This window comes from Gimesia chilikensis, from assembly GCF_007744075.1.
Classification (GTDB): Bacteria; Planctomycetota; Planctomycetia; order Planctomycetales; family Planctomycetaceae; genus Gimesia; species Gimesia chilikensis_A.
Genome location: NZ_CP036266.1, coordinates 6,716,386 through 6,831,728 on the forward strand (window position 1 = coordinate 6,716,386; position 115,343 = coordinate 6,831,728).

The window sequence follows — 115,343 nt, forward strand, 5'->3', positions numbered from 1 at the left end:
CCAGTGGTTGTCCGAGCATGCTCAGCAGTCCTGCGAGCAGATAGACGTCCGGCGGTTGTTCGCTGCCACAGGAGGCGATCAGGCGATTCTGCGTCTCAAGCGTCAGTGGAAGCGTGAGTTGTCGCCAGAGGGACGAAGCGACCCCGGGGAAATGCAGGACAGCACGTTCGAGCATACCTGAGAGGCCGAGAATCGATTGACTGGTTTCCGGATGAACGGCTTTATCGATAATGGCGTGAACCAGTTCGCGGTAGGTCAACAGGCCATCGACGCCGGTACTGCTCAGTCCGAGGGCCGTCACCAGCAGCTCGGGATTTTCTTTGACCAGGTACCGAACCAGAACCGCGTGATAGGGAGATACGAGCCCGGTGTCGTACATGGAGCGGGCACAGGCGCCGGCTTCTTCTCCCAGTGCCTGACTGTCGAGCGTGGTGAGCCGCTCCGCATAGACCGACGTTCCCGGATCTCCCAGCGAGTTGGGACTGGGGCTGAACAGGGAGCTGATGAGTCGCTCGGCCCCGGCGGGAATCATGATGTTTTCGTGTTGCGGGTCGTAACAGTAGATGGCCAGCTTCGTGATCATCAGTTTGACAGGTTCGATACGAATCGGGCGCTGCCGCAACAATCGCCAGATTTCTTCGACGAGCTGTTCCAGCAGATTATCGTATCCGATGTTTTCGGCTACGAACCGCAGAACGTTGCGCGGCAGTTGAAAGGCAGCCGCGTTGACGCGAGCCGCTTCGGTCTGATGATGATCGAAGACATACTCCAGAGTAAGTGCGAGCAGTTCTTTGAGGAAATGGCTGGCTTGCTCAGAGGAGAACCCGGGGCGAGAGACCTTTCGCTCGGAGATCGCCAGAATCCGCAACTGACTGAGACATTCGAGGGTCACCGTCCAGCGGTCTGCTTCTGCCAGCGTGCGCGGTACGAGGCCCGGCTGCAGGCGCGAGGGGAATGCCCAGTCGCTCCCCTCAAACAAACCGGCGGCATCAAAACGCTCCGCAGACTGGTAGACCGCTTCGACGCCTCCTGGTTTGCGCAGGAGGCGCTCAGCCGTGTCCAGCAGTCTGCTGCGATGATTCTTTTTGGCAAACAGCGGTGCCTGTTCGAGTCGCTCCAGGGCGGTTGAAAACCGCTCCAGAGCCGGCGTCAGTTCGTCGGTATTGATATTCGTCATAGGTCAGTTTTCGCCAGGGTATGGTTTCCGCATCGTGAAAATACCTGGTGAGAGGCGAAGTTATACGTAAAAGTCCAGCTCTTCCTGATGTTCCAGAAGTTCCTTCAATTGAACAGGATCTTCTCCGAAAAAGAATAAGAGCCCCCAGTGCGTGCCGAATGCAGATCGTTTGGAGACCTTGGATTCGAGCGGTTCGGGGAGTTCATGAAATTCAAAATACTCGTGATCCAGGATTTCATCCGGAATTTCCAGACGATTGACGACCCAGCGCCGCGGATAAACGGCGAAACAGCCGGCGTGTCCTTTGGCTTTCTGTACGTCCTCGGAAAAGAATTCCTGGATTTCCTCTTCCGTGGTTTTGGGATCGAAGACCAGCATCGAGGCCTGATAGGGATTAAAGCCGTAAGCCCGTTCGATGAGCTCAAAGGCTTTGAACCCCGGCGGACGATAGGCGACTTCGCCGAAATACATGGTTCCGTCACTGGTGAGGAAGTATTCCGGGTGAATCTGGCCGAACTGAATATCGAACGTGTGAATCAGTTTTTCGACTTCTTCGATGATGCGGGGTCGCCATTTCTCCAGTTCGGGAGACGGAGGTACGAAGACGGAGTAGCCCAGGCGGACATATTCCGAGATGTTGAGAAAGCGGATTTTCCCATCGTGGATCCAGGCTTCGACGGCAAACTCGTGTCCGTCGAGATGGCTTTCCATCAGCAGGGGAAATTCCTCATCGGGAATCCGATAGACTTCCTCCGGCGTGCTGATCATACGATGGCCCAGGCAGCCTGCTTTATCGAAGGCTTTCACGTGGATCGGGTCATCCGGATCGCCGTCGAGTTTGAGCAGGGTCTGGTTGACCCGGCGGATGAAGCGAATCACGTCGTCACGATCGTGGGCTTCTTCAAAGATCCCGACGCGAATCCCGCCAAGCTGGGCCCGGCGTTTCATGAGTGCTTTATCGCGAAACAGAACCGCCTGGCCGTGGAGGCGTGGGTTCTGACGCAGTACAGAGTTGATGGCGCCTGCCCATTCTACAGTCTCTTCGAACAGGGGTATCGCGATGTCGACCCCTTTTTCCTGCAACTGTTCAGCGATTTCCAGCGAACGTTCATTGAGACGTTCAAAGTTCCAGGGAAGATAGGGGATTCCGTGCTCGCGGGCGTAGTCTTCGGCCCACTCGGGGGCGATGACGATGTAACGCCGGTCAAAATTCTCTGCGGCTTCAATGGCGCCTAAAGACCAGCCTAGTAGTGCGATGTAACCTTTATCAGGATTTTTTTCAGCCATCATAAACTTTCGTTGAGGTTCTCATTGCAAGTTTATTGCCGGCCACGCTGCGTGATGACAACGAATGATACGATCAGAATGGTGTTGGATTGCTGAAAGGGACCGACTCACAAATTTTTTTCGCTTCTTGATTCTCTCTTTTCACCTTAACGGCTGGAGGCTTTAATTCCAAGGGCACTCTTTCGTGCCCTGAACATCGATTCCAGACAGACAGGATTATGGTTCGTTAACAAAGCACTCATTTCTCCGGCTAATGAGAACTCCGTAAGTTCACTAGACGCTTAGAGAAAGGTAGTGCTATAATCCCGCCCCACAGGGCCAGGAGCACTTTTATCTCGTTCCAGACAACACGCTGATCACTCTTCTCGGAATTGAGTGATCTACTACTGCGATCATCTATACAACTTCGAAAATGCGCCCAACTTCTAATACTCCCTCTACCGCTCTGATTCTGAGCCATCCCGGTCATGAACTGCGCGTACTCGGCTGGCTGAAAACAGCTCGACCGCTCGTATTGATTCTGACTGATGGTTCTGGTCATACTACTCAGCCTCGGATCGAACTTTCCTGTGAATTGATCGAAGGGGCCGGTGGCCGCCTGGGATCGTTGTGCGGCAACTTTACCGATCAGCAGTTTTACCAGGCGATACTCGATCAGGATCTGGATTTCTTTACGCAACTGCGAACTCGGATCTGCGATATACTCGCGGAACAACAGATCGATCTCGTGGTGGGCGACTCGATCGAGGGCTATAACCCTTCACATGATCTGTGTCGCAGCCTGATTGACAGTGCCGTGTATGATCTGCAGCAGACATCCGGTCGCACACTGCAGAACTATGAATTCCCGCTCGTGGATTCTCCCAGTGCCTGGTCGGATCGGGAGGGAGCGTGGTGCCATGCACTCAGTCAGACCGAACAGGCATGGAAGCTAGCCCAGATTCGAGATTACGCCCAGAAAGTGGGAGGTACCCTGCTGGTAGAGGTCGAAGAGATGCTCGCGCAATTTGGGGACGGGATCCTGGGGGAGGAATGGTTTTCGCCATCCATCTCGGGTCATGAACTGAATCATTTCGAGGAGACACCTCCGTTCTATGAGCGGCACGGGGCCCGTCAGGTCTCAGCGGGATACTATGATCGCGCGATCGAGTTTCGTCAGCATATGCTTCCCCTGATCTCCGCACTGGGGAGGGACGACCGCGCATGACGTCCCCCCTGCGGATCCTGTTGACGAATAATACGCTCGCGTTGCGAGCCGGTTCGGAACTGTTTCTGTCCGACGTGGCGCAGGGACTGTTGCGACGCGGGCATCTGCCGGTGGCGTATTCCACGACACTGGGAGACCTGGGAGAAGAGTTACAGTCGAAGACGATCCCCGTGATCGATGATCTGAACGCACTGCAGGAGCCGCCCGATGTGATTCACGCGCAGCATCATCTGGAAGCGATGTCGGCGATGCTGCATTTTCCTGAGACGCCTGTCGTGTATTACTGTCATGGCTGGCTTCCCTGGCAGGAACGTCCGGTCGTGTTTCCTAATATTTTAACGTATGTCGCCGTCGATGATTTGTGTCGCGAGCGGCTGTTGACGACGCCGGGCATTGCATCTGAGCAGATCAGAACTTTGTATAACTTCGTCGATCTGAAACGTTATCAGCCACGAGCGCCACTGCCGGAACAACCGCAGTCTGCGCTCATCTTCAGTAACCAGGCGTCGGATCAGAACTATGCGGGGCTGATTCGTGCGGCCTGTCGTGCGAGGGGCATCGAACGGGTGGATCTCATTGGACAGAGCTCCGGAAATGTGCAGCCTCGGCCTGAAGAGTTGCTGCCTCAATACGACATTGTGTTCGCGAAAGCCCGCTGTGCGCTCGAAGCGATGGCCGTGGGTTGTGCTGTGGTCGTCACCGAACATTACGGGGTTGGAGGGCTGGTGACCTCACAAAACATGCAGCAGCTCCGCCGATTGAATTTTGGGGTGAGGACGATGCAGGCGGCTCCCTTAGCGGAAGCCAGTCTTGTGGATGCCCTATCCGGATATAACGCGGCGGATGCATCAAAAGTCTCAGAGTGGATTCGCCAGGAGGCTGACCTGGAGCAGTACCTGGATCAGCTGGAGTTGCTTTATCACGGTGCTGTGCAGCAGAGACAGGGAGAGATTGTTTCTCCTGACAGCAAATTCAGAGCAGCGGCGAATTACCTGCAGGAACTGGCTCCGCTGGTGAAACGACAGGCAGAAGTTGAACAGCGGGCCGCCGGGTTCGAGCAACGCGTTCAACTGCTGGAACAACAGCTGCAGCAGTTGCAGTCCCAATTGCAGGAACGGCAGACAGAACAGGAACAGACCGCACAGGAATACGCGGAATTTCGCGGCTCGATTGCCGGTCGGCTGGCGTTGAAACTGCAGCGGATGAGACTCTGGCTGACCGGACCTCGTAACAAAGGGCGCTAGGATACTACTGTTGACATTATTGAATCGACCTGGAGCGTCTGTAGAAACCAGCTCCAAAGATGAACAGGCAACAGACGGCGATGACCAGAGGTGCTACGGGCAGACTCCATTTGGCTCCCGTTCCTGAAGCGGGTGTTCCTGAAGCGGGTGTTTCGGCTGCGGGTCGTGATTGCTCTTCCTGTTGCAGTCGTGCTTGTGCAGTCTGTGACTGTGGTGCAGCAGGTGAGTTCGCTGGGGGCTGGATCACTTCCGGGGGAGACAGAACCTGCCCGGTAACCGGTTGAGGAGCGGTCGCCAGTTCAGTGGAAGCTCCTCCCTGTGATTTTGCTGCTTTGGCCAGAGATGGATTCCCGGTCTGTTGTAATTGCTGGCGGTATTTTTGAATGGTCTGTGTTGAGACCTGGCCGGAGGCGCGGGCCTGGTGTTCGGCGAAAGACGCCAGATCCGGGTTTGCACAGATATGAGAGGCACAGGCGGCACCATGTTGCGCGATTGTTTCTACATACATTCTGCCTGCTGACTGCAGAGTGGCTTCGTCCAGTTCCTGCAGTCCTTTGCGATCGACTTCCAGAATGCGCGAGGCGATGTTCTGCAGGGCATGGGGATTGTGCTCGTTGAAGAATTTCTGCAGACCAAGATCGTACTTATCATCCAGGTAAATCTGGGAGTATTTATTCCAGTCATCCGCGGTGATGGCATCGCTGACCACGTCCCAGCCAAACTGGTTATCGGCAATACGACTGAAATAGCGGGCCCCGTCGAAGCCTTCTTTCTGCATTTCAGTGATGAATTCGGGATTGTGATAACGACTCAATAATTCGAGCACAATTGCTTCGCGTCCACTCATGACGCGTTCGCCCCGAATGAGATCATTGATATAGAGATCCGGTTGCTGGCCATCGATTTCCGCAACGCTGAGGGCCAGGGCGCCCTGGTATTCGAAGTTTTCCGTGAGATCCATGACGCCATATAAATTACTGCTGCGACCATGTATCACCCCCTGCACACCGCTTAACTGCTGACGGAAGATTTTCTCACCCGGTTGGGACCAGCCGCCGTTTGAAAAAGAATTGGACATCCGCTGGAGATACTGGCCGGCGACTTCGCTCTGATCCGACCATTGCTGCGAGGCGTTCACAAAATGATGGACTCCGGTACCATACTGGCCGGTGGGAGCACCGAAGATGCGCAGCAGGGCGGTTTTGCGACTGGTCTCGTCGTTGCCCCCCTGACCGATCAGTGCCTGGATGAGTTTGTCTGTATTCTGACGAACGAAGTTGGGAGCCGCTTCCTCCTCCGGTGCGTTGTAGGCCAGTTGAATCGCGCGGTCCAGGAGCAGGATTTTTTCCGGGAAGGAATCGCGGTACATTCCGGTCACGGTCATCACGACATCGATCCGCGGACGTCCCAGCGGGGTCACAAGTTTGACGTCGGTCAGATCTCCCCTGCGGTTCCAGACCGGTTCGAGTCCCAGCAGGTGCAGGACCTCTGCTTCAAGGGCACCGTCAGTACGGATCATCGTGTTGGCCCAGAGCGTGATACTTAACTTGCGGGGATATGCGTTGTATTTCTTGCGATGCAGGGCGATTGTCTGCTCGGCCATTCGTTTGCCGACTTCCCAGGCTTCTTTCGTAGGAAGTTTATCCGGATTGTACTGATACTGATTCCGGCCTGTGGGAAAGATCGCGGGGTTCGAGAGGGGATCTCCCGGGGGGCCCACTTCGATAAATTCGCCATTCAGAGCCCGTGTCAGATAATTGAGCTCCTGATTATTGCGCATCTGATCTGCAATGGTTGCGATCATGATCTGTTCTTTTGAAGAGCCGCTAGAAGACTTCGACAAGGGACTTTCTGACTGGCTGATCTGTTCCAGCCAGTGTGTTGTCTGTTCGGGCGATTTCTGAGCAGCGCGGATTGCTTTGAATTCGTCCTGGAACATCCGGGGCAGCATGTCCTGAGTATTGGCTGAAGTGTAACCCCGACCGAATGTATGCAGGCCGCGGGGACCGGTCTGGGCTTCGATCTCTTCCAGCCAGTGTTCGATCTGATGCACATACTCGTCACGGCGTGAGGTTTCCAGCCTGGAGAGATCTTCCGGGGCCTCGATTTCCAGAAGGTGTGGACAGGAGAGCTGTCTGGCCTGCTGGTAAATGCTCTGGAAGTACTCCGTCTGTAAACCGGACTGTTTCTGATCGCGGGCATGGGCATAGCGATTGATCAGATCCTGGAGCTTCGTCAGGTCTTCATACAGTTTCGTGCCGGTCAAAGGAGGTGTGGCGTGGGTGAGCAGGACTGCCTGTCCTCGCCGTTTGGCGGCCACTCCTTCGCCGATACCATCGACAATGTAAGGGTAGATGTTTGGCAGATCCCCCAGTGCGAGTCCGGGTGGATCGTTGACGGAAAGACCGTTGCTCTTGCCGGGTAGAAATTCCATTGTGCCGTGTCGTCCCAGGTGGACCAGGGCCTGTGCTTTCCAGTCGTGTCTCAGCCAGAAATAGTAAGCCAGATACTGGTGCGTGGGCCAGGAGCGGGAGTCGTGATAAACGGCCTGATGCTGATCACTGGCTGCCCGGGAAGGCTGGGGCCCGACCAGGACATTTCCCAATTGAAAGGCAGGCAGGACAAAAAACTGGCTCCCATCGCGGGTGACCGTCATCACATCGCCGGGAGGTTGTCCCCATTGTTTGACGATCTGCTGTTTGACCTCGCCGGGCAGTCGATCGAAGTAGGCCAGATATTCTTCAACCGGCCAGAGCACGGCGCCCCGTTCGACGAGTTGATCAATTTCTTGAGGCGCCCAGTTCCCCACATTCCGCCCGACGGACTGCATCGAATCCAGGATGGCCTGACGCGTGATGGTGCCGGAACCTTGAATGTGGTATCCCTGTTCGGCGAGTGTCGCCAGAATCTGCTCGAGGCTGGCGGTGACATTCAGATAGCTGGCACCGATGTTCTGCTTGCCTGTTCCATGGTTGTAATACAGGATCGCCACCCGCCGATCCGCGGGCTGTGCTTTCCGCAGGCGGGACCAGGCCAGTGCCCGGCGGAGTTGCCACTGATAGTTTTCCGGGATGACGACCGTGCGATAATATTCCTGTCCGGTGGCTTGATTTTTAACAGGCTGTCGGGCTGCGATCACCGTGGGTTCAATCAGGCCCGCCAGTTCCGGAGTGACGATTCCCGGCAGCAGGTAAGAAGCGGAGATGCCCTGCCGGCTCGCGCGCCATTCCGCGGCGGTTTCATTCAGAATGATGCTGTTCAGAATCGGAACGTTTAATTGCTTAAGTGCATCGTAGTGGGCTGTTTTTTCCATCATCAGACGAAAGCTGGAGGAGAGCAGAACGTCCACCCCTTGAAAGTAATCGAGCAGGGGGGAATCTTTGTCTTTTCCGCGACCGACCGAAACAAACCAGAAGCCGAGCACAGGATTAGCGCCCGCCTGTTCGACACCCCGGATGAGTTCTGTCAGGTAGTCGGTCTCTTCATTGAGGTACATGGTGTTGTAAACCAGGATGCCGATCTTCGGGGCCCCCGGTTTGAAAGCAGGAGTTGATGCATACCACTTCCAGTAATCCGCACTGCTGCTGAAGACCTGTTTTGCCGCCGGATGATAAATCCCCTGGATGGGCAGTTGCTCGAGGGGGCGGGGGTTGATATCGGGAATGCTGTAAATCGCACAGACCCGTTCCAGCAGCCCCTGCATGTTCGAGACACCCCGCTGTCGGTAATAAGGGCCCAGTTGCGGAAGGTCATCGATCAGAGTCGCCGATTTTTTATTGCGGAGGCTGGAGTCGCTGATGATCCACGTTCCCGCTTGAGCCGCTGTTGCCAGGGCCTGCTCCAGATCGGGAATGGAGCAGCGGAGCGCGAGGACCAGATCGTAGTCATCGAATTTGAGCGGACGCGGGTTCTCAGCCCATTCCTGCTCCACCCAGAGGTCCAGTTCGAGTTTATCGGAACCGTATTGCTGGATGAAACGGTCGTAGGCCTGGACGAAAATGGGCGTATGCACGGCGACGGTGGTGACGGCCATCCGCAGGGGCTTCCCCGGATGCCGGGGCTTTCGCTGCAGGGGCGCTGGTTTAGAAGCTGAGGGGACTGTTTTTTGAGCAGCTGATTTTTTCGCGTCTGATTTTTCCTGAGCAGACAGGGAGGGAGTGATCAGCAGGCTGCCCAGTAGCATGACAGCGAGTTTCCCCAGCAGCGACGGTTTATTTGTCGGGAACATAGATCACTTCTCCATTATCCAGTTCGTAGGCGACTCCGAGTCGCACGCCCTGGCCGCCCGCTTTGCGCGGGCTTAATTTCTGTAGTTGTAAGCTTTCTCCCTTCCGGGAGAGGACTTCGGTCTGCCCCGATTCGTTTTTGCGGATGAGTGTCCATTCCGTACTGGATTTGACCAGATCGGAAACGCTCATCGATCCCAGTGCGGTCAATAGAAAGGCGATGGCCAGCACGATGGAGAGATCGAAGAGGTTGGGGACCAGGCTGAGGGGATCGTCGTCGGCGAGGTGGTCAGAAAAACGCTTGCGTCTCATGGCTGGACTCCACTCGGTTCCGCTTCAAACTCGTGGTTGAGTTGGATTTGTTCAGAGTCTGTCTGCAGCAGTTCTCTTACTGATTTGCCAACCAGTTCCAGGTCACCGGCGATGCGATCTGCCATCTGGGCCCGCGACAGAGCAACCACATAACAGACGCCCCCCACGAGCAATCCGATGACGGTAGTGGAGAACGCCAGTACCAGTTGTGCGGACAGGCGGCTCAGATCGCCCTGGCTCAATGCCAGCAGACCGGGGCCCAGGGGAATCAGTGTGCCCGCCAGTCCCAGACAGGGGCCGAGTCGGACCAGCATGCGAACCTGGTTCACATCGCGCAGGAGATCGGTTTCCTGTTCATGAATCAGATGTTCGATGCGGGCGGTGAGGGTCAACCGGTTCTGGTGAGTCAGTTCCTGTTGCACCGATTCTGCAAACTGACGAATGCGGAAATGCTGTGCGGGATTTAGAGTGATCTGCTGGAGTGAATTCTGCAGAGCGTTATTTTCGTCTGATTCAATGTTGCGCAGTTGCTGGGTCTGTTCGGGCCGCTGGTGACGTCGCATGATCTGAAAATCGAGTAACAACTCACCCGACTGCCAGAGCATGCGAACAAAGCAGAAGCCCAGTAGTGCCAGAACGGGGTAGAGCAACAGCAGGCTGGTTTCATATATCAACTGGTTTAAATGTGTCATGGGTGTTACCAGCCCAAGTGTCGGGTCGGGCAGAATCAGAGGGAGTGCTGAGGCAGGAAAAATTGGAAACCAACACATTCATTCTCACCCTGATAGGGGGGAAATCAAGGCTGTAATAATGAAAGTTTGGTAAAGACAATCACAAAATTATATAGCTGGACTTGAAGATCCCTTAACTCTCGCGTCTAATCAATCTATTACTTTGCATGATGCCTACCCGATACTTTTTCCGCCTATCAAGTCCCTCACCTGTAAGACAATGATGTCTTACACCTCACCGAGAGATTCTTTCCCAGTGACAACTTTGCAGCGGCTGTTTAGCAAACATTGCAATATTCGTACGAATATCATGTTAATAGTCGCAGCACGGCATGTCAAAGCTATAAACATCGAGGAACACATCAATGAACGCCAGATTGACCCGCCGCTCTCTGCGTGGATTCACGCTGATTGAATTACTGGTTGTGATCGCGATCATCGCGATTCTGATTGCCTTGTTGCTTCCCGCGGTGCAGCAGGCCCGCGAAGCAGCACGACGCTCGCAGTGTAAGAACAACCTGCACCAGTTAGGCATTGCACTCCATAATTATGCTGATGCCCACCGGTGTTTCCCCATGAATCGAACCGGCAGAACCTATTACAACTGGTCGGGCCTGGCGATGCTGGCCCCGTTTATTGAAGAAGCGAACCTGTATAACGCGCTTGATTTCAATCAGGCACCTTATACGGTCTCATTCGGGGGATCGGTTCGGGCGGATGGGAGTGCCAACCTGGCGGCAGCACAGACCCTGGTCAATGTTTTTATGTGTCCCTCTGATCCTGCGGGAAAAATCTCACCCGAAGGCTTTGGTCCCACCAACTACATGTTCAATGTCGGCAGCGGGCGGGTTGACAATGGTTCGATCACCCTGACGAGTGCTGGGCAACAGCCGGACGGAATCTCGTTTGAATCATCGAGTATTAAATTCCGAGATATTATCGACGGAACTACGAATACCATCGCCCTGGGGGAAAGTACGATTGGACTGGGAGACGGTAAGCAACCCTTTCAGAGTGTGTTGCGACAGCATATCCGCGATTCATCACTCTTTCCGGCCTGCAACGCTGGTCCTTCGGATAATGTCTGGTACAGCGACCGGGGTGATGCCTGGATCAAGGGAAGTTTTCCTTCTTCAGCCATGACGTTCCATTACAATCCGAACTGGCATGGGGGTGACTGTCTGACGGGCAACTCGGTTCAGGCGCTGATGGGACCACGGAGCTATCATACCGGTGGTGCGCACATCCTGTTGTGTGATGGTCACGTGCGGTTTATTTCAGATAACATCAACACCGAACTGATGCAGAACCTGGCAACGCGATCCGGCGGAGAGGTCATTGGTGAATTCTAAACTGGAGACGCTGTTGATTTCGCGTTAGTCGCTAATGTCGGGCTCGGAAGTTTGGCAACCGGCTGCTGTCCCTGTCATGCGGTCGATTCGACACTCAGTGCGGCGATGTCCTGTCGCGGGGGTGCGCCGAAGGGGCGGCGGTATTCTCTGCTGAACTGGGAGGAGCTTTGGTAGCCGACGCGGAATGCGGCCTCGGCTGCTCTCTTCGGGAGCGGTGACTATTGTGCTGACTGTCCGCCGGATGGAACGGAGCACCGCTCTAGCCGAGAGAATCAACGGCAAGGGAAGCCAGGCACGGACGGTCGACGGTGGGATGACCGTTGGTTAGCTGACCGCCCGACTGATATTCCAATCTCATTGTGATTCGTTACAGGGGCAGGACTCTCAAAGCCGAGAGTCCTGCCCCTGTTCTATTTCTGGCTTTGGACTGGCATAGTCTTACGATGCAAATCCTGTTTTTGAGTGTTTCGCTCTGGAACTCGCCCGCGCACTATGTACTATGGAACAGTAATCCTATGTACCTGCATGCAGCTGTAACCACTTCCAACGAGACGAAATATTTTAACAGACGGAATCCCTCCCGATTATGAGTGACTGGTACTTCAAACAGGACGAACAGATTCAGGGACCGTATCCGTTTCAGGAACTGTTGGAACTGATGCGCGAAGCAAAGCTGGGCCCCGAAACCCTGGTCCGCAACTGTGCCGAGGGGGACTGGCAACGTGCCGACTCCGTCAGTGGATTATTTGATCGGGCAGAAGAGGCCCCCACCGGGGAGATGTCATCGGAAGCTGATCCGGATGTTGACGACGAAGCCGAGACAGGCGCCTATTCGGACGAGACCTGGTCAACCACGGTAAAAGCGGCCGTGGATAAGATTGATTCACGTAACCCGAAACCGACAGAGGAAGAGCAGGAGGAAGCGGAGCCCCTGCAGATCGTTCCCGAGATCAGCCTCTCCATTCTGCAGCGTCCTGCGGTGCGTATGGTGATTCTAGCCTGCATTCTGGTGGTGTGTGCAAGTGCCGGGGTGTATGGCTTTATTCAGTGGATGGGGGAAGAGCAGGTCTATTTCCCGTTGGTCGGTGAGACTTCTCCGCTACTGTTTCTGGTTTATGCGACCTGTGCGTTTCTGGTCGTGGTGTTGATAGTCCCGCTGTTGTCCTATGTGTCGACCACATATCTGCGGACGGGATACAAACTGGGAGCGTCCCTGGTCACGGCTGGGCTGGCAGCGCTGTATCTGCTGCACTGGTCCGAACGGCAGAACCTGTCTTTTCCCGCGCGAAATCAAGCGGAAGCGAAACTCTTTTTCCCGTTGATGGGCGAGTGTTCGACTTTTTCCTATTGGATGTACTTCACGGACGTTTTGATTTTCGTGGCGGTGCTGACATTCTTTACCGCCCGCTGGCTGGAGTCGCATGCAGATGAAGTGTAATTATCGAAGTACTCGAACTGTTGTCGCCCCCCGGCAGGTGAAGTCATTTCGCGCCCGGAGAGGCTATACCATCATTGAACTCCTGACGGTCACTGCAGTAATCAGTATGCTGATTGCCCTGTTATTTCCTGCCCTGCAGTCGGCCCGGAGTTCGGCGCGGCGGGTCCAGTGTTTAAATAACATGCGGAATGTAAGCCTGGGCCTGTTACAGGCGACAGACAGTGCCAATCGGTTTCCGGCCTGTGGCTACTATGGGGACGGGACTCCGGGCACCGTGGGTTCTTTCCGCAGCTGGGTAGTGGATATTCTGCCTTACATCGATCAGGCAAGTCTGTATAACGAGTGGGACTTTGATGAACATTACCTGAAGACCACCAATGGTCCTCTGGGAGATAAGCATATTGCGGTACTGATCTGCCCTGATGACATCAGTGAAGTCCCCGGACAGGGGAACCTGACCTATGTCGTGAACAGCGGCGTGGGATTTTCGGCCCTGATCGGTGGCGTGCATGATTGTCCGATTGGCCCGCTGAGCGGAAAGCTGGATCTGAACGGGAACGGGATCACCTGTAATTCCTCGACGAAAGGGGACGGCACGCCCTCCGACCGAGAACTGTTCTTTCAGATGGGACTGTTTTTCAATGAAACGTGGAAGGGTACAATTCGCGCGCAGCGGCATCACACCATGGCCAGCATCACCGATGGGACATCCAACACGCTGTTGATCTCGGAAAATATTCGTACGGGTTACAATCCGCAAGACCCCTTGTCCAACTGGGCTTCTCCGAACCCTTACCTGACGAGCTTTTATATTGGAACTCCCTGCAAGGGGGGAAACTGCGCTGCAGGCAACGTCGATTACAATCTGGCAAACTCCGGAGAGAGTGCGATCAACGCGGGGATTAAGAAGTCGGAGGGGCATTCTCCGTTTCCCAGCTCACTGCATCAAGGAGGCGTGCATGCTGGTTTTTGTGACGGACATATCCAGTTTCTCTCCGAGAAGATTGACGGGAAAGTTTACGCTGCCATGGCCAGCCCCCAGGGGCAGGCGCTTGAGAACACACTGCTGGCCCAATAGAGACCGTATTCAGATACGGGTCAGACGAAACATGCAGACGACTTGTTGATAGAAACAGAAATCATGCCTATGTCCTACTTCAGTCGGTTCTTGACAACCAAAGCAGCGATATTGAGCGGCTTACTGCTGTTGCTGGCAGGCGGACTCCTCACCCCGATATTGGCGGCTGAGGAAGAACAGCGAGAGGCTTCTTTTCTGAAAGACATTCCCCAGGCAACCGAGCTCAAAATCCGCAGTCAGTTTGACAAAGCAGATACGAATGGAGACAAAGTGCTGGACCAGGCGGAGTATCTGGCGCGGCTCAAACCCGAGCATCAGAAGGTGGGCCGACTGGAGTTCCTGATCAGCGATCACAACGATGACCAGCAGATGACGTTTGAGGAATTCTTCAGAACGCCGGCTGTCCCGGCGGATTTACGGCGGATTCCTGATCCTGTCCGAGACCGGGTCAAAGAACTGGTGAGTTCTCTGAATTCGCAATTTGCGAAATGGGACATCGACGGCGATGGGGGGCTCAGCAAAGAGGAATTCCAGGCCTCACGGTTGAAAGAGAGTGTTCCCGGAATGGAACGGACATTCTTTCCGGAATGGGACCCGGACAAAGATGGACAGATCACCCGGGACGAAATCACCCGTTTGCTGGAAATCGCTTATGCGCTACGTACGCCCGAGGGGGAATTGCTGCGCGAACCGACGGGGCGGGTGGTCAACTGGATGCTGTTTCGCCATCTGGATGCGGATCACAACGGTCAGTTGAACGCCGCGGAGCTCAAGATCCAGTTGAAAAGCGATCCTAAAGTTCAGGACCTGCTCAAGCAGGCAGATCAGAACCAGGATCAGCAGCTGAGCCTGAAAGAATGGAAGTCCACACGCGATTGCTGGATCGATCCATATTACTATTTCAAACGGATCGATAAAAATTTCGACGCGCGGCTCAATCCCGAGGAACTGGCCGGTGATCGTGGTTTTCACCGCGATCTGGCCCCTTACCTGATTCCTGCTTTTGACTCGAATGCCGACGGGGTGCTCTCGCTTTATGAGTACCGCAACACGCCGATCACCAATCCGGTAGTGAAATGGCATGTGGGGCGGAAAGATACGAACAATAACGGGATGCTCTCGGAGGCGGAATTTGACTGGAACCTGGGCCTGTCTGCCCGTTCGCTGGTGCGTGAATCATTTCACTTGCTCGACCTGGATCACAATCGACAATTGGATGAGGGCGAGTTCTTATTCACTACGAATGCCCAGACGCCCCGCAAAACGTTTGCCAAAGCAGACACGAATGGCGACAAGGTGCTGGACCAGGCAGAGTACCTGGCGCGGCTCAAGCCCGAGCACCAGAAAGTTGGTCGACTGGAATTCCTGCTCGGCGATTTTGATCAGGATCAGAAGATGTCATTTCAAGAATACTTCAGCACACCTGCGGTCCCTCTGGGGCAGCGGCGGATACCGGATCCAGTGATAGACCGAGTCCAACAACTGCTGGCTATGCAGGAAAAACGGTTCCGTGCACAGAAGGACGATATCGAGAAGCAGTCCGCTTCAGAAGCCCCCGAAACACCAGAGAAAGACGGTTCATCCGAGACGAAAAAGCATTTGAATCGAGTGACGCAGCTCCCTCCCGGGTCTGTTTTTGAATGGAATGGGAATCGTAATTTTTCACAAGAGAAGAGTAAACTGTTCCTGGAAATTGCTTATGCGGTGCGTACGCCCCAAGGCGTGCTGTTGCGTGAGCCTTCGGGGCGGGTGGTGAACCTGAGGCTGTTCCGACATCTGGACACGGATCGCAACGGTCGACTGAGTGCCGGGGAACTTTTGCCCCAGTTGCAAGCAGAAAACAAGGTCGAGGAACTGATCAGACAGGCGGATGCCAACCAGGATCAGGAATTAGATCTGGAAGAATGGAAGACGACGAGTGAATGCTGGATCGATCCGGTTTATTACTTCAAGCGAATCGATAAAAATTTCGATGCGCGTCTCGATCCTGCGGAGCTGGCCGGTGACAGTGGTTTTCATCGTGATCTGGCTCCCTACCTGATTCCAGCATTTGACGAAGACAAGGATGGAGTGCTATCGCTGTATGAATACATGAATACTCCCATTACCAATCCCGTGGTGAAATGGCACGTGGAACGAAAGGACAGAAACAACGATGGAAAACTGTCGCGCCACGAGTTTAACTGGAGTACCGGACAATTAGGGATGAGCCTGATTAAGGATTACTTTGACAAGCTGGACCTCAATCAGGACCAGCATCTTGATCAGCGGGAGTTTATTGTGAAATTCGACCTGGCCCGGGCACCGCGGGAACTTGTGTTTCAAAGCCTGGATCAAAATGACGATGGTCGGCTCTCGATCGATGAGGTCTTCGCTGCGACCCAGGAGATTGTACGTTTCAAAAACGACATCCACTACCAGCGGGTGCGGACCAAGTTCGAAAAAGAATTTAAAGCACTGGACCTGGATCACGACGAGTCATTGAACCTGGCTGAATTTCAGGAAAAGACGGCAGTGGTCATGCTGCCGCCATACAGTTACAGCCCGCGGATGATCGACCACTTCAAACGACACATTCCCACACCGAAAAAAAAGTACGTACCGGGAATGGTGCTCACAATCAATGTACTGCTCTTCATTCTAGTGGTCATCTATTTCGTGCGAGTGAAACTGAAGAAGCGTTCTGAATCGTAAGCGATCCTTTTCTTGCCAGGTGGTTCAGAGTCAGAAGCGTGACACGCTTCCAGTGCACAAGTTCAGGGGAACAATTCGTTATATCTGGATCACTTGAACGAATCTGCTTAACCCAACTTCGACAAATCCTGGTGTTGCTTAAAAACAACATTTTCTTCCGCTTCCATTTGACTGCGTTCTATTGTTAAGCGAGCGAGGAAGAAAACTGCTGACGCTCGTTATTCCGACGGTGCCGAATGGTCCGGGTTTAACGATTGCCTGTTATTTCACTTCTGGTGAACCGGTCTTCTTGATTCGCTCGGAACAGTCAACCAGTCTCGCTGCCGCTCGCAGAGACTGTCTGAAACCATCCATCAGCCCACTATAGTGCTGAGCGTGATACCAAACCCAAGAAGAATCAGGAAGGGGCGTTTTCAAGTTTGCCTTGAATCAACGCAGCCTGCGACCCGTTTATCAAATGATGTCCGCCAGAAATTTCTACATAGCTGTTTTGATCACACTTGTGATGTGCGCGCCACTTGCGGCTGAAGAAGCCTGCCCAGCGTGTGCTTCCGGACATTGTGCAACTTCCCTGGATGAGAACGCGTTCCAGGCTGAGGGGCCCTTCGTCTTTTTCTCGAAGCTGTTCGATACCAGTGATTTCCCACAGCGCTGGTATTGCGGAACGTGGTCATCGGATAACGGCTGGTTACACATCATCTCAGATATCGGAATTTTCGGGGCCTATTTCGCGATTCCCGTGATTCTGCTGTACTACATGTTACAGCGGAAGGACCTGCCTTTTCCCAAAGTAATCTGGTTGTTTGCCGCATTCATTCTGTTTTGCGGCCTGGGACACCTGATTGAAGCCGGTATCTTCTGGTGGCCCGTCTATCGCTTCTCAGGTCTGATCAAAGCGTGCACGGCGGTCGTCTCCTGGATTACCGTGGTGGCGTTGATCAGTCTGGTTCCGGCAGCATTGAACCTGCCTTCTGCTGCGCTGCTGGCCAAAGAACTGCAGAAGAATAAAGACCGTCTGGAATTTGCATTGGATTCAGGACAGATTGGCATCTGGGAATGGGACCTGAAGCAGAATACCTTTTATGGTGATCAACGCACGCAGGATATCTTCGAGGTCTATGGGGGAGAGCAGGAGTTTCGCTTCCAGGATTTTCTGAACCTGTTGCATCCTGATGATCGCAGGGGGATCGATGATCAGATCGAAGACTGCATCACCTCCGGGTGTCCGTTCAATTCGAAGTTTCGGATCATTCATGCTGACGGTAGCATGCACTACATACACGCGGAAGGGAGAGTGACTTACGGAGACGATGGCGCCCCCGAGCAATTCATCGGAGTCTGCCACGATTTCACGGAGAGTAAACTTCAGGAGAATGCGCTCCTGGAAAGCGAACAGAATTTCCGCAGTACGTTCGAGCAGATTGCCATCGGCATTGCGCTGGTCGCCCCTGATGGCAGCTGGTTGCGAGTCAATAACGGGCTGTGTGAGATTGTTGGTTACGACAGTGATGAACTGATGAAGCTGACGTTCCAGGAGATTACGCACCCGGACGATCTGGCAGCCGACCTGTATAATGTCGAACAACTGTTAGCAGGTAAAATCGACTCCTACTCAATGGAAAAGCGGTATCTCCGCAAAGACGGCTCCGAGGTCTGGATTAACCTGACGGTCTGCCTGGTACGACATCCTACGGGAGAACCCAAGCACTTCATCTCTGTCGTCGAAAACATTCAGGAACGCAAAGACGCGGCTGAGGAACTGAAACAGTACCACGATCAGGTCGAAAAACTGTCACTGGTAGCCAGCAAGACACAGCACTCGGTGATTATTTCCGACGCCCAGGGGCGGATTGAGTGGGTGAACAGCGCATTCAGCGAGTTGACCGGATATGAACTGGCAGAAATCGAAGGCAAAAAACCGGGGGAGATCTTACAGGGCCCAAATACAGACCCGGAAACGACGGCTGTAATGCATGACCATCTGCAACAGCAGAAAAGTGTGGCGGTTGAGATCATTAACTATGATCGGCAGCAGCGAGAATACTGGGTGGAAGTCAAAATCGATCCCGTATTCGATGAGGCGGGGACTTTGGTCAATTTCATCGCGACACAGGTTGATATCACCGCGCGTAAGCAATCGGAGCTGGCATTACGCAAGGCCACCGGTCAGTTCGAGCGGTTACTGACTGCCGACATTTTAGGAATCATGACCTGCCGGCTGGATGGCAGAATCGAACAGATCAACGATGAACTGCTGCGAATTCTGGGCTACAGCTATGAAGATGCCATCGACAACCAACTCAACTGGCAAGAGTTAACGCCGCCCGAGTGGGCACCAATGGACCTGGCCGCGATTGAAGAATTGAGCCAGACGGGACATGCCAAACCGTTCGAGAAAGAGTATCTCCGCAAGGACGGAACACGAATTCCAGTGGTGATTGGCGTGACCATGCTGGACGAAGCGGATGACCTCTGCCTCTGTTTCGTGCTGGATGTGACATCGCAGAAGGCGACCGAAGAAAGTCTCAAAATTGCCAAGCAGACTGCCGAGGAGGCGAGTCGGGCGAAGAGTGAATTTCTGGCCAACATGAGCCATGAACTGCGCACGCCTTTGAATGGCATTATTGGCATGACTGAGCTGCTGGGCCTGACGAAACTCGATCAAAGACAACACCAGTTTGTGGATGCCTGTCGGACCAGTGGGGAATCACTGCTGTATCTGATCAACGATATTCTCGACTTTTCCAAGATTGAAGCCGGGAAGCTGGAACTGGACCAGCAGGCCTTTGACCTCGAAAAGCTGATGATCGATACCGTATCGACCATGGCCTGGCGAGCCGCAGAAAAAGGGCTTGAATTCCCCTATTATGTCGATCCCGCTTCACGGCGTATGCTAAACGGAGACAGCAACCGCCTGCGTCAGGTTCTGGTGAACCTGATTGGAAATGCGGTCAAGTTTACCGAAGCGGGTGAAGTTGTGGTACGTGTTGAATCGGTACGTACCACTCAGGATCAGCTCAGGGCGCGATTCTCGATTTCTGATACCGGTATCGGCATTTCGGAAGAGAAAATCGGCCGCCTGTTTCAGTCGTTTTCACAGGCAGATGCCTCGACGACGCGAAACTATGGGGGCACCGGACTGGGGCTGGCGATCTCGAAGGAAATAGTAGAGCTGATGGGTGGGACCATCGGTATCGAAAGCGAACCGGGTACCGGCTCGACATTCTGGTTTGAGATTCCTTTCCAGGTTATCTCAGATAAGACAGAGACATCACCCCAGACTTCCAGTCTGGAGGGTAAACGGGCTCTGATTGCAGAAGAGAATCAGACCTGGAGACAGATTCTGTGTGAGTACGCGTTGGAGTTAAAGCTGGATGCAGTGGCAGTCAGTACGTTCGCTGAAGTGCAAGAAGCGATCGAAGCCGGTACACAGAACAACGTTGCCTATGATCTGGTGCTGGTGAACTCCGAGCTGGCCGGACCTGATGAGCTGAAGTTATGGAACAGTTCCCGGGAGGGTCTGCCTCACACCGTGCTGCTGCTCAATTCTCTGGAGGACCAGCTGGATTCAGAGCACAAGCGTGAGGTTGACGCGACGATCTGCAAACCACTGCATCGTCGTCAGTTGTTGAGCGTGATCGACGGTGTATTGAACGGCCGAGAGCACGGTGGCCTGAAAACAACGGAGTCTGCAGAGGAATCTCCAAGAAAGGACCAACCGGTACTCCCGGCGGTCCATGTACTGATTGCAGAAGATCAGAGTATCAACCAGATGTATATGGAAGAGCTGTTCAAAGAACTGGGCTGCACCTGTGAAACGGCTCTGAACGGACTCGAAACAATTGAAGCGGTCAAACGAAGTCAATTTGACCTGATTCTGATGGATTGTCAGATGCCGGAGATGGATGGTTTTGAAGCCACGCGACAAATCCGTCAACTGGAGGCAGACGGTATTTTGAGCGGTCACATCCCCATTGTGGCGTTGACCGCGAATGCGGTGAAAGGGGATCGCGAAGTCTGTCTGCAGGCCGGGATGGATGATTATCTCAGTAAGCCGGTTCAGGTGAATCAGATTCGAGAAGTGTTCGCACGACTGCTAGAACAGAAGCCGGATTCTTCTGATTCGTCCCGCGCGGATTGTGATCAGAGCAAGCAGAGCCGTGCCGAGTCGCCGATTAACAGTCAGCAGCTCTGGGAACGCTGTTTTAAAAACCTGGATTTTGCCAACTCATTACTGAACGAACTTGAGGCCGTCGGCCCCGACCGCATCACTGAGATTCAAGAGAATGCCAATCAGAGGAATCTGACAGGAATCGCGGATGCGGCACATGCGTTAAAGGGGACGGCAGGAATTCTGTGTGCCTCTCCGTTATATGACCTTTCTCTCCAGGTCGAGAAGGCCAGTCAGAATGAGTCATACACAGATGATATTAACGAACTGATCAAGCAGGTGGTTGCAGAAATGCAGGAGTGCCTGGACAGCCTGCCTAAACTACGAGAAGAATTTCAATCAATCAACGAGAACGCGAAATGAAGCAAGCATTAGTAATCGACGACGATTCCCTGGCCCGCCTGGCCATTCAAAACACGCTGCTGGAAGGTGGCTACGAGGTGCTTACAGCCGGTAACGGCCAGGAAGGGCTGGAGCTGTTAAGTCAGAACCAGGTCCAACTGGTGATTTGCGACTGGGAAATGCCGGTCATGAACGGAATCGAGTTCTGTAAGGCAGTCCGGAACAGCAACCTCAACCGTTACATTTACGTGATCATGCTGACTTCCAACAACCAGTCGGAAGATATCATCAGCGGGTTACACGCAGGCGCCGATGACTACGTGACGAAGCCGTTTCATCCGGGAGAGCTCCTGATGCGGGCGAATGTGGGGCAGCGGATTATTGGCCTGGAAAGTCGTGAAATGACGATCTTCGCCCTGGCCAAACTGGCAGAGTCGCGCGATCCGGAAACTGGTGCGCACCTGGAGCGGGTACGTTCCTACTGTCGGGTACTGGCTCTGCAGTTGCAGAAACAGCCCCGGTATCAGAACCAGGTGGATGACAACTTCATCAACCTGGTCTATGAGACCAGCCCGCTACACGACATCGGCAAAGTTGCGATCCCCGACAGTGTGCTGTTAAAACCGGGACGCTTGACGGACAGTGAGTACGAACTGATGAAGACACATACGCTGAAAGGCGCGGAAACGTTAGCGGCTGCAGTGAAGCAGTTCCCGAATGCCCGTTTCCTGCAGATGGCGCATGACATTGCCCTGCATCACCATGAGAGGTTTGACGGTGATGGTTATCCGTATGGACTGGCCGGGGAAGCGATTCCGCTGGAAAGCCGGATTGTCGCCGTGGCGGATGTGTATGACGCGCTGACTTCCAAGCGGGTCTACAAAGAGTCTTATTCCCATGAAATGGCCGCAGAAATCATTCAGAACGAATCCGGAAGTCATTTCGATCCGGAGATCGTCGCCGCATTTCTGGAAGTGGAAGACGAGTTCATCGAGATCCGAAAAAATAATGCCGACTGCGAGAACGAGGAAGAAGAAGCCCGCAAACGTTGCGTCACCGCCGAAAAACGGTTGTTACTCTCGCACGGTGCCCTGGCATAGTCATTTCATCGAATCATTCCTGTCAATGACAGACTCCGCTGCCAGAAATTGAGGCGGCATCAGGGGAACAGTGCTGCGCGAACGACTGCGCGATGTTCAGATTGGCGCGGTGGTGCGGTTGCTTAGAATCGGTATGGTCTTTCTGCAGACAGATGGACTGTTACGACGATCTCCCGTGTGCTTTCTATCCTGTCTTCAAGTCAGCTTCTCCCATGATGACTCGATTTTGTGAATCGGCGTGAGGGGGTCAAGCGGAATTGGAGATTGAGAGCAGCACGAAATGCTCTCAATGTGCAGTGACTTCCGGGTGAGTGTGCTGCGAAGTGCGTTGAAAGTGCTCCGAAATGATTTGAAATGTTACGAGACAGAGGGAACCGGTGATGAATGTCCCGGTGAAAAACTGGAAAAATCGACGGCAATTCAGGTGGTTCTGAGTCACTTGTTCGGCAGATTCCAGTGCACACATCATCCGCCTCGCGCGCGAAGCACAATTGCACCACTTTATGATTCGGGAAGAGCTGATCAAGAGGAGTCTGTTCAGTTTTTGAGACAGAAGTTCGCTGGAAATCGGGATGTGTCGTTGTTCGAAGCCGGGACCTGGGTATATCACATCGGGGCAATCCGCCTGGAGCCCACATCGGTTGTTAAGACGACATGGCTGTTAAAGCTCGCTAAGATTAACTCGTGTTTAGCAGCCTGATGTGCCGGGTCGTCCCAGAGGTTGTGGTGTTCCCAGGGGTCCGTTTGTAAATCGTAAAGCTCGCCCAGATTCTTATCGTGATACAGAGATAATTTATAGCGGTCGTCGCGATACATGGTCGCAAAACTGCCTTCTCCGCCCGTGAAAAACGGATCGAGTGCGTCAAAATATTCACAGCGAACACTCTCGCGAATGTGTGCGCCTGTCTGTTCGCCCGTGAGTACAGGGAGCAGGCTCTGCCCCTGATGATAGTCTGGGATGGGAACCTCGGTTAGATCGAGTAAGGTGGCAGAAAGATCGAGTAATTCCACAAGCCCGGTGGCCCGCTGGTTGGCCACAAAGTGTCCCGGCCAGGAGAAAATCAATGGGACCCGGATCAATCCTTCATAAAATCGACATCCCTTCTGTACCAGCCCGTGATCTCCTAACGTCTCACCATGATCTGAAGTGAAAATGATGACCGTATTGTCTCGCTGTCCTGTTGATTCCAATGCGCTCAGGATCCGCGCAAACTGATCGTCGATTTGAGCAATCATGGCGTAATACAGTGCCTGAACTTTTTTCAGCTCACTGATTTCCGTAGACATCGTGACTGGCTGAAAATCAACGCGGGAAAGCAGTTCCTGGGTCGCCTTGTCAGACTGCTCAAAATGGGGGCCGGGCATCGCGGTCGGGTCGAACAGCTGCGCATATTTTTCAGGAGGTGTAAATGGAGGGTGCGGGTCATAGACATTGATATTCAGCAACCAGGGTTGTTGATGATCCTGTTCGATAAATTCGATCGCCCGATCAGAGGCCCACTTTGTCTGATGGTATTCGGGGTCCACATTCTCTTTTCTGTTCCGCATGTCATCCAGGCTTTTACCTTGTGCACGCACCCAGTCGGCATAATCGTGTGTGCCTGCAGGCCAGTCATCACGCGGAGCATGGCTGTGCTGCCAGACTGTGAAACCATCATCCAGCCGAGGTTCCGCGCGATGGCCGGCGCTCACTAAATGAAATTTTCCAATCAACCCGCACAGGTAACCACTCTCGGCGATGAGCTTGCTGATCAGGGGAGGCCAGTCAGGAAAGGTATCGTTGCCATTTCTGGTATTGTGTAAGCGCGAGGGATACAAGCCGCTCATGAAACTTGCCCTGCTGGGCGTACAGATGGGACTTTGACAATAAGCGTGTGTAAAGGCGACACCCTCTGCCACGAGTGAATCAACCACGGGCGTTTTCACATACGCGTTCCCCAGTGCACCAATCGTGTCAAACCGTTGCTGGTCGGTGCAATACCATAAAATATTAGGGCGCGTCATGAAACAGCCTTCGTATTAAGAGACTTCGTGGTTGAAAATACTCTGCGTGAGTTCTATTTTTCTGCGCTGGGATGGACCAGTTAGGGGAGTACAACAGAAAAGACTGATGTGAACACTATTTCTGTCCCCAGACCAGTCAACAAAGCGAGTTCGATAAGAACTGGCAGATAGCTCGGTTTCCATTTTGCCATAGTTCCTCCCGTGACTGCAATCATCAATGCCGTCGCCAACCAGTAATTGAGCCAGCTCTGCTCTAACACCAGTACATAACAGCAAAGCAGTACAAAACAACAAACGGCCAGCCAGATGCGCGGCTTGCTGCTTGAGGGACTATTTACTGACGGTGTTGGGCTGAGAAAGATTCCCTGTACAACGATGATGCTCATCAAAAACAGCGTCGCCAGAATAATGTAGAAAGGAAAATCAGGCAGTCGAACTGTTGAGCCGGAAACCAGTTCGCTGAATTTCTTCTCACTCTGGCTGATGTGCTCATCTAGTTTCTCGCCCCGATAAAACACCGGTTCAATCGATAACGCCTGCAAACTTTTCTGCACCGAATCAGATTGCATCGCCTGTTCCAGTACATCTGCCAGCAGATCAATTCGCTCCTGTGGAGTCCCTTCAGGTGCCCACCAGTAAAACGAGTTACCCACTACGGCATCGATCTGCTGTTCGCGCGCCGTCGCAACCTCCGGCAGAGCGGATTGCCTCTTGTCAGACAAGACTGCCAAAGCGCGAATCTGCCCGTCTCCCTGATAGGACAGAAATTCTGCCAGCGAAAATATGGTAGCATCGATATGGCCACCAATGAGCATGGTGTATCGCTTTTGCCCATCTCCCGATTGCACATAATTAAAATATTCGCCCCCCGATGCCTGTTCTATCTTTTTGGCAGCGAAATGGGCGAGGGCCCCGAAATTGGTTCCGAATTGAACTTCACCCGGATGCCTCTCAGAATCATGCAATAGCTCAGCCAGATTTTTGTATGGGGCATTTTTCTGCACGGCAACCACCAGATTGATCTCTCCCGTCTGCGCAATCGGCTCGAAAGCCTCCGGACCAAAGTTCACTTTTCCGGAGTATTTCGAGGTAATAATCCCTTCATGATTACAGAGTATTCTGTATCCATTAGGCCGCGCCTGTTTGACATAGCGGCTCCCAATCGTACCACTGCCCCCCGGCTGATTGATGATGACGACTGGTTGTTTCAGCAGCTGGTCCTCGGTGATTGACTTTTGAATGATTCTGGCAAACAGGTCCGTGCCACCTCCTGCAGAAAACGGCACGACAGCCTGAATAGGGCGTTGCGGAAACGGTGTCAGTCCCTGTTGATTCGTAAAGAAGCCGGAATACAAAAAGACGAGCATGCCCATAATCGCCAGCACCGCAGTCGTATGCCAGACAGGTAAACCGAATCGACTCCAGACTGAGTGAGAAGTATGCTCCCCAGTCTCATTCTCTGTTTCTGACGCAGGGATGCTGCTCGCCTCTTCAGCAGTATTGTCTTTTAAGGTTGCTTGTTTGCCGTTCCGTTTTTTTCGAAACTGACGCACGAGCGGCACAAACAGCAATAAGGCTGAGATGACGACAAAGAGTAAAGAAATGGGGCGGGTGACGATTGGTAGCCAGTTCCCCTGTGATGACATCAGCCCGGCGGACAGATTTTCTTCCGCAATCGGTCCTAAGACGAAACCAATGACAAAGGGGGCCAATGGGATGCGGTTTCGCTCTAATACCAGTCCCAACAGCCCGAAACCGAGCATCACCCAGACATCGAACATGCGGTTCGACAGTGCAAATGCTCCGGCAATGCAAAAGGTGAGAATAATGGGCAACAAATAAGGGCGTGGGAACCGCACCAGTTTTGCCAGAAAACCGACGGATGCTATCATCACCGCAAACATGACCAGGTTTGCCAGAAAATAGGTTCCCATAATCGTATGCACGAGTTCGGGATGTTCGCTGAATAATCGCGGCCCCGGTTGCAATCCATGTAGAACTAATGCACCGAGCAGAATCGCATCGATCACACTGCCGGGGATACCCATTGCCACGAGTGGAATCAAAGCGCCGCCGACCGTCGCATTATTGGCGGCTTCGGAAGCAATAATTCCCTCAGCAGAACCGGAACCGAATTGTTCCGGAGTCTTAGAACTGTTTCTGGCGGCGGAATAAGCGGCGATCGAGCCGATGTTGGCACCAATGCCGGGAAGAATTCCAATAAATGTTCCAATCAGAGAAGACCGCAACATATTCACCCATTGATTTTTCCAATCTGCGAATGTCAGCCACAGCCCCCTGTGTGTTACTGAGACGCGCGGAACGTTTTGATCAATATTCGCAATGTCGCGCAGCACCTGATTGATCGCAAACAATCCAATTAAAACGGGCAACAACTTGAAACCAGCATTGAGCGGAGTGAACCCGAAAGTGAGTCGTACCTCACCAGTGGCTGCGGAAATCCCCGGCATGGCTGCCAATATTCCCAATGTTCCCGAAAAGAGTGAGCGCGAGAGCGATGCGCCATCAATGGTCGCGATCAACACCAGAGCCATCATTACCAGCGAGAAATATTCGAAAGGCCCCAGCTGTGTTGACCAGCGGGCAATCGGTGCAGATAAGGAGATTAAAAACACACAGGAAATTAAACCACCCACCAGGGAGGCATAAATCCCCAGCCCCAGCGCACGGCCGGGCTGCCCCTGTTGCGTCATGGGGTAACCATCAAGCGTTGTCATCACAGAGGCAGGCGTGCCGGGCATTCGCAGGAGTGTGCCGGTAATCAATCCACCACTGATGGATCCCACATACATACTCACTAACAAAGTCATCGCCAGTTGAGGATCGAGCGTAAACGTCAACGGCAACGTGAGTGCGATCAACATGGCACCGGTTAACCCGGGAATCGCCCCCACGAAAATACCAAGCGATGTTCCCACTACAATCAGCGTCAGGCTGAGAGGTGAAGATAATTGAACAATTGTGTTTTGAATCGCATCCATATTTTGTACTGGTGCAGAAGTCTGCTTAACCCTTTACTCAACGGAGACAGTCAGAGTTTGAACAAGTAAATACATTCACCGACAATACGCGAGACTACGAAGGAGGACTAAGATGAGTTAGTCTTCCCTCGATTTCACCTGACGTTCCATCCTTGTTTTCTGCTATTCAGCCCAGATGGTCCCATAGCATTTTCCTGACTCATCATATCTTGAAACCGATAATGAATATCGTGACGTATCAAACCCTTTTCGTAAAGACTTCAACATCAACTGATGCTGGGCGGCGTGTGATACCTGGAGCTTTATAAGATTCGAACTTCTACATTAACTTGTCGGTAACCCACAGCTTTCGAACTTTTCACTGACAGGTTCACACTGCTGTTTGTCTTATATTTCTGACAAGATCGCGCGAGTTCTATCTACCCTCGTACAGTGATCTGTTGATTGTCTCTTTTCTTAATCACGTTGACCAGGCCCTTACGATCACGGCAGTAGCCAACAGTGCAGGATTCCAGGCATGCGATGTTTTTTGTTGCTGGATTGGATGGCACAGCGGCAGTAATGTTGACTCGAGCTTTCCAGATAGTGCGCTGCGACCTGCCCCATGGAAAATAACCTTTACCGGGATGGTCTATTTCTATATCCTGCTGGCCTCTCCTCTCCTACTCTAATAACCATCTCTCTGTCTTCTTTAAATCTAACCCCACTGTCCGTTTTCGCTCAATCCAGCCAAACATTGTGGTGGAAGATCTATACATCGAACTTCATATCTCGACCGCCTCATGCTCCATTTCCAGGGCGGTCAAATGGTCTAATTCAACAGGTTTACTAATGAGACAACTTAGTCTTGTATTGCTGACTGCTGTGTTCTTTTGTCTTAGCAACGAATCACATGCTCAAACGTGGGAACCGCTGACTCGGCAAACGAAGGGGAATGCTCAGCATTCATCCGGTACGGCACAGCAGACCAGGAAAGAAAAACCTCTGGTTGAGGTTGATGATATTTTTCGCAGTCCTCGGACCAATCAAGGCATTGCATCACAGACCAGGGACAAGTGGGACAATCGAATCAAACCCGCGCGTTCAAGTGCAAAAACACTAGATCCATTCGGAGCCACACCCACTCTGAAGAGTGAAGTTCCCAAGGCGCATTTTAAAACAACCGATCATGCTCCCAAATCAATCCTGCAAATGAGTCACACCCAGTCTACCAAAGATAACAAGGCTGAGGGACCCCCGCAGGGAGAGAAAGGGACTGAAGAAGCGCCGGCACAGCAGAATTCCATCCTGCAGGATGAGTTGACTGTCAACAAGGTCAACGAGATCATCAAAAATCTTGAAAGTTCGGAATCTGTAGACAGCCAGAAAAAGACTGAATATCTCGCCTACTTAAACCAGGCAATCAAATGGCTTGAAAATGCCAAAGAGTATCAGGCTAAGACAGTTCAGTTTGAAGCCGAGATCAAGCAGGCTCCGGAATTGCTCAAGCAGTTAAAAGAAAAGCTCGAGACAGAGGTTGAAGTCACCAAGATTGAGCTTAAGGCAGATGCCACACTCGCTCAGCTTGAACAGCAGTTAGGACAAGCCAAAGACGCTTTAAAAGCGGCTCAGGCCAAACTGGTTCAGGCAGAAAAAGATTTGAATTCGAAGGACCGAACAAATCGCAAAACAGAACTGACTAAATTAAAAGAAGGCACTAAAAGTCAGCTGGAGAAAATAACTACCGAATTAACTCCTGCCAGCAGCGAATCATCTTCTGAACAGCAAGCGTATGTGATTGGCATTGAGAATAAGGCCCGTCAAGCGGCGTTAAAGCAACAGCTTTTAATGATTGATGCCGAGATCAATCGATCTGATGCCTTAGTCGAATTGTTCCCTGTTAAACGTGATCTCGCTAAACGTGAGGTTTCGCAAGCAGAAAAACTGGTTGAGAAGCACCAGGTTATTGTGAACGACTTCCGTTCTTCTGAATCAAAAAGACAGGCAGCAGAAGCGAGAACAGCAGCCAGCAATGCCCATCCGGCAGTTCGGGAATATGCAGAAAAAAATGTTCTGCTGGCTGAAAGCCGAACGAAACTGACTAAGAGTATTGAACTCGTCTCAGGTCCTGCAGGCTATCTTTTGAGCGTTCAGGAAAAGTTGACGAAATTAAAAGAGGACTTCGAGTCAGTCAAACAGAAGATCGAAGTGTATGGGATGACCCCAACCATTGGTTTGCTGCTCAGAAACCGTCGAGACCATTTACCCGCCATTGAAATTCATAAACAGAGAATTGTTTTCAGTGAACAGGAAATGCAAGCTGCACAAGTAGCACTTCTTGAATTAGAAAATGATCGATCACAGTTAGGCGATTATGAAAAGACCATTGAGCAGACACTGGTTGACCTCGATGTCGACTCAGACCAGGTGCATCCTCAGCAACTTGAAAAAATTGTCCGGGAACTGATTAAAGATCGCCGTCAATATCTGGACAGCCTGATTCTGGACTATCATACCTACCACGACAATCTCAGTAATCTCGAATTAGTGTCGCGCGAATTGATTGAGGAAACAACATCGTATCGAAGTTATATTGACGAACAGATCTTATGGATTCCCAGTGCAAATCAACTTGGGAAAGCAGAGTTTACCAAAAGCTATGATGCACTAGCATCTTTTTTAAAGCCTCAAAGCTGGTATGACGTCTATAAAAGCACGACTCGCAATGCGCAAGATTATCCTGTTGCCAGTTTATTTCTGATACTGACCTGCATCCTGTTAATTGTAAGTCGAAAACGTCTGCAAGGATGGCTGGAAGAGTCAGGGCAGCGCGTTCAGGATGAAAATCATCTCTCGTTTATCCCCACGTTCCGGGCATTTATCATCACAGTATTCCTGGCCGCAGTAGGGCCGTTGATGTTCTGGTGCGTAGGCTGGTGGATGTCACTCAATCAAAACGCCACGGACCTGGTGCTTGGTCTGGCAGATGCATTCACTTCGGTTGCCATATTTTATTTTGTGATCGAATTATTTCGAATGATTTGTCGCGAAGGTGGTCTGGCAGACAAGCATTTTGGCTGGCCTCAAGCCAGTCTGGCTCCATTATCCCGAAACTTAAATCGCTTCAGTTTCTTAGCACTCCCGACATTGTTCATCGTCAGTATGCTGACCCGTCATCATAGTGGAGAGTGGCAGAATTCATTGGGACGTATTTCCTTTTTAGCCGGCCTGGGAATTCTTGGGTTTTACCTGCACATTTCGTTGAGACCAGGCAAGGGTGCTATTCCTCAAGCATTTGCAAGCTCAGGCAATTTATGGGGACATCGCTTTCGGTTTGTAACTTATCTATTTGGGGTTGGCTTCACCATCACATTAGCATCACTGCTTTATATGGGATACGTTTACACCGCGAATCAGCTGTTGCAGCGCATGTGGCTGGTTGTCTGTTTCCTGCTGGCACTGTTGTTGATTCAGGAACTTTTGACGAGACTCTTGCTGGTTGTCTGGAATCGAATGCGACAGCAGAAACTTCTCAGACTCAGAATTAAGAAGTCAAAATTAAAATCAGATATGCCTGATAATGTAGCCGTTGATGATTCAGCACATGAACTGGAGAATGTTGGCAAACAATTGAGTCAACTGGTGAGAGGGGCAGCGTTTCTGACGTTTCTCTGTTGTAACTGGTTTGTCTGGTCTGATGTCTTACCCGCATTACAGATATTCGATCGCGTTGAGCTCTGGAATATTACTGAAATGTCAAATCAGCAGATGCAGACTGCCGATGGCAAAACCATTACTGAGCAGGTCCCGCAGATTGTCCCCATTACTTTGGCCGATTTATTTTTGAGCATCATTGCCATACTCGGCACTTATGTTGCGACAAAAACACTCCCGGGCTTATTGGAAATATCTATCCTGGGGCGATTGCCTATCGATACTGCGATGCGGCATGTCATCATCATGGTAAGTCGTTATATCGTAAGTTTGGCAGGGTTTATTCTGGCCTGCCATTTAGTCGGAATCAAATGGTCCAGTGTGCAATGGCTGGCTGCAGCGATGACGGTCGGACTTGGCTTTGGATTACAGGAGATCTTCGCGAATCTGGTTTCGGGTTTAATCATTCTCTTTGAGCAACCGATTCGAATTGGAGATACAGTGACCGTTAACGGAGTCACCGGCACAGTGACGCGGATGCAAATCCGGGCTACAACCGTTACCGATTATGATCGTAAAGAATCAATTATCCCCAATAAACGATTCATTACCGAAGACGTAGTCAACTGGACTCTATCTGATCCGATTACGCGTTTTGTGATTCCTGTTGGCATCTCATACGACTGTGACCCATCGACTGCGAGGGAGCTGTTGTTGAAAGTCGCCAGAAACCATCCACTCGTTTTGAATGAACCTCGCACGTCTGCACTTTTCAAGGGATTCGGTGACAGCACCCTTGATCTGGAATTGCGTGTTTTCATTGGAAAGAGAGACGACTATTCAATCGTATTGCACGATTTGAATGTTGCTATCAAACAGGTATTCCAAGAGGCTGGTATCGAAATTGCATTTCCCCAACAGGATTTGCACATTCGCACATTTACAGATTCCGTTTCTTTTGAAGCAGCCGAGCAAGGTTCGCAGCATAAGAAAAATGCTGCACCAGACATGACAGCACATAGAGAAGACGGCCTGGCAGATGCGGCATAATATTGACCTTCCACCGCGAATGTCGACAGTCTTATCACTCAATGATTATGTCAATCATGAGTGATAGCAGATTACACTATTCCAGCAATCATCCGTGACAAAAATGACCAAGCCGGGACATCTGGATTCCCAGATGTCCCAGCTTGTATTTGATGGTGGCCAGTTGCATCTGGCTCACGTGTACGAGAGTAGCTTTGAATCTTTTTGCGGAGCTATTTCCGTCAAACCGGTTCTCTGATCAGCATCAATCTAGCACAAAATCAGAATCTTCAATTCCGGATGATCTCCTGGTCCTACGAAAAAAGGGTCAAAAGCGGTCTTGTACAATAAAAAGCGGAGAGAGGGGGATTCTCTGACCGCTGAATTGTTGCCGGGTTTCCCATGTGTTTGAGACTATAATAATAGACTTATTCTATCAAACGTCAAGAACTTTTATCAGGAATTAATTCATTTAAGGCAAAAACGAATGCCACAAAACTGCCACAAATATTATGAGCAACTTGATAGTATAGTAGAACCACTCTCTCGCCAGCTATGACCGGTTGGCCGTGCGCAGTTCGTTATCTCCAACAGTGAATTCATCCCGAAATCAATTTCCCAATATGGAAGAGTCATTTCAGACGGTGATGATTCACTGTGTTTCGTTGCCGAACGGACTGCATTTTTCTCAGGCGTGAGAACTCGCGCAACAATATCAGGATTTCATAATAAACAGCACAGTCGGTTCATTATTAATTGCTATTTACTTTAGTTGTTTGTTGAATTATGCAGAGTCCCCAGTACTGCAACAATGCAAACATCAAAACAATATCTGCTAAGATTGATACTACCCAATTACCAGTCGAGTTAAGAGTTGCGATAGCCCAAGACTGGCGGACTCCCAAAGAGTGAATTATGCGGCCAGTTATTGAGTGTATATTCTCTCGAACTGGTCGGGACATTGATAGTTTAATGTTTGATGTAAACGTTTTGAATTGTAGAACGTTTCGATGTAGCGGAACAGGGCCGAATGTTTTCGCTTGCGATTATAAATCGTTTCGATGTAGACAAAGACGCTCAATCGCGCTGTCTGACGAGTTGTGTACCGTTTGGCCAACTCGCGCACCTCCCCCAAGGATAGTCGTTCAGGATCATAGTGGATGCAAATTTGGTCCTGACTCATGCCCTTGTTGTCCGTCGCATGGGTGGTCTCGATCCCTTCCTTTGTGTCCTTCCGGTAAGCGTGCATGATTGTTTTTTTAAATTCTGCTATCGTGAGCGGTTTCTCTTTTCAGGAGGTCGGCGATGGCGAATCAGAATCAGCGTGCACTGCCCCCGGATCTGGCCAGGGTTCGGGAGCGACTGGCGGCGTGGCGGCAGACAAAACAGCCCGGGGCGCGGATTCCCGCCCCCTTGTGGAAAATGGCGGTCAGGCTGGCTGGCAAATATGGTGTGACACGCACCGCTCGGTCGTTGAAGCTTGACTACTATGCGTTGAAGAAGCGGGTTTTCCTGGCGGAAGGGCAGCCAGCGGAGAACGGCTCGGCATTTGTCGAATTACCGTCCGTCTCTGCCCCGGCTTCCGCATGCGTGATCGAGTGGGAGGACCATGCCGGAATTTTGCGGGTCCAACTGACAGGTTATCAGGCCGCCGATATCGCGGTGGTGGGACGCAGCCTGCGAGGTTCAAACTGATGCTGGCCATTACACCGCAGATGAAGATCCTGGTCGCCACCCAACCGGCGGATTTTCGCAGGGGCATCGATGGGCTAACACGGTTATGCAAAGACACCCTGGGTGAAGACCCCTTCGCGGGGACGGTGTTTTGCTTTCGCAATCGCAGAAAGACGGCCATCAAGGTGCTGGTGTATGATGGCCAGGGTTTCTGGCTCTGTCACAAGCGTTTTTCCGAAGGGCGCCTTCACTGGTGGCCCGATGCGCGAGATGCTGCCACGCAACGCCTGGCTGCTCATCAATTGTCGGTTCTGTTCTCGGCCGGCAACCCGGAGCGAACGGGAGCTGCCCCCGATTGGCGGCCCGTGGGCCCCCAGGCTTGATTGTCGCATCAGACAATTGCTCTTGCCACGCTGCGATAATCAGGGTATTTCTTCACTGAGCGAACGGACTTGGAGGCTCTGTGTTTGCCACGGATGGTGGATCATGAATCGGAAGAAACCGGAGGTCATGGAAGTGGATCACAAACGACTCCAGGATGTGGCGGACCGCGCCAGGCAATCGCTGGCTCTTCAAGATGCGGAGTTGATCGAGCGGGTTTTTGAATCCTATGAATATGTGGCGGGCCTGATTCAAGAAAAGAACATGTCGATCGGCCGGCTGCAGAAGATGCTGTTCGGCGCGAAGACGGAGAAGACCAGACAGGTCGTGGGAAATTCTGATCAGGCCGATGCCGAGCCGAACTCCGGCAAATCCGTGGAGCATACCGGGGACGCGGGCGAAACCGAGTCCGACGAATCCGACAAAAAGCCGAACGGCAAACCACCTCCCAGAGGCCACGGTCGAAACGGAGCCGACGCGTATCGCGGAGCCGAGCAGATCGAAATTCCTCACCGCTCGCTTCACGTCGGCGATCCTTGTCCGGAATGCGGGAAGGGAACCCTCTATCAAAAGCCGCCCCGCACTGTGGTGCGGATCACAGGCCAGGCTCCGCTGGGTGCCAGGACCTATGCACTGGAACGCCTCCGCTGCGGTCTGTGCGGCGAGGTCTTCACGGCCGCGCTTCCCCAGGAAGCCAGCCGCGAGAAATACGATGCCAGGGCCGGTGCGATGATCGGCCTTTTAAAATATGGAAGCGGGCTTCCCTTCAACCGCCTCCAGGGCCTGCAGGGGAACCTGGAAATTCCTCTGCCGGCCTCGACTCAGTGGGATGTGGTTTCCACTTTTGCCCCTCTACTCAATCCGGCTTTCGAAGACCTCATGCGAGAAGCCGCTCAGGGAACGATTCTCTACAACGACGACACAACCGTGAAGATTCTGACCCTGATGGGGGAACGCCGGATTCCCTTCGTGGACAATCCGGACCGCACCGGTCTGTTCACGTCCGGCGTGATTTCCACGCGGGATGGTCGCCGCATTGCGTTGTTTTTCAGCTCGCATCGGCACGCCGGCGAGAATCTGGCCGAGGTACTCAAGCAGCGCGCAGCCGAACTTGAGTCTCCGATCCAGATGTGCGATGCGCTCGCGCGGAACATGCCCCGGGAACTGGGGACGATCGTCGCCAACTGCCTGGCCCATGCCCGCCGGCAGTTCGTGGAGATTCACGATCTGTTTCCCGCAGAGTGCGGCCATGTGCTCGAAGCATTGAAGATCGTCTATAAAAATGATGCCGCTGCCCGGAAGGAGGGGCTGTCTTCCGAAGAACGTCTGGAGTTACATCAAGCCCACAGCCAACCGGCGATGACGGAATTGAAGAGTTGGCTGCATCGGCAGTTCGACGAAAAGCTCGTCGAGCCGAACTCGGCTCTGGGCACCGCCGTCAATTATCTGCTCAGACACTGGGAGAAGCTGACGCTCTTTCTGCACAAAGCCGGAGCCCCGCTGGACAATAACATCTGCGAGCGGGCTCTGAAAAAAGCGATCTGCCATCGCAAGAATTCGCTTTTCTATCGCACGCAAAATGGGGCCCGCATCGGCGACATGTTCATGAGCCTGATCCACACCTGCGAGCTCAATCAGGCGAACCCCTTCGATTATCTCACCGAACTCTTCCGCCATCCCGGCGAAGTCGCCGCCCATCCCGAACGGTTCCTGCCCTGGAACTACCGCCAGACAATCGCTGAACTCCCCAACGCTGCTTGAGCCCCCGCCGCCAGCTGGCCCCCGCTTCCCAACCGGCTCACCAAAAAATCACACCGGAAAGATTTTGCACGCTCACCGGAAGGACACCTTCCTTTGCGGTCAACAACTCGGTTAGTCGCTGAACACAGGCATCTCGTATATCCGACACACTGGGCAGAACCAGGTCAATATTTTTTCTCATCTTATCAGTCATCGTACTGTCCTATTAAATTGATTCTTCGCTGATGCTGCGCCCATTCCGGTCTTAATCCGTTTCAAGCCGTCGCCGTTGTAATACCAGCCACGGCAAATTCGACAACGAATGTCGAAGCACCGACAAGTAGAAACTATGCCGCTCTCGACCATTCGCAGTCATCACCGCCTACGTTGTCCTCGAACTGTTGGAAATTAGACGACTGCGGCGGCCGCGGGGGGGAGCTGTGAAACCTTGCGTGCAATGTATCCCAATCCAGCACGAGTGCGCCGCCCGTTGCTTGGTGCTGCTTTTCCCAATCCATCAAGTGTTGGAAGCAGGCGTGGTCGATGTAGCTCAAGCCTTTCAAGTCGATGTGCAGGACTGTACCCGACGGCACTGCTTCCAATGCCGCCGCCAACTTCGGCAGACGGATGAAGGTCGCCGAACCTTCCAGCACTAGCGTTCTACGATCACCGTCCGGGTCGCAGCGATGGGAAATTGAAAGCCTGGAAAACGTATAAATTAACTTTATGATAGAGAATCCGATTCCAACTAATACCCCTGTGAGCAAGTCCAGCGTCACCACAGCACAGGCCGTGACGACACAGATGATTCCCTCACTCCGACTTTCTTGCCACAACGCTCGAATCGCACGAATCCCTAGCAGTTTGACGCCGGTTAACACGAGTAGTGCGGCAAGAGCGGACGTAGGCAACATTCGAAGCAATTGGGGAAACAAGAGAGCAAATATCAGCAGCCATGCACCGTGAAACACTGCTGACCAACGGGTTCGAGCACCTGCATCAACATTGGCCGAACTGCGAACAATTACTCCTGCCATTGGCAACGCACCCATTAGTCCGCAGATAGCGTTGCCGACACCCTGAGCCGCTAACTCGCGGTCATAACGGGTCCGAGGGCCTTGATGCATTCGATCGACGGCGGCGGCAGTCAAAAGTGTTTGTGCACTCGTGACGAAGGCGACTATCAGTGCAACCTTCCAAACCGATGGACTAGTGAGAATCTCTGGGAGCGAACCAAAATTAACCCATTTGACAGCCGCTCCCAAACTGTCAAACTCGACCCTCTCAATGGGTAGCGCCAGGAAGGCGGAAACAGCCGTTACAACAACGATCGACACGATGACAGCCGGTACCGCCCTGAGTTTTTCCGGAACGATCCTCTTCCAGAACACCAGAATGAGCAGCGTGGCGGCACCAACGAGGGCAGCAGAAAGGTGCCCCGGGTGCCCATCGTGGCCGACGAAAACATGCGTCAGAGCCCGTGGAATGTTCACGAAGTTCACCAATGGATTTCGGTCGGGAGCATCGTCCAACGCGACATGGAACTGCTGGGAGAAAATGACGGCCCCTATTCCCGCCAGCATGCCAAGTATGACAGCGGGTGACACGGCTCGAAACCACTGTCCGAGCCGCAGGAGTCCAGCGGCGAATTGAATCAATCCAGCCAGAAATACAACGACTCCTAACATCCCGATACCCTGTTTCTCGACAATGTCGAGCAGGATAACAATGAGCCCCGCCGCGGGCCCGCTCACCTGCAATGGGCTGCCGGCAATCAATCCTACCAGAATTCCGCCGATGATGCCGGTGATCAGACCGACTTCCGCTGGAACACCGCAGGCCTTGGCAATAGCCAGGCACAACGGTAGGGCAACCATAAAGACCACCAATGAAGATGGAATGTCGCTCTTAAGTACCTCGAACCATTTCGGAGGCTTAGCGACTCGCGAAGCCTTCGGCGATCCCATGTTTTCGGGCGACCGTGAACTCGTTTCAGAATCAGGCCGGTCCGCGTGGACAACCGGCGTCTCCGCTAACGGCGCGAAGGCTTTGCTTGCTTGATCGTAGGCGAGCACGTCTCCTGTTTCGAATCGCAAGACCCAGGCGTGCAGATGAAGGGTGCCGGCAGTCAAAGCAGCAGCGACCGCTGGATGTTTCGCCAGGTTTTCGACCTGTAAGAGTACGTTCCGCTCGACTGCTTTGTTCCACAAGGCAACTCCTTCTATACTGGGGTGTTCCCTCCGGATCGTCTCGCTAGTCTCAGCGACTCGGGCTAGCCACTCGTTCGTCTTGCACAGATTGACTGCTTTTTCCGGGTGCAGGATTGCACGAACTGAACCGCAATCATAATGCCCGCAGATAATGATGTCAGTCACACCAAGTGCGGAAACGGCGTATTCGATCGTAGCCATTTCACCGATCGGACCATCGCACGGATGAACCAAATTGACCGCATTCCGTGTAACGAATAAGTTCCCTGGATCAGCCTGCATAAAGATATCGGGAAGGACGTGGGAGTCCGAGCACGTAATCAGAAACGCTTGTGGTTTTTGGCTCTGGGCGCTCCGCTCGTATTGTTCACGTCGTTCCCACAAGACATGGTTCTGGAAATGTTTCAGCCCCTCAATTAGTTTCTTCATGTGAACATCCTGTTCCTTCGCCAAGATTGGGCAGAGGCAGACAGGCTGTGACTGCCCCGACTTAGTCCGGTTTGACTCGATCCGTGACCTAGAGGACTCTAAGGGACCGATGTATGTCAAGAGTGAGTAATAACCGACGACGTAACTTATACGACGGTCACAATTTACCAATGAGTGTCCCATCTCGTGAACGCGCGTGACTAAACCGTTGTCAATGCGAGATGATTCGTATGAGATGGGGAAGCTTCACCGTCGAGTAGTACAGGACGATGGGCATCACCCAGACAACCTCAACAAAGTAGGATGCAGAGCACATGAAGACGGTCCCTAAGGGACAACACCGGTGCATCGGAAATTAGCTGCGCGATATTGGATGAGCCAATATACTGGTAGCAAAGATTGGCACCGACCATCGGCAAAACAGGATTTTCCTGGGAATCTCGATGGGTCTGTTGAATGCGCGTTGCCGGAAATGCTGTGAACTCATCACGAGATTCGCACGGGCACTTGGGCTGAGAGGGTAGACCACCACCCGATGGTAACTTCTTAACCGGAATCGGGCAGCATGGCTCGTAATCTAAGTCACCGATCGATGCTTGCGAAGCTACCCCAAGAAATAATGACGAGAAGGGTTGAAAATGGAACGGGCAGGGTAACACCCCAACCGCTGTCGAGAAGATAAGAATAGTAATCAACCCGATCCGCTGCATATGCATCTACCCTTCTGTGAAGACGAAAATGAAGTCAATATATGCACATTAAATATTCAAGGCTATCATTTCATCGGTTGGATGGAAAGTGGGGGTTGAGTCTAAATTTGGCATTCTCGAGATTATCGTGTGCATACAACATTTTCCTTGCAAAAGCAAAAAACGCCGGGGCAACATTTAAGCAATCTGGCGGAATGGAAAGCCCACGGAAACGGCGCAAAATATTATTCTGGTGGGAACGAACTTTAGAGTAGAGTCACTCACGTAAGGTTGAGGGCAAGGTTAACTCAATTTATCCATCACCACAATTTCTCCTTTCTGAAGAAGAACAAACAGTAGTGTTGCACGTCGACATTGCTCTGTTAGCTTTATTGTCCGCTCAAAGCCTGTCCGCGGTTGCTGGTGCCACCCACGCCTTGTGAGATGTCCTGAACACTGTTTAAACCACCAGAGAGGACCATGCCGTTCACGCGGACTTCGGACTGTCGCAGGTTGATCAGCGAGTTGACATAGTTGATGTTGGTTTCGAAGTACGTGCGACGTGCGGTTAAGACACGCAGGAAGTCAAACTGCTGGCTTTCGTAACCCTGGGTGGTGAGATCGAGGTTTTTCTGAGCGAGGGGCAGGATGTCTTCCCGATAACGTTCGACCTGTTTCAGCGATTTCTTGTAGTCGCGGTAAGCCTTGGAGAGTTCGACTTTGAGAGAGAGCTGCAGACGTTCAACTTCTTTGACAGAGCGGTTGTATTCGGAGTTGGCTGTTGCAATATTCCCCTGGTTGCGGTTGAAGATTGGAATGGGGAGGGCGATCTGGACGTTTGCGATATCAGAGCCGGTGGCGTTGTCATGAGCGGCACCGATCTGGGCGAGGAGGTTCGGCATGGCCTGAACTTCCTGACGGGAGATCTGAGCGCGGGCCCGATTGACGCGTGCACAAGCTGCCTGGATTTCCGGGCTGTTGGCGACGAGATTGTTGTAGGCTTCGTCCCAGTTCCATTTCACGGAGTTAACGTCGAGTTCTCCGGTGAAATTATAGTGAGACAGGTCGGGCGTACCGACGAGACTTGCCAGCTGCTGCTTGGCAGATTCAAGATCGTACTCGGCGTTCTGACGGAGGATACGGACTTCTCCCAACTGGACTTCGGCCTGCAGAATATCAGGCTGGGCAGCCTGTCCTGATTTATAGAGCGACTGAGCAATTTCGACACCGGCTTCCGCGACTTTCTCCAATTTCAAAGTGATTTCCTGCCGCTTCTGGGCACCGAGGGTGGCGTAGAACTGCGACTTGACATCGTTGCTGACGCGAAATCGCTGCGCTTCCAGTTCCCAGGAGAGCGATTGAACATCGTGGTGGGCGACATCCTGGTTGAGTTGCAGTTTGTTGCCGCGAACGTAGGTCTGGCTGAAAAAGGCTCCCTGCTGACCGGCTCTGCCATCATTTCCAATTTCGTTACCGGAATAACCAAAGACGGGGTTGGGACGCAGACCGACCTGGGTTTTGATCCCTTCGGCTTTATAGACGACCGCGGTGGCTTCCGCGAGTGTGGGGTTTGATTCCATCGCCATCTGCAATAGGCTGTCTAGATCGAGAGTCATGGCGATCAGATCCGGTTCTGCCGGAGTCTTGTCTCCTGATCCCGTTGTAGGGGCAGGGGGGATTGTTGTGCTTTTGGGTTCGAAACCGGTTTGCAGGAGTGGATCGTCGTCGCTGGAAATGTCGTCGAGCGAAATGACGATGTCCTTTTCAGTCTGTTGAGATCTGAGGTTGTCGGCGACTTCTGTACGGGAAGCATCAGCTGGCTGATTTGACTTTGAGACATTCTTTCTAACCATCTTTTTGAGCGATTTGGGAGCGTCTTCCTGCTGGGCAACATCCATTTTGGCAGGAGTTTTGTGATCAGTGACCTGCGTCTCGCCGAAATGGGCGCAGGACACTAAGCAAGAGCATGGCAGTACCATGCAGAACCGGATCAGTCGTGAACGAATCATGGTAGATTCCTTACATCATCAATAATATGTAGATTTGAGAGATATCAGAGACACTAACGGAATTGTGTCATGATTTATATGAGTAGTTTCCTCAGATCCGCGATGATGGAGCGTCGTTTGTAGAAATTGTCGATTGTGAGCCAGCTATTCTGAATCTCGTAATGCTCATCGCTAACGTTTGCAATATCGTGTGAACAAACATAATTCTGCTTCAACTGTCGGTATGTTTTGTTGGGAATCAGCACCAGAATTCGTTCCACACTGCATACGCAAAACGGACAGTTTGGCTCTGGGTTTTGATGAACAGGTTCCACCACCGAATCTACATGGCAGTGTTGATGACAAATTTGAGTTGATATCGTATGCATGTCAGAATGACAACAGTGGGTATCACAGGGAATGGTTGTCTGCGCGAGAGTCGTAATCGCGAAGCTGAGGCAGATCCAATTGTTATACCACCATCTCATCCTGAGATCCCGATAGAAAGAGAATACACAATCTCTTTAATAGATCGGTTCTTCGTATCATGCATGATAAATCAATTTTTCCGTTTCGGTCTACGGTTTGGATTTCGAAGGCCGCGCGATTGGAATAATCCGTGCAACCGGCGCAATTTATGATGTGGTCAGTACACTTACCGTTATTTCTTGTGGCAGAAAGGCGACAAATATGGCTCCCGTCGCTGAGTGGAACGAGGTTGCCCCAACACGCGGCAGTCCCGGCGTTCTGAAAGGATCTCAGGCCCCAAAATATTACGAACATAACTCACAGCCTGACATCGCTTGGCCGGGCTCAAAAGTTTCCCGAAGTGGCTTCCTTCAAGATCGCCTTATCCAGTTCCGCATCTGCCAGCATCTGCCAGCAGCTGCCTTAAGCGTGCATTTTCCTTTTCCAGGTCTTTGAGCGTTTGTCCTGGTCGGTACGGATTCCACCGTATTCCTTACGCCAGCGATAATAAGTTTGATCAGTGATTCCCAGTTGTTTGCAGACCAGGCCAATCGTCTTGCCACGAGCCAGTTCGACTTCCGCTTCACAAAGCTTCTGAATAATCTGCTCAACAGTAAAGCGTTTTTTCGGCATTGCTCATTCTCCCAAAACTATGTCCAAAATCGATATGTTACCACATTTTAGGTGGACGCGGTTAAGGGGGCCAAGTCTATTCAGTATACGCATTATCGGTCGGTTTTCCCAGCCGACTGAAATCCAGAGTTACTTTATTGAAGTAAGCCCACCAGTCCAAACTCTTTGAAATGAACTCGGGCCCATTAAACCGGATAGCCAAATAAAATGTTGGAACTTTGTAGTCTATGGAACAGCACGTAAACTGGTTATCATTGCCTGGCTGATGCTCAAGAACAATGAGCCTTACGTTAATATTCAGGCTGCGTGCCACTTCAGCAGTGTTGAAGCCTTGCTTGGTGACCATTTTGATGGCTTCAAGTATGAACTCATTTGTAAATAACCGCCGTGTAATTTCGGGTTTAGATTTTGACTTCAACAGCTACTTGTTCATGTTGTTCATCGTCAGAATAGTTTACACTCTAGTTAGAGCGCCCACTATTCCCGGGGAGTTCACAACATTCTCTAAAAGCCTACGCGATCTTACCCAAGACAATTCATATTGAACACTGGTGGATGAAGTCCAGTCACCTAACAACCAAATCAAATATCATCGTCGAGTTTGCTATGTTCCGAAACTTCCTTGGCGGCTTGATTCCAAACGACATCCCAGTTTCTATAGAAGACTGAATTATAATTCGAAAGGCAAAACCTAATGAATCTCAAAATGCAATCCATCAAATTCGGCCAGGGTGAAGGACGCAGGATATCGACGAACAAGCAATATCGGATACTATCAGCCTGATTAAACGATTGGTGAATCAACGTATCATCGAAAATGAACAATCGACAATCCCGCCAGTAATTTGTGTGACGCCCCACCTCGATATAAGATGCTCCTTGCGGCACCGGACCAAAATTCAACAGCACTCGATACGTCAACCGTAGCGGACCAAAATGTCGAGAGGTCGATTCGTGTCCCCGAAAAGCAGATACGCCGATTGTACGGATGAACTTAAACGTTTGACAAAAAGCTGGGACGTCATCAATCATTTCGCTGTTTACCCCATACCACTTATAGAACAGCATCAGGCGCTTATGATCCTTCATTTGAGCGTTTGCGCGTTTGCATAGGTCAGCTTCATTGATTGCGTTAGCCAAATCATTCAGCTCTTGCTGATACTCCAGTGGAAGTTCGTTAAGTCGGTATACTCCTTTGTTCCAATACGGAAACGACAATAGATCAAAGAGCAAATTCATTGGCGACAGCATCCAAGTGAGGACACCATTACCGAAAAAATAGCGGGCAAAAGTGTTAGGGCTACGATCCGAATTTCTAATTACATCTAGCAGACCACAAATGATATAGAAAAGTGTAATCCAAGGAAGAAAATAGATTGCCAGCACAAGAGGAAGTCCCCGCTTCGCAACAGTTATGAGTTTCAATTTCTTCATATTGACTGCATCACTCCGATTGTGTCGAAATATTATTAAAGATAGTACTTCAGGTGGCATGCTCCCCTTAACTTGATCCATTTGTTGTGAGAGTTTCCAATAGACTTTTTCTAAGGAGACGATCATGACGAAACGACGCAGTATTCTAAATCACAGCTGCCATTCTATTGGAGATAGCGTAATCATCGTTCACACCTTGGCATGCTTCAGTAACAGAATAGTTGAGACTACAAGGAAAATTATGACGGCAGTCAACAAAAATGCGTTCCAGGGATTGGGATACCAAATCAAATCAATAATGTATGGGATAAACCTGAGTCCGACTAAGAAAAGAATCAGTATTGTATAACCCCACCGTTCCCTTGGCGTTAACTTCCGACGTTGAATCGGCTTCATGTGATTTCGTTTTCGTTTTCGTTTTTTCCGTTTGCTCATTAGTCTACAAATCGGTGTTGAGTTCTCCGCTTTTGATTTGTTGTTGTGTCACTCTCGTTTGGATTCTCCTGATCAACAAAATTAAGAGGTGGTGGAAGTCACGCATTTCACATTAATCAGACAAAAGATCTATGCGAATCTTGATCATTTTCAAAACTTTCTACCTGTCGTTGGCTTGTTATGCTGCCAGATCGGGATGTTGTGCGTATGGTGTATCTCGTGAGATTGCTCAGAAACGGATGTCTCAGCTGGAAACCAACGTTCTTGGTAGTACAAGTGATGTGCTGATTGGAAAAAACTAATCGCATCCCTGCGAAGCCTGGTATTCCTTTCCTGTTGTTGAGTTAGAGAGTATGTCTCGGTGTCTAAGCGAAATAACTCATACTTCTTCTGGCTACTAAGGACCAGCATCTGTTGATTACTTTGAAGGAGTGCCAAGTCATGATTGTGTTGCATCAACGCATAACCGGATGACGGAGCTATGCTTAGAGCATCGCGTCCGAAAAAGACGGATCGATACGTCCCACCGAGTTGTCCCATAATTGTTGGTGTAATATCAAGAGATGAAGCTAACGTCGAGCATCGTATTCCCCCACCATTACCACTTGGCAAAATCATAAGAACTGGAATTCGATATGACTTCATCGGGAACAATTGGCTTCCGTACACACGGGCACCGTGATCTCCCATCACAACGAATAATGTGTTCTTATAGAATTCATGTAATTTTGCTTTCTGAAAGAAATTCCCTAATGCCCAATCTGAGTACTTCACCGCATGTGTCCTGTTTTTCGCTTCGGAGGGCAAATCGATTCGACCACTGGGATATGTGAATGGTTGATGATTCGAATTGGTGAGAACAACCATAAAAAAGGGATTATTGCGTTTGCTCAGATCATCACATTCAATAAGTGATCGGTTGAAGATGTCTTCATCACAGGCCCCCCAAGCCGTTGTAAAGGTAGGGGCTTCATAGTCTTTCAGTTCAATAAACCTCTCAAATCCATTGGACATCATGAATGAGCGCATTCCATCGAAGATTCCATGTCCACCTTCAATAAACACCCTATTATATCCACGTGCTGCTAGTACATGAGCCAGAGTGTAGACATTATCTGAGTGGTCACGTTTCAAGATGGATTCTGTAGGAATCGGGGGCATTGAAGTTAGAACAGCCTCTAGTGCACGAGCCGTCCTGTTACCTGTGGCGTAGAAATTATCGAACAAGATACCTTCAGCAGATAGTTTGTCAAAGAAAGGAGTGAGCCCGCGATCATCGCCCAAAATACCTACGAAATCAGAGCCCAAACTCTCTTCAAGAATCACAACGACATTCCAATCACGTTGAATTCTGTGCACAGTTACTGTTCGGTCTACCGGATTAAGTGAAAATTCGTGTCGATGGTCGTTTGAAGTAATGATGCGCTGCTGAACACGCTGATTGGCTTCTTCTCGATCGATGGTAAGGTAGAACTCATCATAATCGAAACCACACGACCAGGCATAGAACACAAAACTGTAAAGCCCATTTCCGGAGCACTGGTTAACAATCCGGTTTTGAGAATATTTGGTACTACTCATACTTATTGTAGACCACAGGATACTGATCGTGAAAACGACCATAAAGAATATTCCATATCGACGACTCTTCGGAATGGGTATGTCGACTACATTCTGTGCTCGCTTTCGGATAATCACAAACAGGCTACCAGCAGTGATGAAGATGCCGAAGAACAATAATACGATGGGATATGATTCCCAAATATTGCCGAACACTTCATGTGGATAAACCAAATACTCAAAAGCGATGTAATTTAGACGTGATTGAAATTCATCAAAAAACAGGAATTCTGCAACGCATAGAAAGGGAATGAACAAAACTGTAAACAGTATTTCAAAGTGAAGAAACGTACGATTCAAACGACTAACTGAAGGTGTTTTATAAAAGAATGTATGACGAATGATTTGAGGCATCACATAGAGGAAAGTCACAAGTAAATCAAACCGTAATCCAATAATGCTTAATTGAATTAATTCGTGTGTCGCTACGGAATTCCAATCAACATATGTAAAAACTAGAATAACCCTTAACAGTGTGAATAGGACCAGAACCATGGCAATGAATTCCAGCGTAATGCGATACTGTCCCAACCAGAGTGACCAGGAATATGTCAGTTTTTTAATTAATCCCTCTCCTGACTGTGGCTTGTTGTTGTCCGCAGTCATAACGACAACCTTGCTGTTTGGGCATATCTCACGCAATTCATTGGTCGGATTTATCTGAAAAGTCATGAATCACTCATCCTTGATTTTTGTGAATTTATTTCCATTTCAGTAAGAATGTTTAGTGTTGCAAATGACTTGTTGTCATCAGTCTCGATCGTCGAAATCTCGTTCTTGTTGGCTACACATTGGAGTACCACAAGTGTTAGGTCATCGCTCAGGGTGGACTCACCTCGCCACTCGATTAGGATTTCAATAATCCGCATCACAGTGCTCTGAAGTGAAAGTACACTGCAGCGTGAAAACCATGCCGTTAGTCGTTCCTGGCCAAAGAGTTCTCCGTTCGGATTGCGTGTTTCGGTCACCCCATCACTGAAGAGTAGAATTCGGTCTCCGGTTGACAGAAAAGTAGTTTGCCGGTCCCAAACAGTACCAGCGTCCAACCCCATTAGCATTCCAGTGCTTTTTAATGAATCGAGACGTCCTGATTTTTCGAGCATTATTCCAGGAAGATGGCCTGCACTTGCCCACGAGAATTCATTGGTATCCGGTTTCCAACGAGCGAGAAACATCGATGCAAAGTTACCTGGCAACATCGTGGCAGCAAATCGTTGATTAACTTCTTGGAGTAGACTTTCAGGTTCGTATGGTGGCAGTTCAGAAGCGGCCATTAGCAGTGATTTGAGCATGGCCGCCCCCATTGCTGCCGGAACACCATGTCCAATAACGTCTGCCACGCAAATCAACCATGAACCGTCTGCCAACGGTAAAAAGTCGTAGTAATCACCTGCGACAGTATCAGCAGGTTCAAACACACATGCCGTCACTAGACCTGGGATCTGAATACCATTTGGAAGCAGATGCTGCTGGATATTTCTTGCCTTTTCCATTTGATGTCGACGTTCGCGGTCGTTTTCATACAACGTCTGGCTCATAGAATTAATGGCAGACGACAACTGATTCATCTCACAACTATTGAATGACGGAACTTCCGCTTCAAGATCTCCAGCCGAAATTTTTTCGACGGTCTTTAACAGTTGATTCAGTGGAGCCCCGATAATCTGCAACAGAACTACGTTGACGACAGTGGTTGCCAACAGACCTAATATTCCCAGGATGGAAAGCTGTATCAGGACCTTGCGACGAATAGCACGACGCACATTTTCTCGATTCTCGGAAACGAACACACTGATATTGTCTCCCGTATGATGTCCAACAATCAGCCCGAGCATATCAAGGTTATTCCACTTTATGCTCTGTGCTGTATTGGAATCAATTGCTGAAAAGATTTCTGTTGTTTCCGGTGAGTGTGGATTTGTCTGAAGTACTTTTCCGTTCAGCCGAACTATAATTTGATGACCGGGAGACGTGGAACTCCGCATCTGTTGACAGACGCAGTTGATATAACTTTGAACGTAACGAATACCATGGTCATGAATCAAATGTATGGCTGCTGCGTGAATAGCAATTGCTTCATCGTTCAGACCAGAACGCTTTTCCGTAACAACTTCTTCCATTTCGCGTTCATACTGCCATAAAAGTAATACCGCAAGGGCCGCACCAAGTGTCACATTCACTGCCAGTAGTAGCTGAAAGCGAATCGTTCGTAGATTTTTCCTGCTTGGTGGCTTGTTTATGAAAGACGGTAACATAATAGTTTCTTTCTTCAGATAGATTATTGATCATTCATTCTTCTTCACACGAGGACCTATTTGTCACATCACACAAGATTCAATTAGGATTCCCTCAAACATTACTCAAATTAGACAGCATTCCTAAGGCTGATATCTCCAAAAGTGCGCAGTCCTCTGAACTAGCAACGGGACTATAATTGTCTGACCTCAACTAGCTTACTTTTGGTCACCGATTGATTCCGTAACCTAGAATCATGTAGCTTGTGAATTTATATTTGTTAATCGGTCCCAGAGTGATTCCATAATTTGATGAACGATCATTGGTTCTTCCGCCAGATTCTCTGGCTACCATACCTATCCTCCCAGTGAGTGTCATGAAAATGCTTTTGAACACCCAATGCTCTAGGCCACCACAAAAAAAACATTTTCTCTATAGCGGACGGCATGGAAACTGTAATCCTAATGACCGCCCGCTACTAAAACCGAGTTATCTTGAATTTGATTGTTAAAACTAATTTGTTGTAGTAGTCCTTTTGAATACTAATGTTTGTGATCGTGACTTCCATGATCAGGTTCGATCTTTCCGGAATATGATTTCCCAGCAATTCGTAGAGCGAGGCGTGCATCCGCATCCTTGGCATGAAGATCTTCATTGAGTTCTTTGTCATTCGATACGAATCGTGACGATTGTCCCTCGGGATCTCCCTTGTCAGGCAAAGCAGTCAACTTGAATTGTTCCCCGCGCCCATCGTGTTTGAGATTGATCAAAATCTCTTTGGAGTCGATGGGAACAACATTTTTTGCGGTACCGTCGAGGATGTAGATTGTGACAGTACTATTCTTCTCATCGTGAATGAATTCGGCGTGGTATTCTTCTTTACCTAACTCGATAAGATGGCCATGGTGTGGGCCGTCACTCGGATGGTCGTGGGCATCAGTCTCAACTGTGGCCGGAGGTAAGTCGGGAACATCTGGATTCTGTGATTTATTGGACTCTGATGAGCAGCCAGAGAAGATTATTGCTAAGAGCAAAAAGGCTGTACTTGAGATCAAATGGTTTCGTATTATCATGAGTTGTCGCCTTTATTAAAGTTAATAAGTTAGAAAAAGCGGGTTCAGAGAAGAGAGTCAGTGACGGATTTTTTAATTTTCACCGCCCTCATAATTCCAAAGCGTATTCTAGTCTCTTGTTATAGGTACGTTTCAGTGCACGTACTTTGTCTCAAATCCACTCGTCTCGAGCCACTTGTCTCAATGGCGAGCAGAATCATGAGTTTTAAGAGTGATCTCTTGCCATTTGGACAACGATAGGTTACATCGAGGACTGCCATGGTCGTACTTCTAAACTTCACAACCGAGTTTTTTCACTGCCTTAATGTGAATGTTAGCCTTCTGGCCATCGTCAAAATGAATCGTCTTCCATTTCTGCAGACGGTAACCAACGATTTCTTTTTCCGCAGCCAATACAGAATTTGCAAACAGACTCGCAGCAATCACCATTGTGATGCCACCAAATAAGGTCTTCTTCAAATTCATCGTAAACATAGTCATTTTCCTTTCAGTTTTGATAGACTAGAAGTTGCTGGAAGTATCTATACATCCCAGTGAAAGTTTCAAATTAAGTGTCGACTTCGGTATCGACAGTTAAGATTTTAAAATATCATGTACAGGCTGTTGACTCTCCAATGATTCTTCCATAAGAGGGATTTCAGTCGTCGTAGATTCTACGATTCGTTCACCTGCCTTGCGTCCGAACGTCCAGAGTAAAGCCGGACGAATGAAGAATTCCAAAATAGTGCTGCTGATCAGCCCACCCAAAATTACAGTAGCAACCGGATAAAGAATTTCCTTGCCTGGTTCCCCGGCGGAGAGAGCAAGTGGTACTAATCCGATGCCTGAGGTCAGTGCCGTCATTAGCACTGGAGCCAGCCGTTCTTGGCCAGCACGAATGATCATTTCTTTCGACCAGGACTCGCCTTCGTAACGGACCAAGTGCAAATAGTGATTCAGTAGCAAAATTCCATTCCGCGATGCAATGCCTCCTAATGAAATGAAGCCTACCATGGCAGCAACTGTCAGGGTTTGCCCGGTGATTAATAGAGCGATTACCGATCCGATAAAGGCCATCGGTAGCGCCATCATCACTTGAAGAGAAAAATTTATCGAGCGAAACATTGTGTAGAGTACCATCAGAACTCCAAACATTGAGACACCGAATAAGATTCCAATAGTACGGCTCGCACTTTTCTCACTTTCGAACTGCCCACCGTATTCGACGAAATAGCCGGACGGCAACGACTCAATGACTGGCTTTTGAGCAAGTTGCATTTCTGCCACGACATCGACCAGTCCACGACCTGTAACGTTACACTGAATGACAATACGACGACGCACGAGTTCACGGTTAATTGTGTTCGGTCCGCTAGATTTATATAGTTTAGCTAATGACGACAGTGGGGTCGTTCCTCCATTCGGCAGATCAATCGACAGCCGCTTGAGTGCTTCCATGTCTTCTCGATATTTTTCATCCATGCGAACAAGTAGATCGAACGTTCGTTGACCAAGCAGGACACTACTCACGACTTCGCCGTTCATCGCCGTGGAGATGTATTCATTTACATACGATGGAGTAAGCCCATACAATTCAAGTTGGTCACGGTCAAGTTGGATGCGGAGTTGCGGAATCTCAACTTGTGGTTCGACGAGCAAATCTGTGACTCCCTCAATTTCGCGCATCACTGCAGCCATTTCCTGGGCCTTTTGTCGGAGGATGTTGAGATCATCTCCATAGATTTTAATACCAACCTGGGCCTTCACACCGGATATCATATGCGAGATAAGATGCGCTAGAGGCTGTTCAACCGTTGTCACGATTCCAGGTATATCCTCCATCGCGTGACGAATATCCTCGATTACGACTTCCCGACCTCGATCAGATTCTGGATCAAAACTGATAATCATTTCGGAGACATTGACGCCTTCAGCATGCTCGTCAAGTTCAGCCCGTCCGGTTCGTCTGGAGAAGGCCTCAACCCCCTCAATCTTCATCAAACGTTCATTTACGGATTTCGCAATCTCATTCGACTTTTTTAATGCTGTACCTGGTGGCAAAACCACATTCAGTTGTGCCACACCTTCATTAAACGGAGGAAGAAAGTCCCGTTCCAGACTCGCCAGTGCTACAAAAGCAACAGCTACACCAGACACGCCGAATAATAACATTATTTTTGCGTAGCGGAGACTTAGAGAAATTGCGCCACCAGCGGCCCATTTCAGAAATCTTAAAAGTGGTCCATCCTTTTCACTCTCCATCAGCTTCGCCCGTGAGAGCAACCAGTAGGACAAGACAGGCGTTAATGTCAGGGATACAAGTAAAGAAGATAGAATCGAAACAATATAAGCTACACCAAGCGGTGCAAAGAGCCTGCCTTCCATGCCTGACAGAGCGAATAGCGGAATAAACACCAGTACGACAATCATTGTTCCGAAAACAATGGAATTGCGGATTTCGACACTCGCCTGAAAGACGACAAGAAGCGGGGGCTTCGGATTCTCCGCATGACGATTTTCACGAAGTCGACGAAAAATATTTTCGACATCAACAATGGCATCGTCGACTAGTTCGCCAATCGCCACAGCTAACCCGCCAAGAGTCATTGTGTTGATGGAAAGCCCGAAAGCAGTGAAGACCAGAGCGGTAATGGCGAGCGAAAGTGGGATTGCGGTCAATGTAATGAACGTCGTTCGAAAATTCATCAGGAACAGAAACAGGATAATGACAACCAGAATGCCGCCGTCTCGGAGCGCCTCGATTACATTCTCAATGGCCCGATCAATGAAGGCCTTCTGCGAGTACAACTCCGGCTGAATACGGATATCGTCCGGCAGTGATGGTTTGAGTTCTTCAAGCGCCTTCATGACCTGATCGGTAACTTCACGCGTGTCTGCGGTGGGCTGCTTGTTTACGGTCAGGACAACAGCCGGACCACCAGAAAACTCACCGTTCTCGTTTCGAATATACGCCGAGCTATCACCACGTTTGACTTGTGGCCCTTCCATGACCTTGGCCACTTGCGAAAGTCGTACTGGTCGCCCCTCGCGCATTATTACCACAACTTTTTTTAAATCATCAATCGTTTGCACGCGTCCAATCGCTCGTACGAGAAATTCATTCGGCCCTTGATCATCAAGATAGCCACCCGTTGCATTCTCGTTACTCTCCGCGCAAGCCCTTTTAACGTCGTGGAGTGTGACACCATATTTCAGTAGCTTGTCGGGGTCAACGAGCACTTGATACTGCATCCGCCCTCCACCCATCGTGAATACCTGGGAAACACCAGGAATGGTGAGCAGTCTTTGTCGAACAACCCAGTCAGCAAGTGTTCGTACCTCCAACGGTGAAGTTTTCTCGTCTTCGCTCCACATACCAATCATGATAATCTGGCCCATGATCGATGAAATGGGGGCTAGTTGAGGTCTTACTCCTTCCGGCATGCGATCCTGCACGAGTTGCAACCGCTCCATTACGATCTGCCGGTCGTTGTAGATATTGGTACCCCAGTCGAATTCGACATAAATCACCGAGATACCGACGCCAGCAGAACTGCGAACTGCTTCGACTCCATTGGCACCATTGATAGCGGTTTCGAGTGGAAATGTGATAAGCGACTCGACTTCTTCGGGTGCCATTCCTGGCGCCTCAGTCATTACAACGACTCGTGGCCGGTTCAGATTTGGAAAAACATCTATATCCATTTGGAGTGTTTGCCATCCACCAAACCCCAGCAGAAATAATGAGAATACAACAACTAGTAAGCGCTGACGTAGAGCAAAGCGAATTATGGAATTTAACATTGTTAGGTCCTCTTAGTGGTTATGTCCGGCATGAGGATCAACGCCACCGCCAGCTTTGTTCTTTAGTGCCACCTGCATTTGATGCGCTCCAGAAAGCGCGATCGCATCACCCGAAAACAGCGAACCATCATTGGCAATAACCACCGAATATTGATCGCTGTATTCAACGTGAACTGGTACACGGTCGAAATGGTCTCCGTTCTCGAGAAATACGTAGAACTCCGCCCCTTCCTGTGCCACAGCATCAATCGGCAACACAATTTTATTTTTCCAGTGCTCTACAGGAACACGGAGTCGCAATCGTTGGCCCGGTTTATATTTCCAATCGATAAAGTAATGACCATCATTGGTTTTTTTATTTCGTTCAATTTCGTTTGTAAGCCCCACGTAGAAGTGCATTGCGCGAGAGGACGGGACTACTTGGTTCGCGACATAGACGAACTTCAATCCATTGATGATCTCTGAATGTAGTTGGTTATCTTCACGAACAGCTGATACAGCTGATTCATTGCGCGCTGCAGCATGTAGTTCGTTACTGTCTTGCTCAAACGCATTTCCTTTGATGTATAGTTCGCTAAAATCCGCAAGAATACACAAAGTCTGCCCCGATTGGACGGACTGCCCTTTAATAATTTGCAAGTCCTGTACCACAAATGAGGACGTTTGCTTCTTTGATTTCTGGTTGCTATCTTGTGAAATATCAGAGACTTGTCTAAGGAGAGGTTCAGGTAACTGTAATTCGTTACCCTGCCCACTAGCAGGAGCATACACTAAGAGTTCGCGAATTAATTTTCGCTTTGATTCAATTTGAGAAATTTGAGTCTCTGATAGTCCATGTAGTAAGAGAGCTTCTTTCTGTGCGCTTAATATGGCATTTAATTTTTGTCTTGCATATTCTCGTTCCAAAATTACCTTCCCAGCCACGATGCCAGATGTGATCTTCTCTAAACGAGCGATTTCACGGTTTTCAACTTCTAATTCACCTATTGTTTGTAAGAATTTTGTTTGAGCCTGGACGAGATCTTCATGTGTGAGACGAATTTTAAACATTAACATTCCAGAACGAATGGCTTCTCCTTCAATGATGTGTATCTGAGTTACGATACCAGTCATGGGAGCGGTAATATGGATTCGTGTCCGTCCAGGACGTTCAACGATCATCGCTGGAATGTTCAAGGTTCGTTCATAGGTCTGCAACGCGACTTCACCAACAATCAATCCAATATTACGCCGCGCCTGCTCAGAGAGCTCCAAAGACGTTGAGTCCTCATGCGCATGACTAGGATCACCGTGGTTGTGACCACTGTGGCCGATGTCTTCTCCCTGGCTACCAGCAAGATTTTCGCCTGATTGTTTATTGATTAGTGAGAATTTTTGCTTGACGAGTGGAAGCCAAGTGTCACGAACACCCCAGCAAATTCCCGATATGAGGAGTACAGCTATTAAGCCGTACCATTTGAGCGAAATATCGCTTAATTGAAATCGCATGATACTATCCCGCGCTATCAGCGCAACAGAACACCATTTAGGTGAAAAGATACTAGGAAAGAAGAACGGACTTAGGTGCCAAGTGACACGCAAATTGCGCAGAAGAACTGTGACCCGGTCAGTTTACAGTTGAGAAGAGGCGTAGACCGCCTAGACCAGCCAGACCTGTTTGCGCAAGCGCATACTGGTGGATATTGAGTTAACCGGAATATCTCGACGGTACTCAATGCGTGTGGTAGATACATTGATAGAAGTGACTATCGGTGCAACTTCAAGTGAAGTTGCTTTTACCAATGCAGTTAATTCAATAGGAGATGAGCTTACATATGTACAAGAGCTTTCCTCACATGGAATATGGTCGTGCTCGTGATTCTCTGGGTTATTGTGTGAGGAGTTGCTAGCTATTGTATCAGTGTGATTGTGCGAAACCCAAGCTGTTGCGTGCATAGACAAACAAAGTGAAGTAAGCTGAGAACTCTCTTTATGCTCATGGTGAGGTATGTCATTGTGTGCATGCGTATGATGATAGCAACAACCAAGCAATGCATGAAACACTATGGATAAAGCAGCTAAAGTGCTTAACATACTGTTTGCCATGATTCTTGGGTACCTTTGAAGATATGCTATATTTATTATTAATAACAAGCAAGTAATTATTGCATATTGACAGTTTTAGGTCAATCTCTAAATTTATTTATAATATAATTACAGCTAGAAGTAAATGTGTTGTTGATCTTGCCCCCAACCTTGTACCAGTTGGAATGTTAGAAATCCAAGTTTTAATCATCCCTGGCGCGCCAGGGATGATTTTTTCGCAGTGCGTCAGGCATGACGCGCAGCGTCACGACCTGACGCTGTCAACCGGTAAGCGAAAGCGATCCGGGAAGTGACTTGTCGGGTGTAAGTCCCGATGGAGGCCTTGATGACAGGAACTCTTAGCCGAACTGCAAGGGTGTCCACCGCGAGGTGGAATCTGAAGGAAGCAGCAGGCAAACTCCTGGCCCGAGGAACACGAATCACATATGAGGCGCCGGTTGGATGGGCGAGAGGGCTGTAAGACTCGAAGCCCGATGTCATCTGGATCGAATCGGCGTATATGTGGCGGGTATATGGGAGGAAAGTCACGCGTCTTACCCTGAGAGATCTGAAACGGTGCCGTCTGGCTAGTGCCTCTGCAAGGAGTCGCGATGCCGTTTCAGAAGTCAGCCGAGGCCATAGTAGCGCTGTATTGAGTGGCGTGAAGGGCCGAACCTTTTAACCTGTTTGATGCAGAAATTTCGATGTCCGATAACAGACGCAGACCGAAGGCTGAGATGCCTGAGCAACGATCGAGAGCAGGCGGCGGAACCGCCCAGGGTAAGTCGTCTGCGCGTCAAACGGACTCGGCAAGGACTGATCCCATCAGACTACCAGCGTTCTTTACTTTAGAGGAGGTACTCAGTCGAGAAAACATGTTGACTGCTTACCGGCGTGTGGTTCGTAATCAGGGAGCCCCCGGCGTCGACGGTGTGACCGTTGATCAACTGTGGGATCGCTGTTGCCAGCGCTGGGAAGCGATTCGGGAGGAACTGCTCAGCGGAACTTATCGTCCTGATCCCGTTCGGAAGGTGGAAATCCCCAAACCGGGAGGGAAAGGGATGCGGATGCTGGGCATACCAACGGTCATGGACCGACTGATCCAACAGGCACTGTTGCAGGTGCTAACGCGGTTATATGATCCCACGTTCTCGGAAAGCAGCTTCGGCTTCCGTCCGGGTCGTAGCGCCCATCAGGCGCTGGATCGAGCCAAAGCGCACATTGCAGCCGGCCAACGTTGGGTTGTCGACCTGGATCTGGAAAAGTTCTTTGACCGCGTGAACCATGATGTACTGATGGGACGTCTGGCACAACGGATCAAGGATCGACGCATCCTGAAACTGATTCGAGCCTATTTACAGGCAGGGATCATGGAAGGGGGCGTCGTCAGCCCACGCAGCGAAGGAACCCCCGATAACTCCACCGGGGTCTGATTTCCCAGTGAGCTGTGCGGGCGGTTTTCGTTGTAGTCCAGCCGCCACTGGTCAACTTGTTCCTGAGCGTCTGTCAGGCTTAAAAACCAATGCTGGTTTAAACATTCCTGACGAACCCGCCCGTTGAACGATTCAATATACGCATTATCGGTCGGTTTTCCCAGCCGACTGAAATCCAGAGTAACGTTGTTGAAGTAAGCCCATCAGTCCAAACTCTTTGAAATGAACTCGGGCCCGTTATCCACACGGATTGACTGAGGACAGTCTCGAGCCGCTTTGACGCGATCCAGAGCTGCCACCACATCATCTCCAGTCAGCCGTGTTCCCACCTGAATGGCCAGACTCTCACGACTAGTGTAGTGATTTAAAATTGTGGGAACTTATTTGGTAGAGTTGTCGTCTGATTTTCCAGATAAGGAGAATTGAGACGTGCGTATTGCAATTGCTGTCACATTGACAGCTGCAGAACGAATATTGCTGACTACGTGGTCGCGGGGGCGGAGCACGCCAGCCCGACTGGTACTGCGAGCCAAGATGATTCTCGCGGCAGCTCAAGGTCGCGAGAATAAAGACATTGCAGTGGAACTCGGTTGTACCAGGCGAACTGTCGGTACGTGGCAAAATCGATTTGCCGAGAAACGAATGGTGGGGATTGAAGCAGACGCCCCCCGAGTTGGACCTGCATTTAATTGTGGACAACTACGCCATTCACAAGCACCCCAAGGTGCAGAACTGGCTGAAGCGTCACAAGCGATTTTACATTCACTTCACACCGACAAGCAGTTTGTGGCTGAACGTCATCGAACGCTGGTTCCGCGACATTACCCAGGACCGTATCCGGAATGGCGTGTTCAAAAGCGTCTCGCAACTGGAGCAGGCGATATGATCGGAAGATCTACAAACATCGCAACCAGATCGAACGGTTCTTAGGGAGAATCAAACGCTGTCGACGTGTGGCCACTCGCTACGAGGAAAAAGCCACCAACTTCGCCGGCTTTATCTGACTGTCAGCATTCGTTACAGATATCATCCGAATGTCCGTACTATCTAGGGCTGCGGTCGTTTCGTGCTTTACCCAGGATGGCGGTACAAGACCGTTGTCGCGGTACCAAGTCGAAGTATCACGTCGCAGCGCGGCAACCATAGTGGGCAGCGTTTCACGCAATGAACGGCTAGGTTGCCAGCCCAGTGCATCGCTCGCACGGGTGATGACAAGCGCATAGTGATCGTCCGCCAAGTCAACCATCCACGGCTTGATGAAAGGCTCCTCCGCGAACGGCATGTGATCTTGAAATCACGCACCCGTCTTGGCAACCGACTTCGGGATCACGGTCGTTTCCCAAGGCTCACCATGAATCAATCGTCCGAATTCTGACTGCGATTCCGTGCAACCGAGCGTTTTCGGTTCTCCGATAAGAAACACTGATTCATCTGATAATTACTCGCGACGGTCGATGCATCGGTAGACGGCGTCGACGACGTCGTCTAAATGAACGAATGCTTGACCGCGGGATGGATCTCCTGGATAGACTCGACTTGTCAACTTCCGCTTGTAGATCCGCGCTATCTGATTTGCCAAGGGAATTGAATGGCAATCGTCGTCATAGACACCGGCGATTCTGAGATTGATAGACTTGATCGCACACCGATTCTTAGAAATGACCTGCTCGGTAGCGACCTTCGACTTGGGATAGTCCCACTTGGGATCAAGCGGCCAATCTTCATCGATCCGCTCGCCCGGCTCGCAGGGAGCATGAACCAACATCGTGCTGGAGAAGATGAATTGGTCCACTTCAAACTCACGCAATGCACGAAGCAGTCTCTCCGTTCCGCGAACTGTGACTTCTTCATACTTCGGACTCGGATCTCCCGAGAAGTCGTAGTACGCAGCATAGTATTAGTGTACGACCGACGCAATTTTTGTTCCGTATCCTTCACGAACGCGATGTATTCCTGCGTCGATACTCTCATCGTTCGTCAGGTCAACACAGACGTATTCCGCCTCCGTCGGCGGATGCGGATCACCTGCACGGTCAAATCCGATCACCTGGAAACGCTCAGCAAGCCGCTTAACCGTCGCCGATCCAAGCCGCCCGCTACTTCCCGTGATTAAGATGATCTCTTTCTTAGTTTTCATCACAGTTTTTCCGGTTTAGAATAGTCACTAATTAGCCACTTCGCCCGCCAAAGAGAGTCCGCACAGTCTTTCGGCCACCCAAGGACGGTATGTAAACAAACGCACTGCCAACTCGTCGCTACACTGCTGCGGTGAAAAGTGGCAGTGGTGCTTTGCCTGACGCGACACGGCTACTGTGTTTTTGTCTTGCCATTCGGCTCCTTCGTATTTTTCTTCATCTTTCCTTTCATCATGCCTTCCATCTTCTTCTTGCACATGGGGCACATCATGCCAGATTCACTATCGTCCATCTTCTTGGCTCTCATCATTGCGATCTCCATCATTGACATTGCCTTGCCAGACGACTTGCCAAGCATTGACCGCTGATCTTCGGTTAACACTTCCGCTGCCTTACTCTGAGCTTCCTGGGTAATAGCTCTCAGTTTCTGCTGTTGCTCATCTGTCAATTTCAACTCACTCGCTCTAGCCATCAGCAACGGCGGACTGTCAGCGGTCAAACTGATTCCCTTCAGGCCAGTCATCATGGGGCATTCCATCGACATTTTCTTGTCGTTCTGGCCACCTGCTTTCGAGTTGTTCTGCCCAAGTGCAGGCGATTGCAACGAGACAGCAAGCAGTGAGAGGAGAATGCCTCCAGCGCCTGCACAGATGCTGAACCGTGATCGAAAAATAGTATTGGTCTTCATAGCGTTTTTCCTTGTTCATGGGAGATAACGAAACTCCGCGCGTCGACGCAGAGCAAACTTCAGAATCAGTCGATGTTCCTCGCTTCTCGTCGATGTAGCTGCAAGTCACATACCGTACTGGGGTATTTTGAAGCGCAACGCTGAATCGACTGCAAATGAGCAGCTTTCGCGAAAGCTGCTGTACGTAATGGGCTTGCAAAGTGCGCATCCAGCGACCATTGCGGTTCGAGAACAGCCAGCGGCACGACTCATAAAGCAACGTTGTGCCTGATTCAACCTTTTTCCGCAGTGTGATCGATGTCTCGCAGATCTGTCCACGATTCCCAGATGGCGTAAATGGCAGGATAGATCAGCAGCTCTAACACAAATGACGTCACGACCCCACCGACCATCGGGGCGGCAATACGTTTCATGACGTCGGCGCCTGAGCCTGTGGACCACATGATCGGCAACAATCCCATCAAGATCGCCATAACCGTCATCATCTTTGGTCGCATTTGGTCGCATTTGGTCGCATTTGGTCGCATTTGGTCGCACGCGCTACACCGCGCCTTCCATGACTGCGTGTTCAGTGTCGTCAAATCTATGTATCCGCCCTTCGTCTTTCCATTTGTGGTATGCCACATCTAAGTACAACAACATCACGACTCCGGTTTCTGCATCGACACCCGCAAGCGCAATGATGCCAACCCACACGGCAACGCTCATGTTATAGCCAAGCATATAGATCAGCAAGAAAGAGCCAATCAACGAAAAAGGCACTGCAAGTAACACAATTGATAACTTGACAATGGAAGGTTCCGCGACGTTCATCCTTCTGCCGAAGTGGGCGGCGGCACTCGAGGCGGTCCCGCCTGGCGTCGTCCTGCACGTCGATTTCAAGGGGCTAAGCTACATCGATCACGCCTGCCTGGCATTGCTGATGAATTGGAAGAAGCAACATGAAGTGACAGGTGGGGCACTTATTCTGGATTGGGAAACGCTGCGTGCAAGATTCCATCACGCGCGCCCTCGTCCGCGACAAACATGTATTATAAGGCAAGACGCTCCCAATGCGGACGGCAATAGCCGCGAGCAACGAGGGGCGGCCTAATCATACCTTGCCCTTTTTGTACATTCGTGATAGTATACGTGCGATGGCGTGGATTGGGTCCGACAACTTCTTCAACCCAGCCTGAAGGACAAAACCGGTGTGGAAACTAGGATGAGTGCAAAGACGCTGATTGAGATTGGTCTGGTCCTACCGGTAATTCCAGATGCCCGTGACGCGTGCGTCCTGCGCCTAACAGAATTGCTGACAGCAAAAGAAGGAATTGAGACCGCACATGTCAAAAACACGATCGGCATGGGGCAGGATCAAATCTGTATCCATTTTGATCCCAACCGCATTTCCCTCGGCGAGGTGCGGGCGCTGGCCAAACGGGCAGGAGCAGATCTTGACCAGCGGTTCGGACACTTTTTGCTCAATTCAAAACCGATGCATGCCCGTCAGGCTCGCACGGCCGAGGCACGGGCGAATCAAATCCAAGGCGTGCTGGAAGCCGCGGTCTCCCCGGCCGGCGTGCTGCGCATTGAGTTTGACCGCCGATCTACCGACGAAGAGGCCATCCGAATCGCGGTAGCGAAAATCGGTGTGCAAACTGTTGAAAAGAGAGTACAGAAGGCGACACACGGCGAACTAACGGAAGCCGATGACCGACCTGTCGCGAAAGAACACGATCACGAACATGATGGCCTATTGGGTGAAAGAACGGAGTTGGGATTTGCCGCGCTTTGCGGCGGGCTGCTGCTCATCGGATGGCTGCTATCGTTCGCTGCTGTGAATCAATGGGCACCGTGGAGCCTATTCTTGGCCGCTTACTTCTTCGGCGGCTTTTTTACGTTTCGCGAAGCAATTGAGAATATTCGTGCTGGCCGTTTTGAGATCGACTTCCTGATGCTGGTGGCGGCCATCGGCGCGGCTACGCTCGGAGAATGGTTTGAGGGCGCTTTGCTGCTATTTCTCTTCAGCCTCGGTCACTCACTCGAACATTATGCCATGGGCCGGGCTAAGAGGGCCATTGAAGCCCTCGCCGAACTTGCTCCTCAAACCGCACTGGTCCGCCGTGAAGGCAGCACCCAAGAATTACCCGTGGAGCAACTCCAGGTCGGGGACGTAGTGATTGTCAAACCCAATGAACGTATTCCCGTCGACGGATTTGTCGTCAAGGGGCAGAGCAGCGTCAATCAGGCCCCGATTACCGGCGAGAGCGTCCCTGTGGATAAACAGGCCGTCGATAATCTGCAAGAGGCGACGGAGAATGCCGACCGGCTCGACGCCCGATATCGCGCCTTCGCCGGCACCATCAATGGAAGTGGCGCTCTGGAGATTCAGGTGACCAAGATCGCCGGTGAATCCACGCTGGCCCGCGTCGTACAAATGGTGAATGAGGCCGAGACCCAAAAGTCGCCCACGCAACTGTTCACCGACAAATTCGAGCGTTACTTCGTTCCGGCAGCATTGACGTTGGTTGTCTTGCTATTATTCGCCTGGACAATAATCGACGAGCCATTCACCAAATCTTTCTATCGCGCGATGGCGGTGTTGGTGGCGGCTAGTCCCTGCGCTCTGGCAATTTCGACCCCAAGCGCGGTTCTCAGCGGCATCTCGCGCGCGGCTCGGGGCGGAGTGCTCGTCAAAGGCGGTGGTCCGCTGGAGAATCTGGGAAGGCTCCACGCCATCGCCTTCGACAAGACCGGCACGTTGACCGAAGGCAAGCCATGGCTAACCAACGTTGTGAGTTCAGATGGCGTCGCCGAGGATGAGTTGTTGCAGGTTGCCATCGCCGTGGAAGAACTCAGTGACCATCCCCTTGCCGCCGCGGTCGTACGTGGTGGACGCGAACGCCTCGACAGCGAATCGGTGATTCAGGCCCACGATTTACAATCCATCACGGGGCGTGGCGTCAAAGCCAACATCAACGGCGAGGCGGTGTACATTGGCAAAGACGACTTGTTTGGAGAAGTTGATGGACCGCCGCTTCCTGAAGAGCTGCGGGAGCGAGTCGAAGCACTGGAAGCTGACGGCCGCACGACGATGATCGTGCGTCGCGGTGATACCTACCTTGGTGTTTTGGGTCTGATGGATACGCCGCGAGAAGCGGCCAAGAACGTGATTGCCCGCCTGCGAGAGCTTGGCATCCAGCGGATGATCATACTTTCTGGCGACAATCAACAGGTCGCCGATGCCGTCGCCAATGAAGTTGGAATCGACGAAGCCTGGGGGGACTTGATGCCGGACGACAAAGTCGAGGCGATCAAGAAGCTCAGCAAGCAAGAGGGCGTGGCGATGGTCGGCGACGGCGTAAACGATGCGCCCGCAATGGCAAATGCGACGGTTGGCATCGCAATGGGTGCGGCCGGTTCGGACATTGCTCTGGAAACTGCGGATGTCGCGTTGATGGCGGACGACCTGAATCACCTCCCCTTCGCGGTCGGGTTGAGCCGTCAAACAAGCCGAATCATTCGACAGAACCTGTGGTTCAGTCTTGGTATGGTGGCGTTCCTGATCCCCGCGACAATCCTCGGACTGCAAATGGGCGCCGCAGTCCTGTTCCACGAAGGTTCAACGCTGCTTGTGGTTTTTAACGCCCTGCGACTCTTGACCTATCGAGCCAAGTGAACGAAGAATTCCGATTCCAGACATGTTGACATCCAATGAGGAGTACGGCATTAAGCTATGGCCGGATTAACCATCGCCATCGTGGCGTCGTTGGAGGCGCTGTTGAACCTCGAGGCGGTCGATAAGCTCGACCCGCAACAACGCAGATCCCCTCCGAGCCGCGAACTGCTGGATCAGGGTATCGGCAACACGGTCGCGGGTTTGATCGGCGGAATTCCCATCACGTCTGTCGTCATCCGTGGCTCCGTCAATGTCCATGCCGGAGGTCAGACAAAGCTGGCCACAATCGTGCATGGGGCACTACTTCTCGTGAGCGTCATGTTGTTTCCGATGTGGCTGAACATGATTCCGCTGTCTTGCTGGTTACGGGCTTCAAACTCGCCAGTCCAAAGTTGATAAAGCGGATGTGGGATGAAGGCCGCTATCAGTTCATCCCCTTCGCTCTGACGGTAGCGGCCATCGTTCTAACCGATTTGCTGGTCGGGGTTCTGATCGGATTAGCGGTTAGCCTTGGCTTCATTCTCAACAGCAACCTGCGCCGCCCGATCCGTCGCTTTGTTGAGAAGCACGTGGGCTGCGACGTCCTGCACATCGAGCTCGCCAACCAGGTAAGCTTTCTCAATCGGGCCGCCTTGTTGAAAGTCCTTGATGCAGTGCCGCGCGAAGGCCAGGTGCTGTTCAACGCTCAGAACACGGACTACATAGACCCGGATATACTCGATCTCTTGCGAGATTTCTCCGAGGAGACAGCACCGGCGCGAGGCGTGCAGGTGAGCTTAATAGGGTTCAAGAATAAGTATCAGTTTAGGGATCAGATTCAGTACGTGGACTTTTCCACCCGAGTGCTTCAATGTACTCTCACTCCTCGGAAAGTACTGCAAATACTCCGTGACGGCAATGAGCGGTTCCGTAGCGGCCAGCGCCTGACCCGTGACCTCGGTCGCCAGGTCCGCGCTATGGCCGAAGCGGCTCTGTTGCGAAGTCAGTTGATCAGCACTCTTCATCAGGAAGGTCGAGTTGCGATCATCGGTGCGATTTACGATGTCGTCACTGGAAGCATTGAGTTCCTGCCGCATGCGGATGATTGCGTTTCTTGAGCATCAAGCGAAAGGCACCACCCAGGAGGCCATAACGAGAAGGATGAATTGTAGATATATAGTTTACGCGGAGATTGTTACTGATCTCTTCCTCGTTGTTTCGGGACATTTTCCTGATGCACCGCCCGGCCCCTGTTTCGTCGGTCTGACGGTCTCGGCTAAGCCGCCTCAGCCCTTGACGCGTCAGCCGGGCGTATGGGAGACTATTTGGAGTATGACCAGTTCCGCGAGTAAATTCCGAGCTGCATTCTCTTTGACGGCAGCTTTGCTGGTCCTGATCGCTGCGCCGCTGGCGTGGGTGCCCAGTGCGTTCTGCCAGTGCGGCATTTCGACCCACGACGACGCGTGCTGCGGCGATGCGAAAGACTGCACCCCTTGCGAATGTCCAGCATGCGAGTACCACCGGGCGACGACAATCGTTGCATCTGTTGACACGTCAGAGCAACGGCTGACGCAAAACGATCTGCTCTTTGCCTGGGCTGATGCGACCGAATTGCCTGTGGCCAACAATCTGGCGGACGCCTCTTCGCACGCCCCACCACCCGTGACTGCGTTCCAGTGTTGAGTTCTCTTGGCGCGGTTGACGTTGTGATTCTCTGCGCGGGCAATGCGCAAATCGCGTGTTGAACAGTTGGGGCCTGCGTGCGGTTCCAGGCTCCCGTCAATCCGTCTCATGGCCATGAGACAAGAGACCTCTGTCGGCTCCATTGCGTGTCCAATCACCGTCCCTTGGCACAAAACAAACCCTAGCCGTACAGCGTCCTAAGGCAACAACGACCAGTCACCTGGAGAAAAAGATATTTTGACGTTGAGCAGTACAATGGATCGCAACTAAAGTACGCCTGGATCGAAAAGCACCGCGAACAGATCCACGAGGCGTATCGTGATAGCGACTCCGTCTACTGTTATCGCAAAGTTCTTGAAGACATCCTGGAACAAAACCTGCGATGCTGCCTCGAATCGGTGCGGCGGACCATGCGTGAAGAAGGCCTGATTTCCAAGGTCAAACGCCAGTTTGTCGTCACCACCGATTCCAATCATCACTTTCCCGTGGCTGAGAATCTATTTGATCGGAGAAATATGAAATGGCGTAGGATGAACATTATTTCTGTCGAACACCGCTGTCGTTCAGACCAGATCCAAGTCCTGGTCTCCACGGGTATGACGAGTAACCGCCTCGTCGCTATTTTTCAACAGCGGTTCGATCCGCTGGCACGAGTACCGATTCCAGTAGGCGAACCAACTCGTCTTTCGTTTTGCTGCCATTGATTCGCCTGAAGAGTTTTCCGTCCTGAAAGAGCAGGAGTGCCGGTATCGCCTCGATCTCGTATTTCGCGGTCGTGAATGGATTGTCCTTTACATTCATTTGTCCAATCTTGACCCGTCCATCGTACTCTTCCGCCAGTTCCCGGATGATAGGTTTCATCTCCAGACACGGCTGGCACCAAGCCGCCCAAAAGTCAACCAGCACTGGCTCATTGCTACGCAACACGTGCTCTTCATAAATCGCATCGGTCAACACAATCACGGCCTCGTGACCCACAGAATGCCCCTCCTGCGTTCCTGTCTCCGGACCGCAGCTCGCAAGCAGCATAAATATCGCAACTGGCAGTGCGTTGATTATGATTGTTCGCATGATGTATTCCTGTCAGGCAAAAACGCAGCGTACATCGCTCATTCTCATCCGCTTTCTCAGTCCCTTAGCATCCGTAGACCGTTGCCGATTACCAGAAACTCACTGAGTTCATGTCCAAGCACGGCGATCGGGAGCGAGAACCAACCGGCCACCGCCCCGACAACCAGCACACTGATCACCAGCCCCGACAAGACGAGGTTCTGTCGAACGACCCGCTGGTTACGGCGGGCCAAGTGTAGGGCGTAAACCAGCTTCTCCAGGTCGTCGGCCATCAGTGCCACGTCCGCTGTTTCCAAAGCCACATCGGTGCCAGCCGCCCCCATTGCCACGCCGACCGTGGCTTCAGCCAGCGCCGGGGCGTCATTGACTCCGTCTCCTACCATCACGACATGTCCGAGGCTTCGGGCGAGTTCACGCACCTTTGCGACCTTGTCCTCCGGCTTTAGGTCGGCATAGCAGTCGTCGATGCCGGCCTCTTTGGCAATCGCCTGGGCCGTGCGCTCGTTGTCACCGGTGAGCATGACCACTTTCTCTACTCCAGTCCTGCGCAAGTCATCAATGGCCTGACGGGCTTTTGGGCGGATATTGTCGCGGATGGCGAACAGCCCCCACGGGATGCGGTCGTCTCCGAAAACCACAACCGTCTGGCCTTCGGCCTGGAGGCGGACTATCTGCTCCCAAAGCGGATCAAGACTAATACCAAGCTGATCTTCGAACAAACTTGGCTTGCCGATGTGCAGCGTTGTTCCATTGAAGGTCGCCGAAGCCCCCGCACCGGTCAGAGAATTGAACGCTGCAATTTCAGCGGGGTCGACTCCTTCCGCCTCAACGTAGCTCTGGATGGCTCGCGCTAATGGGTGTTGGCTCAGCCGTTCAATGCCTGCCGCCACAGCGAGGATCTCCTGACGGGGGGGAATCGACTCATCCTGTTCGGCCAAAATGACCTCCGTGACCTCCGGTTGACCTCGGGTGATCGTGCCCGTCTTGTCCAGGGCTACAACCCTGATACGCGCCAGTTGCTCGACGTATATGCCCCCTTTGATCAGCACCCCATTCCGCGCCCCCGTGCCGAGCGAGGCGACAAGTGTCACCGGGATAGAAATAACTAGGGCACACGGAGCCGCCGCGACAATGAACACCGTGGCACGGATCGTCCAGTCTGTCCCGGATGTGGAAAACCACAAGGCCGGAATAACCGCAAGCAGGAAGCCAATCAGTAGAACGGCGGGGCTGTACCAGAAGCCAAATCGCTCGATGAACCGCTGGCTTTCCCCCTTGCGTTCCTGAGCCTCTTCGACCATCTGGATGATGCGTGAAATCGTGTTCTCGGCAAACGCCTTCGTCGCCCTTACCTCCAGAGAGCCTTCACCATTTATGCTGCCTGCAAAAACCGTCTCGCCGGGTTGCTTCTCGACCGGAAGGCTCTCACCGGTCACAGGAGCCTGATTAAGGCTTGAGCGACCAGCAGCCACCTCGCCGTCAGTCGCCACTGCCTGCCCCGGCCTGACGAGAAACATGTCGCCGACTCGCAGGTCTTCGACAGGAATCTCGCGTTCTTTTCCATCGATAAGCAGCAAGGCGGTCTTGGGCGCCAAGTCCATCAGCGCTCGAACCGCCGACCGTGTCTTCGATTCCGTGTATCCTTCGAGCGCCTCGCTGATCGAATACAGAAACACCAGCATCGCCGCTTCGGCAGGTTGGCCGAGCACGTAGGCCGCAATGGCGGCGACCGTCATCAGCAGCTCAATGTCAATCCGCCGCTCGAAGAGCACTTCTTCAATTGCTTCGCGACCGAAATAGTATCCGCCGACCAGAACACTGAGCGTATACAGCGTCAGCGGCAGCCAATCAGGAAGGGCGTAACCGAGCAACCAACCGACAAGCAGCAGCACGCCTGAGATTAGCGAGGAAAGAACCTTCGGGTCTTTCCAGAACGGCTGCGGTTCAGCGGTTTCACCCCGTTTCTGAACGGGGAAACCAAACTCACGAAGCTGGCCTTCGAGGTCATCTTGCGAGACTTTCTGTTCCTCGGCTCGAATACGAACGGTTCCCGAAGAAGCCAGGATTTGAAGCAACTCGACATCCGACTGAGATGCGAGCGACCGACGCAAACGCGCAGCGTCATTCTCACAATCCAGGTTGGCAACTCGGAAACGGTATTCTTTCATAGTTCACATTCCATCGATTTCCATCATTCCCCTATGCCGCTTACTTGTCCTGATATTTCTGGCTGGCCCTCAAGCTGCACGGCGCGGTCGTCGTCCCTTCTTCAATTCGATTCCAAACTCGACAGCGATCTTTAGCAATGTGGCAACACAGGTAGTGTTCGCCGACATTTCACGCGCTCCGCGTACGCTGTACTAGCGAATTAGTTCCGCCAATCGCCGACGATCTTCAAGCTTGTATACAATAGGCCGTCCACGTTTTCTGGAGCCTGACATGTGACTCGCTTTCCTGTAAAGAATACCGCCAAGTCGGAATGATTCCGGCATTGGCGGCATCGCATTAACACATGTTGCGTATCACATCTTCGGTTTAGATGTAAAGGTTCCACTGGGGCCTGTAAGCTTGACTGGTGTTTTACCGGCCTTCTCAACGGCTTCCCACAGTTGCAGCGGCGAGAGTATCGCATTGACCTTGGGAGTGACGGTTGCAGTCTTGGACTTCACGTCCGTCTTGACACCGCCCACTCCGGGCACTTCGGACAATTCTGCGGCAATATTCTTGGCGCAGCCTTCGCACGTCAGCACCTGCAAGGTGATAGTCGTTTTTATGGTGTTGGCACTTACAGTGTCGTCAGCCGCCCACAAGGAACTCGTTGAATAAACGGCCAAGGCCAGCGCGACACAAGTTAACAAACGATACATATTGAGACTCCATTTTCGGGAAACACTTGATGGAAAAAACGACAGACTACGGGGTGATATAGAATGTGCTACATGGAACTCTCCTTTCGTTTAAGCGTTGGGGTTAGGGCGTTCGGATAAGAGTGTGGCTGGGGACGCACGGTTTCACAGGCTGGCGAAACACGTACTCAAGCCCCAGCCACAAGGACAATCACTGCGTTCTTTGTTTGGGAAAGAAGTTTGTTTCTTGGTCATCATCGGTGCGTGACCGTAAATCCAGTTTCGCCACAACATCGTGGAAACAGTCGCTTCCGCAGCCTGGCGAGAGACAGGTCGTCGGTGCGGAGCAGCCACACATGCAGCCCGGTTGGACCAGCAGCGCGCCGCCCGTTCGTTTCAGTAGCTGGCGCAATGAATGATCACTCGGTCGAGACATTCCTATTCTTCCGGTTTGGGCGGTTTGTGGCCGGTCTTGGCCTCGTAGCGAGCGACGAATTTGTGGACTCGTGCGGGGCTGCAAATGAAGCATTGCGATTCGGGGCGATCATGTTCTTCGCACCAGTCACCGGCCTCCTTGAATTTTGCAACCAACGATTTGTCGCACTGGGCACACTCTTCTTCGGGCACGCCGTGCTCGACGCACCACCAACCCCCGTGACTGTGATCGATATTGGTCACCGCCGCTGCCCCGGCGGGATCTTTCTTCATCGCCTCACCCTTGCCGCAACCACTCAACATGACCACGCTCAGTGAAAGCAGCGCAAACATCGTCGTCAACCCAATCCAAAGGCTGCGCGTCCGAAACATCCACTTCATCAGATTCTCCTTCGGCATCGCCGAACTGAAGTTAGATCGATGCCGGTTCAGGGGTATGCCTGAGTTCCGGCTCAATCGGTTCGTCTGGTTCAAGACGATGACCGTCATCGTCTCCTCTATCATCATTCTTATGCAGACTCTCCACCGGCAGGTTGAACACGACATAGAGCACGCGTAGAACAAGCAAGCTCATGATCATCGCGCTACAGACGCCACCAATCACAACTGTTGCCAGCGGTCTCTGGACCTCCGCGCCCATTCCGGTGCTGAAGGCCATTGGCACGAACCCGAGACTGGCGACTAGAGTTGTCATCAGAATCGGTCGCAACCGAGTCATGGCTGCTTCTTCGACTGCTTCGTCAAGCGAACGTCCGCGCCGGCGAAGTAGTCGAATCGTTGAAACAAGCAACATGTCGTCCAGTACTGCGACGCCGGACAGCGCGATGAATCCGACCGCAGCCGAAATGGAAAACGGCATGTCACGAATCCACAGCGCCAAAATGCCGCCAATCCATGCAAATGGAACGCCGGTGAAGACTCGAAACGAGTCAACCCAATTGCGATACGTCATGTAGAGCAGCGATAGAATCATCAACAGTGCAACCGGCACGACAATCATCAACCGCGTTTGAGCGCGTTGTAGATTCTCGAATTGCCCACCCCAATCGATGCGATATCGTCCCGCCGGTAGCTGCACCTTTTCATCAACGACACGCTGTGCCTCGGCGACGAAGCTGCCAAGATCGCGGCCACGCACGTTGGCTTCGATCGTAATCCGCCGCTGGTACCAATCCCGTTTGATCGTATTCGGCCCTTCGACCTTTTCGATGGTCGCCAATCGTGATAGCGGGATTCGCTCACCCGATGGCGTCGCAACGAGAATCTGACGGATCGCGTCGGGATCGGCACGAGCTTTCTCCGGCAGTCGAATAATAAGCGGAAATCGCAATTGACCCTCGTAAACTTCCCCGACATTATGGGTTCCGAGTGCGCGAACGAGGTTCATGATCGTACTGGCCGTTATTCCGTAACGAGCAATTTCATCCTGCTTCACTCGAATTTGGAGCACCGGCTGGCCGGAAACTTGTTCGACTTTGACGTCCTCGGCACCGGGAATGGACTGCAAGGCCCGCTCGACTTCCGATGCTTTGGCGACCATTAGGTCAAGGTCATCCCCGTACAGAATGGCAGCGACATCGGAGCGGACGCCCGAGATCATCTCATTCATCCGCATCTCGATTGGTTGTGACATGGCCAGTCGTGGACCGGGCAGGTCACGCAGTTCTTCCTGCACAAGCTTCGTCAGTTCTTCCTGCGTCTCCGCCCGCATCCATCTTTCGCGCGGATGAAGTGTGAGAAACAGATCGGTCAGCTCGGTACCCATTGGGTCGGTTGCGACTTCCGCTGTCCCGATACGACTCCATACCTGTGCGATCTCATCCGGAAACTTTTCCAACAACACTTGCTCCATCTTCGTGTTGTAGCGAATGGATTCCTCCATCGTGGTTCCGGCCAGTCGCACCACGTTTATTGTGATGGCACCTTCGGAAAGCCGAGGCACGAACTCCGAACCAAGATTGGGAGCAACGAGGCCGAAAACACTGACGAGCAAGAGCAGGGCCGACCCGATCACGAACGCCTTGTGATGCATCGTAAACCGCAGTACGGGTGCGTAGAGCCGCTTGAGTACGCGGATCAGCAGCGGTTCTTTTTCTTGGATGTTTTTTGGGAGAAACAGGCTAGCCAAGACAGGCATGAGAGTCAGCGACAGAACCATCGAGCCGGCAAGAGCCATGATGACGGTCATGGCCATCGGTCGAAACAGTTTTCCTTCGATGCCTTCGAGCGTCAGGATCGGCAGATAGACGATCATGATGATCAGTTCGCCGAACATCGTCGGTTTGCGAACCTCGACCGCTGCGTCGCGAATGATCTGCAAACGACTGCGCCCGTCTCGATTGTGAGCCAAATGTCGCACGCAATTCTCAATCATTACGACCGAGCTATCAACGACCAAACCGAAATCAATCGCACCCAAACTCAGCAGGCTGGCAGCGATCCCGAATTTCAGCATCCCGGAGAAGGCAAACAGCATCGATAGGGGAATCGCCATCGCCACGATCAGTCCGGCCCTCAGATTGCCGAGAAAGATGAACAGTACCGCGACCACCAACAGTCCGCCCTCGAACAGGTTTTTCTGGACGGTGTGAATGACGTGATCAATCAACTCGGTGCGGTCGTAGACGGTTTGAATCTTTACGCCGGCCGGCAACGTTTCTTGAATGCTCTGGATTTTTTCCTTGATCGACCACGTGACGTCGTGACTGTTTTCGCCCATCAGCATGAAACCCAGCCCCAGCACCGCTTCGCCGCGACCGTTGGCGGTGACTGCTCCGCGACGAATTTCGTGGCCGATCTGCACGTCAGCGACATCGCGGACGCGGATCGGCACGCCATCTTCGGACGTGATCACAATGTCTTTGATCTCTTCGATGTTGACCGTTCGTCCCACGCCATGAACGAGCAACATTTCGCTGCCATCGGTAATCGTTCCGCCGCCGACGTTTTCGTTGTTGGTTTGGAGCGCGTCTGAGACCTGTTCAAACGTCAGTCCATACTTGAATAGCCGCTCGGGATCGAGCCGCACTTGATACTGCTTTTCGTAACCACCCCAACTGTTGACTTCGGCGACCCCTCGCACTGATCGCAATTGAGGCTTGACGACCCAATCGTGAATCGTTCGTAACTCGGTCAACCGCTTGACACGCTCCTCCTTCGAGACTTTCGAGAAGTCAACGCCGTCGTACACCAAGACGTAGTGGAAGACTTCACCCAATCCGGTTGACACTGGTCCCATCTGCGGTCGGCTGATCCCGGCAGGCAGTTCGACTGTTGAAAGCCGTTCGTTGATCAGTTGTCGAGCGAAGTAGATGTCGATGCCATCGTCGAAAATGACTACGACCTGTGACAATCCAAACTTGGAAATAGATCGCAGTTGATTGAGTCCCGGCAAACCGCTAATCGCCTGCTCGACTGGGAAGGTAATCTGTCGTTCGATCTCCTCCGACGCCAGCGACGGCGCAACGGTGTTTATTTGGATTTGCACCGGGGTCGTGTCCGGGAAGGCGTCGATGTCGAGTTGCTGAAGCGAAAACGCACCAACGACAGCGAACAGACCTGCCGCCAATATCACTAACGCACGATGGCGTAGCGAGAAATCAATGAGCCAATTAAGCATCCATGCGCTCCTTATTCAGCGACGCAGTCACAGCCTGCACCGAGATTGTTTTTTAGTAACTGCGCTCGCAACACGTCGCTGCCCACAGTGGCAATCACCTCGCCCGGAAGAACACCAGAGATCACTTCTGTGTAGTTGCCGTTGGTCGCCCCCAAACGCACTGAGCGAACGTGGAATACTTTGAAGCTTTCGGGACTGTCGAAATAACTCTTGTCGCGGACGAACACGACCTGACAACAGCCCTCCCAGTGTGACGACCCCTTTGGGATCACGATGGCATCAGGTTCGTTTCGCAAGATGACCTGCCCTCTGCCAAATGTCTCACTTCGCAAATGGCCATCGGAATTGGGAAGCACGGCTCGAATTTGCACCATGCGAGTCTGCTTGTCTGCGGCTGTACTGATCCAGTCCAGTTGGCCTTGGACTTCGTGTCGGCTGCCGTCTGCTTGAAATCGGACGCTTTGACCGACAGCAAGCTGGTCCATGCTCTCCAGCGGAACGCTCAGAGTGAGCCACATCTGTCGCGTATCGGCGACTTGAAATAGAATTCGTGTCGGATCAACGACTTCACCCGGCGCTACGGTTCTCTTGGAAATAGCACCATCAATCGGTGAAACGATTGGCAGTAAGTTGGTGGTTGCTGTCAGACTGTCAAGCTGTGATCGAATCTCATCGGGAATTCCGAGCAACCGCAGGCTGTCCAGAACCTGCCGGTCAGACATGCTTCGCAAAGAATCGACCTGCACTGGTAAGCCAAGATTTCGCAGTGATTGCTCGGCATTCAGGACATCGGCCTGGGCTTTGGCCAACGCGGCCTCTGCATCGAGGATCAACGATCCAGCAATCACTTCACGAGCCTGGGTGAGTCTCGATACGTTCTGTTGTTGCAACTTCTCTTCGGCGAGCGAACGCAGTAGATTCGATTTCAGATTGCCGACTTCAGGGGCATCGATGACCGCGAGAAGTTCGCCCTTGGCAACTTTGTCTCCGACGTTCTTTTGGACCATCCACACGCTGCCGGGCAATCGAGAAGCCAAACTCGCTAGTCGAGTCGGGTCGTAGACAATCTCGCCGCTGCCGGAAATGGATTCCACAATCGGATGTCGCTCAACCAATTCCACATCGACACCAGCTTGCTTCACGGACTCGACCGAAGCGAACTGGATGCGCGTCTCGTAAACCGCGCAGGCGCTGTTGTTTTCCTTTCGCGGAGCAATGGCGAGTGCCCGTGCCGCCCGCTCCAAGTCACTTGCCAGAACAGTTGGCGTTTCTTTCAGTTGGGCAACGTCAGGATGATGGAGCGGGCAGTTATGAACGCCGTGCTCTGGGCACCATCTGTAGTCTGGTCCTTTGGGCATCAGTGTTGGATCACACTGGACACAAATCGATTCCGGGACCGAGTGCTCTTCGCACCAATCAGTCCGAACAGCCTCCGCAGAGCCAGTCAATGCGGCGAACTTAGGGATTTTCCAATCGTTGCGGTGGCCAAAATAGAATACCGCTGCAAAGCCAATGAGAACCAAGGTTGGCCCGATGCCGCCGAGGACCAGCGATATAATCCGCCGAATCTTGCCACGCGGCTTCGTAGTGGTGCCGGGAGACTTACCAGGACTATTATTCACGTCCGACTCTGGGGATGATAGACCTAGGCTCGTCTCTGGCGTATGGATGACTGAATGATTCACGATAGTACCTCCTGCTGGGTGAAGATGGGAAAAGCACGGAAGGCGAAGCGCAATCCAAGTGCTTACCAAGGAGCGCAGGCGAACCAGAAATCTGAACTCAACGCGTAATTACAAATGTAATTGGTAGCAGAGTTCGCTGGTCAGCGAGCGCAGGCCAGCAGCGGCCTATAGCGAGAGAGATGCGAAGACGAGACGAACGTCACGTCCGCTTTCGAGTCCGAAGCGGTGCGGATGATCTTCGCAGCGAGATGCGCAGGCTCTGCAGAAGTCCAGCGTGCCGAAGCACACCGGCGCAAAGTCGAGGGACCACGCAAGATCGGAGGAAACGATCCGACTGTTCAGTTCGGGCGTGATCTGGCAAACACAGCCGGATTCACACGGAGATGGCGAATCGCAGGGACAGCCCGCCGGGCATGAACGACTCTCACTTGAAACACACGTACAAGTGTGGGCTGGCGAGAAGGCGACCGGTCGCGCAATATCCCCACTTGCCACACAAAAAAGCGGGCAAAAAGTCACACGAAGTGTGATGAAGGTGAGGATGGTGAAACGGAACATCTGATTACAACCTTACTCTACGCTCTACAACGAATTTGCATAGTTACTGTGTATCCTACGATCTGGCAGGGCTGACGTCAAGCCCATTCCGAACTGCCTGCTTCAATTTATCATCGGCACGAACGCTGAGAAAGTTGGCAATAATTTAGAATCTAGAGCGCGTCACATTTTAGTCTAGCGCGAATGCGGTAAGTCTGGTAGACTGGTGAAGTCTCATTTCATGGAGGATTTCACATGTTGATTTATTCCAAAGAACGCCGCCTCGAAGTTCTGAAAGCGTATGCAGCCGGTTTAACAACCCGGGAGATTGCATTGCAATTTCAATGCAGTGAATCGTGGGTTAGACGGGTCAAACAAGAGTTTCGAGATCAGGGAAAAACCAGCCCTGCCACCAGGCGTAAACGAGTTCCCCAGTGGCATTCACTGGCAGATCGAATTCAAACTGCAGTCTCAAATAAACCGGATATCACTCTGCAGGAATTGAAGGATCAGCTTGGCACAGCACTCTGTCGTCAGACATTGTGTCGCGCATTAACACGTTTAAAGCTCACTCTCAAAAAAAAGTCCTGATCGCATCAGAGCAGGATCGCCCCGATGTTCAACAACGTCGTGCTGAATGGAAAGTCAGACAGCAGGGACTGGATCCGGAACGGTTCGTTTTTCTCGACGAAACATGGGCAAAAACAAATATGACGCGTCCCAGAGGACGTTCATTGAAAGGCACGCGGTTGATTGCCAGGACGCCGCACGGACATTGGAAAACAACCACATTCCTGGCCGGTTTACGAACCAGCGGCTTAGTGGCTCCCCTCGTTGTTGATGGAGCGATCAATGGTGATGTGTTTGTGGCTTACGTACAACAGCATCTGGTTTCTGTTCTCCAGGAAGGAGATATGGTGGTCATGGATAATCCCCATCTTGCGGGGCACTTCAGCTACCGGAATTCCTACTTCAGCCTGGCGTAAAGCAAAGGCGATTTGTTCTTCTGTGTAGCGTTTTTGTTTCATAGACCTGGTCCTTTTTCTGAATACAAGATAACAAATTCTCTCGCATTCCGCATGGATCAAGAAACGGGGGGAAGGTCAACATATTTTGTTATATGTGAATTTGCAGCTACTTCTTTCCAGGTACTGACCTTCTTTTTCATGTTTCGTTCTCTGTTGGATGAGATTCTTAATGTCGATGTTTTTTCACTAAAGACTACATGGAACACCTGAGTGTCGTTTGTTAGCGCAACATTCAATCACTCAGGCGTTCCAACTCAGGAGTTTCCGTATATATACTGTATTTATTCTTAAGTCTTCTAAATCTGTATCTGTTACTTCCGTAAGTTCGTCGAATACAGAGTGGGAATTAGGATCAGTCGGATTGACCTGACTGAATGCGATCCAAAGGTGCTGAGTTTAATTAACTTTTCCGGCATTCCATGCATCACAGTTCTCCTGAACCTGATAATTCTAATCTCATAATCCATCCCAACGTATAATTTTGAGATGTTCTCGTTGGCCGATTCTCGAGCCCTCTCTTTGTAAGAGAGAGCTCGAGATAGACCGTCCAATAAAAGTCTTTCTTTAAGCTGTTTTCAACAGATTCTGGTCTGAACCTGCCTGGATGCGACCTTCAGAAAGACGTAAGGTTCTGCGGGCACACTCCGCAGCAGACAAATCATGTGTTACCATGATGATCGTGCGACCTTCCTCATTGAATTGACGCAGGAAAGCAAGAACCTGATCACGGGTCTCCGGATCAAGGTTCCCTGTCGGTTCATCAGCGAGGATGATCAACGGGTCGTTGGCCAGCATGCGAGCCAGTGCGACGCGCTGTTGCTGACCAATACTGAGTTCACTCGGTTTATGATGCAGTCTATCCTGCAGCCCAACCGTGCCCAGCAATTCCTCCGCCCGCTCCTGTTGCTCTGTTCTAAACTTTTGTGACAGCATCATAGGGACCTGAACATTTTCAATCGCGGTCAGATAAGGCACCAGATTGAATGTCTGGAAGACAAATCCAATCTTATTCTGTCTGACTTCAGCGCGCTGCTCAATCGGCAAATCATAAATTGATACGTCGTCGAGCAGAATGCGGCCTTCAGAAGGGGCCGACATTGCCCCCAGCATGGAGAGCAGCGTCGTTTTTCCGCTCCCGCTGGGACCGATGATCGCAGCGAACTCACCTTGCGCGATTTCAATAGAGGTCGAGTCTAGCGCGACCACTTCGTGCTGTTGCTTACAATATACTTTTTTAACAGATTCTAACTTTAACATTTAGTTATACCTCCTTGAAACAGAGACAGGGATCGAGGCGGGAAGCCTGGCGCGCCGGAAAATAACTGGCAGCCAGAGTGACCAGCACCGCAACCGTAGAGGCAACGATTGCCAGACTCGGGACTGGAAACACTGCTACACTCGCAAATACAGGTCCCAGAAAGACTGCTATCAGACTTCCCAAAACATAACCGCTAATCCCCCCGGCCAGGCCCAGCAGAGCCGCTTTTGCCAGGAACAACTGCGTGACGAATCTCGGCGTGGCCCCCAGAGCCATCAGCGTGCCGATTTCGCGACGACGTTCTATGACGTTCGCAAAGCTTGCACTCGCCATACTCGCACCACCGACGGCCACCAGAATCGCAAGGAACAGGTACGATAGATTTGTCATCATCCGGTTAATCGAAACCTGAGTTTCGACCACATTGGCGATCGTCACCACCTTGGTACCGGGCAGTAATGACTGCAACTCCCCTACCAATCCGTTAGCGACGTCTTCGCAGCAGCCCATAACTTCAATAATATTCACAACCGGTCCTGTTCCTGACAGCCGTTGCACAGTATGCAGGTGGGCGAACACCCGACTGTCATCGACGGTCCCCGTCGAGGGAAGCACGCTGAGTACCTCAAACGTTTCCCCCAGAAGTTGGAGCTGGTCCCCTTCTTTCAGTCCCTTACTGGCGGCAAAATCAGAACCAAGCAAAACTTCAGATTGATTCAGGTGTTGCAGAGCCCTGCGTTCTGCCAGGGAGTCTGGAGCGTCCAGATTTTCATCAGCCACGTTAATCTTAGCTTTACAACCTTCATGCTTTTTGAATAGCATGCCGCCTCCCGACCAGGCATTCATCTTCTGTATTTCGGACTGTGGCAGGATGCCCGTCAGAATCACGTTGCGGTCGTCCAGTTTGGTGGGGACACAGAGTTTGGGGGTAATCGCTTCCACTCCGGTCAGTCCCGCCAGTGCCAGTTCAGCCACGTGTTCTTCTGGGATGGTTTCCTTGTGCATGTCTGCAGCATAATAATCCTGCAGTGTGACGCCTTCGGGGAGAATCAGTACGTTCGCTCCCAGTTCGTCAAGTTTACCAGCAACCTCCTGTTCTGAGAAAATTGTAACGTTGCGGATCGCTACCAGCGCTGTCACACTCAAAATGATTGCCAGCAGGCTGGCGATCAGCGCCGTAGGACGCTCTTTCATTTCTTTCCAGATTATTGTTCTCATTGTCATGAGAGACCTCCTTAAAGTATATGATGCAATGGTTTATTTACAGTGTTTGCAGCCTTCCACGCCGCAGCTTTTTCCAGCTTTTTTCAGCTCGGCAATCAGCTGCTGGCTGGTCACACTATTGTTGAACTTCCCGACCATCACACCAGGAGGTGCCATAAAAATGACAGACGAGTTTTGTGAGTCAGGCACTCTCAGTTCATTCAAAAAGTCGCGTTCGGTCGGCTCAGATTGTGAGACGGTAATTACTTCAACCGCGTTTTTGTAACAGGGCATCGATTGGAAATTCTGAACCCCATTGGGAATTCCTGTACTATTTGAGGCATTCACACACAGTAGCACCATTCTACGGTTCTGCAGATTCAACATGCACCGGGATTTGGCGGGGGATACGAATGCCTGCTGAATATAGTCAGCGTTGATCTGTTTCACATAGGAACCGGTGACCGCCCCATTGGGAGCAACTGCCAGCGTAAGCGGCATGGGCGCGCGTGAGACTCCATACTGTTCAACAATCTTGCGTTCCTGGGGATCGCCGGTGTTAACCGCCACAACGGACGCTGTGTTTTTGTCGGACAGATTCTGCTGCAGTGTGCTCCACATGCTTTTGGTGGTTGTATCCTGGTCTTTCCAGAACATGATAAACGTGTATTTATTCTGTTCCGCTGCGGAAGCACGTGATGCTTCCGCCTTGCTCAATGATGCCACCCGGGGCGTATTTTGAGCCGGGGAAACATTCGACATGGAAACCAGAAGAGTGCCTGCGGCCAGCAGACGAATACCATTATTTTTGAACAGTTTTAAAAAAGTGTGAGACTTCATATTATAAACTTCCTTACCTGTTTGTTGATTATGCTGCGATTTTGATCTGCAAAAAGAGGTAATGGGCTCGACCTGTAATTGCGCGCAGAAGCAGCGAAATGCAGTCTGATTTAAACAGACACAGGCGCAGCAGTTATCATTTGAATCAGAATTGAATTCAAAGAGACGGTCAGCAAGATTGCTGTGGACAATTAGTGACCGTTACTGCCAGTAGGCAAGCGAGCCCGAGAGAAATTTATAAGCGCAGTGGGAGTATTACAGCCGCCTGTGAAGTGTCATTCGCTACGTCATTCAGATGAGTTACGAAGCGGCAGGACTGATCCAGATTAACGACCAACGTCACCGGATGGGTGCAACTTTCCAGATGCACTACCGGCCCAACAGAGGCAAATATTTCGTCAGAAACATGACACGTACAGGGACATTCATGTTCTTCATCCAGCGGCAACTGCTGCTGGACTCCCTGTCTTTGATTCCACCGAGCACAACAGAAACAGGCTGTGGAAACAGCTTTGCAGTCACCGGATTCGTGCTGAACTGATTCTCCCTGCGCAGCAAATCCATGTCCCCAGCAGACCGGGCAGGGTTGCAGTAGTAGAACGATCATGAACAAGCGAATCAGTTTCATCACACATCTTAGCGAAAAAAAGTTTTACAGCATTCTGCCGGCTTGAAAGACTTTAGATAGACCTCAAGCAATCAATGGATTTTATATCCTGTATCCCTCGTAATCATACAAGACAAGCACTTCTAGCATCGACATGCGAAGTGCTGCCGCTTGATCACAACTGGATAATAATACTGGTTCTGTCGATTAGTCTAAAAACTTTCGACAAAGGCAGCGAAAACCGTGTAATCAATGCATATCCCCCATACATCCAGAGAGGGAATAAGGGTGTTGAATCCTAGGTTAATTAGTAAGATCTGCCAAGATCAAAACAGGGATGATATTAACTTAGTGGCAGGGCTTTACAAGCACCCCTCTTGCAACATCATGTCCAATCGCACATCGCCCCTGAAAAGTATCCAACGTGATCACACTGACCTCGGATGAAATATGATGGATCAGAATTTCAGAGTCGACGAGAACACCAATTTCTGAGAGATATCTCAGCGAATCTGCAGCCTGCAAATCGATCCATCCTTTTGTGGAATGGGAGCATCACCCGGGTCATATTCAGGATGATTCAAAAAGTCATCGATATAATCAATCAGTCTGTCAGAAGCACAAGGCTCCAGTCGGAAGGCGTCTTTCTCCAGTGTTTTCCAGGTGACTCCCAACGACTGGCAAAAGAAGAATTCGAGAAGTCGACGCCGACGGACCGTAAGGTGAGTCTGTCTTCGACCGCTCTCCGTCAGAATTGCCCCTTCATAAGGTATTAAGTTGTAAACACCGGTCAGAAAACGTAGCGCCTGCCGGTTGAAAAACGTAGCGCTGGTTATGGAAAGATTCGTCCGATGTGTAGCTTGGAGATTCGGACGAAGATTGGGTCCTTATCTTACTTCGTCTCGTTTGACTTGCTGCTTGAGGTTTTTGTGTGTCGACGTTTCGCGTCTTGCAACCGGTAGCTTATGCGTTGTCGTTCGGATGATCTTGCAAGCCCGCTTCATGCCCGGCCAATCGAAATGCTCGTTGAGCATCGTCGTCGTGATTAGTCTTCGATGTTCAACACGTCCATGTCCCTTACAAAGCGTCGAAGCTTCTTTACGTCCGCTTCCATTTCGCGTCGTTGCCAGGGGGGAAAAGCCTTCGGTTTCAGCGAAGGCGAGTTGAATCTCTTTCAGCAAGGTTGGCTGATTTTCCTTGACAGTGAAAAAGTAATCACCGTCCGAATCAACGGTCTCTTCGCAAATATCTCGCTGGCAACACATGGCGTCTCCAATGATCGCTTTTCCCTTCAAAACAAGAGTTTTGAACAGATCAAAGACAGCCTTCGCTTCATTCGTTTTACAATCAACACGCGTCTGACTCAGCACGCAACCGGTTTGATGATCGAGTGCAGCGAGGAGATGCACTGCGCGTTGATGCCAATACTGTTCGACACGATATTTGCGCACTGTCGCATAGTAGTATAAAATACTGCCATAACGACAGGAATCAGCATGGTTAAGAAACGACCTCATCAGATTGAAGCAAGTGATATCACCGGTCTTAAGTATCTGGATCGGGTCTTCCGCTGTTTAAACGCTTGCGTCCCGAGGGTACAGAACGCGACAAAGCCGGTAATCGGCAACTGTTCTACGATCAGTATTGCGCGCTGCAGTTGCTTTATCTCTTCAACCCGATTGTTACTTCACTACGTGGATTACAGCAGGCCAGTGAACTCAAAAAAGTTCAGAGAAAACTCAACTGTCCACGATCTTCTCTGAGATCTCTGTCGGAGGCAGTTCGCGTGTTTGATCCCGAGCTACTGCGGGAAATCGTGGGCGAATTAATTGAAAAACTGCCTGTCCAAGAGCCTCAGGATCGGCGTCTGCAGGATCTGGCTCAGGCACTGACTGCCGTAGATGGTACGTTCCTCAAAACACTGCCTCAGATCACTCAGGCCTGTTTTTCAACCCGACAAGATAAGGGATGGCAGTTGCATACACATTTTGAAATACTACGGGGAATTCCTGTTCGCATGGATTTGACAGATGCCACCGGTATGAAAAATCAGTACTGTCCAGAGTACTGGAAAAAGATCGTTGCTACATTCTCGATCAGGCATATGAAAAATATGCCCTGTTTAATGAGATTGTTAATGCCGGCAGCAGCTATGTCTGTCGGATCCGTGGGGATCACATTTTTGTAGAACAGGAATCCCGTAAATTAACCGCAGAAGCCCAAGCAGCAGGCATACTGGAAGATCAGTCAGGGTATTTGGGTTCTCCCAAGTCACGGAGAACCCAAATGCCAAGATCATCTGGTGCGGCGGATTACTGTGAAAATTACTCCTCATCCTAAACGGGGAGGACGGAGGTGGGAAGGTGCTACCCAGGACCTGGTTGTAGCCACCAATCTGCTGGATGTACCAGCAGAAGTCATCGCACTGATTTACCAGCACCGTTGGCAGATCGAATTGTTCTTTCGTTTTTTGAAGCATGTACTCGGCTGTCGTCACTTGTTCAGTCAGGATCCACAGGGGGTTCAGATACAGACTTACTGTGAGATGATTGATTGTTTATTGATTAGTCTGATCACAGGTAAAAAACCGACACTCCGAACATATGAAATGCTGTGTTTTTACTTCAGTGGGCTGGCGGATGAGGAAGATCTGATCAACCATATAAACCGCCTGCAATCCCACGAATCCAGATAAAACGAGAGCTCTCGCCTGACTACTGACTGTTGGTGACGAGATGATTCATGCTGCGCAGTTCATAAGATTCAGCTGTCGCATATGAGCCCCATCTAAAAGAGGCTCGTAGACAAAACCTCTGCAAAATACTGCGCACAAAAGTTAAAGTATTAAATCAGAATCAAATGCAAACGGTGGGCTGAACAGTATTGCGTTGATGCGTCTGTAAACTGCCGCACAACGTATTGCCTTCAATGGAAGTTGCACACAGAGAATCATTATCAATTTCGACGCCTTCTAAAGTGCACATCCATTCGCGAATCGCCTGCTCAAATTCTTCTGGACAAATCTTTTTGAGGAGATCTGTGTATGTGTTCGCACACGGTGGAATTCGTTTGAAGCCGAGCCAATGATAGGTACTTCGCTCAAGTTGGCGAACCCATTTCGCAATCATTCGCATACTGCGAATTCCACTAAGTGTTCCGCAAATAATAGCCGCCAGCATGGCATTAAAAGTGTGGCGTTGTCCCTGACGCCCGCGATGGTCGGTGATCTGATCCAAAATGGAAAACAGGTCGCACAAGTCGGCGGGTTGCATCGTATTGCCTCCTTGGTCTTGTAAAAGTTGAACTCCGTTTTGTAACTTTGTGGAAAAATATCCCCAAAACAGGACGTTATTTCCTACCCAGACCTACTACACACATTCAATGCCATATTCTGAGCAGCCCTGGTGAAACCCTACTTCGGTCTTGACACGTCTACTGTATCTTTGTAAAATTCTGATTATGATGAAGAATGGCACTCATATCTTTCAGCATGGATTGGTTTTAGCAGCAGTTTTGTTGTTCGCTATACCACTCGAAGTTTGCTACCATTCCATCACTTCTCCACATTGCTGCCAAAATGCCGAACGTAGCATTCCTTGTGATAGTCCATTATGCGAATGTCATCGAACGACGGTTTTTGCCGCTTTCTTTCAGATTTCTGGTCAGCGAATAGAGCAAAGTGATCTGAGTATAGCCAAGTCGGATGTAACCGAATTATTTGGGGCTTATCTTCAGGAAGATGCTTCTTCCCCTCCACCAACAACGGCACTCGAACGTTGTGTGCTTTTTTCGCGGTTGACTCTGTAATCCTTCGCGAGGGTTATATGTATCCGTGGATTGAACGGTTAGTGTCTCCAAGCAGCATAAGGCTGCCGTCAGCATCGCTTTTCTCTTGTCCGATGCCTCGTGTTTGACGAGCAGTTTAAGCCGTTTTCCCTTCTTAATTGTGTTCAATCATCTTCCTTTGGCACAATAGGGTGCCTGGAATAGGTGTTTTTCATGTTAGTTCTTACCCAAAAGATCTCTGAGGCAACCAAGCCTCCTTCGCTTAGTGTCTCCCGGACTGTTAAGAGTGTTGAAGGCTGGCGTGTGCGTCCGGCTGTTTCTCCACCGAAGGAAATTCCAGTACATAGCCAAGATGTTTCGGCGCGGACCAAGCCGCTGTCGCCCTCTAATGCTGGGATAAATGCTGTCCGCATCTTGGTGGCGGACGCAGATTCTTCTCTTGCCAAAATCTATACGACTCACCTGTCATTATTGGGTTTTGAAGTGACCATGGCTTGCAATGGAGTTGAATGTCTGGCTCGACTCCGCAATCGAATACCTCATCTAATAGTTCTGGATGCCGGGTTATTGTGGGGCCGAGCGACAGATGTTCTGGCTATATTGGATGAGTGTACCGACATTCCTGACGTGCCAGTTTTGGTGACATACGATCACACCTGTGAGCAGGCATTACCTGATGTGCGTTCTTTCCGCGTGAACGATTACGCGGCGAAACCTCTCACCCCGAACCAACTTGCTGAACGCATTCGCGAACTGATCGCGTTTGCGGGCAATTGCGACGAAGATCTTGACTCAGTTGACAATTGCGAAGGGCAATCACCTAAAAGAACTACGGGGAGTGCTCATGATGAACGTAGATCGAATTGAAAACCTGTGGTGTAATAAGCACCGCATGACAGCTTTGATGGGCTACGGCCTTTTGGCCGTCGCTGTAGGCGCAGCAGGCATGTACGCGGTCACGCGAGCTTTTCTGACTGAGCCTGTAAGCGGTGTAGCTTCTACCGAAGCGAGACACGGAGTGGATGACGAGCATGGTGAGGATTCATATGTGGTTACACTCGCAAAAGACAAATGGGCCGTAGCTGGACTTCGCATTGCTGAGGTTGCCAGCAGCAATCTGACGAGGACCGAGTGGATCACGGGCAAGGTAGCCCTGAATGAAGACCGCCTGGCGCATGTTTATTCTTTGGTCGATGGGCAAATTCATGAAGTTAAGGTCCAGTTCGGGGACGACGTAAAGCAGGGACAGGTGTTGGCCGTTATCGACAGCAAAGAGGTCGGCTTGGCCAAGCTGGACTTATATAAAGATCGGCTCGATGCCGAGTTCGCCAAGATCAACTATGAGTTCATGCGAGAGATCAACGAGAACACACAAGCGCTCATCAAAGTTCTAATAGAACGGCCTCCACTGGAGAAAATTGGAGCGACATTTGATGACAAGCAGCTCGGCAAGAACCGCCAGCAGTTGATGACTGCCTACGCGAACCTATATAAATCGCGTGCCGACTACGAGCGACTCACGTCGGTGGCGGAAAGTGGCGTGGTGGCCGGCAAGTTATTGATCGAAGCCAAAGCCCGGTTCGAGGCGGACCAAGCCACATTTCAGTCACTCTTGGAACAATTGAAGTTTACTGCATCACAGGAGGCTTTGCTCGCCGAACAAAAACTTCAGCAAGCCGAGCAGACCGTGGCGGCCAGTCGTTCACGCCTACTCATACTCGGCTACCAGCAAGATGACCTGAAAAGCATTGATCCGATCAAAGAGGGCGAGATGATCGCACATTATGAGCTTCGCGCCCCGTTCGATGGCACGGTAATTGGCAAAAACGTAGTGCTGGCCGAGCGGGTGGGACCCGATACCGAGATGTTTCAGGTTGCTGACCTATCGACGCTGTGGGTGCAAGCAGATATCTATCAAAAAGATTTGCCCAAGACTCGCCAACTCGGTGAAACGCTGCGGTTTCGCTCCCCGGACTCAGACCATCTTCACGAAGCCCGTATCTTCTACACGGGTGATATTCTTGATCCAGAAACTCGGACGGTGCGATTGCGTGCCACGATTGACAATCCGGATCGTCATCTGAAACCAGGCATGTTCGTTGAAATCGCATTGCCGGGAGAAACGCTGTCCAACATCGTGACGTTGCCGGCGTCTGCCATTCAAGAAGTGGAAGGGCATGATGTCGTATTCGTACAGACCGGACTGGAAGCGTTCGAGAAGCGGAAAGTCAAGGTTGGAATGCGCAGCGGCGACACCGTACAGATCCGCGACGGGTTACAACCTGGCAACAAAGTGGTTGTGGTCGGTGGCTTTGCCCTGAAATCGGAACTGATGAAAGGATCGATCTCGCATGGCCATTAAAAGTCGAGAGCATTTTCGTCTACACTCCCTCTTGGTGATTACCTTTCTGCTCTACAATTTTCTGGGGCTCGCTCGCCAGCTTCGGAGCCAGCTATGATCAACAAATTCATCGACGTCTCATTGGACAACCGCTTCGTCGTATTATTGCTGGTTGTATTGCTGATCGCGGTTGGTCTGTCGTCGATGACTACATTACCCGTCGACGCCGTACCTGACTTGACCAACGTACAAGTTCAGGTGTTGACAACTTCGCCTTCACTCGGTCCTGTCGAGATGGAGCAACTGATCACATTCCCTGTCGAAACGTCGATGAGCGGTATTCCCCACGTCGATGAAATACGGAGCGTGACGAGGTTCGGTCTGTCGAACGTGACGATCGTGTTCGAGGAAGGCACGGACATCTACTGGGCACGGCAGCAGGTCAACGAACGATTGACTGAAGCCCGCGGGGAAATTCCCGCTGGGTTGGGAACTCCCACGATGGGGCCGATAGCGACGGGTATGGGTGAAATCTACCAATTCGAGTTGCGCACCAAGCCGGGCTGCGACTACGACCTTCAGGAATTGCGAACGATCCTCGATTGGCAGATTGCCTTTCAGCTGCGCAGCGTGCCCGGTGTCATTGAAGTCAATACATTCGGCGGAGAACTGAAGACGTACGAAGTGCAGGTGAATCCGAATGCCTTACTGAATTACAAGATCCCGCTGAACCGTGTATTCGAGGCTTTAGAGCGCAACAACGCCAACGCGGGCGGAGGGTACATCGTTCATCACGAAGAGCAACGGTTGATCCGCGGCGAAGGGCTCATCCAGTCCCTTAATGATATCGCAGACATCGTGTTGGACGCCCGCGATGATGGCACTGCGGTTCGCGTGCGTGACATTGGCGAGGTGCATTTCGCCCCGCTGCTACGTCAAGGCTACGTCACGCGCGACGGACGCGGTGAGGCGGTGACCGGTATTGTGATGATGCTGATTGGCGAAAACTCCCGCGTGGTCGTTGATCGTGTCAAACAGAAAATCGCCGAGATCGAAAATTCGCTGCCCGAAGGTGTTTACATCGACACATTCTACGACCGCACCGATTTGGTGCGCCGCGCCATCGGCACCGTCACCGAGAACATCAGTGGCGGCGCGATCTTAGTCATCATCATGCTGTTTCTGCTTGTGGGCGACTGGCGCGCCGGGTTGATCGTAGCATCGGCCATTCCGTTGTCCGCGCTCATTACATTCATTTCTATGAATTATTTCGGCGTCTCTGCGAACCTGATGAGTTTGGGGGCCTTGGACTTCGGTATCATCGTGGACGGGGCGGTGGTGATGGTCGAGAATGCGATCCGCCATGTGGGCGAGGCAAAACGCCGCAACCCCGAGTTGAAACGCGCGGGGCTGGACGTGTTTCGCGACGCCGGCCACGAAGTGGGTCGGCCGATCGTGTTCGCGGGCTCGATTGTAATCATCGTCTTTCTACCGATTATGTCGTTGCGGGGGATCGAGGGGAAGATGTTTGGCCCGATGGCCTTTGCGTTCATGTCGGCCCTGGCCGGAGCGCTGGTCCTGGCATTGACCGTCATGCCTGTGTTGGCCTCGCTGTTTCTGGCCCGCAAGTTTTGCGAAAAGGATTCCTTCCTCGTCCGCTGGTGCAAACGGGGCTACGAACCGTTATTGCGGTTGGCGATCCGCTGGCCGTTGGCCGTGTTTCTGATTGCCATCGCCGCATTTTCCATGGGAATAGTGATCGCAATGGGTTTTGGGGCCGAATTCGTCCCTAAGCTGGATGAAGGCGACATGGCGGTGCAGGCAATCCGACTGCCGAGCGTTTCGTTGGAACGCTCGATCGAAATGACCACGGAAATAGAAAAGACGCTATTGGCGGAGTTTCCTAAAGAAGTAGAATCAGTGATCTCCAAGACCGGTCGCCCGGAAATCGCCACCGACCCGATGGGCGTTGAGATGAGCGACATCTTCGTGATTCTCAAACCGAAAGGCGAGTGGCGTTTCGCTAGCAAACCGGAACTGATTGAAGCCATGAAGGAAACGCTGGAAAAAAACATTCCGGCGAACAATTTCAGCTTCACGCAACCAATAGAATTGCGAGTGCAGGAATTGATTGCTGGCGTGCGCTCGGATGTCGGCATTAGCCTCTATGGAGACGACCTGGAGAAACTGAAAGAGATCGGTAACGAGATCGCTGGTGTGGTCCAGCAAGTGCCCGGAGCGGCGGACGTTCAGCCCGAACAGACGGGCGGTTTGCCCTATGTCCAGATGCGCGTTCGACGCGATCAGATCGCCCGGTATGGTATTAACGTCGGGGATGTGCTCGACGCGATCTCAATCATTGGCGGGAAGGAGGTCGGGCAAGTGTTTGAGGGCCAACGTCGGTTTCCCTTGCAGGTGCGTCTGGAGCCAAAATGGCGGAGAGATGTCACGGCGCTTAAGCACATCAAGGTTGCTGATCCCACCGGTCGACAGATACCACTGGAACAGCTTGTTGAGATTGAAGTTGGTCCTGGAGTCGCGCAGATCAGCCGTGATGAAATTCGCCGCCGCTTTCTGATCCAAGTGAATGTCCGCGGCCGTGACCTAGCGAGTTTCGTGGCGGATGCCCAGAAAGCGGTCGAGGAGAAAGTGAAACTGCCACCTGGCTACCACATCGCCTGGGGAGGCAGCTTTAAAAACCTGCGAGAAGCGACGGGGCGGCTGACGATCGCTGTTCCGCTCGCACTGTTACTGATTTGCTCGTTGCTGTACATGACATTCAGGTCCGGCAAGCTGGCCCTGTTGATCTTCTTGAATGTGCCAGTCGCCACGACCGGCGGGATTTTGGCACTCTGGATACGCGGCATGCCTTTTTCGATCTCGGCGGGTGTCGGATTCATTGCCCTATCCGGCATCGCCGTGATGAACGGCGTCGTCCTGATCGAACACGTGCGGCATTTGCGGCATCGGGGCCAAAGCATTAAGGATGCCGTCTACCAGGGCGCGCTGGACCGCCTTCGACCCGTTTTGATGACTGCCACGACTGATGCACTGGGATTCATCCCCATGGCCATCTCAACCAGTTCCGGCGCGGAAGTCCAAAGACCTTTGGCGACGGTTGTCATCGGCGGCGTGATTACGTCGAGTCTCTTGACTCTAGTAGTCCTGCCGGCCATTTACCGCTGGTTCGAGCCGAAAGGCGAAGAAGATGTGGAATTATGAAAAGAGTCGAGAGGCAAGTGCCGGAGAGACGAGTTGATGAGTGAGTTCCTGAAAGTGCTTGGCCTTGCCCTTCTTTCGGCTTTGGGAAATTTTGGGGGAGGCGTGATCGCTGAGTGGTTACATCCTTCGCAGAAGACGCTTAACCGGGCATTGCACGCCGCGACGGGAATCATCTTAGCCGTTATCGCCGTCGAGGTGATCCCCAAGGTATTGGACAAAGCGTCGACTTGGTTGCTGGCACTGTCATTTGTCGCGGGAGGTGCGGCGTACTTGCTCCTGGAAGCTGGAATTGATCGCTGGCAACGGAGCAAACCCAAGGGAGCCGGCACGGGAGCCTGGATGGTGTACACGGCGGTCGCCACTGACTTGTTGGGCGACGGGCTTTTGATCGGCGCGGGCTCCGCCCTATCAGGCCAAATGGGGCTCGTCCTGGCACTAGGTCAGGTCTTGGCAGACATCCCGGAGGGCTTCGCAGTGGTCGCCAATTTTCGTGAGAAGGGCATGGGGCAGACGAAGCGGATTCTGATCTCCGCATCCTTTGCAGTACCCGTGGTAGCAGCAGCGGCGTTTGCGTACTTTGCGCTTCGCGGACAGGGAGAAGCTGTAAAAGTGGACGCCCTCGTCTTTGTGGCTGGCCTTTACACGCTCGCAGCCGTCGAGGACATGCTACGCAGGCCCATGAGAGCTCCGAGGACAGCCGCTGGTCTGCAGCTAGTTTCCTGCTCGGTTTTGCACTTTTCCTAGTCGTCTCACAATCGTTATTTTAGGTACAAAGCGAAGAGAGTCGAAGCATGAGCTTTATGATCGTGAATCCAATGACGAAGAAGGGCGACATCAGAGTCGAAACGACTCAGGCTGCAGACCGCTGGCGAAGTATTTCAGACCTCAAACGTCAACCCGACACATTCAGCTATCTAATATTTTTCTTTTCTGGTGTGGCGGCGCTGGTTTACGAAATCTCTTGGTCGCGCCAGGTTGGGTTGTTGTTCGGCCACACCATTCAGGCTTCGGCGGTCGTGCTGTCGACCTATTTTGCGGGCATGGCGGTTGGTTATCTGGTCGGAGCCAAGTGGTCGTTGCGCGTGTTGCCGTTGTTGGGATATGGAGTCGCAGAACTGGTGGTCGCGGCCTGGGCTTGCTTGATTCCCTTTCTGCTGGCGTGCTCTGAATCACATTCGTTCGCTGCCTTTTTAAGCAGTTCGTCGATCGGCTGGCAATTGACGGCGAGAGTTCTCTTCTGTTTCTTGCTTCTGTTACCGGCGACTACCGCTTTGGGCATAACGCTGCCGATGATGGCGGAGTATCTTTCTCGGCAAAGAAGTCGCGACATGGCCGACCCGACAAATGCTGGCCGCGTGTCGCTGGCATACGCACTGAATACGGCCGGAGCGCTCGTGGGCGTCTTGTCCGCCACCTTCTTTCTATTGGTCGTAGTTGGCGTCCGCACCAGCAGCTATGTCGCGGCCGTCGTTTCCGCCGCGTGTGGCGTGGCCGCGGTCCTAATTGCCAAGAAACAAAAGTCAAGAGTCGAGAGACGAGCATCTGCCGGCTCTGGACAGTCGGCGCGCGACTCTCAGCTATCCTGGTTCTTCGTCGCCGCATTATCCGGCTTCGGAACATTAGCACTCGAGGTTCTCTACACGCGAATGTTCTCGCTGGTATTCCATAATAGCACCTATACATTTGGTATGGTTGTGGCAGTCTTCCTGGCATCACTTGCATTGGGCGCCGCTTTGGCAGCTCGGCTGCAACGACGCTACCGCATCGAGGGTCTGGTTGGATGGTCGGCGTGCTCGGGCGCATTAGCTGTGACGTTTTCTGTGCTCACGTTCGTCGCGCTGACCGGTCTCGATTATTACGATTTCGGCGAGTCGTTCTCCCAGTACATAAGCGGCGCACTGATGTTGGTGATCCTTGTGGTAGCTCCACCGATTACACTGCTCGGCATGTTGCTACCGCTGGTGTGGAAAGCGGCGGGACTTGGTAAGCGAGCAGGCATCGTGGTGGGCCGGTTGACGGCGGTCAACACAATTTCGGCCGCGTTGGGCGCGATGGCCGCGAGTTTTTTGCTATTGCCGTGGCTTGGACTGTGGCAGTCTTTTGTATTGTTGGCCGCGCTGTTTTACGTTGCCGGTTTTGTCTTACTATTGCGCAACGGCAGACTAGTCTGGGCATGTGGAGGGGCCTTGATACTCGTCGCTGTTGCGATGTTTGCGCTGCGTAGTCCCGTTGAAATCAACTATGGAGGCACACAACTTGACGAGCAACTCGTGCGTCGCTGGAATTCCCCCTACGGCTGGATTGACGTGGTGCGGGATGAGAACACGGGGTCATTCAGAGTAAGACAAAACTTGCACTACCGGTTTGGCAGAACTGGCGACAATGCCCGCGAGTACCGCCAGGCGCATCTCCCACTGCTGTTGCACGAGCAGCCGCAGGATGTGTTGTTTATGGGGCTTGGAACGGGCTTGACTGCGGGAGGCGCTATCCCGCACCGCGAAGTCAAAAATGCCGTCGCCGTCGAACTGATTCCGGAAGTACTAGAGGCAGCTCGGCTACTGGCGGAGTACAATTACGGGGTTGTTGACCATCCTAAGGTGGATGTCTGCGTCGATGATGCGCGACACTACCTGCTGGCCACAGACCTCCGTTTCGACGTCATCATCTCCGACTTGTTTGTGCCTTGGGAGAGCGAGTCCGGCTATCTGTACACGGTCGAGCACTACCGGGTGGCCCGCGATCGTCTGAAGCCAGACGGCTTGTTCTGCCAATGGCTGCCGCTCTACCAATTGGGCGCGCGCGAGTTTGAGCTGATCGCCGACAGCTTCGCCAGCGTATTTCCCGTCACGACGATTTGGTGGAGTGAGATGGACGCGTCCAAGCCGGTCATCGCCTTGGTGGGCGGCGACGCCCCGCTGGAACTTAACGCTGACCGGCTCGCCGAACGCCTTACGGCATTAGAGCGAGCGACCACGTCGTCCAACCAGGACTTACGCACTGTCGAGCAGTTCTACGACAACTATCAAGGCGACTGGATGCCGCGCAATCCGTCTCGGCTCAACACCGACGAGCATCCGCGTGTGGAGTTCCTGACGCCCATTTCCAACCGCGATCGCAAGATGATCGTTAGTCTCGCGCTGCTGGAATACTTCGATAATGTCTTGTCTCAACTCCCATCCAGCGCCGTAGCTTTGCACACTGATGGAGAACCAAAATCTGCCACCGCTCGGCAGCGTCGAGCCTGGCAGCGTCTTATCCTGTTTGGAGGAACCATTCCATGAAAGAAGTCAAAGCCGTATTTCAGCCGTTCATGCCCAAGCCGGTGCTGGAAGCACTGCAGAAAGTCGACCATCTTCCGGCCGCCACCGAGACGGAGGTCGACGGCTACAGTGTCGTGCATCCAGACTATACACCTAAGCCAAAGATCATACTGGAGTTTATGGTGCCCGACGACATTGTGGATGCCATCGTCCAAGCTCTTCAAAGCGGGGCACATACGGGCAATCTTGGCGACGGCTGCATTTTCGTAATCGAAGTGAAACTACCGTGAAGATCCGCATCGGCGAGCGAAACGACTCAACGTAGCCGATGATATCAAGCGTCATATTGGTAAAGGCACGCCGAATGGACCATTGTCGTACTTGTTATCACCGACTACTGACTTTAACCATGATTGGCTTGACCGTCCCTGGAATCTTTGTGTTCATCAATCAGGAACAGACGACAGGTTCCGATCAGATAAGCAGCGAGCAGGATGAGAGCAAATCGACGCCTGACGCTCGCAAATCCGAGCATGACGAGTCGGCACACGAAACGTCGATTTCACCGATCCTGCTTGAGCTGGCGGTCATTGTTGGCATAGCAATGCTGGGGCGCTGGCTGGCCGAATCACTCCGGCAATCGGCCGTGCTGGGCGAGCTGCTGATTGGTGTCGTCGTGGGAAACGTCGGCTTCTGGCTGGGGCTGCCCTTGTTCATCATGGTGATGCATTTGGGCGAGGTCCTGCCCTTGTTCAACGAAGTCTGGTTGACAGGTAGTTCCGTGGCGGATGCCGCCAGCAAGATTTTCTCCGAGCCACAATTGGCAGAGGGCGGCAGCGCGCGTCGACTGGTCGACATCATGACTGGCCCGGAAGGACCTCGTTATGTCGCTATGGCCTTCGCGCTGTGGCTGTTTTCCGAATTGGGCGTGATCCTGCTGCTGTTCACGGTCGGCTTGGAATCGAAAATCAACGAGATGCTGAAGGTTGGCTGGCGGGCATTGATGGTCGCCAGCGTCGGCGTTGTCTCACCATTCGTGTTGGGACTATTGATGGGCATGTGGCTCTTGCCCGACGCCGGATCGATGGTCCACATCTTTCTCTCGGCCACGCTTTGCGCAACTAGTGTCGGCATTACAGCCCGCGTGTTTCGCGATCTGGGCAGATTGCAAACACGCGAAGCCAAAATCATTCTTGGAGCGGCAGTGATTGACGACGTGCTGGGACTGATCATCCTGGCGGTGGTCGTCGGCATCGCCTCGACGGGACAGATTGACGCGCTGGAAATCAGCCGCATCTCGCTATTGTCTATTCTGTTTCTTGGATCAGTACTCTTGTTTGGTGGAAGGATCGTCGGCTGGCTCATCCCGTTTTTTGCGATGCTGGAAAAACACCACGTTAAACTGCTGTTTCCCTTGGCCCTGGCATTCCTGCTGGCGTGGGCTGCCAGTGCCATCGAATTGGCGCCGATCGTCGGCGCGTTCGCGGCGGGCTTGATCCTAAGCGAAGAGCATTTCAAGAAAGTTTCCGGGCACGCGACGATGGAAAGTCTGATCGCTCCTCTGGAAAGAATCTTCGCGCCAGTCTTTTTCGTGCTGATGGGCATGCAAGTCAACCTACTATCGTTTCTTGATCCCACGACCCTTTGGCTGGCGTTGGCGTTCAGCTTCGCCGCGATTGTCGGCAAGCTGGTTTGCGGCTTGCCTGCCGGCCGTAGCAGCGACCGCTGGTCGATCGGCCTGGGAATGATCCCGCGCGGCGAAGTGGGGCTAATCTTCGCCAGCATTGGCAAGGGCTTGGGAGTCGTCAGCGGCTCAGTCTTTTCCGCCCTGGTCGTGATGGTTATCGTTACGACCTTAATTACACCGATCTCCTTAAAGTGGTCACTATTTCGTCGTCCCTGAAAAAGTCGCTGTGGTTTCGACGGTTGAACTATCCCAACTCGTGGCTATTAAATTGGCCTCAGAATGGTGCCGGATCGAGTCGCTGAATGGAATGTATTTCCCCAAAACGAGCCTTAGGTGGTACGGACATTCAATCTTGCATTTTCCGTACTGTTTAGTGAGGATTATGTTTTCTCAAGGATGAGAACCGATGGTCAGGCGTCATGAGCTTACTGCTACTCAGTGGGAAGCGATTCAGGAATATTTGCCAGGCAAGGCGAGCGATCCGGGACGCACTGCGGTGGATAACCGGCTCTTTGTTAACGCAGTTCTGTTTGCTCTGAAGACCGGAATTCCGTGGGAAGATCTCCCCGGGCGGTATGGCAAACCGAATACTGTCTGGAAACGGTTTGATCGCTGGTGTGCGAAGGGAGCTTGGGAGCAGGTCTTTCGAGCCCTTGGTGAGGAAGAACTGGAACAGGAACCCGCAGAAGTTCATCTCGATTCGTCGATCATCAAGGCACACCAGACCGCTTCGACTGGCCGCCGGGAACCCACTGAAAAAAAGTGATGCCGACGAACGACGCTGTCTCGGCCGAAGTCGCGGAGGATTGACAACAAAAATCCACGCCGTCACTGGTGAGTGTGGGAAATTAGTTCATTTTCTGCTCACTGCCGGGCAACGAGGTGATGCTCCACAAGGCGAACGACTTCTTGAGAATATTAAGCCAGGAGAGGTAGGCGTCATCGTGGCAGATACCGCTTATGACTCCGATTCGATTCGCCAGCATGGCAGGCGGTTGAAAGCAAAAGTTTGCATCTAACCGAATCCAAGTAGAAAGGTCATGAAGCGATTTGACTGGATGATCTACAAACATCGCAACCAGACTGAACAGTTCTTTGGCAGAATCAAACGCTGCCGACGTGTGGCGACTCGTTACGAGAAAAAAGCCACCGACTTCGCCGGCTTCATCTGGCTGGAAGCACTCGTTACCGATATCATTTGAATGTCCGTACTATCTAGTGGTAGGGCTGGTCTTTCCCTGCTCTCGAAATTCTTGTTTGCCCACTCTAAACCACGATTTGCTGCATTGAAATTGCAACACAATCTCCCGTGTCATTAAACCGACTGCCTATGCTTTCAGAACTTCGAGGAGGCGTTCTTTGAAATAAATCAACATGTGAAATGTTCCATGAAATGAGACTTCACCAGTCTACCTGACTTACCGCATTCTCGCTAGAGTTAAATGTGATGCGCTCTTGAAGATCTGCAAACGACGTTGCACTCGCTTCCGGATCTTCGTTCTTGTGATCCCCTGCTCTGAACCTCGTCCCAAAGCTGATTTTGCCTGAGTCCTTTTGTACGTGTTTCCAGTAATTAGCCCCGCAGCGATGACAGCGGAATAGATGGTGCTGCGGGAAGTGCAGGGAACCGGCCTGGGCTTCCGCCTGGGACAACATGGTGTTGTTATAGTGCTCGCGGGTTGATGAGTCTGTCGAGACAAAGATACCAGCAGTCCCAACCACATCAGAAAGTATTCTCGTATCCCACCCTGTATATGACCCTCTACAAGGGGGGATGCGAGAGGGCTTTCCGTTACTTTTTTGAGTCGTATGTTATTCTGATTTCAGGATTTGCGACGCCGTGCTACCTAATACTTTGTTCGGGAATGCAGTCCGACTCATACTAATCCTTGTTTTTAGCGTCCAAGAGTGGAGTGGGTGACCTTACCATTTCTGTAGTTTGGAGTTTTCCAAATATAAAAAGGAATCCCGATGCATCGTCACGAATCTTAATATCAAATAGACCCGATAAAAACAGGGGCCCGCAATCCTCAACAGGTCGTCAGCCCCTTTTTCATTTCCACCTTACAGCCACAGATTACTTTTGTGGCGACTCACCTGATAATGCTTCTGTCATCTACGGGAGCTCGCTGTCGGGGATCTTAGCTTGAACAACGGTTCGGACCACACCCGGGAAAAAACCTGGTCTTTTAGTTGTGAGCTTCATATCAGATTCGTAGTTTGGACTGAAATCGAAACTGATCCATCTCGCTTGTGGAATGGGAAGCGAGATATTGTGCCTGCGTTTTCCATCATAGTAAAGACGCACAAGCGCATCGTCATCGACGGAAGGCCAGGGAAGAATGATTTGCCCGAGTTGGTTGGTCTAGAAGGTTTTTCCCATCAATTCAGGAGTATCATCACGCATCAATTCATGAGCGTTCGCAATTACAACTTCCATGGTTAAATCTGTAATTGGTTTACCACCCTTTAAGAATGTAATCGTCAAGGTGCGCGTATTGTGCCTCCAGATAATCAGTACCAGGATAACCATGATCATGGTTATCGCCAGGAGATGCCATTTGCTCCTTTTCTTCTGAGACACCATCATTCCACCCCATCAATACGAGATTTCCCATATGGATCAGCCTGAAACCACTCCAGGCATGGATTGTCTTTGATTGTAACTACTGCGGTTTCCCATGTCTAAATGAAGTGATTTTTCGCCACTTTTGTTATCCCTCTGTTGTTGAGATCTGGGAATCGCTGCCGAGCGAATCATTTTTCAGTATTCAACACGGTTTCTGCGCAGACTTTCTCTGTGAGGACCTCCGTTATCCGCTATTTTATACGCTTCCGCTTCACGTTATGCGTGACCGGCGGCGGAATTGCCGCTCGTGCAATCCGATAAAGAATTGCGGCGAACAATCTCCGTGGCACAACCACTTCGGCCAGTTGAAAGAATACGTACTTGGCATGCTGGGTTACCTTGGCCCCAACCTTGACCAGCTTCTCCTGCAGCGTCGTCAGCGACCAGTTCTGTATAGGCTTGGGCAACGCCAGTTGCCGCAGGAAGTTGCCGAGGTTATAAGCTAAGGCGAACAGTTGCAACCGAGCTTGGTTGTCTTTGAACGTTCGGCAGGAGAGATTGGTCCATTTGACGGCGTTCTTGCCTTCCTTGATCCACTGCTCGGCGGTGCCCCGACCGTTGTAGAACTTCACAACGTTCTTCGAGTGCTGGTTCAAGTTGGTCACGATGAATCCAACACACGGGAACAGCTCGCCTGCATGCCACTCGATCTTGGCCACTACGCGACGCGCTCGCTGCTATGATTTCGGTTGATATTGGAAGCTGTGATAACAGACCTTGGGCTTGTGTGAAGGCCGTCCGACCGGGCGGGTGAGCAAATGCGAGATTTCCCGCTCCCATACGGCGTTGGCTTTGAGGCGAATGGCGTAACGATAGCCTGCTTTCTCCAGCACACGATACAGCGCTGGAATGGCGAACGCCGCATCGCCACGGAAGAACTTCGGAATGTCCAAATGTCGATACCGTTCGAAAACCGGCAGTAGCACCTTCCGCCAGTATTTCGCGCTGACCTTGTTGCCACGCCGCAGCAGGGCGTTTTCCAGATCACTATGCTGGTTGAAGAGTAACAGCGGATGGTAACAGAAGCATGCAAGGTGGCCGTTGTAGGCCGCGCCCTGTTGCCGGCCGTAGGTCTCACTGACCGAGCTGTCCAGATCCAGTAGGAGTTCTTTGAGCGGTTGCCGCCGGTGGACGTTATCGATCCAGCGTAGTAAAGATTGAGTTCAAAACCTGATCTACGCTACCAGAAGAGCTGTAGACAAAATATTGAAGATACTAAACTCGGTCCGGCATAGCCACCTCTGACAAATTCTAGTTGTAATTTTAAAATTTGGTTTGGTACCATGATTTTGTCCAGTGAAGCAGAGTTCGGCTCAGGGGATGCAACCGAACAGGCAATAACTGGACCGACGATGCACCGAATCGAGTACGGCTTCCGATCTGGAGTGGCCTCACCAGAAACCGTACGCGATTCATGTCGGACATCGGAGTGATGCCTTAAAAATCCAAGCTTGCTTTCTCCGCATTACGGTTTGCGATAGATAAAAAAAATGCATGAGCCGGGATCAGTCCGTCAAGACGATCCCGGCTCATACTATTTGTCTGATCGAGTAGATTTATCTTTCTTGACTGGGCGGTACAACTCTTCAACAAACATCATCACATCCTTTTCAATTAACATGCGGTGTTCTCCATCGGGAACTTGATCGAGGGATAATGAATCCGTGAATCCAATTTCGTCGTAGACTGCCGTCAGGCCTGCGGATTTCCTTCACTCTGACCGAACCAGACTCAACCTTTAACGTAGCCATCTGGGGGGAGCCCACTGATGCAGCAGGCCTCTCTGACGCCGGTAGGGCGACCAGCTGACAGTCAATAATACCATCAGCTGGTCACACAGGAATCATCTTGTCGAAGGTCACCAAAGCACAGGGCAGTAAAATTAGTCAGGACTTGAAGCGGTTTCCTTTGCTTTCTCGATTTCAACTGCCAGGCGTTTGGCTTTTGCCAGTGTTGGTTGTGACTTACCGAAAACAGCCTCCGCTTTCTTCACACTGGCCCCTGGACGCCTGAAGAACTGTGCCACCTGTAGTGCATGGTCTTTTGCCCAATACCGACGGGAAGGCTGGCTGATAGCTTTACCTAATGCATCAATACCATGATGCTCTTTCGCATACTTCAATGCTTTACGAATCGTAGGCATTGTCTTCTTGAAATGATCCACAGTTTCTTCCATGGAAGCTTCATTATCCAGCCTGTATTCCGCGACTTCACGTGCATGTGCGGCTGACCAGCAGGGAGGTCGATCCGGTATGTGAAAGACGTCTTCTGTAAACCATTCGTCTCCCAGTTGTGAATAACGGTGGCGGTCGACGGCAAAGTCGTTCACGAAGTCCGCGACATCGTCGTCTTCAAAATGATCGCCCAGATTACGCCTGGTACGCCGTCGTCCCTTATTCCTGATTGACTCAGTTCCAGTATCCTGACTGTCAGAAACGTCAACATCTGGTCTAGCGAGAAGGTGAAGCATCTCTTCCGGATTTGCCAGCGCACCAAGCCGGCACATGCGAACAACAACTTTACCGGCATCATTACAGTAGATCCCTTCAATGTGTTGCGATAAAGCGACGTTCATCGCTGATGCATGATCGCCTTCCAACAATTTAGCGAGACTATCCAGCCTCTCTGCTATCGCTACTGGATCTAATGCTTCCCGAGTTTTCGAACTTGCTGATTCCAGTTCAGAAATCCTGTTCTCGATCTCGTATCCCTGTTTAACCGCATCGGCGATATCCTGCTCCAATGCAGATCGGGTTTCGGGGGCCAGATCGGGATTTCCCAGAGAACGTTGCCATCCTTGTCGCAGTCGTTCAAGCTGCTTCAACTCAGACTGCAGGGTACTGATTTTCAACGATAACTCAGGGCAGTCCTCTTCGAACTGCTTTTGAATTAATTTCGCTAACTCGTTAAATTCAGTTGATTCAATTAATTTTGATTTATGATTCATCAGTCGAATCCTTTCACTTTCGATTTTAGAGGGGGTGACGGTGATTTACCGTCCCCCCATTTCAAGAAAAAATAACTGCAGGTTTTATTGAGGGAACAGCCTGTCCTTCACGAGTTGAATTACGGTTTCCCTCAGCCAGGATTCAGGAACCCGACGATCGTTGTCGCAGGCTCCAGAACGATAACCTGGACAACCGTAGGAAGCATAATTTCGAACCTCACCGGCTTTGGTCGTATAAGCAGAACTGGCCGATGAAACCATGGCTCGTCCGCAGGAAGAGCAGACGACCAGTCCAGATAGCGGGTACTTCAGCGCCACTCCGCGGGGGCGGAGCCCAGAATGATCGGCATCCGGATCAGGGGCTGTCACTCTTCGGCGACGTGACTCAATCATCTGCATCGATTGCTGCCATAATTCTTTCGAAATGATGGGTTCGCAGAACTCCGAGTTTACTACCCATTCTTCCTCTGGAATGCTCTGCTTGACTCTTACGTCATCCTCAATCCCTGTACAGTTTTTACCCCAGACCATTTCACCATAATACAGTTCATTGCGAAGTATGCTGGCGACTGTGGCTTCCGTGAAAGGTTTCAGATGACTCGGAATATCCGGATGGCTATTGAGTTTTTTACAGATGCGGACGGGACCAAAGTTTTCCTGTGCAGATAAGGTAAAAATAAACTCGACAATCCACTTCAACTCCGGGATCGGTACCAGAATCCGGTGATCCAATTCTTCATCACCATGTCGGATCACCATGACATTCTTCAGATAGAATCCGAATGGTGGAGAACTACCGGGCCATTTCCCTTCTCGAATGGCGTCTTTTTTACCGCGTAAGACATTATGTGCTTTAGTTCGACATTCTTCAGACGCACGATAAGCCTCCATGAATGACAATGCCCGACCTGACACGCTATTCGGATCTGCAAATTGACTATCTGCTGTTAAGACAAGCGTTCCTGCCTTGAGCAACATACGACGAATCTCAGCGTTGTTTTCAGAGCGAGACAGTCGTTCGAAGGTGTCAACAAGAACATAATCAGCCCGTAGAACGCCTGACTTTAGCTCCCGAAGCATCTTTTGAAATCCTGGTCGCTTACGAAAGTAACGACCCGAGATGGCATCGTCCCGATACACGGCGACTACCTGCCAGTTCAGCCCCAAACGTTTTAGTGTGTCCTTAATCGTAGTGATCTGTTGTTCCGGACTTCTTGGGTTTTGCTTGCTACTCGACATTCGAGCATAAATGACTACATGAGGGTTTGGGTTCAAACCAAACTTAGTTTTTAACATGAAAATCCTCCAGAATCGATTGGGGATTTTGGTATTTGATTTCTATGATGTCGTCTTCGAAACAAATACCGTAAGTTGAGAACAGTCCCTCTGAAGGCACTGATCTGAACCACGTCAGACGCCTAATAGGCATGTGCGCAGCATTTTTTCTTCAAAGTAATTTCAGTTTGAACCTGACAGGCAGAAAACCCCTTAAGTTCCTAAAATAAAACTGGTTACCGTCTGTTCTTCAAATCTTCGAAGATTACTTTTGCGATCAACTGCAGCATTTTTTTGCGTCGTTTCTCACGAATTAACTGAATGACGATTTGAAGTTGTTTCGGGGGAAGTTCACTGAGAGGACTGAAGTCGCCCTCAGCTACCAGATGAGAAATTTGATTCAATCGCTCCCTAGAGTCTGCCCCTGTAAACTCATGGCCACATCCCTTGCGGCTGGGTTGCATTTTCTTATTCACTCTCTCACGTTCAGCCATTGGCACCTCCTTTTGAAATGAGACCTGTGATTTTGTCACTTTTTTTATTGTTCTGAAGTTTTATAGCTGCCTCCCCCCTGATGCCCCAATCACATTCTGGGACAACGCCAGCGATGAGAATTCTCCTGTTCCCTCTGTTCAGCATGTCTGTAGAAGCTGTCTCACTTCATCTTTAGAGTTGAAACGGTAAACACATAAGCGAGTAAGAGAGGAGAGCCCAGACGAGCAGACAGACTCAATCAGCGTTGCCATAAGGTCACCAGAAAGTGATGTTGAGTTCGATGGCAGCAGGGGAAGCCGAGAAGTTACAATAAGCTAAAAGGCTTAAAGCTGGAGATAGGGAGCCGGAAACCTGCCTGGATAGGTGAACTCAGTTCCGTTCGTGATTTTCAGGAATCATCCGAACTTTACAGTGACACCAGGACTGCCTGGACAATGTATTCTTTTATTGGCATTCATTTCTTGTCCGGACTTTTGGAAGCTCTCTACATCTCGAGGTGTGATGTTGTCACGGACAGTTTCTGGATAGAAAGGAAAGGCAGTGGCCGCCGAAAGTAACTTTGTCAGGTTTTCGTTGCTCCATCCACCACTTCGATCGTTAAATCGTCTTCAGTCCTTGTAATTCTCTACGTCAGATGAATCAACTAAATAATTTTTAAAGTCTACAGGATCGATTTTCATACTTGTTTTCTGCCCACAACTTCGGCAGCGAAGATGAACTGTACCTTGATTACCAGTAGATAAAGGATCATGATACTCCAGAAGACCGGCACACTCTTTACAAAAAATACTTCGTCTAGCAAGATAGTCTTCAACACTCTCTGCCACTGATAAGTCACTCGTAATACTCGCGTTTTGTTTAACTTTGGGAGTATCTACTAGTTCATTTTTACCTCGAGATTCATCCCACTTTTGGTGTGACTGTTTGTATTCATTTGCAGCAATCAATATTATTAATACAACTTCCCAGTATTCTTTGGAATTTGCTACTTGATTAAGCTCACTCAGGTGTTGATGTTCGGGATGCCCGACCCAATTACCAATCACGGACAATGCTGCCGGATCATTCAGGACAAAGGCTGATAATGGATGCAGAGAGAGCACTTGGCCCCAGAATATTTGAGATATTTTTCCCTCAATCAACCCGGGCTGATTCTGATGGTGCCACATTCGCATGAATCGAGTCGACAGTTTGTTTAAGCCCAGTTCCTTTTCTAAGCTAGGTAAAATAAAAGCCCAAGCACTCGCATAACATCGATAGAAAGCTGCTTTGCATTCATAAGAAAACATATTGAGAAATAATCGAGACTCTGCATTGCTCCCTCGTTTTCGATGTTTTGAAATTTTCTGGCTCAACTCGCACTGTATGTATTCTTGTAGCACTTGTCGGCCGCCGATTCGAAATTCATTCAAAGGTTCTTTTATCCAACTCTCAAATATCTCAGCAAAATGAGGACCATCATTTTCTTCAGGTTGATCGCCAAGAAATAGCTGCTTCAGTTCATTCTGAACCTCAAGCACATTGCGTGACTCAATAATTTGTCGGAGTCGCAAGTATTCTTCTTCAGGGAGTCTGTGTTCTCTCTCACCAGATTTTTGTGAACCATGTGGTAGAGGCGAATCAGATTTATGTTGCTGATTAACTGATTTGTGAAGATGAGCATCGAGAAATACATTCTGCATTGCTCTTGATGTATTGATCAGTGAATAGATCTCAGCAAGAACAAGATTCTCGTGATTATAAATGTCGTCTGCCTCGTTTGCTTCTTCAGCACAACCCCACCAGAAATCGATACATGATCGAAAATTGGAACCGCCTGATCCACTTCGAAACTTGCGACCGTCCATCCAGTAATATTCACCTTGCCTGGCGCCCCCAAAATTAAGTTCGCGATGGCATAATTCAAAAGTAAACGTCCTATGATTTTTGGAGATTTCCATTTTTTGAATACGCGACATTTGCAGTACCTGTTTCATTTATGCTTGATAAACATAAATAGAGATTATTTAAACACTTGTGTGATAAAGAATGCCCATTGCGCACATGCCTAAAGGGAAACTGAACCCTTTTGTGCGAGGTGCGTAATGAACAAAAAAGCATTTTATCATAAATCAAAAAATTGTTGGAACCAATATCGTGAAAAACATCGCTGGATTCGTATCGAGAAATTCCCGGACGGGATAGAACCGCCTCAAAAAGTACGTATCTACAGACAAAACGACTACTTTCGGCTTCAGTTCTGGGACCCAGCTGCGAAAAAGAACCTCACAGAACGGGTCGACGGTGACCTGGTGACCGCAATCTTTCGTGCCCGGGAAATTGAGGAACGACTCAAACACTTTCGCTCATCCGGTTTAGGGCGTGGTAAACTGAAGCACCAGAATCTACTGGAGCTTTATCAAAGTCACTTACAACGTCGAGCCGATGCCGGTGAAATCGATCCCAAAACGGTCAGAAGATACGCGTCAGCATTAGAACATTATCGCTGTTTTGTGGATCAACCACTGATATCAACGACATGTCCATCAGCCACTAACGTCAATCGAGAATTAGTCTTACAGTTTCAATCGCATCTGAAAAACCTGCAGATTTCTTCAAACGGGCACCCTAATACAGAGAAACATACCATGGTTTCTTCTGATTATGTTCTCGATGTTGTCCGGGGAATGTATATCTGGGCGGCGGACCCTGATCGTGGAAACTTAATGCCTTCAGGATTCCGAAATCCTTTCCAGGGAAAGTTCAGACAAACTGAGTCAGTCGCACCGGACTTGTTTGGTGAGCCCGACATCACAGTCCCCATGGCAGTGGAATTTCTGAAAACATGTGACAGCTATCAGCTTCAACTGTTCGCCCTGTTGATATTTTATGGCCTGAGGGCTTCCGAACCCTGTTTTCTTTTCCGGGATAACCTGACCTCAGATGGCTGGTTGAAAGTGGTCTGCCTGCCCCAGATCAGTTACAGGACCAAGGGGAGGCGGGATAAGCGGTTACCTTTGCTGGAGCCTATTCGGATATTATTTGAGAAGCAACCCCGCCACACGGAAGCAGGGCTGTTACTTCACCGCCGTAGCGTGTGGGAAGGAATTGAAAAATCACCTTTGGTGAGTTATTCCCTGGATGAGATCACCAAGGAGTATACCCGTCGTTGTAGAAAAAGCACGAATCTTAGTGCAGAGCAGGGGATACAGATTCGAGATCAGCTACTCCAGGAAGCGGGTGGACTGAAATACGATCATATTGAAAACGAATTTCATCGCCTGGCTGACCAGTTATCCTGGCCAGCCGAGGCGACGCTTAAAGATTTTCGCCATCTGTTCAGCACAGCTATGATGAACGCCGGGATGCCAGAATACTACCGTAAATACTTGATGGGCCATGCCGTCAGCAAGTCTGCAATCAGCACTTACACCCACCTGGACCAGTTACGGGAACATTATCTGGAAGCCGCTCAAAGACAGTTCCTGCCCTTGATCGAAGTTTTCACCAGGCGCAGTAATGAGCTGGTTTCAGCAGCTTAAAGTCACTTGACCGGTAGAGAGTGGAGTTCACTCAGGAGCGAGAACCAGTTCGCTCGCCAGCAGGTTCAGGCTCAGATCCCTGTCAACCGGCAGGCAACGCAGGAAGCGGCTGAACTGGTGCAGCATTAGTCCTGCCGCAATATTGGCCGTGTAGATCGTACTCTGGGCAGTACAGGCACCGGTGTGAGCCTCCGACTGATCAAACAGCGTGGATTCATAATCGTCCCGCATCTCTGGAGGGGAGATCGCCAACACCCGGATCAATTCTCCCAGCATCCGACCATCAACAAAGAACTCACATTTCGCTGATATGGCACGCCAGATTGCTTCCCGTGCGGAAATGGAATCCACACAGCAGAAGATTACGCTGCCCGTATTGTGCCGCGGACGAAAACGGTCCTGTAGCTCCGTGATACTGATTTCAGGAGCCAGACTTTCAGCAGCCTCTCGCGTCGCAGTCGTCTTGTACTTGCCCAGATCTGCCACCTGGTACCCTTGAGTCGTGATATTGGTCAACTCGACCTGATCAAAATCGATCAACTGAAGCCGTGGAACCCCGATCGCCGTTAGTTGCAGTGCTACCTGTCGGCCGATTGCTCCCACACCGATCACAGTCGCCGAAACCTGAGAAAGTCTCTCTGGGGGAACCAGGTCACTCTGTCTCTGAAAACGATTTACCGTTGTATTTGTCACTTCAAGTCTCCTTCCAAATCAGGTTCATCGAAAAACCAGTCCGCATCCCAGTCAAAACCGGAGAACGACGATAAGGGCCTGCCGGGTTGGCATTGCTCGGGATGCACGTTCGTTAAATATTCTTGTTCCCAGCATTCGGGATTACAGCCTGGAAAAGGCTCTGAATAATCCAGCCGGACAGGAATTTCACATTCAAACGCGGGGCCGGTATTCATGCGCAGGCGGGCATAAGACCTTCCCTGCCGGGCCAGGATGAACATCACGGCCCAGTCGGATCGACCGAAGACGCGCTCGAAAGTTTCTTCATCAGTTGGACTGGGTTCCGGACACTCTCCCGGATGGGTGTGTATCCAGATCCGGCCAAACTGCTCAGGACGGAGGCCGGCATCGACCTGATCGTCAAAGAAATTCGCGACTGATTCGTCGTCGAAGGTAACATGGACCAGAGAGCAGGTCTGTTTCACCAGTTGCAGGTCCTGGACAAGTAGCAGATCCGTCGAGGCAGTGATTCCAAAGCCGCCGACTTCCGTGTTCCCATAATCACGCAAAAACAGCAATTTGGCCCAGGCGGTCGGACTAAAGCGGAGTGCCGGCAGGGGTGACCGTCTCCGGCGACGTGATATCCTGGTCCGGTTCGTACGTTTCTTCATCTTCCTGTGTTTCACAGATGGGGCACCTTTCTTCATTATCGAGGCAATTTGAGCAACAGCTGGAACCACAGAGTCCACACTCTTTCAGGCAGGATTCGCAACAGTCATCTCGGCAGATTTCACAGCGGGTCGAGCAGTCGTGGCAAAGTGAGGAGCTACAGTCGGCACAGCCATTGGCACATTGCCGGCACAAGCGGTTTTCGCAGTTGCTACAGTGGGTTTGTTCTTCGGTTGTTACAACGTCCGCACATTCACTGCATTCTGCACTGTGCCAATCGCTGAGGGCGACGTAAGGACTATCCGGGTTGTAAGTGCGTAACAGACGCGACACCAGCATGAAAAAATCCAGCAGCCGTCCCTGTTCCAGAGCACGTCTGATGGGCACACGGGCGTCCCCTTCACAGACGTTGTCAGACTGCACGTGCGGATGCGTGACCGCATCATCGGTGATCGGCGGCTGCGGATCTTGAGCAAACACTTGATAGTGAAAGGGTGAGTCTGAGTTCTGGTCTGCCAGTTCCAGACGAATCTCAAACGCTCCCAGAGAGACACCTTCCAGCACAATTGGCTCTGTCACCACCGAAATCGTCTTGTTCTTGAGGTCGATGGAATATTCACCAAACTCTTCGTCCAGGGCCAGCAGGTCTTCGTAGATGGTGTGTACCGCAGGTAAGGGCTTTTCAGCAATGGCTGACTCCAGTTCCTTCTGCAACGCCACTAGTTGCCGCGTCAGCTGAAACACCTCTGTGGTCAGTTCCCGTTCTACCTTGGTGGCCACATGAAACCAGCCTCTTTGCTGGGCCTGCTGTCGCATGCGGACCAACCGCAGGCAGTTTAACCAGGCCACTTCCGGTAGCCTAGTGTTTGTCTCACTTCCCAGTGAGCTGAGTTGTTGCTCAACGAGACTGGCCATCCGCCAGACCTTTTTGAGGCTCTGTTTCATAGTTCGTTTACTCCCACTAATAGAAAACAGGCTGCCGGGACTTTGATCCCGGCAGCCTGTCAATGACCGAATATTTCACGACTGGAACGGTTATATTTTCGCCCCCTCAATCTTCGTCGGAGTTATGGAAATCCGATCCCCGTCCTGTAACCTCTGATCGGGAGGGCAGGGCTGGCGATTGACTCGGATCAAATAGTTCGAAGCGTTCGCATTCGCCATGCGCTGTTCGAACAGTTGAGCGACCGTGGTCCCCGTGGCGACTTCGATGTAGTCCGCGAATCCACCACCATCGTTGTTAATCAATAAAACTTTCATAGAATTCCTTTCTGGAATTGATTTGGAGAGCTAATAAAAAGAAGTGTTACTTTAACCAAGAAGCTTTCGTTTGCGACGTCGTTTTCTGCGCCGACTTTTTATGGAACGGCGTCCCCGTTGCCGTCCACTGTGGAGCATCTGCAGTCGATTTGATTGGAAGGGACCTGCTGCCTGGCTGAAGCAGCGAATGGTCTCGAGATCACACCCACGACGGTACATGATTTAATCCTTCCGTCTGTGGGCTCAGCCTGTGGTTGTCCAGTTCGTCCCAGTCGATGACCAGCGGGCCCGACATCTCCGAATTCGGATCAACGGTTTCCTGGGGCTCCGACAATAAAAAGCCCAGGCGTTTGACAGTGGAAATTGTCTCACCGGTAGCCAGGGCAACGGCCCGATTCAAGTCTGTCTGTTTCATCTAATGTCTCCTAAAACGAGGGTTTAATAAAAAAGCCCCGGCTCTGCAGAGACAATTCTGCATGACCGGGGCACTGTGCGGGGAAGTTACATGTTCAAGAGTTGGGAGTGAGCCAGTGCTGCTCCAGCCAGTCAACTTCTGACTGCAGAGCCGCACTCCGTTGTGCGAACGGCCCCAGTCGAGGTCCCTGGACGGCGGAGAGATCGACGATCCACTGACCAGCCGCATTCGGTTCCACAAACGAGCCGCGTGAGATGTGCAGTGGACCGAGGGCAGCTAGGTCGATGGCTTCCGCGTAAATACAGCGGACTTGCCCTTCAGCAGTGATGATGAGTTGCATGTGACCTCCTCACTTCGGAGTCCGTATGATCTGACGCCGCGGCCGGTCAACCAGCAGACCATCCAGGGCAGCCTGGACGCTAGACAGATCGGATGCGACCTGCTGCCGGAGGGCGTTCCGCTTTCTCAGTTCCTGGGGCTGCATCCCTTCCACAATGTTTTGACACTGGGAGACGAGCGCATCCAGTTGTTCGTTGGATCGCACATTCAATGACCGGAAACGTTCAAAGAATTCGTGCAGGTTTCCAATGGCCGAATCCCGGAAGACCTTAGGACGGCCGTCGGCGTGTCCGCTCAGGCGATCCGTGAGATGAGACACCAGCTTGGACAACTCATCCAGAAAGGCATCTTCCGCCAGCCGGACCGCCTCTTCGAATCGCGATTGTACGCGCTGGCACTCCTGTTCGTAGAGTTCAGGGTTGAGTTGCCTGAGATAATTCGGTGGTTCGATACTGGGGAATTCCCAGGCCACTTCAAACAGCCCCACCAGCGTTGCGGGATAATCGTCGTCATTGAACAGACTTCCCAGTCGCTCCCGAGCCGCTGATTTCATGGACAGGTATTGTTCATCCAGTTCCGCGACCGCCTCGGCCAGTTCTTCCGTAAACCGATGCATCTGCTCCTGGAAAGCGTTCAGTGCATCCTGTCGCAATAAGCGGATGCCTGATTCCGGAAAAGGCAGACTGACCGAGGTCCAGTATTTCCGTACCTGGTTACGAACGGCACTTACGGCCCGAAAACGGGGATGACCCGTATCCAGCAGTTTCTTGCCGGCACTCAGGAACGCCCCTTCCGCACCAAACGATTCGGCGGCCTGGGCTTTCTGGTCGCGAGTGAGGGACTTCCGGGTCCCAAACCATTCAAAACTGACCCGCGTGGCACACATTGTTGCCCTGAGACGATTGATCGGATCGTGGCGGGTCTCAACTTCTTCTTCAATCGTAGCCATAGTCATCGTTTCTCCTTGATTAGAGTCAGGTTTAGTTTCTGCGGGGATCGCGGGAGAGTTTTCGTTCCGCTCGGCCTTCCGATCGCTCTCCGTGGACAAAGACGCCCGGCTGCTCTGCAGACAGGCAACGGTTGCTGGCCCAACGTCTGAGACGGGCCACCGATTCCGCGGCTGTGACAGCCACGGGGACCACGTTCTCAGCAGCCTTGGTTAACGGGACATCCAGCAGGGCCGCAAGACGACAGCAGGCCCGGATTTCGGAACCGGTCCAGTGCCGGTCTTCGGGCTGCTTCTGGTCCTCGGTAAGCCCATACTGTTCCCGGTAGATGTTCCAGATCGCCTGCTTCTGACCATCCCCCGGCAGATCCAGAAAGAAGAGGCCGTCAAAACGTTCGGCCCGGATCAGTTCCGGAGGAAGTTTTGAGATGTCGTTGGCGGTGCAGACCACAAATACATCTGAAGTATGATCGTTGAGCCAACTGAGCAGCGATCCCAGCATACGCGTGGAGACACCGCTGTCGGACTGTCCGGACGAGGATGCCCCACTCAGGCCTTTTTCAACTTCGTCGATAAACAGAACGGCCGGCTGCATCGCATCCACGATCCGGAGGGCTCGCCGTGTTCGCTCTTCCGTCTGGCCTACGAGTGAACCCATCAGTGCTCCAACGTCAAGAGTCAGTGTGGCCCGCCCGGTCTCCCTTCCCAGGGCTTTAGCGAAGGCACTTTTACCGGTACCGGGGACGCCCAGCAGCAGCACACCTCGTGGACGCACATGAGACGATTCCTGAGTCCTGGGACGCAGCGCACGTCGGCAAAAGGCCTTGAGCGATTCCAGGCCGCCCAGGTCATCAAATGACTCAGAACCGCGATGAAGCGTTAACAGTCCGCTTTTCAGCAGCGTCTGAGCCTTTAGCTCCAGCACGACCGAGACATCAATGCGTCCGTGCCGTACCAGGGAGAGGCTGAAGGCTCCCTCTGCCTCGTAGCGAGTCAGGCCGCAGGCGGCGTCCAGGACACATTCCAGTTCCGGTCCCTCAGGCAATTCGCCGGCTTCTGTGGCAATGCTGCGAGCGATCTCTTCCAGCTGGCTCCGGTCAGGGAGATCGTGTTCCAGGCAGACGAACAGTTTTTCCAGCTCAGTGGGAATCTGGACCAGGCTGGACAGGACGATCACGAAGGTCCGGGTCTGCTTGCCCAGACTGATTTGTTGCGTCAATGCCTGGATGATTTCCGGGGAATTGATGAACCGATGGAAATTCTTGAGGACGAGCAGTGTGGGGCGATCTGGCTCGGTCTGGCTGTTCAGACTGTGGATGGCTGCCAGGGGATCGGGATACGACGTGTCGCTTTCTCCAACGACCTCTGTTCCCTGCAGCCCCCGGTCGATGTCCCAGGAGAGCAGGCCCCAGTCTTCACTGTGGCAGAGCCGGGTGATCTCTAGCAGTGCCTCGTCATGTTCATGGCTCTGAATCCAGATGCCGGTAAAGCAGGCGCGTACGTTCTCCGCCAGTCGTTCGTTTAATAACATAAGTGTTCCCTTGTTTGTTTGAATAATTAAGAATGTGTGAGGTGTGCTTAAGCGGTCTCAGCCAGCTGTGCAATCGTCTCCAGCCAGGAGATGATTTCCCCGTCTGGATCACGTTCCTGCAATAGGGGAACTGTCATCTGTTCGACCGCGCTGGTGTTTAGCCAGTGCTTGGCCCGATTCCTAAGCTTGACCCGCGGTCGATGATCGAGCAGTTCCCAGCAATAGTCATTATGCCGGCTGTCGAATACTTTCTGTGCCACCTCCGACGCCACGCAATCTTGGTCTCCGAATGTGGGAGTGATGTCGGCCACGGCCTCTATGGCACGGGGATGCAGGTAGTTTTCCAGGCTCCGTTTCTGAGTCAGCACGGCACGACAGCGAGGTCGGCGGTTGATCTGAGCAATCAGCATTTCCCGCTGTTCCGACTCAGGGGGCCTCTCCGCGTCATAGATATGAAATTCTGCAAGCTGAAGCGGTGCCAGTCGCTTGATCCAGGCCCGGGGATGGCCACCGATCGGGAAAAAGATGAGTTGCCTGTTGCCTTCCATGGCAGCCAAATCAGGGAGTGCAGGTTGCTCAGCATGGAGCAGCGTCGAGATGCGTGTCAAGAATTCGATATCATGCGTCCCTTCGACGACCACCAGGACACGTACGGTCTGGGGATCTTGCAGAATCCGCTCAGGTAATTCCTGTATGTGTTGTGAAGTGAAAACTAATTCTCCTCTCTTAATTCATTAGGTTGCTGTTGAACCGTCTGATGGTATTCGGCGGTCAGCTGTTCCGAAGAAACTGTTCCCAGGGCTGATTCCAGAAACCGGCTGGCGTCTCGGCAGCGAGAGCCGGTAAAGCCGCGTGTTTCGATCCGGGACTGACCGTCGGTAGAGATAATGATTTCAATGGTTTGCATGGCCCTCTCCGATCTGAATAGTGAGTTTGATGGAACCGTCGCTGAGTCGGTTTTCCAGGACGGAATGTCCCTTACGCCTGGCTTCCAGACGACATTTTTCCACGCTATAGGATTGAAGCAGCCGATTGAGATGAGTCGGCTCACCCCAACGGCCTTCAAAGTTGTCGTAACGGACCTGCCTCTGTTCTACGTCGAAGACGACGGGATACCGCCAGTCGGGGAGACGGACCGCGTAACCAGTAGCTTCCCCACTAAACAGCGGGACGGTTTCATGAACGGGCTCTCCCAGTTCGAGACGACGGCAGGCCAGTCCCAGGGCTTCAGCATCGCGGACCTCGGTCTGGATCGTGACAATATGTGACATATCATGTGTTCCTTTCTGTAGGATGAGTGGAATCGGGCTTCTGCGGGAAATCCGTCAGCCGTGGTTGGTCTGGATCTGTGTTTGCAGGTGGCATCAGCCGCGGTTCGGATGAGATTAGGTCTTCCAGCAGCAGTTCCGTCATTTGTTGATCGTCTGCGGGTTCGATTTTCTGACTGAGCAGCAACCAGCAGATCAACAGGGGCAGCAGGCTGACGACCACCATGGCCACCCTGGTAATTGCAGCGGCAATAATCGGATCACGATTACGGGTGTCAGCGATTTCGCGACGTTCCGCCTCCAACTGGTCCCGCTGGTGTCCGATTTCGTTTCGTTCGGTCTGCATTTCGTGCTGCAGAGTGACCATCTCCTGCCGGGACCTGGCATCCGCTTCCACCAGTTCCCGTGAACCAGAGGCGACTTCCTGCTGAAGTTCCGCCATCCGCTGGTTTTGCTCAGCCTGGCGTTCCAATTGCTGTGTGGCCAGTTCGGCCACGCGGCTGTTTTCGTCGGAACTACAACCGGCTGCGGTCAGCAGGATCAGTGTCAGTATGATTGGCAGAGTCGGTTTTTCCATGTGCCCTCCAGCGTTGAATCAGGTGTTTGAGAATTCCCTGCAGCGCCAGTCGTAACCGCCGTTCCTTGATGAAAGCGACGACAGTCAGCAATAGAGCGACAGAGACGAACGTTAAAACCATGTATTCCAAGCAAGGCTCCTTTCTATTGAGGATGCGTAAAAACAAAATGCCCCGCATTTATGTGCAATGCGGGGCGTTTTTACTGATGACGAGTTTGAAAGAAGATCGACTGCGATCAATGATAGGTAAGCGTTTCCCTCATGTATCATGCCACGTTTTAGGCCAAAATTTAGATGATGGGACGCGCCTGATATCTAATTTTTCCAGCTTGTCATTTCTCCTGGCTTCTTTTCTTTTTCTTCAAATATTATGACGCGTTTTTCGCCAGAATTAAGGTCGACGATGCTCTCACAGTTCTGAGGAGATGAATTGAAAGCTGTTCTGGGCAACTATTTGCTGAAGAGAAGCACTTGAAATCCCCAGAAAAGAAATACAGCTCCAAGAACGATCACAAACAGACCTGCAATTCTGTTTTCCACTGGGCTATGATGCGGGTTACCTCTGGAATCATGTGCTGTCCCGGTCAGCAACGTATAACAGCCGATTAAAACCACGGCGAAGCCACCGATGATCATCGAATAAGGCCTAATAATGTAGAACCTGTGACCATATGGTACCAATGATAGTGCATTGACTGTAATCCATGATAAGAATGCCACTCCCGCCAGAAAGTTCCAGCCAGGCAAAGGGGGAATAGTGCTGCGTTCGTCGGCAGGGTCTGTTTTTTCAGGAACAAAGTCGGGAAATAATCCGATCTCGTATGCCTGATATTTCCGGCCATCCTCATGAATGACCTCTGTTTCCGGCTGGATGTAGTCCAGCTCGACATAATCCCAGAGTTCATTATAAGAGTAAGGGCCTGCAAGCAGGCCCTGATCATCAAACCGCCACTCTGTGGCTTTCCGGTTTTCGGGGACTGGATATTCTGTCACGTGGGGCGTTCTCCTTGCTGTTAAGGTTAACCAATCAATATTTCCTATTTATGCTGGGGCTTCAGGACAGGGGCAGAAATTGGGCGTTACGTCGCAGCCAGAAAAGTGTCGTGAGTAGAAACGCCCATTCGCACAATTCGACGATCACTTCAAAATAGTTAATTAACTCGACTGCCACGGTTTTTGAGGCAAAGTTGCTCTGGTCAGCCATCGCAATAATCCCAATCCCCCAGAGAGACAACAGTAGGTGGACCGCTGTTGCGATCACGATACTGAGGATAATGATATTCGGGCCTGAACGGCTTAACGCTCTAAGTCGAGCCCCACCTATGAACAATGAAATCGTCACCCCCAATGAAACAAGCATGCTGACAAACATCGCAAAAGCCTCAAGCCCCATCAGAGGATCTTTTTCGTCTAAAACAGTGCCGTAAGTCATTTGTGAGACGACATAAAAGCACCAGAGCCAAGGGGAGATCTGAAGCGTGTAGATACAGATCCAGTTTGCCATGGCGGGCAGTCTGGGATTCGTGATCAAGGGCTCAATGGGACAGCTTTCCACTGGGGGAGCCGGAGGAGATTGCAGAGTGGCTTCTTCAGATCCAGAGACGAAATCACTCCAGGCAGACAGTGGCTTCCATTCCTTCGAATCTGATGAGTAGGCAAAATCAGCCGAACTGATTTTGCTTGACTGCAAGGCATCTCTGATTTGCTGGTGAGACAGCGGGCCTTCCGCCATACCATTCTTCGCCAGCCACCACTGGCTCGGGGGACTTTCAGTTGTTTTGTTATTTTCTTCGTGCATAAAATCTACCAATCTTATCTAGCTGAAATATTTTTGTTTTTACGCTGTTGGGGTACTGCTTCTTCTGCTGTATTCCCTCTGATTCCAAAGACTGATTAGCAGCCGAATCTGGCCTTTTGCAGCCGAAACAATGAGAGAATGTCACAACAGCTGTCTGCCCGTTACCCGGCGATACGCGTTGACCTGTTGGACTAATTTACAGCGACTGAATGATACTTATAGTCCGTGGTTTTATCGTCGTTGTCAAGTATTAAATACTCGCATGGCAAAACGAGTAGATATACTGACGAGATTTGGACAGCGGGTCCGGGAACTGCGCAAAGAGCAAGGTTACTCGCAGGAGAATTTTGCCTACGCATGTGAGCTGGACCGGACCTATGTCGGCGGGATCGAACGGGGGGAACGGAATCTGTCCCTGCGAAATATTGAACGGATCGCAGAAACACTCGAGATCAGTCTGGCCGAGTTGATGGATGGGGTTTGAGAGAACTCAGGCTGCTGGATCAGTAAGCATGACGACTCCCAGACGGTCAGAAGCGTCTGCCATCGCCTGGCTGGCAGCCTCCGGAGTGTTAAACAAACGGAGAATTTTTACACTGGTCGCATCAGAACGGCACACAGCATAGCGTAGCCGTGCTACCAGCAACTGCTGGCGAAGTTCTTGGATGTCTGCTTTTCTCCATTTCGGGATGATCCTTGGGACGCCAGAATAGATAGCCAACATTTCTGGATCTTCGAGATCCATTTCTTCGTACCAGAACCGCAGGGCCGCTCTGATTAACATAATTTCTTGTTTCTGTAGCATAGATCTCCTTTCGTTGAATTCTATTTTGATTTCAAGTTGATGGGGATGGGTTGAAAAAGCATACCGAATTGGGGAGTCATGGGCGGCTCGCGATACCATTTTCTATGAACGCTATTTTTCAACATCAATAGTGAAAATACAGGGTTTGAACGCTTACCCAATAGATAATATCTCCCCTATGTATCATGCCACGTTTTGGGCCAAAATTTAGGTGTAATTGTGTGATTAGAGGGGGCAAAGCCGACAAATTGACTTGTTCTGAAGTAAAACGCGGTTAGGGTTGAATGCGATAGCCCAGGACTAGCGGAT

The 115,343-nt window shown here is 51.5% G+C and carries 81 protein-coding genes and 13 pseudogenes (1 of these 94 running past the window's edge); 37 read left to right on the forward strand and 57 right to left on the reverse strand.

What is annotated here, in order from left to right; translation table 11 throughout:
* Positions 1 to 1,177, reverse strand: partial view of a hypothetical protein gene (locus HG66A1_RS25365; protein ID WP_145190808.1) — the 5' portion only. The gene continues 854 nt to the left of window position 1, outside the view; only the first 1,177 of its 2,031 coding nucleotides appear in the window; the start codon lies at positions 1,175 to 1,177; its stop codon lies off the left edge, out of view.
* A 60-nt stretch (positions 1,178 to 1,237) separates the two neighbouring features.
* Positions 1,238 to 2,467, reverse strand: coding sequence for an acetyl-CoA carboxylase biotin carboxylase subunit family protein (locus HG66A1_RS25370; RefSeq protein WP_197996787.1), 1,230 nt, complete (start codon positions 2,465 to 2,467; stop codon positions 1,238 to 1,240).
* Between the two features lie 409 nt (positions 2,468 to 2,876).
* Between HG66A1_RS25370 and HG66A1_RS25375 the strand changes: the two genes are divergently transcribed.
* Entirely contained in the window at positions 2,877 to 3,671 is a 795-nt protein-coding gene (locus HG66A1_RS25375; RefSeq protein WP_145190811.1) for a hypothetical protein, read from the forward strand.
* Positions 3,668 to 4,915, forward strand: coding sequence for a glycosyltransferase (locus tag HG66A1_RS25380; RefSeq protein ID WP_145190814.1), 1,248 nt, complete (start codon positions 3,668 to 3,670; stop codon positions 4,913 to 4,915). Before HG66A1_RS25375 ends, HG66A1_RS25380 begins: the two co-directional genes overlap by 4 nt.
* A gap of 16 nt (positions 4,916 to 4,931) precedes the next feature.
* Here the strand turns inward: HG66A1_RS25380 and HG66A1_RS25385 are convergent, their stop codons facing one another.
* The 3 genes from HG66A1_RS25385 to HG66A1_RS25395 are packed head-to-tail and all read right to left on the reverse strand — an operon-like array spanning position 4,932 to position 10,145.
* On the reverse strand, positions 4,932 to 9,143 hold the full coding sequence (locus tag HG66A1_RS25385; protein ID WP_145190817.1) for a cobaltochelatase subunit CobN: 4,212 nt from the start codon (positions 9,141 to 9,143) through the stop codon (positions 4,932 to 4,934).
* The gene (locus HG66A1_RS25390) at positions 9,127 to 9,453 is read right to left on the reverse strand and encodes a DUF2149 domain-containing protein (protein ID WP_145190820.1); all 327 of its coding nucleotides are present in this window, start codon (positions 9,451 to 9,453) and stop codon (positions 9,127 to 9,129) included. The genes HG66A1_RS25385 and HG66A1_RS25390 overlap by 17 nt, the downstream gene beginning before the upstream one ends.
* Positions 9,450 to 10,145 (reverse strand): MotA/TolQ/ExbB proton channel family protein, encoded by a 696-nt coding sequence (locus tag HG66A1_RS25395; protein ID WP_197996788.1) that lies wholly within the window; start codon positions 10,143 to 10,145, stop codon positions 9,450 to 9,452. Before HG66A1_RS25395 ends, HG66A1_RS25390 begins: the two co-directional genes overlap by 4 nt.
* Positions 10,146 to 10,549: 404 nt before the next feature.
* Between HG66A1_RS25395 and HG66A1_RS25400 the strand changes: the two genes are divergently transcribed.
* Positions 10,550 to 11,536 (forward strand): DUF1559 domain-containing protein, encoded by a 987-nt coding sequence (locus tag HG66A1_RS25400; RefSeq protein WP_145193906.1) that lies wholly within the window; start codon positions 10,550 to 10,552, stop codon positions 11,534 to 11,536.
* A 74-nt stretch (positions 11,537 to 11,610) separates the two neighbouring features.
* On the opposite strand, the pseudogene HG66A1_RS32865 reads toward HG66A1_RS25400, so the two are convergent.
* Positions 11,611 to 11,736: pseudogene (locus tag HG66A1_RS32865) on the reverse strand (AraC family transcriptional regulator CmrA); the annotation flags it as partial.
* Between HG66A1_RS32865 and HG66A1_RS32180 the strand changes: the two are divergent.
* From HG66A1_RS32180 to HG66A1_RS25430, 6 genes are all read left to right on the forward strand, one after another.
* Positions 11,721 to 11,864, forward strand: coding sequence for a hypothetical protein (locus HG66A1_RS32180; protein ID WP_197996789.1), 144 nt, complete (start codon positions 11,721 to 11,723; stop codon positions 11,862 to 11,864). The pseudogene HG66A1_RS32865 and the gene HG66A1_RS32180 overlap by 16 nt on opposite strands.
* 258 nt (positions 11,865 to 12,122) lie before the next feature.
* A complete protein-coding gene (locus HG66A1_RS25410; protein ID WP_145190826.1) occupies positions 12,123 to 12,974 on the forward strand; it encodes a DUF4339 domain-containing protein in 852 nt (283 codons plus the stop codon).
* Positions 12,964 to 14,052 carry a DUF1559 domain-containing protein gene (locus tag HG66A1_RS25415; RefSeq protein ID WP_197996790.1) on the forward strand — a complete coding sequence of 363 codons (1,089 nt, stop codon included), beginning with the start codon at positions 12,964 to 12,966 and terminating at the stop codon, positions 14,050 to 14,052. Before HG66A1_RS25410 ends, HG66A1_RS25415 begins: the two co-directional genes overlap by 11 nt.
* A 69-nt stretch (positions 14,053 to 14,121) precedes the next feature.
* Positions 14,122 to 16,746, forward strand: coding sequence for a hypothetical protein (locus HG66A1_RS25420; RefSeq protein ID WP_197996791.1), 2,625 nt, complete (start codon positions 14,122 to 14,124; stop codon positions 16,744 to 16,746).
* A gap of 505 nt (positions 16,747 to 17,251) precedes the next feature.
* On the forward strand, positions 17,252 to 21,280 hold the full coding sequence (locus HG66A1_RS25425; RefSeq protein WP_197996792.1) for a PAS domain S-box protein: 4,029 nt from the start codon (positions 17,252 to 17,254) through the stop codon (positions 21,278 to 21,280).
* Positions 21,277 to 22,359, forward strand: coding sequence for an HD domain-containing phosphohydrolase (locus HG66A1_RS25430; RefSeq protein ID WP_145190838.1), 1,083 nt, complete (start codon positions 21,277 to 21,279; stop codon positions 22,357 to 22,359). Before HG66A1_RS25425 ends, HG66A1_RS25430 begins: the two co-directional genes overlap by 4 nt.
* A 606-nt stretch (positions 22,360 to 22,965) precedes the next feature.
* Here the strand turns inward: HG66A1_RS25430 and HG66A1_RS25435 are convergent.
* Together HG66A1_RS25435 and HG66A1_RS25440 are read right to left on the reverse strand one after the other, a co-directional pair.
* Positions 22,966 to 24,363, reverse strand: a complete 1,398-nt coding sequence (locus tag HG66A1_RS25435; protein ID WP_145190841.1) for a sulfatase — start codon at positions 24,361 to 24,363, stop codon at positions 22,966 to 22,968.
* 80 nt (positions 24,364 to 24,443) lie between these two features.
* A complete protein-coding gene (locus HG66A1_RS25440) occupies positions 24,444 to 27,365 on the reverse strand; it encodes a tripartite tricarboxylate transporter substrate-binding protein (protein WP_145190849.1) in 2,922 nt (973 codons plus the stop codon).
* 831 nt (positions 27,366 to 28,196) lie between these two features.
* On the opposite strand from HG66A1_RS25440, the gene HG66A1_RS25445 reads away from it, so the two are divergent.
* From HG66A1_RS25445 to tnpC, 4 genes are all read left to right on the forward strand, one after another.
* Complete coding sequence (locus HG66A1_RS25445; protein ID WP_145190852.1) at positions 28,197 to 32,048, forward strand: mechanosensitive ion channel domain-containing protein; 3,852 nt, start codon at positions 28,197 to 28,199, stop codon at positions 32,046 to 32,048.
* Between the two features lie 1,284 nt (positions 32,049 to 33,332).
* On the forward strand, positions 33,333 to 33,722 hold the full coding sequence (locus tag HG66A1_RS25450) for a hypothetical protein (protein ID WP_145190855.1): 390 nt from the start codon (positions 33,333 to 33,335) through the stop codon (positions 33,720 to 33,722).
* A 20-nt stretch (positions 33,723 to 33,742) separates the two neighbouring features.
* Positions 33,743 to 34,084 carry an IS66 family insertion sequence element accessory protein TnpB gene (gene tnpB, locus HG66A1_RS32870; protein ID WP_409999488.1) on the forward strand — a complete coding sequence of 114 codons (342 nt, stop codon included), beginning with the start codon at positions 33,743 to 33,745 and terminating at the stop codon, positions 34,082 to 34,084.
* A 103-nt stretch (positions 34,085 to 34,187) separates the two neighbouring features.
* Positions 34,188 to 35,843 (forward strand): IS66 family transposase, encoded by a 1,656-nt coding sequence (gene tnpC, locus HG66A1_RS25460; protein WP_194242510.1) that lies wholly within the window; start codon positions 34,188 to 34,190, stop codon positions 35,841 to 35,843.
* 326 nt (positions 35,844 to 36,169) lie between these two features.
* Here tnpC and HG66A1_RS25465 read toward each other — a convergent pair whose 3' ends face one another.
* The 11 genes and pseudogenes from HG66A1_RS25465 to HG66A1_RS25515 form a co-directional block, all read right to left on the reverse strand.
* Positions 36,170 to 38,461 (reverse strand): SulP family inorganic anion transporter, encoded by a 2,292-nt coding sequence (locus HG66A1_RS25465; protein WP_194242511.1) that lies wholly within the window; start codon positions 38,459 to 38,461, stop codon positions 36,170 to 36,172.
* A gap of 1,078 nt (positions 38,462 to 39,539) precedes the next feature.
* Positions 39,540 to 41,159, reverse strand: a complete 1,620-nt coding sequence (locus tag HG66A1_RS25470; RefSeq protein WP_145190867.1) for a TolC family protein — start codon at positions 41,157 to 41,159, stop codon at positions 39,540 to 39,542.
* Positions 41,160 to 41,832: 673 nt separating this feature from the next.
* Positions 41,833 to 42,239, reverse strand: a pseudogene (locus tag HG66A1_RS32875) (transposase); the annotation flags it as partial.
* A 301-nt stretch (positions 42,240 to 42,540) separates the two neighbouring features.
* A pseudogene (locus HG66A1_RS32880) lies at positions 42,541 to 42,657 on the reverse strand (hypothetical protein); the annotation flags it as partial.
* Positions 42,658 to 42,821: 164 nt separating this feature from the next.
* The gene (locus tag HG66A1_RS25485; RefSeq protein WP_194242512.1) at positions 42,822 to 43,673 is read right to left on the reverse strand and encodes an aspartyl/asparaginyl beta-hydroxylase domain-containing protein; all 852 of its coding nucleotides are present in this window, start codon (positions 43,671 to 43,673) and stop codon (positions 42,822 to 42,824) included.
* Between the two features lie 585 nt (positions 43,674 to 44,258).
* Complete coding sequence (locus HG66A1_RS25490) at positions 44,259 to 46,400, reverse strand: LTA synthase family protein (protein WP_145190876.1); 2,142 nt, start codon at positions 46,398 to 46,400, stop codon at positions 44,259 to 44,261.
* Positions 46,397 to 47,983 carry a PP2C family protein-serine/threonine phosphatase gene (locus tag HG66A1_RS25495; protein WP_145190879.1) on the reverse strand — a complete coding sequence of 529 codons (1,587 nt, stop codon included), beginning with the start codon at positions 47,981 to 47,983 and terminating at the stop codon, positions 46,397 to 46,399. Before HG66A1_RS25495 ends, HG66A1_RS25490 begins: the two co-directional genes overlap by 4 nt.
* A gap of 522 nt (positions 47,984 to 48,505) precedes the next feature.
* Positions 48,506 to 49,036, reverse strand: coding sequence for a hypothetical protein (locus HG66A1_RS25500; RefSeq protein ID WP_145190882.1), 531 nt, complete (start codon positions 49,034 to 49,036; stop codon positions 48,506 to 48,508).
* A 270-nt stretch (positions 49,037 to 49,306) separates the two neighbouring features.
* The gene (locus HG66A1_RS25505) at positions 49,307 to 49,510 is read right to left on the reverse strand and encodes a hypothetical protein (RefSeq protein ID WP_145190885.1); all 204 of its coding nucleotides are present in this window, start codon (positions 49,508 to 49,510) and stop codon (positions 49,307 to 49,309) included.
* 99 nt (positions 49,511 to 49,609) lie between these two features.
* Entirely contained in the window at positions 49,610 to 52,819 is a 3,210-nt protein-coding gene (locus tag HG66A1_RS25510) for an efflux RND transporter permease subunit (RefSeq protein ID WP_145190888.1), read from the reverse strand.
* 12 nt (positions 52,820 to 52,831) lie between these two features.
* Entirely contained in the window at positions 52,832 to 54,307 is a 1,476-nt protein-coding gene (locus tag HG66A1_RS25515) for an efflux RND transporter periplasmic adaptor subunit (protein ID WP_145190890.1), read from the reverse strand.
* Between the two features lie 1,451 nt (positions 54,308 to 55,758).
* Between HG66A1_RS25515 and HG66A1_RS25525 the strand changes: the two are divergent.
* Positions 55,759 to 56,295 (forward strand): annotated as a pseudogene (locus HG66A1_RS25525) (reverse transcriptase domain-containing protein); the annotation flags it as partial.
* On the opposite strand, the pseudogene HG66A1_RS25530 reads toward HG66A1_RS25525, so the two are convergent.
* Positions 56,235 to 56,627, reverse strand: a pseudogene (locus HG66A1_RS25530) (integrase core domain-containing protein); the annotation flags it as partial. The pseudogenes HG66A1_RS25525 and HG66A1_RS25530 overlap by 61 nt on opposite strands.
* A 223-nt stretch (positions 56,628 to 56,850) precedes the next feature.
* On the opposite strand from HG66A1_RS25530, the pseudogene HG66A1_RS32885 reads away from it, so the two are divergent.
* A pseudogene (locus HG66A1_RS32885) lies at positions 56,851 to 56,907 on the forward strand (hypothetical protein); the annotation flags it as partial.
* Positions 56,908 to 56,971: 64 nt separating this feature from the next.
* Positions 56,972 to 57,199 (forward strand): annotated as a pseudogene (locus HG66A1_RS32185) (transposase); the annotation flags it as partial.
* Between the two features lie 555 nt (positions 57,200 to 57,754).
* Here the strand turns inward: HG66A1_RS32185 and HG66A1_RS32545 are convergent.
* The 3 genes and pseudogenes from HG66A1_RS32545 to HG66A1_RS32730 form a co-directional block, all read right to left on the reverse strand.
* Positions 57,755 to 58,453, reverse strand: a pseudogene (locus HG66A1_RS32545) (NAD-dependent epimerase/dehydratase family protein).
* Positions 58,454 to 58,623: 170 nt separating this feature from the next.
* Positions 58,624 to 59,139 (reverse strand): hypothetical protein, encoded by a 516-nt coding sequence (locus HG66A1_RS25550; RefSeq protein ID WP_145190906.1) that lies wholly within the window; start codon positions 59,137 to 59,139, stop codon positions 58,624 to 58,626.
* Positions 59,140 to 59,411: 272 nt separating this feature from the next.
* Positions 59,412 to 59,934, reverse strand: a pseudogene (locus HG66A1_RS32730) (efflux RND transporter permease subunit); the annotation flags it as partial.
* Between HG66A1_RS32730 and HG66A1_RS32890 the strand changes: the two are divergent.
* From HG66A1_RS32890 to HG66A1_RS32900, 5 genes and pseudogenes are all read left to right on the forward strand, one after another.
* Positions 59,930 to 60,232, forward strand: a complete 303-nt coding sequence (locus tag HG66A1_RS32890) for an STAS domain-containing protein (protein ID WP_145190909.1) — start codon at positions 59,930 to 59,932, stop codon at positions 60,230 to 60,232. The pseudogene HG66A1_RS32730 and the gene HG66A1_RS32890 sit on opposite strands and share 5 nt — an antisense overlap.
* 111 nt (positions 60,233 to 60,343) lie before the next feature.
* Positions 60,344 to 62,800, forward strand: a complete 2,457-nt coding sequence (locus HG66A1_RS25565) for a heavy metal translocating P-type ATPase (RefSeq protein ID WP_145190912.1) — start codon at positions 60,344 to 60,346, stop codon at positions 62,798 to 62,800.
* Between the two features lie 57 nt (positions 62,801 to 62,857).
* Positions 62,858 to 63,762 (forward strand): annotated as a pseudogene (locus HG66A1_RS32895) (bifunctional SulP family inorganic anion transporter/carbonic anhydrase); the annotation flags it as partial.
* 178 nt (positions 63,763 to 63,940) lie between these two features.
* Positions 63,941 to 64,462 (forward strand): hypothetical protein, encoded by a 522-nt coding sequence (locus HG66A1_RS25575; RefSeq protein WP_145190915.1) that lies wholly within the window; start codon positions 63,941 to 63,943, stop codon positions 64,460 to 64,462.
* A 302-nt stretch (positions 64,463 to 64,764) separates the two neighbouring features.
* Entirely contained in the window at positions 64,765 to 65,166 is a 402-nt protein-coding gene (locus HG66A1_RS32900; protein WP_228030879.1) for an IS3 family transposase, read from the forward strand.
* Here the strand turns inward: HG66A1_RS32900 and HG66A1_RS25585 are convergent.
* The 6 genes from HG66A1_RS25585 to HG66A1_RS25610 form a co-directional block, all read right to left on the reverse strand.
* Positions 65,081 to 65,533 carry a thioredoxin family protein gene (locus HG66A1_RS25585; RefSeq protein WP_197996798.1) on the reverse strand — a complete coding sequence of 151 codons (453 nt, stop codon included), beginning with the start codon at positions 65,531 to 65,533 and terminating at the stop codon, positions 65,081 to 65,083. The two genes, HG66A1_RS32900 and HG66A1_RS25585, sit on opposite strands and share 86 nt — an antisense overlap.
* A gap of 56 nt (positions 65,534 to 65,589) precedes the next feature.
* A complete protein-coding gene (locus HG66A1_RS25590; protein WP_145190918.1) occupies positions 65,590 to 67,701 on the reverse strand; it encodes a heavy metal translocating P-type ATPase in 2,112 nt (703 codons plus the stop codon).
* A gap of 354 nt (positions 67,702 to 68,055) precedes the next feature.
* Positions 68,056 to 68,400: a heavy-metal-associated domain-containing protein gene (locus tag HG66A1_RS25595; RefSeq protein WP_145190921.1), complete on the reverse strand. Its 345-nt coding sequence runs from the start codon at positions 68,398 to 68,400 to the stop codon at positions 68,056 to 68,058.
* Positions 68,401 to 68,817: 417 nt separating this feature from the next.
* Positions 68,818 to 69,195, reverse strand: coding sequence for a hypothetical protein (locus tag HG66A1_RS25600; RefSeq protein WP_197996799.1), 378 nt, complete (start codon positions 69,193 to 69,195; stop codon positions 68,818 to 68,820).
* 31 nt (positions 69,196 to 69,226) lie between these two features.
* Positions 69,227 to 72,433 (reverse strand): efflux RND transporter permease subunit, encoded by a 3,207-nt coding sequence (locus HG66A1_RS25605; RefSeq protein ID WP_145190924.1) that lies wholly within the window; start codon positions 72,431 to 72,433, stop codon positions 69,227 to 69,229.
* A gap of 11 nt (positions 72,434 to 72,444) precedes the next feature.
* On the reverse strand, positions 72,445 to 74,055 hold the full coding sequence (locus HG66A1_RS25610; RefSeq protein WP_349680633.1) for an efflux RND transporter periplasmic adaptor subunit: 1,611 nt from the start codon (positions 74,053 to 74,055) through the stop codon (positions 72,445 to 72,447).
* Positions 74,056 to 74,910: 855 nt separating this feature from the next.
* Between HG66A1_RS25610 and HG66A1_RS32905 the strand changes: the two genes are divergently transcribed.
* Both HG66A1_RS32905 and HG66A1_RS32565 read left to right on the forward strand, forming a co-directional pair.
* On the forward strand, positions 74,911 to 75,246 hold the full coding sequence (locus HG66A1_RS32905) for a helix-turn-helix domain-containing protein (RefSeq protein ID WP_002648756.1): 336 nt from the start codon (positions 74,911 to 74,913) through the stop codon (positions 75,244 to 75,246).
* A gap of 119 nt (positions 75,247 to 75,365) precedes the next feature.
* A pseudogene (locus HG66A1_RS32565) lies at positions 75,366 to 75,527 on the forward strand (IS630 family transposase); the annotation flags it as partial.
* Positions 75,528 to 75,584: 57 nt separating this feature from the next.
* On the opposite strand, the pseudogene HG66A1_RS25625 reads toward HG66A1_RS32565, so the two are convergent.
* The 6 genes and pseudogenes from HG66A1_RS25625 to HG66A1_RS25650 all read right to left on the reverse strand — a co-directional run.
* A pseudogene (locus HG66A1_RS25625) lies at positions 75,585 to 75,683 on the reverse strand (transposase); the annotation flags it as partial.
* Positions 75,684 to 76,247: 564 nt separating this feature from the next.
* Positions 76,248 to 76,940 carry an ABC transporter ATP-binding protein gene (locus HG66A1_RS25630; protein ID WP_145190933.1) on the reverse strand — a complete coding sequence of 231 codons (693 nt, stop codon included), beginning with the start codon at positions 76,938 to 76,940 and terminating at the stop codon, positions 76,248 to 76,250.
* Positions 76,941 to 76,944: 4 nt separating this feature from the next.
* Entirely contained in the window at positions 76,945 to 78,165 is a 1,221-nt protein-coding gene (locus HG66A1_RS25635; RefSeq protein ID WP_145190936.1) for an ABC transporter permease, read from the reverse strand.
* Between the two features lie 33 nt (positions 78,166 to 78,198).
* Positions 78,199 to 78,984, reverse strand: a complete 786-nt coding sequence (locus HG66A1_RS25640) for a hypothetical protein (RefSeq protein ID WP_145190939.1) — start codon at positions 78,982 to 78,984, stop codon at positions 78,199 to 78,201.
* 1,110 nt (positions 78,985 to 80,094) lie between these two features.
* A complete protein-coding gene (locus tag HG66A1_RS32910; RefSeq protein WP_145193911.1) occupies positions 80,095 to 80,427 on the reverse strand; it encodes a metal-dependent transcriptional regulator in 333 nt (110 codons plus the stop codon).
* Positions 80,428 to 80,478: 51 nt separating this feature from the next.
* Positions 80,479 to 81,108 carry an ISAs1 family transposase gene (locus tag HG66A1_RS25650; protein WP_145190941.1) on the reverse strand — a complete coding sequence of 210 codons (630 nt, stop codon included), beginning with the start codon at positions 81,106 to 81,108 and terminating at the stop codon, positions 80,479 to 80,481.
* 269 nt (positions 81,109 to 81,377) lie between these two features.
* Between HG66A1_RS25650 and HG66A1_RS25655 the strand changes: the two genes are divergently transcribed.
* Together HG66A1_RS25655 and HG66A1_RS25660 are read left to right on the forward strand one after the other, a co-directional pair.
* Positions 81,378 to 81,779 carry a hypothetical protein gene (locus tag HG66A1_RS25655; RefSeq protein ID WP_145190944.1) on the forward strand — a complete coding sequence of 134 codons (402 nt, stop codon included), beginning with the start codon at positions 81,378 to 81,380 and terminating at the stop codon, positions 81,777 to 81,779.
* Between the two features lie 129 nt (positions 81,780 to 81,908).
* Positions 81,909 to 82,286 carry a transposase gene (locus HG66A1_RS25660; protein WP_194242513.1) on the forward strand — a complete coding sequence of 126 codons (378 nt, stop codon included), beginning with the start codon at positions 81,909 to 81,911 and terminating at the stop codon, positions 82,284 to 82,286.
* Positions 82,287 to 82,446: 160 nt separating this feature from the next.
* Here the strand turns inward: HG66A1_RS25660 and HG66A1_RS25665 are convergent, their stop codons facing one another.
* Complete coding sequence (locus HG66A1_RS25665; protein ID WP_145190947.1) at positions 82,447 to 82,863, reverse strand: transposase family protein; 417 nt, start codon at positions 82,861 to 82,863, stop codon at positions 82,447 to 82,449.
* Between the two features lie 727 nt (positions 82,864 to 83,590).
* Here HG66A1_RS25665 and HG66A1_RS25670 point away from each other — a divergent pair.
* The 10 genes from HG66A1_RS25670 (at position 83,591) to HG66A1_RS25715 (ending at position 95,089) form a co-directional block, all read left to right on the forward strand.
* The gene (locus HG66A1_RS25670; protein WP_145190950.1) at positions 83,591 to 84,244 is read left to right on the forward strand and encodes a response regulator; all 654 of its coding nucleotides are present in this window, start codon (positions 83,591 to 83,593) and stop codon (positions 84,242 to 84,244) included.
* Complete coding sequence (locus tag HG66A1_RS25675; RefSeq protein ID WP_145190953.1) at positions 84,222 to 85,739, forward strand: efflux RND transporter periplasmic adaptor subunit; 1,518 nt, start codon at positions 84,222 to 84,224, stop codon at positions 85,737 to 85,739. The genes HG66A1_RS25670 and HG66A1_RS25675 overlap by 23 nt, the downstream gene beginning before the upstream one ends.
* Positions 85,740 to 85,832: 93 nt before the next feature.
* Positions 85,833 to 88,940 (forward strand): efflux RND transporter permease subunit, encoded by a 3,108-nt coding sequence (locus HG66A1_RS25680; RefSeq protein WP_145190956.1) that lies wholly within the window; start codon positions 85,833 to 85,835, stop codon positions 88,938 to 88,940.
* A 36-nt stretch (positions 88,941 to 88,976) separates the two neighbouring features.
* Positions 88,977 to 89,684 (forward strand): ZIP family metal transporter, encoded by a 708-nt coding sequence (locus HG66A1_RS25685; protein WP_197996800.1) that lies wholly within the window; start codon positions 88,977 to 88,979, stop codon positions 89,682 to 89,684.
* A gap of 47 nt (positions 89,685 to 89,731) precedes the next feature.
* The gene (locus HG66A1_RS25690; protein ID WP_145190959.1) at positions 89,732 to 92,221 is read left to right on the forward strand and encodes a fused MFS/spermidine synthase; all 2,490 of its coding nucleotides are present in this window, start codon (positions 89,732 to 89,734) and stop codon (positions 92,219 to 92,221) included.
* Entirely contained in the window at positions 92,218 to 92,490 is a 273-nt protein-coding gene (locus HG66A1_RS25695) for a P-II family nitrogen regulator (RefSeq protein ID WP_145190962.1), read from the forward strand. The genes HG66A1_RS25690 and HG66A1_RS25695 overlap by 4 nt, the downstream gene beginning before the upstream one ends.
* A gap of 119 nt (positions 92,491 to 92,609) precedes the next feature.
* Positions 92,610 to 94,103 carry a cation:proton antiporter gene (locus HG66A1_RS25700; RefSeq protein ID WP_194242514.1) on the forward strand — a complete coding sequence of 498 codons (1,494 nt, stop codon included), beginning with the start codon at positions 92,610 to 92,612 and terminating at the stop codon, positions 94,101 to 94,103.
* Positions 94,104 to 94,293: 190 nt separating this feature from the next.
* Positions 94,294 to 94,653 carry an IS5 family transposase gene (locus HG66A1_RS25705; protein WP_145190968.1) on the forward strand — a complete coding sequence of 120 codons (360 nt, stop codon included), beginning with the start codon at positions 94,294 to 94,296 and terminating at the stop codon, positions 94,651 to 94,653.
* Positions 94,544 to 94,906, forward strand: coding sequence for a transposase (locus tag HG66A1_RS32915; protein ID WP_228030881.1), 363 nt, complete (start codon positions 94,544 to 94,546; stop codon positions 94,904 to 94,906). Before HG66A1_RS25705 ends, HG66A1_RS32915 begins: the two co-directional genes overlap by 110 nt.
* 21 nt (positions 94,907 to 94,927) lie before the next feature.
* The gene (locus HG66A1_RS25715; protein ID WP_145190973.1) at positions 94,928 to 95,089 is read left to right on the forward strand and encodes a transposase; all 162 of its coding nucleotides are present in this window, start codon (positions 94,928 to 94,930) and stop codon (positions 95,087 to 95,089) included.
* A gap of 1,618 nt (positions 95,090 to 96,707) precedes the next feature.
* Here HG66A1_RS25715 and HG66A1_RS32570 read toward each other — a convergent pair.
* The 5 genes and pseudogenes from HG66A1_RS32570 to HG66A1_RS25745 form a co-directional block, all read right to left on the reverse strand.
* Positions 96,708 to 97,664, reverse strand: a pseudogene (locus HG66A1_RS32570) (IS1380 family transposase); the annotation flags it as partial.
* A gap of 734 nt (positions 97,665 to 98,398) precedes the next feature.
* The gene (locus HG66A1_RS25730) at positions 98,399 to 99,463 is read right to left on the reverse strand and encodes a hypothetical protein (RefSeq protein WP_145190981.1); all 1,065 of its coding nucleotides are present in this window, start codon (positions 99,461 to 99,463) and stop codon (positions 98,399 to 98,401) included.
* 84 nt (positions 99,464 to 99,547) lie between these two features.
* Positions 99,548 to 100,759, reverse strand: coding sequence for a recombinase family protein (locus HG66A1_RS25735; RefSeq protein ID WP_145190983.1), 1,212 nt, complete (start codon positions 100,757 to 100,759; stop codon positions 99,548 to 99,550).
* 215 nt (positions 100,760 to 100,974) lie between these two features.
* On the reverse strand, positions 100,975 to 101,232 hold the full coding sequence (locus tag HG66A1_RS25740; RefSeq protein ID WP_145190986.1) for a hypothetical protein: 258 nt from the start codon (positions 101,230 to 101,232) through the stop codon (positions 100,975 to 100,977).
* A gap of 609 nt (positions 101,233 to 101,841) precedes the next feature.
* Positions 101,842 to 103,191: a hypothetical protein gene (locus HG66A1_RS25745; protein ID WP_145190989.1), complete on the reverse strand. Its 1,350-nt coding sequence runs from the start codon at positions 103,189 to 103,191 to the stop codon at positions 101,842 to 101,844.
* Positions 103,192 to 103,938: 747 nt separating this feature from the next.
* On the opposite strand from HG66A1_RS25745, the gene HG66A1_RS32215 reads away from it, so the two are divergent.
* A complete protein-coding gene (locus tag HG66A1_RS32215) occupies positions 103,939 to 104,754 on the forward strand; it encodes a tyrosine-type recombinase/integrase (protein ID WP_197996801.1) in 816 nt (271 codons plus the stop codon).
* A 27-nt stretch (positions 104,755 to 104,781) separates the two neighbouring features.
* Here HG66A1_RS32215 and HG66A1_RS25755 read toward each other — a convergent pair whose 3' ends face one another.
* The 15 genes from HG66A1_RS25755 to HG66A1_RS25820 form a co-directional block, all read right to left on the reverse strand.
* Positions 104,782 to 105,447, reverse strand: coding sequence for a ThiF family adenylyltransferase (locus HG66A1_RS25755; protein ID WP_145190996.1), 666 nt, complete (start codon positions 105,445 to 105,447; stop codon positions 104,782 to 104,784).
* The gene (locus tag HG66A1_RS25760) at positions 105,444 to 106,097 is read right to left on the reverse strand and encodes a hypothetical protein (RefSeq protein ID WP_145190998.1); all 654 of its coding nucleotides are present in this window, start codon (positions 106,095 to 106,097) and stop codon (positions 105,444 to 105,446) included. Before HG66A1_RS25760 ends, HG66A1_RS25755 begins: the two co-directional genes overlap by 4 nt.
* Positions 106,024 to 107,040, reverse strand: coding sequence for a hypothetical protein (locus HG66A1_RS25765; RefSeq protein WP_145191001.1), 1,017 nt, complete (start codon positions 107,038 to 107,040; stop codon positions 106,024 to 106,026). The genes HG66A1_RS25760 and HG66A1_RS25765 overlap by 74 nt, the downstream gene beginning before the upstream one ends.
* A gap of 90 nt (positions 107,041 to 107,130) precedes the next feature.
* Positions 107,131 to 107,355, reverse strand: coding sequence for a MoaD/ThiS family protein (locus tag HG66A1_RS25770; RefSeq protein WP_145191004.1), 225 nt, complete (start codon positions 107,353 to 107,355; stop codon positions 107,131 to 107,133).
* A 199-nt stretch (positions 107,356 to 107,554) separates the two neighbouring features.
* Entirely contained in the window at positions 107,555 to 107,770 is a 216-nt protein-coding gene (locus tag HG66A1_RS25775; RefSeq protein ID WP_145191007.1) for a hypothetical protein, read from the reverse strand.
* A 94-nt stretch (positions 107,771 to 107,864) separates the two neighbouring features.
* On the reverse strand, positions 107,865 to 108,110 hold the full coding sequence (locus tag HG66A1_RS25780; protein WP_145191010.1) for a hypothetical protein: 246 nt from the start codon (positions 108,108 to 108,110) through the stop codon (positions 107,865 to 107,867).
* Positions 108,111 to 108,119: 9 nt separating this feature from the next.
* Positions 108,120 to 109,064 (reverse strand): hypothetical protein, encoded by a 945-nt coding sequence (locus HG66A1_RS25785; protein ID WP_197996802.1) that lies wholly within the window; start codon positions 109,062 to 109,064, stop codon positions 108,120 to 108,122.
* 25 nt (positions 109,065 to 109,089) lie between these two features.
* Complete coding sequence (locus HG66A1_RS25790) at positions 109,090 to 110,586, reverse strand: AAA family ATPase (protein ID WP_145191017.1); 1,497 nt, start codon at positions 110,584 to 110,586, stop codon at positions 109,090 to 109,092.
* 47 nt (positions 110,587 to 110,633) lie between these two features.
* A complete protein-coding gene (locus HG66A1_RS25795; protein ID WP_145191020.1) occupies positions 110,634 to 111,194 on the reverse strand; it encodes an ATP-dependent endonuclease in 561 nt (186 codons plus the stop codon).
* 104 nt (positions 111,195 to 111,298) lie between these two features.
* Positions 111,299 to 111,493, reverse strand: a complete 195-nt coding sequence (locus HG66A1_RS25800; protein WP_145191023.1) for a DUF2997 domain-containing protein — start codon at positions 111,491 to 111,493, stop codon at positions 111,299 to 111,301.
* Positions 111,480 to 111,857 (reverse strand): DUF1257 domain-containing protein, encoded by a 378-nt coding sequence (locus HG66A1_RS25805; protein ID WP_145191026.1) that lies wholly within the window; start codon positions 111,855 to 111,857, stop codon positions 111,480 to 111,482. Before HG66A1_RS25805 ends, HG66A1_RS25800 begins: the two co-directional genes overlap by 14 nt.
* A gap of 1 nt (position 111,858) precedes the next feature.
* Complete coding sequence (locus tag HG66A1_RS25810; RefSeq protein WP_145191029.1) at positions 111,859 to 112,431, reverse strand: hypothetical protein; 573 nt, start codon at positions 112,429 to 112,431, stop codon at positions 111,859 to 111,861.
* A complete protein-coding gene (locus HG66A1_RS32220; protein WP_197996803.1) occupies positions 112,370 to 112,561 on the reverse strand; it encodes a hypothetical protein in 192 nt (63 codons plus the stop codon). Before HG66A1_RS32220 ends, HG66A1_RS25810 begins: the two co-directional genes overlap by 62 nt.
* Positions 112,562 to 112,881: 320 nt before the next feature.
* Positions 112,882 to 113,424 carry a hypothetical protein gene (locus tag HG66A1_RS25815; protein WP_145191032.1) on the reverse strand — a complete coding sequence of 181 codons (543 nt, stop codon included), beginning with the start codon at positions 113,422 to 113,424 and terminating at the stop codon, positions 112,882 to 112,884.
* 61 nt (positions 113,425 to 113,485) lie between these two features.
* Positions 113,486 to 114,229: a GYF domain-containing protein gene (locus HG66A1_RS25820; protein ID WP_145191035.1), complete on the reverse strand. Its 744-nt coding sequence runs from the start codon at positions 114,227 to 114,229 to the stop codon at positions 113,486 to 113,488.
* Between the two features lie 262 nt (positions 114,230 to 114,491).
* Between HG66A1_RS25820 and HG66A1_RS25825 the strand changes: the two genes are divergently transcribed.
* Positions 114,492 to 114,713, forward strand: a complete 222-nt coding sequence (locus HG66A1_RS25825) for a helix-turn-helix domain-containing protein (protein ID WP_145191038.1) — start codon at positions 114,492 to 114,494, stop codon at positions 114,711 to 114,713.
* A 6-nt stretch (positions 114,714 to 114,719) separates the two neighbouring features.
* Here the strand turns inward: HG66A1_RS25825 and HG66A1_RS25830 are convergent, their stop codons facing one another.
* On the reverse strand, positions 114,720 to 115,034 hold the full coding sequence (locus tag HG66A1_RS25830; RefSeq protein ID WP_145191041.1) for a hypothetical protein: 315 nt from the start codon (positions 115,032 to 115,034) through the stop codon (positions 114,720 to 114,722).
* Between the last annotated feature and the right edge of the window lie 309 nt (positions 115,035 to 115,343).

Excerpts from the sequence above, each read along its gene's own strand:
- HG66A1_RS25700 (WP_194242514.1), top strand. The coding sequence starts at position 92,610 with ATGATTGGCTTGACCGTCCCTGGAATCTTTGTGTTCATCAATCAGGAA.
- HG66A1_RS25485 (WP_194242512.1), bottom strand. The coding sequence starts at position 43,673 with ATGAAGAAATTGAAACTCATAACTGTTGCGAAGCGGGGACTTCCTCTT.
- HG66A1_RS25705 (WP_145190968.1), top strand. The coding sequence starts at position 94,294 with ATGGTCAGGCGTCATGAGCTTACTGCTACTCAGTGGGAAGCGATTCAG.
- HG66A1_RS25760 (WP_145190998.1), bottom strand. The coding sequence starts at position 106,097 with ATGAAGAAACGTACGAACCGGACCAGGATATCACGTCGCCGGAGACGG.
- HG66A1_RS25465 (WP_194242511.1), bottom strand. The coding sequence starts at position 38,461 with ATGAAGAAACTAATTGAGGGGCTGAAACATTTCCAGAACCATGTCTTG.
- HG66A1_RS25400 (WP_145193906.1), top strand. The coding sequence starts at position 10,550 with ATGAACGCCAGATTGACCCGCCGCTCTCTGCGTGGATTCACGCTGATT.
- HG66A1_RS25765 (WP_145191001.1), bottom strand. The coding sequence starts at position 107,040 with ATGAAACAGAGCCTCAAAAAGGTCTGGCGGATGGCCAGTCTCGTTGAG.
- HG66A1_RS25575 (WP_145190915.1), top strand. The coding sequence starts at position 63,941 with ATGAATTGTAGATATATAGTTTACGCGGAGATTGTTACTGATCTCTTC.
- HG66A1_RS25695 (WP_145190962.1), top strand. The coding sequence starts at position 92,218 with ATGAAAGAAGTCAAAGCCGTATTTCAGCCGTTCATGCCCAAGCCGGTG.
- HG66A1_RS25375 (WP_145190811.1), top strand. The coding sequence starts at position 2,877 with ATGCGCCCAACTTCTAATACTCCCTCTACCGCTCTGATTCTGAGCCAT.
- HG66A1_RS32215 (WP_197996801.1), top strand. The coding sequence starts at position 103,939 with ATGCCTTCAGGATTCCGAAATCCTTTCCAGGGAAAGTTCAGACAAACT.
- HG66A1_RS25410 (WP_145190826.1), top strand. The coding sequence starts at position 12,123 with ATGAGTGACTGGTACTTCAAACAGGACGAACAGATTCAGGGACCGTAT.
- HG66A1_RS25510 (WP_145190888.1), bottom strand. The coding sequence starts at position 52,819 with ATGTTAAATTCCATAATTCGCTTTGCTCTACGTCAGCGCTTACTAGTT.
- HG66A1_RS25715 (WP_145190973.1), top strand. The coding sequence starts at position 94,928 with ATGAAGCGATTTGACTGGATGATCTACAAACATCGCAACCAGACTGAA.
- HG66A1_RS25425 (WP_197996792.1), top strand. The coding sequence starts at position 17,252 with ATGTGCGCGCCACTTGCGGCTGAAGAAGCCTGCCCAGCGTGTGCTTCC.
- HG66A1_RS25515 (WP_145190890.1), bottom strand. The coding sequence starts at position 54,307 with ATGCGATTTCAATTAAGCGATATTTCGCTCAAATGGTACGGCTTAATA.
- HG66A1_RS25805 (WP_145191026.1), bottom strand. The coding sequence starts at position 111,857 with ATGTCACATATTGTCACGATCCAGACCGAGGTCCGCGATGCTGAAGCC.
- HG66A1_RS25745 (WP_145190989.1), bottom strand. The coding sequence starts at position 103,191 with ATGTCGCGTATTCAAAAAATGGAAATCTCCAAAAATCATAGGACGTTT.
- HG66A1_RS25800 (WP_145191023.1), bottom strand. The coding sequence starts at position 111,493 with ATGCAAACCATTGAAATCATTATCTCTACCGACGGTCAGTCCCGGATC.
- HG66A1_RS25500 (WP_145190882.1), bottom strand. The coding sequence starts at position 49,036 with ATGATAATACGAAACCATTTGATCTCAAGTACAGCCTTTTTGCTCTTA.
- HG66A1_RS25470 (WP_145190867.1), bottom strand. The coding sequence starts at position 41,159 with ATGATTCGTTCACGACTGATCCGGTTCTGCATGGTACTGCCATGCTCT.
- HG66A1_RS25730 (WP_145190981.1), bottom strand. The coding sequence starts at position 99,463 with ATGAATCATAAATCAAAATTAATTGAATCAACTGAATTTAACGAGTTA.
- HG66A1_RS25430 (WP_145190838.1), top strand. The coding sequence starts at position 21,277 with ATGAAGCAAGCATTAGTAATCGACGACGATTCCCTGGCCCGCCTGGCC.
- HG66A1_RS25780 (WP_145191010.1), bottom strand. The coding sequence starts at position 108,110 with ATGCAACTCATCATCACTGCTGAAGGGCAAGTCCGCTGTATTTACGCG.
- HG66A1_RS25440 (WP_145190849.1), bottom strand. The coding sequence starts at position 27,365 with ATGGATGCGATTCAAAACACAATTGTTCAATTATCTTCACCTCTCAGC.
- HG66A1_RS25830 (WP_145191041.1), bottom strand. The coding sequence starts at position 115,034 with ATGCTACAGAAACAAGAAATTATGTTAATCAGAGCGGCCCTGCGGTTC.
- HG66A1_RS25565 (WP_145190912.1), top strand. The coding sequence starts at position 60,344 with ATGAGTGCAAAGACGCTGATTGAGATTGGTCTGGTCCTACCGGTAATT.
- HG66A1_RS32890 (WP_145190909.1), top strand. The coding sequence starts at position 59,930 with ATGGAAGGTTCCGCGACGTTCATCCTTCTGCCGAAGTGGGCGGCGGCA.
- HG66A1_RS25495 (WP_145190879.1), bottom strand. The coding sequence starts at position 47,983 with ATGTTACCGTCTTTCATAAACAAGCCACCAAGCAGGAAAAATCTACGA.
- HG66A1_RS25680 (WP_145190956.1), top strand. The coding sequence starts at position 85,833 with ATGATCAACAAATTCATCGACGTCTCATTGGACAACCGCTTCGTCGTA.
- HG66A1_RS25785 (WP_197996802.1), bottom strand. The coding sequence starts at position 109,064 with ATGACTATGGCTACGATTGAAGAAGAAGTTGAGACCCGCCACGATCCG.
- HG66A1_RS25605 (WP_145190924.1), bottom strand. The coding sequence starts at position 72,433 with ATGCTTAATTGGCTCATTGATTTCTCGCTACGCCATCGTGCGTTAGTG.
- HG66A1_RS25770 (WP_145191004.1), bottom strand. The coding sequence starts at position 107,355 with ATGAAAGTTTTATTGATTAACAACGATGGTGGTGGATTCGCGGACTAC.
- HG66A1_RS25650 (WP_145190941.1), bottom strand. The coding sequence starts at position 81,108 with ATGAGGTCGTTTCTTAACCATGCTGATTCCTGTCGTTATGGCAGTATT.
- HG66A1_RS25790 (WP_145191017.1), bottom strand. The coding sequence starts at position 110,586 with ATGTTATTAAACGAACGACTGGCGGAGAACGTACGCGCCTGCTTTACC.
- HG66A1_RS25775 (WP_145191007.1), bottom strand. The coding sequence starts at position 107,770 with ATGAAACAGACAGACTTGAATCGGGCCGTTGCCCTGGCTACCGGTGAG.
- HG66A1_RS25380 (WP_145190814.1), top strand. The coding sequence starts at position 3,668 with ATGACGTCCCCCCTGCGGATCCTGTTGACGAATAATACGCTCGCGTTG.
- HG66A1_RS25595 (WP_145190921.1), bottom strand. The coding sequence starts at position 68,400 with ATGTATCGTTTGTTAACTTGTGTCGCGCTGGCCTTGGCCGTTTATTCA.
- HG66A1_RS25635 (WP_145190936.1), bottom strand. The coding sequence starts at position 78,165 with ATGACAATGAGAACAATAATCTGGAAAGAAATGAAAGAGCGTCCTACG.
- HG66A1_RS25825 (WP_145191038.1), top strand. The coding sequence starts at position 114,492 with ATGGCAAAACGAGTAGATATACTGACGAGATTTGGACAGCGGGTCCGG.
- HG66A1_RS25665 (WP_145190947.1), bottom strand. The coding sequence starts at position 82,863 with ATGCAACCCGCCGACTTGTGCGACCTGTTTTCCATTTTGGATCAGATC.
- HG66A1_RS25450 (WP_145190855.1), top strand. The coding sequence starts at position 33,333 with ATGGCGAATCAGAATCAGCGTGCACTGCCCCCGGATCTGGCCAGGGTT.
- HG66A1_RS25385 (WP_145190817.1), bottom strand. The coding sequence starts at position 9,143 with ATGTTCCCGACAAATAAACCGTCGCTGCTGGGGAAACTCGCTGTCATG.
- HG66A1_RS25505 (WP_145190885.1), bottom strand. The coding sequence starts at position 49,510 with ATGTTTACGATGAATTTGAAGAAGACCTTATTTGGTGGCATCACAATG.
- HG66A1_RS25415 (WP_197996790.1), top strand. The coding sequence starts at position 12,964 with ATGAAGTGTAATTATCGAAGTACTCGAACTGTTGTCGCCCCCCGGCAG.
- HG66A1_RS25550 (WP_145190906.1), bottom strand. The coding sequence starts at position 59,139 with ATGAAGACCAATACTATTTTTCGATCACGGTTCAGCATCTGTGCAGGC.
- HG66A1_RS25590 (WP_145190918.1), bottom strand. The coding sequence starts at position 67,701 with ATGAAAGAATACCGTTTCCGAGTTGCCAACCTGGATTGTGAGAATGAC.
- HG66A1_RS25670 (WP_145190950.1), top strand. The coding sequence starts at position 83,591 with ATGTTAGTTCTTACCCAAAAGATCTCTGAGGCAACCAAGCCTCCTTCG.
- HG66A1_RS25390 (WP_145190820.1), bottom strand. The coding sequence starts at position 9,453 with ATGAGACGCAAGCGTTTTTCTGACCACCTCGCCGACGACGATCCCCTC.
- HG66A1_RS25585 (WP_197996798.1), bottom strand. The coding sequence starts at position 65,533 with ATGCGAACAATCATAATCAACGCACTGCCAGTTGCGATATTTATGCTG.
- HG66A1_RS25630 (WP_145190933.1), bottom strand. The coding sequence starts at position 76,940 with ATGTTAAAGTTAGAATCTGTTAAAAAAGTATATTGTAAGCAACAGCAC.
- HG66A1_RS32905 (WP_002648756.1), top strand. The coding sequence starts at position 74,911 with ATGTTGATTTATTCCAAAGAACGCCGCCTCGAAGTTCTGAAAGCGTAT.
- tnpC (WP_194242510.1), top strand. The coding sequence starts at position 34,188 with ATGAATCGGAAGAAACCGGAGGTCATGGAAGTGGATCACAAACGACTC.
- HG66A1_RS25685 (WP_197996800.1), top strand. The coding sequence starts at position 88,977 with ATGAGTGAGTTCCTGAAAGTGCTTGGCCTTGCCCTTCTTTCGGCTTTG.
- HG66A1_RS25395 (WP_197996788.1), bottom strand. The coding sequence starts at position 10,145 with ATGACACATTTAAACCAGTTGATATATGAAACCAGCCTGCTGTTGCTC.
- HG66A1_RS25490 (WP_145190876.1), bottom strand. The coding sequence starts at position 46,400 with ATGACTTTTCAGATAAATCCGACCAATGAATTGCGTGAGATATGCCCA.
- tnpB (WP_409999488.1), top strand. The coding sequence starts at position 33,743 with ATGAAGATCCTGGTCGCCACCCAACCGGCGGATTTTCGCAGGGGCATC.
- HG66A1_RS25445 (WP_145190852.1), top strand. The coding sequence starts at position 28,197 with ATGAGACAACTTAGTCTTGTATTGCTGACTGCTGTGTTCTTTTGTCTT.
- HG66A1_RS25640 (WP_145190939.1), bottom strand. The coding sequence starts at position 78,984 with ATGAAGTCTCACACTTTTTTAAAACTGTTCAAAAATAATGGTATTCGT.
- HG66A1_RS25740 (WP_145190986.1), bottom strand. The coding sequence starts at position 101,232 with ATGGCTGAACGTGAGAGAGTGAATAAGAAAATGCAACCCAGCCGCAAG.
- HG66A1_RS25735 (WP_145190983.1), bottom strand. The coding sequence starts at position 100,759 with ATGTTAAAAACTAAGTTTGGTTTGAACCCAAACCCTCATGTAGTCATT.
- HG66A1_RS25820 (WP_145191035.1), bottom strand. The coding sequence starts at position 114,229 with ATGCACGAAGAAAATAACAAAACAACTGAAAGTCCCCCGAGCCAGTGG.
- HG66A1_RS25420 (WP_197996791.1), top strand. The coding sequence starts at position 14,122 with ATGTCCTACTTCAGTCGGTTCTTGACAACCAAAGCAGCGATATTGAGC.
- HG66A1_RS32180 (WP_197996789.1), top strand. The coding sequence starts at position 11,721 with ATGCGGCCTCGGCTGCTCTCTTCGGGAGCGGTGACTATTGTGCTGACT.
- HG66A1_RS25810 (WP_145191029.1), bottom strand. The coding sequence starts at position 112,431 with ATGGAAAAACCGACTCTGCCAATCATACTGACACTGATCCTGCTGACC.
- HG66A1_RS25690 (WP_145190959.1), top strand. The coding sequence starts at position 89,732 with ATGAGCTTTATGATCGTGAATCCAATGACGAAGAAGGGCGACATCAGA.
- HG66A1_RS25600 (WP_197996799.1), bottom strand. The coding sequence starts at position 69,195 with ATGAAGTGGATGTTTCGGACGCGCAGCCTTTGGATTGGGTTGACGACG.
- HG66A1_RS25675 (WP_145190953.1), top strand. The coding sequence starts at position 84,222 with ATGATGAACGTAGATCGAATTGAAAACCTGTGGTGTAATAAGCACCGC.
- HG66A1_RS25435 (WP_145190841.1), bottom strand. The coding sequence starts at position 24,363 with ATGACGCGCCCTAATATTTTATGGTATTGCACCGACCAGCAACGGTTT.
- HG66A1_RS25370 (WP_197996787.1), bottom strand. The coding sequence starts at position 2,467 with ATGATGGCTGAAAAAAATCCTGATAAAGGTTACATCGCACTACTAGGC.